This is a genomic window from Jannaschia rubra (genome assembly GCF_001403735.1).
GTDB classification, from domain to species: domain Bacteria; phylum Pseudomonadota; class Alphaproteobacteria; order Rhodobacterales; family Rhodobacteraceae; genus Jannaschia; species Jannaschia rubra.
Genome location: NZ_CXPG01000013.1, coordinates 1 through 113,163, shown reverse-complemented (window position 1 = coordinate 113,163; position 113,163 = coordinate 1). Strand labels below are relative to the sequence as shown.

The window sequence follows — 113,163 nt, the reverse complement described above, 5'->3', positions numbered from 1 at the left end:
GGCCGCCTCCTTGCCGCCGGCGAGGTCGAGCGCCAGGACGGTGCCGCCCTTCTCCATCTGCTTGCGTGCGAGCGCCTGCTGGGGGTGCGAGATCAGGTGGGGGTGGATCACACGAGCGAGCTTCGGGTGCCCCTCGACCGCGATGGCGAGCCTCTCGCAGGTCTCGGCCTGCGCGCGGACCCGCAGGTCCATGTGCTCCAGCCCCTTCAGCATGACCCAGGCGTTGAAGGGCGACATGGCCGCGCCAGTGTGCTTCAGGTAAGGTTCGGCCACCTTGCGGACGAATTCGGTCGTGCCGCAGATCACCCCGCCCAGGCAACGCCCCTGCCCGTCGATATGCTTGGTGGTCGAATAGACGACGACGTCAGCCCCGAGGTCCAGGGCGCGGGAATAGGTCGGTGTGACGAAGACGTTGTCCACGATCACGGTGGCGCCGACCGCATGGGCCAGGTCGCTGACGCCGCGAATGTCGATGACCTCCAGCGCGGGATTCGAGACGCTTTCGAAGAAGACGCATTTGGTGTCCGGCCGGATCGCGGCCTTCCAGGCCGACAGGTCGGTGCCATCCACCAGCGTCACCTCGACACCGAAGCGGGGCAGGATCTCGTCGAGGATATAAAGGCACGATCCGAACAGGGCGCGCGACGCGACGACGTGGTCGCCCGCGCGCAGCATCGACACCAGCGCCCCGTTCACGGCGGCCATGCCGGATGCGGTGGCGAACGCGTCCTCCGTCCCCTCCAGCGCGGCCATCCGGTCCTCGAACATGGCAACGGTCGGGTTGCCATAGCGGGCGTAGATGAACTCGTCGCGCGTGGAATGCTGGAACCGTGCCTCGGCGATTTCGGCGGTCTCATAGACGAAGCCCTGCGTCAGGAACATCGCCTCCGACACCTCGCCGTACTGCGACCGGCGCGTGCCGGCGTGGACGGCCAGCGTCCGGGGCTTCCGGGCGCGCGGGGACGAGTCTTTCATGGGCCGGATCTCCTTCGGACGCCGCGCAGTGGCGCGCCCGCCTGTTCGTCGGACGGGCATCGCCGGAACGGACAGTCGGGAACACCGCCTCTCCGGGCGGACGGGGTATCGTGGACAGGCGGAAACTTCAAGCGAAACGCTGCATCCGGGTATGGGCGGGCTGGCCTATCCGGGCAGGATTTCCTACTGTGCGACAGAGATTTTCAGGGGGTGCCCGCCATGGGGTCCGACGGGGTCCAAAAGATCGCCTTTGCGGCGCTGGCCGTGCTGATCGCTCTGGCCGGTCTCGGCGTCCTTGACGGCGGGGTCCTTTAGATGGCGCAGCGGTTCGGTGGCCGGTTCAGTCCGGGCGGCGCTTCCGACGCAACGCCTGCCGGCAAGGTTCCGCCGGCGCCGGCACTGCGTCCGCCCCTGCGTGGCCGGGCGCGGACGGCCATCCTCATGGCGCTGTCCGTCCTGCCCGTCGTCACCGCGTTCTTCCAGCCCGGCCCCGTGGCCATGGCCATGAACCTGGCTGCGGCGGGCGTGCTGTTCGGCGGCGCTGTCCTCACGCGCGAGGGGCTGAAGGCCGAGGCCGCCTGGGCCGAGCGGCGCATCGCGCGGCGCCCCGCCGTGCCGCGCAAGATCATGGGCGCGTTTGCCACGGGCATCGGCGTCATGCTGGCGGCGTCGCTGGGGCTGGCGGGGCTGATCCCCGCGGCGGTCTATGGCGTCGTGGCCGGCGCGCTGCATCTGGTGGCCTTCGGGCTCGACCCGATGACGGACAAGGGGATGGAAGGGGTCGACAGCTTCCAGACCGACCGCGTCGCCCGCACCATTGAGGAGGCGAAGAAATACCTCGCCGCCATGCAGGATGCCGTGCTGCGTGCCCGCGACCGGGAGGCCGAGAAGCGCGTGGCCCGGCTGTCGCAGACGGCGCGCGCGATGTTCCGCACGGTCGAGGACGATCCGCGTGACCTGACTGCCGCGCGCAAGTATCTGGGCGTGTACCTGATGGGCGCGCGCGACGCGACGGTCAAGTTCGCCGACCTCTATGCCGCGACCCGGGACGAGGGCGCGCGGATCGAGTATTTCCGCTTGCTCGATGAGCTTGAACGCGGGATCGAGGCACGGCGCGAAACCTTGCTGATCGGAGATCGCACCGATCTCGACGTCGAAATCGAAGTTCTGCGGGACCGTCTGAAACGAGACGGCCTGCCAACGGGAGACTGAACCATGGATATCGCCACCCGCCAGAAGGCGGCCGAGGCCACCGCCGAGGTGGACCAGATCGCGACCGCAACCCTGGCCGAGCCCGGAACGGCGATCGTGCCGCTCGCCCAGGCCGAGCCCCCCGTGGCCGCCGAGATCCGCAAGCGGATGGACCAACTCGACATGACCGACACCCAGTCGATCATCGGGTTCGGCTCGGCCGCGCAGTCCGAGTTGCAGCAGATCAGCCAAGCCATGCTGTCCGACGTCAAGAACAAGGACGTGGGGCCCGCCGGCGACAGCCTGCGCAGCATCGTGGGGACCATCCGGGGCTTTTCGGTCAGCGAACTCGACGTCCGGCGCAAGCGGTCGTGGTGGGAGAAATTGCTGGGCCGCGCCGCGCCCTTCAACAACTTCATCGCTCGTTTCGAGACCGTACAGGGCCAGATCGACAAGGTGACGGACGACCTGCTGCGTCATGAGCACGTGTTGCTCAAGGACATCAAGTCGCTCGACAAGCTCTACGAGAAGACCCTCGATTTCTACGACGAATTGGGGCTCTACATCAGCGCGGGCGAGGCGAAGCTCGCCGAGATGGATGCGAAGGACATTCCTGCCAAGGAAAAGGCGGTCGAGGCCCTGCCCGAGGATCGCCAGATGATCGGGGCGCAGGAACTGCGCGACCTGCGCGCCGCCCGCGACGACCTGGAGCGCAGGGTCCACGACCTGAAACTGACGCGGCAGGTCACGATGCAGTCGCTGCCGTCCATCCGGCTGGTGCAGGAAAACGACAAGAGCCTCGTCACCAAGATCAACTCGACCCTCGTGAACACCGTTCCCCTTTGGGAGACGCAACTGGCGCAGGCCGTCACCATCCAGCGTTCGCGTGAGGCGGCTGAGGCAGTGCGCGATGCCAACGACCTGACGAACGAACTGCTGACATCGAACGCGAAGAACCTGCGCGACGCGAATTCGGTCATCCGACAGGAGATGGAACGCGGCGTCTTCGACATTGCCGCGGTCAAGCAGGCCAACGAGGACCTGATCGCCACCATCAACGAAAGCCTGCAGATCGCCGACGCCGGCAAGGCCCGGCGCGCAGAAGCCGAGAAGGAGCTCGAGACGATGGAGAAGGAGCTTCGCGCGACGCTGGCATCGGCCAGCGCGCGGGGCGACAAGGTCGGCAGCAACGCCGGCAGTTCGGTTCCGTCCGCCAGATGAGCCGGTTGCGCGCCCTCGGCATACTGACGGTGATGGCGCTGGCGGCCTGCGATCCGGTCGATCCGCCGCTGCAGACCTCGCCCCGCCCCCTGGCAGCCCCCGTGCGACCCGAAAGGGCGGTGCTGGCGCAGGGCCCGTCCGAGGAAAGCCGCGCGTTGCGGAGATACTATTCCCGGTTGGAGCAGAGCCTGAAGTCCGACGGCCTGCTTCGCACGGATTCGGGCGAGGCGGACGCCCCGTTCACCGCCGCCGAGCTGGCCCGCAACTTCGAGCGGATCGCGCTGTTCTCGGAGTACACGCAGGTCGGCGGGCGCTACGTGGCGCAGGAAAGCCGCGCGCAATTGCGCCGCTGGGAGCGACCCGTGCGCGTGGAGCTGCATTTCGGCGCTTCGGTGCCCGAGGCGACGCGCCGGACGGACACCGCGCGCATCCAGGCCTATGTTGCCCGGCTCAGTTCGGTCACCGGCCATCCGATCAGCGTCGTGAACCAGGCAGGCAACTACCACATCTTCGTCGCCTCCGTGGATGAGCAGCGCGGCCTCGGGCCGCAGATATCGGCGGTGGAGCCCGGGCTGTCGCGATCGACCGTGCGTGAGATCACGTCGCTGGACCGGTCCACCTATTGCGCGGTCTATGCGTCGTCGTCGTCCGACCGGCCGAACGCCTATGTTTCGGCCATTGCCTTCGTGCGTTCGGAACATCCCGACCTGTTCCGCCTGTCGTGCTATCACGAGGAGATCGCTCAGGGGCTGGGCCTCGCCAACGACAGCCCCGACGTTCGCCCGTCGATCTTCAACGACGATGAGGAATTCGCCTTGCTGACCCGCCACGACGAGTTGCTGCTCAGGATCCTCTACGACCGCCGCCTGCGCGTCGGCATCTCGGACGAGGAGGCCCGGCCGATCATCCGCCAGATCGCAGCGGAGCTTGTCGGCACGGGTCCGGCCTGATGCGCCGCCGCGATCCGCATGACGGCGGGGGTGCTGCATCCCGCACCCGGACTGCCTAGATATGTCAGGGCGCGCCAGCGCCCGCCGCCACGTCACGCCATTACCCGGAGACCGCCCATGCCCATCTTCGACTTCCTGTCCGGCCAGTTCATCGATGTCATCGAATGGACCGACGACACGCGGGACACGCTGGTTTATCGGTTCGAGCGTCATGGCCACGAGATCAAATACGGCGCCAAGCTGACCGTCCGCGAGGGCCAGGCCGCCGTCTTCATCCACGAAGGGCAGTTGGCCGACGTGTTCATGCCGGGTCTCTACATGCTCGAGACGAACAACATGCCGGTGATGACGACGCTTCAGCACTGGGACCACGGGTTCCGGTCGCCCTTCAAGTCCGAGGTCTATTTCGTATCCACCACCCGCATGGGCGATCTGAAATGGGGAACCAAGAACCCCATCACGCTGCGCGATCCGGAGTTCGGCCCCGTCCGCCTGCGGGCCTTCGGCACCTATGCGATCAAGGTCGCCGATGCCGCGAAGTTCATGACCGAGATCGTCGGCACCGACGGAGAGTTCACACGCGACGAGATCCAGTTCCAGATCCGCAACATGATCGTGCAGGCGGCGAGCCGGGCACTGGCGTCGAGCCGGATCCCCGTGCTCGACATGGCGGCCAACACCGCCGACCTCGGCAAGATCGTGGCCGAACAGATCAGCGCCACCATCGCCGATTACGGCCTGTCGGTGCCGGAGCTTTATATCGAGAACATCTCGCTGCCCCCGGCGGTGGAGGCCGCGCTCGACAAGCGGACGTCGATGGGCGTGCTGGGCGATCTGCACAAGTACCAGCAGTATGCCACCGCCGAGGCGATGCAGACCGCCGCCGGGACGCCCAATTCGGGGATGGGCGCGGGTCTGGGGATGGGCATGGGGATGGGCATGGCGCAGCAGATGGCGAACCCCGGGCCCTGGGGTGCCGCGCCCGCGCAGGTCGCACCGCCGCCCCCGCCGCCGGTCGAGCATGTCTGGCACATCGCCGAGGGCGGCGCGACCAAGGGGCCGTTCTCCAAGGCGCGCCTGGGCCGGATGGTCGCCGAGGGCGAGGTGAGGCGCGATACGCATGTCTGGACGCAGGGTCAGGACGGCTGGCAGAAGGCAGGCGACGTCAACGAATTGGCGCAGCTCTTCACCGTGATGCCCCCGCCCCCGCCGCCCGGTGTCTGATGGACGGATGCAGGATGAGCGGGCCGAGCAGGCCGATCCGTCGTCGCGTCAGGGACTGACGCTCCGATGAAGGTTCCCATCGTTCCCCGCCGCGAGCCGGAGCGGCCGCCAGAGGTGCCCGCCACGCAGGAGCATCGCTTTCCCTGCGACGCCTGCGGCGGCGACATGCGGTTCGACCCTGGTCAGGACCGGCTGGTCTGCGACCATTGCGGCAACACCGCTCCCCTGCCCTCGTCGCGCGCTCCCATCCGCGAGATCGCCATCGACGAGGGGCTTCGGGCCTCGGGCAACGTGGAGCAGGAGGAGACCCGCGTCCTGTCGTGCCCCAACTGCGGTGCGACGGTCGAGTTCGACCCCGCGATCCATGCCGCCGAATGTCCGTTCTGCGCCACGCCCGTCGTCACCGACACCGGCGTGAACCGCCATATCAAGCCTGCCGCCGTCATCCCCTTCGTGCTGCGAGAGCCGCAGGCCCACGACGCGATGAACGACTGGCTGGGCCGTCTGTGGTTCGCGCCCAACGGGTTGCAGCAATACGCCCGCAAGGGACGCAAGATGTCGGGCATCTACGTTCCCTTTTGGACCTATGACGCCCAGACCGACAGCAGCTATACCGGCCAGCGCGGCGACATCTACTACGTCACCCAGACGGTCATGCGTGACGGCAAGCCGGTTCAGGTCCAGGTGCCCCGCACCCGCTGGACGCCGGTCCGCGGCCGTGTCGCGCGGTTCTTCGACGATGTGGTGATCCTCGCGTCGCGATCCCTGCCCAAGTCGCACACCGATGCTTTGCAGCCGTGGGACATGGCGGCGTTGTCGCCCTATGCGCCGCAATACCTCGCGGGGTTCCGGGCCGAAGCCTATCAGGTGGATCTCGAAGCCGGGCTGGTCGAGGCCCGCGCGCATATGGAAGCCGTCATCGCCCGGGACGTGCGTATGGACATCGGCGGCGATCAGCAGCAGATCACCACGCTCGACACCCGGTTGTCGGACGTGACGTTCAAGCATGTCCTGCTGCCGGTCTGGGTCGCGGCCTACAAGTACCGGGGGCAATCCTATCGCTTCGTCGTCAACGGGCAGACCGGGCGGGTGCAGGGCGAGCGGCCCTATTCAAAGTGGAAGATCGCGCTGGCGGTCCTCGCCGCGCTGATCGTGGCGGCCATCGTCGGCTTGATCGCCGCGCAGGCAAGATAGGGAGGGGTCGATGATCCTTTGTGCGGGCGAGGCCCTGATAGACATGCTGCCGCGTGACACCGCCGACGGGCCGGGATTCTATCCCGCGACGGGCGGCGCGGTGTTCAACACGGCCATCGCGCTCGGCCGGCTGGGCGCGCCGGTCGCGCTGCACACGGGGCTTTCGTCGGACCTGTTCGGTCAGCGGTTGTCGGACGCGCTGGCCGCCTCGGGGGTCGAGAACCGGGCGGCGGTCAGCGAGCGGCCTACGACGCTGGCCTTCGTGACGCTGACCGACGGACAGGCGGAATACGCCTTCTACGACGAAAATACGGCAGGTCGGATGCTGTCCCCGCAGGATGCGCCCGACATGGCTGGCATCGCCGCGCTGTTCATCGGTGGCATCAGTCTGGCCGTGGAGCCCTGCGCCGCCGCCTACGAGGCGCTGGCCTTGTCGCGCCCGGACCTGCCCGTAATGATAGACCCGAACATCCGGCCGGGGTTCATCAAGGACGAAGCCGCATTCCGCGCCCGCCTGGATCGCCTGTTCGCCGTGGCGGACATCGTCAAGCTGTCGGATGAGGATCTTGCATGGCTTGGGATGGGAACGGGCGACGTGCTTGCCGCCGGAGTCGATGTCGTCTGCCTGACCGAGGGAGCGTCGGGCGTGCGCGCGATCACCGCGAAGGGTGAGGTCCATGTGCCGGCGCGGCGGGTCACGGTGGTGGATACCGTCGGCGCGGGCGACACGTTCAACGCGGGGTTCATGGCCGGGCTTCACGATACGGGGGCCCTGGATGGAAACGTTCCGTCGGACGCCGACCTGCGTGCCGCGCTGGACCTTGGCGTCGCGGCCGCGGCCGTCACCGTCGGCCGTGCGGGGGCCAATCCGCCTTGGCGGGCCGAACTGTGAAGGCCGTCGTCCAGCGGGTCAGCCACGCCTATGTGGACATCGACGGCGAGACCGTCGGCCGATGCGGGCCGGGCCTGCTGATCCTCGTCTGTGCGATGCAGGACGACGATAAGGCGAACGCCGACGCGCTGGCGGGGCGCATCGCGCGACTGCGGATCTTTCCTGACGACGACGGGCGGATGAACCGCTCCATACTTGATACAGGCGGCGAAGCGCTGGTCATCAGCCAGTTCACCCTGGCCGCCGATACTTCACGCGGGAACAGACCTGGCTTTTCGACCGCAGCCGCCCCCGGGGACGGCGAGACGCTTTACAACCGTTTCGTCGCGGCCATGCGTGCCGAAGGCGTTACCGTCGAGACCGGCCGCTTCGGCGCCGACATGGCCGTGCATCTGGTGAACGACGGCCCGGTTACCATTCCGATCGAACGCTAGGCGCGGGGCCTTCGCCCGCTATGGCGCCGCGTTCGCTGTCGCCGGTTCGGCGTCCAGCAACGCGAAGGCGTCGTCGAAGAACGTCTCCGCGCCGAAGTTGCCGGATTTGAGCGCCAGCGCCGTGCCGTCACCGGCAAAGCACCACGGCACGCCCGGCGCGATTTCGGGCCCGATCCGCAGACGATCGACCTTGAGCGCGTTGGTAACCGCGCCGCTGGTCTCACCCCCCGCGACCACGATCCGGCCCATGCCCATCGCACGCGCGTCGATCGCGAGCTGCGCCAGCGCATCCTCGACCAGAGCACCTGCCCGCGCGACGCCCAGCGCCTCCTGCGCGGCGGCGACCGATTTCGGTTCGGCCGTGGCGAAGATGATCTTGGGGGTATCTGCCTTCTGCGTCTGCAACCAGCTGCGCGCTTCGGCCAGACCGCCGCGCGCAAGCTCCAGCGGGTCGAGCCTGTATCCGGCGGCATGGTCCAGGTAATGTCCGACCTGCGCGCGCGTCATGGCCGAGCAGGACCCCGACAGGACGATCCGGCCGGGCGCGGGGCGTGGCAAAGGCTCGGGCGCGGCCTGTACGAAGGCCCCTGCCTCGCGCCAGAGCACCGGCAGCGGTTGGGCGATGGCGGAGCCGCCACAAATCAGCGGCATGTCGTGAATGGCCGCGGCGAGGGTCGTCAGATCGTCGCTTTCGACCGCGTCGAGAATGATATGACCGGATGGCCGCTCCAGCGCATCGCGCACCGCATCGCTGCCGCGGCGGACCGTCGGAAAGGTCACCTGCCCCACCTGCCGCCGGACCTGCGGCGACAACAGGCGCACGAGGCTCGCATCTCGCATGGGCGTCAGCGGATGATCCTTCATCGGGGACTCGTCGAGCGGTTGCTCCCCCACGAACAGGTTGCCCATGAAGACCCGGCGCCCGTTCTCGGGGAAGGCCGGGCAATGCACGGTCCTGTCGACATTCATGTCCGACATCAGCGCGTCGGCCACGGGCCCGATGTTGCCGCGTGCCGTGCTGTCGAAGGTGGAGCAGTATTTCCAGAAGATCCGGCGCGCCCCCCGCGCGCGAAGCCAGCGCAGGGCGGCGCGCGCTTCGGCGATGGCATCCTCGGGCGGGGCGGTGCGGATCTTGAGGGCGATCACCTCGAAAGCCGTGGAATCGCCGTTCTGGGGAAGGCCGATGCGAAGCGTGACGGGCATGCCCGCCCGAGCCAACATGGCGGCCAGATCGGTCGCCCCGGTAAAATCGTCCGCGATCGCGCCGAAGAACGTGTTGCCCATGACAGTGAGCCTCCCCGTTCCTAGCTTGCCGCGACAGGCCAGGACATTGGAAGCACTGGCTGTCGGGCTGCAGCCATTTGTTATCAATGTGATGCAGGAAGGACGCGCTCAGCCGCGACATTGCCGACAGCCGCTCTGGACCGGAAGGCGCAGCGTGCCGGCAGAGGTCTTCGGCCCGGTCGCCCGATCCCATTGCCCTTGGAACGGGTGGCGCCTAACTTCGGGCCGACATCGGATCGACGTTGAGGGACGGGAATGAGATACATCCTTTTGGGAACGGCCCTCGCGGTGACGCCAGCGACTGCGGTCGCGCAGACGACGATCTGTGGCGGCATCAGCATGGTTGGCGAATGGGTCGGCGGAGACGAGGCATCGTCGGACGTGTCCACCACGCCGGACCTGTTCGACCTTGAGGGGCAGGTCCCCATCGCGGGGCATCTCGTCCGCATGTTCACCCTTTCGACACCCACCGACGTCCGCGTCGACGTCGCGGCGGTGCCTGCGGGCGACCCTTACATCGCACTTTACGATGCCGAGGGGGCCGAGGTTGCCGCCGACGACGACTCCGGCGGGAACTTCGGAAGTCGTGTCCAGGCGACGCTGGAGCCTGGGTCCTATTGCCTGGCCGCACGCAGTTACGAATCCGGCGTGACGGATGTCTCCGTTCAGATCGGCCGGTCCGACCAGACCTTCCCCACGGCCGCCGCGCCGCCGGTGACGCCCCTGCAGATGACGGGCGGCACGGGATGCTTCCAGCCCGATACCGCGATGCTGGGCCGCGATCTGCTGCGTGGCAACTTGGGCGACGGGCTGGAGGCCGTTGGCTTGCCTGCCGCCTATGGGTTTTCGCTGGCGGAGGAATTGCCCCTGTCGATCTCCGCCAGCAGCGACGCAGGCGACCCGGTGATCCGACTGCGGGACACCGGCGGCACCCTGCTCGCCGAAAACGACGATTTCGACGGCTTGAACAGCCGGATCGACATGACAGCACCGCTTGCCCCCGGCGAATACTGCGTGGAGGTCGAGGACTACAACGGAGGGCAGAACCAAATGACGGTGACGCTCGACCTGTTCGATGCCGCCGCCGAACGGCTGCGTCGCCTCAACAACGCCGAATTCGCACCCACGCCCGAGGACGCCGTTTCGGTGACCGACCTCGGCACCCTGTCCACCAGCATCCTGCGCGACGTCGACGTCTCGTCGTCGGCGCAATGGTTCAGGTTCGACATGCCCGAAGGCGGTCTGTTCGTCGCCGAGGCCATCGGCAACGGATCGGATCCGTCGATCATCCTGTTCGATCGCGTCGGCCGCCGCGTGGGCGAAAACGACGACGGGCCGAACGGGCTCGACAGTTTCCTCGTCACGCGAATGATGCCCGGCAGCTATACCATGGCCGTGCGCCTGTTCGGGGAGGGTGCGCGCGGCAACGTGCGTCTTCTGATGGAGCGTTACGTTCCGGCGGAGTGACGCGACAGGATCGGGGGTCCGGGGACCCCCGTCTACTTGTTCATCTTCGCCAGCATCGTCTGCATCTCGGCCAGTTGCTTACGGATCGCTTCGAGTTCCGCCTTCGACTGGCTTTCGGTGCGATCCTCGAGCGGGCCGCCTTTTCCGTCAGATGCGTCTGCCGGGTCGACCCAAGTCCCGGTCATCGCCTTGAAGAAGGCGGCCTGCTGTTCCTGCATGGCCTTGAAACCGGGCATCTTGGTCATCGGGTTCATTACTGACATGTTCTCGATCATCTTGGACTGTCCAGACCGGAGCATCTCGAAGCTCGAGGCGAGGAAATCCGGCACGATGGAGTGGGCAGCTCCGGTGTAACTGCGGACAAGGTCCGTCAAGACCCCCAGGGGCAGGACCGATTCGCCCTTGCTCTCGTGTTCGGCGATGATCTGAAGGAGGTATGACCGCGTGAGGTCATCCCCGGACTTGAGGTCGACGATCTGAACCTCGCGCCCTGCCCGAATGAAGCCTGCAATATCCTCGAGCGTGACGTAGTCGCTCGTCTCGGTATTGTAGAGCCGCCGACTGGCGTAGCGCTTGATCAGAAGCGGTTTCGATTCCCCGGCCATGATCGATCCCCTTCGTGTTGCGGTGCAGCACAGCCTAGCGGGATGGAATCGAAGCGCAAACGAAAAGGGCGGAACCCGAAGGTTCCGCCCCGTCAATCCGTCGTCCGCAATTTACTTGACGGTCGAGGTCGGGGTCTGGGCCTTCTTGGTGGCCGAAGTGACGTCGTTGGTGGCCTTCTTCACGGCGGCCGAGGCGTCTTCCTGGGCTTCCTTGCCAGCGGCCATCATCAGTTCGACGGTTTCCATCTGAACCTTCTTCGCGATCTCGGCGAAGGCGGCCATGTTCTCGGCGGCGACTTCGGCGGAGGCGGAGGCGAAGTCCGAAACCGAGCGGGCGTAGTCGGCCGGCTCTTCCTTGGCGGCGGTCATCGGCGCCATCTTCGACAGCGTCTCACGGGCCCACTTGTGGCTGATCTCGGCCGACTGCTCGGCAGCCGTCAGGGCAACCCGCGACATCTTCTCGGCGAAGGCGGCCTGCGTCTTGAACGCTTCGGTCATCGCGGAGTTGTCCGCCGGGAACGAGCCCATCATGTCGGTCATGTACTTGGTGAAATCTTGCGTCTTGTTGGCCATTGTAGCCTCCTCATCATCGGTTGCGTCGAGAGGTCTGCCCGACCATCGGGCCGGTTCCTCATCGGCTGAGGATGATATGAATGCTGCACTGCGGCATTGCAACCCCATTTTCTGCAATGCAGCATTTTTTTACTCATGCCTGTTGGAGTGCGCGACCTTCGGGCAGGACATAAGTTCCAGGCGCCGCGATCAGCACAGGATGGTCGTCGTCGCCCGGTTGTCGCGCATCGACCTTCCGACCGGAGCGCGGTCGCAGCCATTCCTCCCACTTGGGCCACCAGGAGCCTTCGTGGAACTCGGCCCCTGCGAACCAGTCGTCGGCGGTCGCGGTATCCGCATCATTGACGTAATGCCCGTATTTCTTCTTCGACGGAGGGTTCACGATGCCCGCGATATGCCCTGACTGGGACAGGATGAACGTCTTGTCCTTCGCCCCGAACTTGTTCCATGTGCTCCAGGCGCCCCGCCAATGGGCGATGTGGTCCGTTTCGCAGGCTATGTCGCAGAGCGGAACCTTGACGTCGGCAAGCGTCAGGCCCTTTTCGCCCAACAGGTCGAAGCCCGTCGTGGCGAGCTCGTTCCCTATGCACAGGCGGCGAAGGTACTCGGTCACCATCGGCCCCGGCAGGTTCGTCCCGTCGCCGTTCCAATAGAGCAGGTCGAACGCCGGAGGCGCCTCGCCCAGCATGTAGGATTTGATCGCTGGTCCGTAGACCAGATCGTTGGACCGCAGATAGCTGAAGGTCCGGCCCATGAAGAACTTGTCCAGATAGCCGCGCGTGCGGCCTTCCCGCTCGATCCCGTCGATGAAGTCATCGTCGAGGAACACGCCCATCTCACCCGGATCCTCGAAATCGGCGAGCGTCGTGAAGAAGGTCGCCGATTTGACCGACTTGTCTCCCCGTCGCGCCATCAGGGCCAGCGTCGCCGAGAGGGTCGTGCCACCGATGCAGTAGCCGATGGCGTTCACCTGCGTCTGATCGGTGATCTTCTTGGCTTCCTCGATCGCCGTCAGGAAGCCCTGTTCGACATAGTCCCCGAGCGTGACATCCGCATGGCTTTCGTCCGGGTTCACCCAACTGACGACGAACAAGGTGTAGCCCTGATCGACGATCCACTTCACCAGCGAGTTCTGCGGCTTCAGGTCCAGAATGTAGTACTTGTTGATCCAGGGCGGAAACAGGACGATGGGGACGGAATGGACCTTGTCCGTCGTGGGCGCATACTGGATGAGCTCGAACATACGATTGCGGAAGACGACGCTGCCTTCTGTCGTGGCGATGTTGCCACCGACCTGGAACGCATCAGGGTCCGAGAGGGTGACAAGCCAGTCGCCCTGATTGGCCTCGATGTCGCGGACAAGGTTCTCAAGCCCGCGGACGAGGCTGTCGCCCTCCGTCTCGACGGCGCGCTGCATGGCTTCGGGATTGGTCGCCAGGAAGTTCGTCGGACTGAACAGGTCCACGATCTGCTGGCTGAAGAATTCCACCCGGCGCTTGTCGTTGCCTTCCAGTCCTTCCAGTGACTGGACGGTGTCGCGGATCGCATTCGCGCTGATCTGGTACTGCTGCTTGAGAAAATTGTAATAGGGATGCTCGGACCACATGGGGTTGGAAAAGCGCCGGTCCTTGGGTTGTTCGTCATTCGGGGCGGCCGGCGTGCCGGACGTCAGTGCGGCTTGCGCTTGGACCGCATGCTTGAGGGCCTCCCCCCAGTAGCCGACCTGCCGTTCGATCAGCTTGCCGGGGTTCGTGGCCATTTCCGTCCAATAGGCGGCCATGGCCTTGGCATAGACCTCCGGTCCAGGACCCTGAAGGCCGTGGTTCGCCGGACGCCTGCTGCCCAGGGCCGCGACCAGGCGCTTCGTCAACTCGTCCATCCGGGCGAGGTTGGACGTCAACCGGTCCAATGCCTCCGTCCCTGGTACAGTCGTCGTGTCGTCTCCGTCACTTGCCGCAGCGTTTCTTCCGTCATCCGCGCCCATCGCTTGCCTTTCCGCAGCCATGCTGCAACTGCTAAATGACCTATGCCTGCAACCATAGCCGATGCAGACAAGTTTGACAGGGGTTGTTTGCCCCTGACCCGGCAGAAGGAATTCGCATGATACGAACCATGGCCGCCTACGACATGATCGAGACGATCCGTAATACCAACGCCTGGCTGGGAAGCACTGCTCTCACCTTCGGCAGGTATCCCGCGTTCGCCATGATGCCGAACCCGATGTTCAACCTCATGGCCGCTTGGGGCGAGGTGGTGGAACGCAGCTTCAGCCGGATGATCGTGAAGCCCGACTGGGATATCGAGCCGCTTCCTTCCGAGGACGGGCACGACATGGTCGTCGATCTGGACGTGGTCGTCAGCCGACCCTTCGGCGATCTGGTCAAGTTCAACGTGAACGGCCGCGATCCGATGGCGCGTCGCATCCTCCTGGTCGCGCCCATGTCCGGTCACTACGCCACGCTGCTTCGCAAGACCGTCGTGTCGCTGCTGCCGGATGCCGATGTCTGGGTGACGGACTGGCACAATGCTCGGGACATTCCGGTCAGCGCAGGCAAGTTCGATGTCGAGGATTACACCCTCTACCTCGTGGAGTTCATGAAGGAGCTGGGACCCGACCTCAACGTCATCGCCATCTGCCAGCCTGCCCCACTGACCCTAGCGGCTACGGCCCTGCTGGCCGAACGCGATCCGGATGCCCAGCCCCGCACCCTGACGCTGATCGGTGGTCCGATCGACCCCGATGCCGCCGCGACCGACGTGACCGACTTCGGCAGCCGCGTCACGATGGGCCAGTTGGAACATTCGATGATCCAGCAGGTCGGTTTTCAGTATGCGGGCGTGGGGCGCAAGGTCTACCCGGGGCTGGTGCAGCTGGCGTCCTTCATCACGATGAACGCGGACACGCACATGGCGTCGTTCCGCGACCAGATCCTGCGCGTGGCCGAGGGAAAATCCTCGGAACATGACCGGCACAACCAGTTCTACGACGAATACCTCGCCGTAATGGACATGCCGGCGGAATTCTACCTTTCGACGGTCGAACGCATCTTCAAAGGGCTGGAGATCGCCCGCAACGAGTTCACAGTGGAAGGCCATCCCGTCGATATCGGCGCGATCACCAAGGTCGCCGTGATGACGGTCGAAGGCGGCAAGGATGACATCTCGGCGCCCGGACAATGCGTTGCGGCGCTTGACCTGCTGACGGGTGTGCCGGACGATCGGAAGACCAACTACATCGAGCCGGAGGCCGGTCACTACGGCATCTTCGCGGGTGCCTCGTGGCGGCGGAACATCCGGCCGCTGGTTCTCGATTTCATCGACGACGGGGCCGCGGCCTCCAAACGTCCCCGCCGTCGCCCGGCCAATGCGGACCTTCCGCCCGATGGGCGCATCCCGCCGCCGTCGCCGAACGTCGCGGTCTGACACGAACGAAAGAAGGCCGCCGTCCCGTGAGGGCGGCGGCCTTCCGCTTGGCAGGACCGGCCGTCAGTGGCCGAGGATCTGGCTCAGGAACAGCTTTGTCCGCTCGTTCTGCGGGTTCTTGAAAAAAGCTTCGGGCTCGTTCTGCTCGACGATCTGACCGGCATCCATGAAGATCACCCGGTTGGCCACCTGACGCGCGAAACCCATCTCGTGCGTCACGCAGATCATCGTCATGCCCTCCTCCGCGAGCTGGATCATGGTGTCGAGAACCTCCTTGATCATCTCGGGGTCGAGCGCGGATGTAGGCTCATCGAACAGCATGATCCGCGGCCGCATGCACAGGCTGCGCGCGATGGCCACCCGCTGCTGCTGTCCGCCCGACAGTTGACCGGGGTATTTCCGCGCCTGATCGGGAATCTTCACCTTTTCGAGGAAATACATCGCCGTTTCCTCTGCCTCACGCTTGGGCACCTTGCGGACCCAGATCGGCGCCAGCGTGCAGTTCTCGAGGATGGTCAGATGCGGAAACAGGTTGAAGTGCTGGAAGCACATTCCGACCTCGGACCGGATGCGGTCGATGTTCTTGATGTCGGACGACAACGGAACACCGTCCACCACGATCGAGCCTTGCTGATGCTCCTCCAGCGCGTTGATGCAGCGGATCAGCGTCGATTTGCCCGACCCCGACGGGCCGCAGACCACGATGCGCTCCCCCTGCCTCACGGTCAGGTCGATGTCGCGCAACACGTGGAACTGACCGTACCACTTGTTCATGTTGCGGATCTCGATGGCGATTTCGTCGGACACTTTCATGCCGGACGGGTTCGTGTCGGTCATGGTCATTTGGTCAACCCCTCAACGGTGATCGGTCCGCAGCTGGCGTTCCAGCCATTGCGAATATTGCGAAATGCCGTAGCAGACGACGAAGAACATCGCGCAGGCCGCGACCCACAGTTCCCAGTAGATGCCCGACCAGGCGGTCGAGGCGAGGATGGAGCCGCGAATGATCCCGACCAGGTCGTACATCGAGATCACCGAGACCAGCGTGGTGTCCTTGAAAAGCCCGACCGCGACGTTGACGATGCCGGGGATCGAGATCTTCAGTGCCTGCGGCAGGATGATCAAGCGCATCGACTGGGCGTAGTTCAGGCCCAGGCTGTCGCCCGCCTCGTACTGGCCCTTGGGTAGTGCAGCCAGCCCGCCGCGAATGACCTCGGCGATATAGGCCGAGGCGAACAGCGTGATCATGATGATGACACGCAGGATCAGGTCGAAGTTCGTCCCCGGCGGCAGGAAGAACGCCAGAATGACGTTCGCCACGAACAGAAGGGTGATCAGCGGCACGCCACGAATGAACTCGATGAAGATGACGCAGAAACCCTTGACCACCGGAAGGCGCGATTGCCGGCCGAGCGCCAGAAGGATGCCCAACGGCAAAGACAATGACACGCAGACGATGCCGAGAATCATGTTCAGCATGAAGCCACCCATGGCCCGCGATGCGACTGGCCGCAGGCGGGCAACGCGCGAGAATTCGTCTGCGATCACACCCCCGAACCACCAGACGACCGTCGCCGCGACCAACGCCGCGAAAAGACCCAACATGAAGCTGCGCTTTTCCACCCGGACGAACACAAGGTAGCCGACGACGAGGCCGATCGCCGCGAAGACCGGCGTGATGATCGTGCCACCCCAGATCAGCCAGTAGGCCAGGAACGGATAGACCGCCGTGAAGACCAGCATCCAGCGCGGCAGCTTGAAGAACAGCGCAGGCGGGACCGCCACGAACAGCAGCGCGAAGGCCAGGGTCGGCCGCCAGTGGAGTGAAGGCGGATACTGGAATCCGAACAAAAGCTGTGACCAGCGTTCGCGTAGCACCGAGAAGCAGCCACCGGTTTCCCCCTGCAGGATCTCGCGGCATTCGAGGACGGAACTGCCTTCCCAAGTGCCGTTGACGATCCAGGGGATCAGGCCGGACAGCAACCACCAGATGACGTAGAGCGCCACCAGCGTCACGATGGCGTTGAACCAGGTGGAGAACAGGTTGTCGCGCACCCATCGGATGGCTCCCGCCTGTCGTTCCGGCGGGGGTGCGGCCGGGATCTCGGACTCGCGGACGAAGGCGATCGTTTCCTCGTGCGTGTCGCTCATCTCAGCGCTCCTTCAAGGCAACGGACGCGTTGTAGGCGTTCATCACGGCCGATATCACCAGGCTGAACGTGAGATAGAACGCCATCAGAAGAAGGATGCATTCCAGCGCTCGCCCGGTCTGATTCAATGTGATGCCACCCAGCGTCGCGGTCAGGTCCATGTAACCCACGACGATCGCCAGCGATGTGTTCTTGGTGATGTTGAGGTACTGCGAGATCAGCGGCGGAATGATGATCCGCAACGCCTGCGGCAGCACGACCAGGCCCATGATCCGCCGGGGCCGCAGGCCAAGCGCGGCGGCGGCCTCGGTCTGCCCGCTGGAAATGGCAAGGATCCCGGCGCGCACGTTTTCTGCGATGAAGGCGCCGGTATAGACGGACAAGGCAAACCATAACGCGATCAGCGAATTCCTCGCCAGAATGCCGCCCTGGAAGTTGAAGCCCCGAAGCTCCGGCACGTCCCATCTGAGGCCCAGCAGGAACAGGGTCAACGCGAGCGGCACGACCCAGAGCGCAAGCGTCATCCACCACGTCGTCGGCCGGAGGCCGGTGGCGTTCTGCCGGACCGTGGCCCAATTGTTCACGGCGCGGACAGCGAAGAACGATCCGGCGAGAACGGCCAGAACGATCAGCCAGTTCGCGGAACTCGCGACCTCCTGCGCTTCGGGGGCAGTGTCGTCCCCATCCGCGGCGGGGGCGTCGGGCACCTGGCCGATGCCATTGGTGAAATAGGGCCGCGGAAAATAGATGCCCCGGTTCGTGACCGCCATCAGACCCAGGACGGGCGTGGCATCGGGATCGTCGCCCCGGAACGCGCTTGGCGGCGGGAAGACGTTCACGGACAGCGTCATGAAGATCAGGATCCAGATCAGAACCGGGATGTTTCGGAAGATCTCGACGTAGACGGACATCAGTTTTCGGATGACCCAGTTGTTCGACAGCCGCAGGATGCCCGCGATCACCCCCAGTACCGTTGCCGTCACACAGGCCAGCAGCGCGACGATCAGGGTATTGATCGCCCCGATAACCGCCGCACGCAGATGCGAGGACTGCGGGGTATAGGGGATCGGCTGCTGGCTGATCTCGTATCCCGCGGGTTCGCTGAGGAAGCCGAAGTCGATGCCGCTCTGCTGCAGGACCGGGTTGCGGATCGCATTGCTGACGAGCCAACCGAAGAAGACGATCAGAAGGACGACCGCAATGGCCTGGAATGTATAAGAACGATACCGCGTATCGGTCAGCAACTTGCCGATGCGGAAGCCATCCGCCCGTGGCGGGCCGGTCATCGTCGTCATTCGCAGTTCCCCGTTCCATCGATTTACCGGACGGGGCGCATTTCCGCCTTCTCGTCCGCCGGGCCGGATGACGGCCCGCTGCATCTTCGTGGAATTATTTCGATCCTGGGCGGAAAGGGGCGCGAACCGGTGCCGCGCCCCTTGCCTTGATGCTTACCGGAAAGGCGGCGCGTACTGAAGTCCGCCTTCGGTGTAGAGCGCGTTCAGACCGCGCGCGAGGTCGATCTGGGTGTTCTCGCCCAGGTTGTCGGCAAAGATCTCGCCATAGTTGCCGTTGACCGCGATGGCGTTCTTGGCCCAGTCACTGTCCAGACCCAGCATCGCCCCGAGTTCGCCCTCGGTGCCGAGGATGCGGTTCACCTCCGGGTTGTCTCCTGGCGCGGCGGCCAGTTCCTCGACGTTGTCCTTCGTGATGCCGTATTCCTCGGCGGCGACCAGTGCGTAGTACGTCCAGCGGATGATGTCGCCCCATTCGGTGTCGCCATGCCGCACGAGCGGGCCCAATGGCTCCTTCGAGATGGTCTCGGGCAGGATGACGTAATCGTCGGGGTTCGGATAGGCCACGCGTACGGCGGCAAGACCCGAACGGTCGGTCGTGTAGGCATCGCAGGCGCCGGCAAGGAACTGGGTGCGCGCCTCGGCTTCCGTCTCGATCGGGACAGGCTCGAGGGACATGTCGTTGACGCGGAAGTAGTCGGCCAGGTTCAGCTCCGTCGTGGTGCCCGTCTGGATGCAGACCGTGGCGCCGTCGAGTTCGGTCGCGGAAGTCACGCCCAGCGACTTCGGAACGATGAAGCCCTGACCGTCGTAATAGTTCACGCCGACGAAATCGAACTTGAGGTCCGCATCGCGCGAGAAGGTCCAGGTCGTGTTGCGCGCCAGCACGTCGATCTCGCCCGAGGCGAGCGACGTGAAGCGCGTCTTGCCGGTGGTCGAGACGAAGTTGACGGCGCTGGGATCGCCTAGGATTGCTGCGGCGACGGCCCGGCAGATCGCGACGTCGAACCCGCGCCATTCACCGCTGGCATCGGGCTCGGCAAAGCCGGCCAGACCGGTATTCACGCCGCAGTTCAGCTTTCCGCGCGCCTTTACGTCGTCCAGCGTTGCGGCCGATGCGCCCGCCGCTGCCAGACCGGCGAAGGCCAGCGTGCCGAAAAGTACGGATGTCTTCATGATTTACCTCTTCCTGATGACCGCACGCATCTGATGCGCATGCAGCACCCCCCCTTTGGACGGGAGGCTGGTTCTGATGTGAGGATGTTCACCCCCCTCACTGGTGCAAATCAGACTTGATGGGGGCGCGCAGGTCAAGTCACGATCCCGATCGGACCGCCAAATGCCTAGACGTCACATCGGTCGCGGACCAGGCTCAGGTACCTCTCGGCCTGCAGGAACGCCTCGCGTTTTCGGGCGATCCGGTCCGCTTCCTCCTCGTCTACACCCCATTGTTCGGCCTGCCAGTCCTCGTCCAGACGGCTGAGGGTCCACATGCGTTCGGCGGGCTGTCCCTCCAAGACCGCGAGCCCCAGGACCAGACTTCCCGACAGGCTGACCAGTTCGGAAAGCGCGGTCAACTCCCACGGCGACAGGCTTTCGACCCTTGCGGTCAGCGCGGCGAGTGCGGTTTCGGGCTGCGGCACCGGGATCACGCCCTGCGTCGTCGCGAGCCGCGCGCCAAGTTGGGTTTCGGCCCAGTCGAGCATCGGGTTCCACTGCGACGCCTGCCGCGCGATCAGACCATCGGGCGAGGTCGCGCGATAGGACAGGAGGTCGGACCCGCCGTATTCGGCAAGCCCGGCGGCGACCTCGGCCCGCTGGGGAATGACCTTGTCCAGCGTCGCGTTCACGGCCCGCATCAGCGGCATCGACAGCGGATCGACGAGCTGTCCCTGCGCCCGCCATTCGTCGGCGACGCCGCGGGCCAGCGCTTCGGTCGGCATCCGGACCTCGGTCTTCGCCGGGGTTCGCACAGCCCGGCCATCGAGACGAACGGTGAACCCCTCGTCCAGAGGTTCGACCGTGACGTTCTTCCAGAACTTCTTGGCTTTCCATTCGCTCATCCGGCCATCTCCTCGATCGTGCGGACCACGTCCCCGAAGTTCGACACGATGGTGCGCGCGCCCGCGGCGGCAAGTAGGTCCACGGCGTGATACCCCCAGTCGACCCCGACAGCGGCAATCCCCGCCGCGCCCGCCATCGTCATGTCGAAAGTCGTGTCCCCGATCATTACGGCGCGGTCCAGTTCCGTCGCGGTTTCCAGCAAGGCCCGGTCGATCATCGAAGGGTGAGGTTTGGACGGATGATGGTCGGCACACTGCAGTGTCGCAAGCATGGGCGCCCACCCCTGCGCCGCAACGAGCCGGTCGAGCCCGCGCTGCGACTTGCCCGTGGCGATGCCCAGCGTGATGCCCGCCGCGTGCAGGCGACGCAGCCCATCCTCCACCCCAGGATAGAGCACCGGCGCGGCGTCGGCCGTGGCAGTCGCGTTGTAGATGCGGCGGTAGTTGACCGTCACCTCGGCCTGCGCCCGCGGGTCCGCCTCCGGCATCAGCATGCCGATCATCTGCGGCAGCGAAATGCCGACCAGCGCCAGGACATCCCCGGGCGCGGGCGGGTCGAGCCGCGCGTCCTGGAATGCCGCTGTCATGGTCGCGGTGATGATCGCCTGGCTGTCGACCAACGTGCCATCGACGTCGAAGATCGCGAGGAAGTCAGGCAATCCCGTCCTCCGCGAAGGGATCGACCGGCACGTCGAGCGCGTTCCAGCCAAGCATCTCCCAAGTCCGCTGCATGTGGTCGGGCAAGGGGGCAGTCAGGTGAAGTCGGGCGCCCGTAATCGGATGGGTCAGCGACAGGCTGCGCGCATGAAGATGCAGCTTGCGGCTGATCTCTCCGCCGAAGCTCGCGCCCCAGCCGTCGCCCTGGTTCTCCTGCCCCGAGCCGCCGTATTTGCCGTCGCCCACGATGGGATGGCCCATCTCGGCCATGTGGACGCGCAACTGATGCGTGCGGCCGGTCACCGGCACCAGTGCGACCCACGCCCCCCGCGACCCCAGGCTTTCCAGAACGGCATAATCGCTCGTCGCGCGCTTGGCGCCCGGCACGTCGTCGACCTCATCGGGGTGGACGGTCCGCATCTTCTCGCCCCCGTCTCCGCCGCCCCCGGCCTTGACCAGCCCGTAGCGGACCGTGCCCATCCGGGGGTGCGGGACACCGGCAACGGCCGCCCAGTAGATCTTGCGCGTCTCGCGGTCGCGGAACGCCTCGGACAATTGCGCCGCTGTCAGGCGGTTGCGCGCCATCAGCATGATGCCCGACGTGTCTTTGTCGAGCCGATGAACCAGCCGGGGCTGTTCGTCCATCTCGAACCGCAGCGCATCGCCCAGACCGTCGACGTGCCGTGTCTGGCCGCTGCCGCCCTGGCTTGCCAGGCCGGGCGGCTTGTTGAGCGCGATGATGTGGTCGTCGCGATAGATGACGCAGGCGCGGATCATCTCGGCGTCGGCCTGCAAGACCTTGTCGCGCCGCGGGGCCGCGGGGCCGCGTTCTTCGGGCAGGGGCGGAAGGCGGACGGACTGCCCCTCCTCCACACGGGTGCTGGCCTTCACGCGGCCACCATCCACGCGGACCTCACCCTTGCGGCACATCTTTTCGACATTGCCCTGGCTCAGTTGCGGAAAGCGCCGCTTGAGCCAACGGTCGAGGCGCTGATCGCCCTCGCCCGCGTCCACGGTGATCGTCTGCACGCCGCTCATGTCAGGCCCCTTGCGATGAACAGCCCCGTGGCCAGCGCCAAAAGACTGAGGCAGACCGACAGGGCAACGTAGAGAAGCGCCATCCCCACCTGCCCGCGCTCCACCAGCGTGAGCGTCTCCAACGAGAAGGCAGAAAAGGTCGTGAAACCGCCCAGAACGCCGGTCAGAAGGAACGGCTGCCAGTGCGGCAGGCCCATCCGCGCCAGCAGGACAGTGCCCAGACCCATGACGAAACTGCCGATTACGTTGACCGTGAGGACGGCCAGCGGGAAGCCGTCGCGCATCATGGCGAGCCCGACGAGATAGCGGAACGTCGCGCCGAGCGCGCCGCCCAGGGCAACGGAAACGAGGGGATAGGTCATCGGGCTGCTGTCGATCCTGATGATCGGGAAGTCAACCGCCACCCCCCCGTTTCGCGCGCTGCGCCACGAACCAGTCGAGCCGCTTGCCCAGCTCCCGCTCGAACCCGCGGTCGACGGGCACGTAATAGACGGGCCGCTTCATCCCGTCGGGAAAGTAAGTCTGCCCCGAAAAGCCGTCCGCCTGATCGTGGTCATAGGCATAGCCACTGCCGTAGCCCTGCTCCTTCATCATCTTCGTGGGTGCGTTGAGGATATGCTTTGGCGGCGGCTCGGATCCGGTCGATCCGGCCTGCTTCATCGCGGCCTTGTAGGCGGCATAGGCAGCGTTCGACTTAGGCGCGAGCGCCAGATAGACGACCGCATTTGCGATGGCGAGTTCGCCTTCGGGGCTGCCCAGCCTCTCGAACGTCCCCCACGCCTGCAGGCAGACGGCCTGTGCCTGCGGGTCGGCCAGGCCGATATCCTCGATGGCCATGCGGGTGACGCGCCGGGCCAGATACCGGGGGTCCTCCCCTCCCTTGAGCATCCGCGCCAGCCAGTAGAGCGCAGCGTCGGGGTCGGACCCACGGACCGACTTGTGCAGGGCCGAGATCAGGTTGAAATGGCTGTCGCCGGACTTGTCGTACTGCGCCGCACGCCGTTGCAGGCGACGGGCCAGGGTGTCGCGGTCGACGGGCTTCATCGCGCCCCAGGCCGCGACCTGTTCGATCAGATTGAGAAGCGCGCGCCCGTCGCCGTCGGCCATCTCCTGCATCGCCTCGCGCGCATCGCCGTCGAGGGGAAGTTTCGCCCCCAGGTCCTTTTCGGCCCTTTGGGTCATCAGCTCCATATCGCGCAGGCTCAGACGCTCCAGCGTCAGAACCTGCGCGCGGGACATCAAGGCCGCGTTGAGCTCGAACGAGGGATTTTCGGTCGTGGCGCCCACCAGAGTGATCGTCCCGTCCTCCATATGCGGCAGGAAACCATCCTGCTGGGCCTTGTTGAAGCGATGGATCTCATCGACGAACAGCAGCGTCCCCTGCCCGTTCGCGCGCCGATGGCGGGCCGTGTCGAAAACCTTCCGCAAGTCGGCCACGCCGGTGAAAATGGCGCTGATCTGGACGAAGTGGAGGCCGGCGCGATCCGCCAGAAGGCGCGCGATCGTCGTCTTGCCCACGCCGGGCGGCCCCCAGAGGATCAGGCTGGGAAGCTGGCCTTGCAGCATCACGGTCAGAGCGCCTTCGGGCCCCAGCAGATGCGCCTGGCCGATCACCTGGTCCAGCGTCGCAGGACGCAGCCGGTCGGCAAGAGGCGCGGGCCGCGCTTCGGCAGCATCCGAGGCGCGCGCGGCGCCGATATCGAACAGATCGGTCATGGAGGGAATATAGGGCGGGCAGGCGACGGCCGAAACCACCCTATTCCCGCTCCGGGATATCGCAGGGGCCCGAAGCGGCCGGACCCCCAATTTCTTCAATGCATCTTCGTCGCCATCGAGATGTTGACGCAAACGCTCGCCGAGCCGCCGATGTCGAGCACCGGTCCCGCCGCCTCGCAGTCGAGCCCTACTCGCCGGGCAAGCCGAGGCGACGTGGCCGGGATCAGCCCCAGAACGGAGGTTGCGCCAAGTTCGCGTCCCGTACGGACCATCTGCGCGATGAGTTGCATCTGCACCCGCACGCGCATGTTCGCCGGGACGTCGTTGCAGACGAAGACACGGCTCGATTCCCAGATGTGGGGCGCGATGGGCGCCTCCTCATAGAGAAGATTCGTCGGGATCGTCTCCAGTAGGCCCTTTTGCGCGTCGCGGATCATGTAGGAATAGATGCCGCAACGGTGCGTCGTCGGCGTCAGCCGGACGCCGGCCAGGATGCGACCGTATTCATGGACGGCCACCCAGCGGCTGGCCGGCGTGTCGTACTGGTCGAATTCCATGCCGTCCGCCTGGGGCAGATCCCACTGCGCCTGTTCGATGAAGGTGCGATGACGCGCCCGCAGCAGGTCGGCGAAGAGCGGACCGTGGGCATGGAAGTTCAGGAAGGAGAGTGTGGTAACTTGCATTTTATAATAATTCCTCTGCCGGGTTGTCGTTGACACCAGGGAACCGGGGATGCTCGCCATGCGGATAGGGCCGTCAGATCAGCCTGTATTCTCTCGCCATTCTCAATGCCTCGGCCGTGGTCCTTGCACCCAGGCGTTCCCGGGCGGACGAAAGGCGCGCCTTGAGCGCGCTCTCCGAAATACCGATCTCCGCGGCGGCGGCCGTGTGACGGAACCCGTCCCCGACCAGCCGAAGTGCCTCGATCATGGCCGGGGTCAGTTCTCCGGGCGGCTCGGCGATCTCGTGCAGGGCTTCGGCCAAGGCCGCGACTTCATCGATCTCGGGATCCGTGAACTCCCGGTCGGAGCGGGACACTCCCACGATCGTGCGGGACGTGATCTTTCCACAAGATGACACGACGCCGAACTTCAGGCCGTGATCGGCCGCGACATCCAGAACGCCGAACGGATCGGGCAGGTTTATCTTGCTCCAGCGGATACTGCCCGACTGGCTGATCCCCCAGAAAACGAGAGGATCGCGCAGCGAATAGCTGTTGGCGGCATAGATGTCCTGCCATGCCTGCGGATAAGTGCTGCGGAGATACAACGGCGAGGCAAAGCGGATATGGACACCGGCCGTGTAACCCATGGGGGCCAGCCGCTCCAATCTCTGCAGGTACCTGACCATAAGGCGTCTTCTCTCGGACATGTCTTTTTAGACTAGTTGAGTAATTTTTCGTCAACCGTATCTTCACCCAGTTAAGCGGTCATAATGGTTAACAGATTGTGAACAACGGATTGAATCCTGCGCTTTTCGCGCGCGTACTGAAGCTGGATACCGGGATACGCACCGACATACTGGAGCTTCTGGGAACTGCCTCCCTGCTCGATGCAGACATCGAATACATCCTGGACCAGGTCGAACACCCGACCCGCTCCTCGCTCGCCACCCCACCAACAGGCAGGCGCCCTTCCTGAAACTGCGGGGGCTGTCGCGACACGAAAAAACCCCGCCGACAGATCGGCGGGGTCGGAATGCGTCGGATCTGAATGATCAGGCGTCTGCGGCCGCATCCTCGGCTTCGACGCGGGCACGGTCGGCGGCGCCCTTCGCATCGACGTCACGGTCGACAAATTCGATGATCGCCATCGGCGCCATGTCGCCATAACGGAAACCTGCTTTCAGGATGCGGACATAGCCGCCCTGCCGGTCCTTGTAGCGGGGACCGATGATGTCCATCAGCTTCGCGAGATGACGATCTTCCTTGAGGCGCGATCGCAGAAGGCGGCGGGCGTGCAGGTCGCCGCGTCCGGCAAGCGTCACCATCTTCTCGATAATGGGGCGCAGTTCCTTGGCTTTCGGCAGGGTCGTCTTGATCTGCTCATGCTCGATAAGCGAGCCGGCCATATTGGCAAACATCGCCTTGCGATGCTCATGGGTGCGGTTCAGGCGGCGGTATCCGCGGGCGTGGCGCATGGGTTGGTCTCCGGTTTCATTTTGCTTTGTCCGGGGGGCCGTGCGTGCGACCCCCTCACCTATTGGGGCAGGATGCCCTTGGTGGATGCCCCGTATTGAACATCGAGCGAGATGTAAACCACCGTTCGGTGAAGTGGCAGGTGCTTCTATATCGACGTCTGTCCTCGTCCGAACCAGCATGACTGAAACTGAAGCGGGGCGGCCTTTCGACCGCCCCATTCCTACTTGTTCAGATGCGGAGTATCAGAACTCGTTTTCGAACTTCTTCGCCAGGTCCTCGATGTTCTCCGGCGGCCAGTCGACGATGTCCATGCCCAGGTGCAGACCCATCCCCGACAGCACTTCCTTGATCTCGTTCAAGGACTTGCGGCCGAAGTTCGGCGTCCGCAGCATCTCGGCCTCGGTCTTCTGAATCAGGTCGCCGATATAGACGATGTTGTCGTTCTTGAGGCAGTTGGCCGACCGGACCGACAGTTCGAGCTCATCGACCTTCTTGAGAAGGAGCGGGTTGAACTCCAGATCGTCGGCGGCCTCGGAGCCGCGGGCAGCCTCCGGCTCGTCGAAGTTGACGAAGATCTGCAGCTGGTCCTGAAGGATGCGGGCGGCATAGGCCAGCGCATCGTCGGGCGCGAGCGATCCGTCGGTTTCCAGCTTCAAGGTCAGCTTGTCGTAGTCCAGAACCTGTCCCTCACGGGTGGGCTGCACCTCGTAGGAGACCTTCTTGACCGGCGAGTAGATGGCGTCGATTGGAATGAGGCCGATAGGGGCATCCTCGGGCTTGTTCTTGTCGGCCGAGACATAGCCCTTGCCGGTATTCACCGTCAGTTCCATGTAGAGATCGGCACCATCGTCGAGGTGACAGATCACGTGGTCGCGGTTCAGAACCTCGATCCCATTGGATTCGCTGATGTCCCCGGCGGTGACGACCATCGGGCCCTTGGCCGAGATCGACAGGCGCTTGGGCCCTTCGACTTCCATTTTCAGGCTGACACCCTTGAGGTTCAGGACGATGTCGGTGACGTCCTCGCGGACACCCGACACGCTGCTGAACTCATGCAGCACGTTGTCGATCTGCACGGAGGTGATCGCCGCACCCTGTAGCGACGACATGAGAACGCGGCGCAATGCATTGCCAAGGGTCAGACCGAAGCCACGCTCGAGCGGTTCGGCCACGGCGGTGGCCTGACGGGCCGGGTTGTTGCCCGGACGGACCTCAAGCTGCGACGGCTTGATGAGTTCCTGCCAATTTTTATGAATCATATGCCCTGACCCTCCATTCCTGTTCTTCGCCGGGGCGGATGGCGAAGAACCCCGAGGTGATTATACGGCGAAACGGGGACCACGCGGCGCGGCCCCCGCCCTTGTTGCAATGTCGTGTCAGACGCGGCGGCGCTTCGGCGGGCGGACGCCGTTATGCGCCATCGGGGTCACGTCGCGGATCGCGGTGACCTGCAGGCCGACGGCCGCCAGGGCGCGCAGTGCGGATTCGCGGCCCGAGCCAGGACCTTGAACCTCGACCTCGATGGTCTTCATGCCGTGCTCCTGCGCCTTCTTCGCGGCGTCCTCGGCGGCCATCTGGGCGGCATAAGGCGTCGACTTGCGCGACCCCTTGAACCCCATCGTTCCGGCCGACGACCAGCTGATGGCATTGCCCTGAACGTCCGAGATCAGAATCTTGGTATTGTTGAACGAAGAGTTCACATGCGCCACACCGGCGGCGATGTTCTTGCGTTCCTTGCGCTTGGGAGCGCGGCGGGTATCGCGTGCCATGATCCGTGCCCTCCCTTATTTCTTCTTGCCGGCAATGGCCTTCGCGGGGCCCTTGCGCGTGCGTGCGTTGGTATGAGTGCGCTGACCGCGAACCGGCAGGTTGCGGCGATGACGCAGGCCACGATAGCAACCCAGGTCCATCAGCCGCTTGACGTTCATCTGCGTCTCGCGGCGCAGGTCGCCTTCGACCGTGACGTTCGCGTCGATATATTCACGGATCGACAGGATCTGTGCGTCCGACAGTTCGTTGACACGACGGGCGGCGTCGACGCCGACAGCGTCGACGATCTCACGCGCCTTGGACGGGCCGATGCCCGTGATGTAGGTCAGCGCAATTGGAATGCGTTTTCCCGTGGGAATGTTGACGCCAGCGATACGAGCCAAATGTAGCTTCCTTCTTCGTTGCGGTTCCGTGGTTCCAGAACCTTTTTTCACAACGGCCCGGACCATGCGTCGGGGCCAAAACAGATCACCGGGAATCAGGCGATTCCCGGCGGAGACTGCGATCTAGGAGGTCTGGACAGGCGCGTCAAGCAATGCACGAGCGCCTGTCAAGAAGTTTCTGTCAGGCATCCGACAAAACCTGCGCGATGGCAGCTGCCACGGTGTCGACGTCGCCAAGCCCGTCGATCGACCGCAACGTGCCCTTGGCGTGGTAATAGCCGATCAGGGGAGACGTCTTCTTGTAGTATTCCATCAGGCGCATGCGCAGGCTTTCGGCGTTGTCGTCGGCGCGGCGCTTGAATTCGGTCGCGCCGCAGACGACACATTTGCCGTCGGAGGGTATGGGTCTGGTGATGTCGTTATAGACTTCGCCGCAATTCGCGCAGGTACTGCGGGCCGTAATCCGTTCGACCAAGGCTTCGTCGTCGACCCGCATCTCGATCACGGCGTCCAGGTCGATGCCCCGTCGCGCAAGCAGATCGCTCAGGGCGTCGGCCTGCGCCAAAGTCCGGGGAAAGCCATCGAAGATGAAGCCGCCGCGGTTGTCGCCCGACAGCTTCTCCTCGATCAGGCCGATCACGATGTCGTCGGTGACAAGTTCTCCCGCATCCATGATGGCCGCCACGCGAAGGCCCATCTCGGTGCCGGACGACCGCGCCTCCCGCAGCATGTCGCCGGTCGAGAGCTGGATCATCCCCCGATCGGATTCGAGCCTGCGTGCCTGCGTTCCCTTGCCCGCCCCCGGCGGTCCCAACAGGATGATGTTCATCGTCGTGCCGCTCCCTTCGCACGTCCACGCTTCTTGCCGCGCAACTGGGATTTCTCGATCAGCCCTTCGTACTGATGGGCGAGCAGATGCGACTGGACCTGCTGGATGGTGTCCATTCCAACCGAGACGATGATGAGGATCGACGTGCCCCCGAAATAGGCCGTGATCGCCAGTTCCTGACGCACGATCTCGGGGATAAGACAGACCAGCGCGAGGTATCCGGCACCCAGCACCAGCACGCGGTTGACCACGTATTCCAGATAGTCCGCCGTCCGCTTGCCGGGCCGGATGCCCGGAATGAACCCGTTCTGGTTCTTGAGGTTGTCGGCCACGTCCTCGGTTTTGAAGGCGACGTTGTGGGTATAGAAATAGGCGAAGAAGACGATCATGCCGGTGAAGAACAGCAGATAGAGCGGTTGCCCCGGCCCGAAATAGGCGGTGACCGTCGCCAGCACCGGGTTCGTCTGCTGGCCCGAGAAGGTACTGATGGTGGTAGGCAGAAGCAGGAGCGACGAGGCGAAGATCGCCGGAATCACGCCCGCCGGATTCACCTTGATCGGCAGGTGGCTGGAGCCGCCGTCATAGACCTTCATCCCGACCTGTCGGCGCGGATACTGGATATGGATCTTGCGCAGGCTCCGCTCCATGAACACGACGAAGACGAGCGTCGCGACGAGCATCACGACCACGCCAAGGATTACCGGCGTCGAGATGGCGCCCGATCGGCCCGAGGCGAAGAACTGGGCGAAGGCCGCGGGAAGCTCCGCCACGATACCCACAAAGATGATCAGCGAGATGCCGTTGCCGATGCCCCGCGCCGTGATTTGCTCGCCAAGCCACATCAGGAACATCGTACCGCCGACCAGCGTGATCACGCAGGACACGATGAAGAACAGGCCCGGCGTATGCGCCAGATCGCCCGACTGGAGCGACACGGCAAGGCCGTAGCCCTGCAACGTCGCCAGTGCCACGGTGCCGTAGCGGGTATACTGGTTGATTTTCTTGCGCCCCGGCTCGCCCTCTTTCTTGAGCTGTTCGAGTTGGGGGACCATCGCAGTCATCAGTTGCACGATGATGGATGCCGAGATGTAGGGCATGATACCCAGCGCGAAGACGCCCATGCGACCGATGGCACCGCCGGTGAACATGTTCAGGACGCCGCCCAGACCCTGGGTCGCCTGCTCGACGAAGTTCCGCAGCGCCACCGCGTCGATGCCCGGCACTGGGATGTAGGTTCCGAAACGATAGATGATCAGCAGACCGATCGTGAACAGGATGCGCTGGCGAAGCTCCTTGGCCTTGCCAAACGCCCCCCAGCTCATGTTCGCGGCCATTTGCTCTGCGGCTGAAGCCATGCGCGGCCCTCTTTATGCGGGAACGCCGCCAGACGGGTTTCGTCCCGCTGGCGGCGTTTCGGGAAAACACGGGATCATGTAAGCGGACCGCGGCCCGCCTGCAACCGAACCCCGGCGGATCACTCGGCGGCGACTGCCGGCAGCGTGACCGATCCGCCGGCCTTCTCGACCGCCTCGACCGCACCCTTGGAAGCGCCGGTGACGGTGATCGTGGCCTTCGCGGTCAACTCGCCCTTGGCAAGCAGGCGAACGCCGTCGAGCTTGCGCCGCACGACGCCCGAGGAGACCAGCGTCTCCTCATTGATGTTGGCGGCGTCCAGCTTGCCGTTGTCGATGAATTCCTGAATCTTGGACAGGTTCACGACGGCGAACGACTTACGGTTCGGCTTGCTGAAGCCACGCTTCGGCAGGCGCTGGTAGATCGGCATCTGGCCGCCTTCGTAGCCCTTGATCGCGACGCCCGATCGGGACTTCTGACCCTTGATGCCGCGTCCGCCCATCTTGCCGGTGCCCGAACCGGGGCCGCGGCCGACACGCTTGGCGCGGTGGGTGGCGCCGGGATTGTCGCGCAGTTCGTTGAGTTTCATGTCGCTTCTCCTCTTGCCGGACGCACCCCCGAAGCGATGATGGGGCGGACACGGCGTTTCATCCGTCATGCCTAAGGCACGCCGCGGTCGCTTACAGCCGCGGCCCGCGGGACGCAAGACGCAACGCGGTGTCAGGCCGAATGCGCCCCGTCCGAAAGCGACCGGACATAGGCCAGGACGTCCTCCACCGCATCGCCGCGCCCGATCCGGTCGACGATGGCCGACCCCACGACGCAGCCATCCGCTACGGCGGCGATGTCGCGCGATGCCTCGGGTGTCCTGATGCCGAAGCCGACGATGACCGGCAGGTCCGTGGACGCCTTGATCCGCGCGACTTCCGGCGCGACCTTTTCGGCGTCTGCCGCCCCCGAGCCGGTGATGCCCGTGATCGAGACGTAATAGACGAAGCCGGATGTGTTCTGCAGCACCTTGGGCAGGCGTTCCGCATCGGTCGTGGGCGTCGCGAGGCGAATGAAGTTGACCCCCGCCCTCTGCGCGGGAATGCAGAGTTCCTCATCCTCCTCCGGCGGAAGGTCCACGATGATCAGCCCGTCGACCCCGGCTTCGGTCGCCTCCTTCAGGAAACGATCGACGCCGCGCGAATAGATGGGATTGTAGTACCCCATCAGCACCACCGGCGTAACGTTGTCCTCGTCCCGAAGGTCGCGCACGATGTCGAGCGTGCCCTGGAGCGTCATCCCGCCTTCCAGTGCGCGCTGTCCGGCAAGCTGGATCGTCGGACCGTCCGCCATCGGGTCGGTGAACGGCAGGCCGAGTTCGATGATGTCCACGCCTGCGCCGGGCAGCCCCTTGACCACCTCGGTCGTGGTCGCCGCATCCGGATCGCCCGCCATGATGTAGGCCACGAAGGCCTTGCGGTTCTCGGCACGCAGTCGCGCGAAGGTGTCGTCGATGCGGGTCATGGCAACCTCTCCCCCTGTTGCCGCAACGGAGTGCGACAGGCCGCGGTCGAGGTCAATCACCGGACCGAACCTTATCGCATCGCGGTTCTGGAACCGGATCGCCGTCACACCCATTTGACTGCCATGAATTATCTTCTCGCCATCCTCCTCCCGCCCCTGTCCATCTTCCTGGCCGGTCGCCCGATCCTCGGGATCATTACCTTCCTCATCTGGATTCCAGCCTTGTTCCTGTCAGGCGGCCTGACACATCCGATGTTCATTCTCCTTGCGTGGTTCATCATCTTCGAGGGCCGGAACAGGCAGGCCTGAGCCCGACCCTGTGGCCGCTTGCCCCCCTGCCTCGTCCCGGCTAAGGCGTCGCGGTCTGGACCGGAGGGCGTGAGATGGGTTTCAAAGTCGGCATCGTGGGGCTGCCCAACGTGGGCAAGTCGACCCTGTTCAATGCGCTGACCCGGACTGCCGCCGCGCAGGCCGCGAATTTCCCCTTCTGCACGATCGAGCCCAACGTGGGCGACGTCGCCGTGCCCGATGCGCGTCTCGACCGGCTGGCCGCCATCGCCGGCTCGAAGCAGATCATTCCGACCCGCATGACCTTCGTGGACATCGCAGGCCTCGTGAAGGGCGCGTCCAAGGGCGAAGGTCTCGGGAACCAGTTTCTCGCCAATATCCGCGAGACCGACGCCATCGCCCACGTCCTGCGTTGCTTCGAGGATGGCGACGTCACCCATGTCGAAGGCCGCGTGAACCCGGTCGAAGACGCCGAGGTCATCGAGACCGAACTGATGATCGCCGACATGGAGTCGATCGAGAAGCGCCTGCAGGGGCTGTCCCGCAAGGTGCGCGGCGGCGACAAGGACGCGATCCAGCAGGAGCGGCTGATGCGCGGCGCGCTGGCTGCGCTCAACGACGGCCGACCGGCCCGGACGGTCGAGGTGGCGGATGAAGACCGCCGTGCCTGGAGCATGTTGCAGTTGCTGACGGCCAAACCGATCCTCTATGTCTGCAACGTCGACGAGAGGTCAGCCGCATCCGGCAACGACTTCAGCGCCGCCGTAGCCGACATGGCCGCCGCGCAGGGAGCGGCCTATGTCGTCATCTCCGCCCAGATCGAGGAGGAGATCGCCCAGCTTCCCGCCGATGAGGCCGCCGAGTTTCTGGAGGAAATGGGGTTGGAAGAGCCGGGTCTCGACCGGCTGATCCAGGCGGGGTACGAGTTGCTTGCGCTGGAAACCTACTTCACCGTCGGTCCGAAGGAAGCCCGCGCCTGGACGATCCCGCACGGCACCAGCGCCCCACGCGCCGCTGGCGTGATCCATGGGGATTTCGAGCGCGGCTTCATCCGGGCCGAAACCATCGCCTATGACGATTTCGTCGGTCTCGGTGGCGAGCAGGCGGCGAAAGAAGCGGGCAAGATGCGGGCCGAAGGCAAGTCCTATGTCGTCAAGGACGGCGATGTGATGCACTTCCTGTTCAACACCTGACGCTCCGACTTGCTTCACATCTGACGCAAGTTTGAAGGCTCCGATGGAACATTCGCCGGCGGTTGCGTATATGTTCGCCACAAGACTTACTGATTGATGATGAGGACCAAGACATGAAACGACGCGACTTGATCGCGGGCGGCACGGCGCTTGCCCTGTTCGGCAGCGGCCAGGCGATGGCCCAAGCCGTCGCGACGTCCAGCATCCGACCCGACTTCCTGCCGGTCGAAGTGCCGATCCGCCCGGAGATTGCCCCCGGCGAAATCCACGTCCTGCCCGACAGCTTCATGCTGTTCTGGACACTGCCAGGCGCGCGCGCGATGCGATACATGGTCGGCGTGGGCCGTCCGGGTCTCTACGAGTCGGGGGAGTTCTACGTCGGCGCCAAAAAGGAATGGCCCAGCTGGACCCCCACGCCGGACATGATCGAACGCAACCCGGCTGCCTACAAGCAGTATGAGGACGGCATGCCCGGTGGCCCCGACAATCCGCTTGGCGCCCGCGCGCTCTATCTGTTCGAACCGGGCCGAGGCGACACCTACCTGCGCATCCACGGCACGAATGCCCCTTCCACGATCGCGACCGCGGTGTCCAATGGCTGTGCCCGGCTGGTGAACGATCAGGCGATCGATCTTTACAATCGCGTGCCACTCAAGGCCCGCGTTGTGCTTCACCCCAAGACCATCTGACGACGGAGCCGAGGGGGCGCCGACCGACCGACAGGTTCCGGCGCCCCGATGCGGGATTTGCCCCTGTCCCTCCGTTTACCGGCTCTTGGACGGATCGATGGAGACGTGGCTGAGTAGTCGTGGCGCTCCCATGAGGAACTTGTGCGATTGTGCTGCCTTCCATTCCAAAGAACAGATCGCACCATCAAACCGTGGGATCAAACACCTAGTGACATTCACCCTTACATCGCCGCAGTGCTACAAGTCTGCTCTTCGCCCAATCCAACGGCTTTCGCAGGCGCGACACGGTGCGAACGCCAGCGGCGACCGGCAGGAAGGTCATCAAGATGACGCGCGCATGTCAGGAGCCTCTTTCACTCTTCTTCGCGGATAATAGTCAATAGTATGCTTGGGGGTTGCTGCGCGCTGCCTACGTGTCGCGCTCAAAGCGTTGAAGCGCGTGAAGACGAAAAAATTTCTTCTGCCCATGTCGAAAAAACTGTTAAGTTCATTCCGCCGGCCTATGCGTCTGCGTGCCGAGTTCATGTTTAAGCAGCCGGCAGGGGTCCGAAAGCTTGATCGCCTTCACATTGATTTTTGGTGTTGTTTCCTTGGTCTGAGATGGATAAACCCGCCGACGGAGACGTGGCCGAGTGGTCGAAGGCGCTCCCCTGCTAAGGGAGTAACGTGCAAGCGTTCGAGGGTTCGAATCCCTTCGTCTCCGCCACCTCCTTACAAATATCTTGCATAGTCAGCCTCTTGCGGGGCGATTTGCTGAACTGATTTACTTGGTTCGACAGTTTCTATTCTTGGTTCGATCCGGTCGAGCCGGTCCATGGCCCTTTATACGAAGCCCTTTCCCCCCGCTTTTACGGTGGATCGAGTCACTTCCGCCGGCGAACGGTGTCCGCTGATCGCCATGATCTCGTGAGGAGTGCAGCCTGCTTCCGCCAGTCTGCGGCGCGTCGCCTTGCGCAGCCCATGCGGTGACGCCCTGTTGGGCAACCCGGCTTCGCGCGGCACGTCGCAGAACTAGTTCGTGAAGCCTGCCGGGCTGAATGGCTTGCTCAGGGCGGTGACAAGGAATGTCAGGTCGTCGGGCGGCAGAGGATCTAGGACGGCCTTCAACTCGGGGTGCAGCGGCACATGCCTATCCTGGCTCGTCTTCTGCTGCACGATGTTTACAATACCATTGCGGATGTGTTGCCGCCCCATGGCCCATGTGGCGAACGCCGCACCTATCCGGGGAGAAGCCGTTGGAGTTCTCGGAGAGCCTTGCGGAGTGGGGCAAGATGTATCCCCACCTGACGCGGTGGGAAGCACTGCAAAGCTGGACTTCTGCCGACGAGAGGGCTGCCTACCGCAGTGACCCGGACGACCAGTCGAGAAGCGCGTTGGCGGGGCCGAACCTTGCTTCGTCTGCTTTCCAGCGCTTCCGGGTCGACAGCCTCATCCAGACGGCCAACGAAATCGACAAGACCGCTGGCTTCCCGATCCTGTCGCCACGCTATCGCTCCGTCTACAGACGGCTTGGCATCGACGACGAGATCGACGACCCGGAACTTCGCGCTGCCATCGCCCGAAGGGTCATCCACGCAACGATCCAGCCGACCTCCAACTTCCTGAACGCCATCCGCGCGCGGGGCAGTATCAACCAGCGTGCGGGTCGCCGCAGCTCTTCCGCAGGCACCACATGTATCAATGGCACCGCCGACAATCCGCGCGTCCAGATCGCCCCGATGAACATATGGCGCGTGCACTACGACTTCTTCGACTGAAGACCCTACAGAACGCCTTTGGCGGCGGACGCTTCACCTCCGGAAGGTGCCGAGGTGGAACCGGAACAAGCGGAAGGAGCGGAGGCAGATGGAATGGAAGACCCCTCCGTATCAGCTGTGAAAGCTACATAGATCAGGCACATCGCAATGCCGGGGGCCGAGAAGGCGATCTTCGTGTTGAAGAGGCGCACCAACAAGGTCGCCCGAACCACACCAACGATGCGGATGGGCGTCCAGCAGCCATCGCCACGGAAGGACCCGGAGCAGGAGGCGGACAGAGCCAAAGACGAGGAAGCCTCGGGTGGAGCTCCTACAAAGTACCGAGGCCGCCGGCGGGACGACCGCCCTCATCTGCCCGACATCGCCAGGACTCTCTACCAAGCATGGCTGTTTCGCGGCATGCCGATGTGGGCAAAGCTTCAGGGTCGATGATGGCCTGAAATGGAAAACGGGCGAAAGTGTCCCCTCACCTGTGTTCTACAACTCGGAATGGCCCGCCGGATGGGCGGGCCGATGTTGCGATCCGGGTCGCGCTCAGTGGGCGGTCGCGCTCAGCTTCTCGATCTGCTGCTTGATGGCCAGCTTGCGCTTCTTCATCTCGGTCAGCGCCACGGAGTCGACGGCCGGATTACGGGCCTCCTCCTCCACCTGACGGGAAAGCGTTTCATGTTTCTTGCGAAGTTCCGACAGATGGGACGTGAGCGACATGGCATTCTCCTCTGTGGTGATGAAACGATTGCACCACACAACATGGGGTCCTGTCACGGAACTTTAAGAGCCCGCGACCGAATGTTGCAGCGGAATTGAACTTCCTTTACAAAAACACCCGGAAGACGCGCTGGAACCCGCCGATCAGCCCGATATCGCCACATCGTTGTCGCGCATGACCCCCTGCGCCGGGGCCAGATCGGTATCCGCCACCATCATCCGGCGGGGAAGGATTCCTATGGATCCTTCGAGGACCGAGATGTTTGCATCCAGCACGAAGCAATCTATACCCTCGCCGTCCAGCAAGGCCTGAGCGAAGGCGATGACCGTGGGGTCGTTGGTGCGCAGAAGTTCTTTCATGGACAGAGAGATATGTGCGCGCTCCGCGCTTGTCGAGGAACCGTTGACCATGCTGACCGACGCCACGCCGCCGAAACCGCACGAACGTCTCGCCACCGCGCTCGCCGGGGACATGGAGGCTGTGAGCGCGCTCATCTCCACCCGCATGGCCTCCGAGAACGCGCCTCGCATCCCCGAAGTGACGGCGCATCTGGTGGGTGCGGGGGGCAAGCGGATCCGTCCGCTGCTGACGCTCGCGGCGGCGCGCCTGTGCGGATACGGCGGCGACGATCACGTCAAGCTGGCCGCCACGGTCGAGTTCATTCACACCGCGACCCTGCTGCATGACGATGTCGTTGACGAAAGCGCGCAGCGGCGCGGGCGGCCCACCGCGAACCTTCTGTGGGACAACCAGTCGAGCGTGCTGGTAGGCGATTACCTGTTCGCGCGGTCGTTCCAGTTGATGGTCGAGACGGGATCGCTGCGTGTGCTGGACATCCTCTCGGGCGCGGCGGCGACGATCGCGGAGGGCGAGGTGCTGCAACTGACCGCCGCGCGCAACCTGGCCACGACGGAGGAGACATATCTGCGTGTGGTGCGGGGCAAGACCGCTGCGCTGTTCCAGGCGGCCTGCGAAAGCGGCGCAGTCGTGGCCTGCGCACCCGAGGAGCACATCGCGGCGCTGGCGGAGTTCGGCGATGCCCTGGGCGTCAGTTTCCAAATCGTTGACGACTGGCTCGATTACGGGGGCGCGGGCGAGGCGATCGGCAAGGATCTGGGCGACGACTTCCGCGAAGGGAAGCTGACGCTGCCGGTGATCCGCGCATTGATGCGGGCGGACGAGGCGGAGCGGACGTTCTGGCGCGACGCGTTGGAGCGGGGGAAGTCCGACGATCTGGACCGCGCCCGCGCGATACTTGCCAGTCACGGCACGCTGGAGGAGACGCGGATCGAGGCACTGGCTTGGCGCGACCGAGCGCAGGCTGCGCTGGCACGTCTGCCGCAGTCGGACTTGCGCGACATGCTGGCCGATCTGGCAGATTACGTGGTCGAGCGGGCGAACTGATCCGTCAGATCAGGGTGCAGGCGCGCACCCACCAGCCCGAAAGGGTCAGCTCATGCGCCGCTTTGTCCGCCAGCGCCCGCGAAGGCCATAGCCCGAAGCATGTGGCGCCCGATCCAGACATCCGCGCGATATCAGCCCCCGCTTCACGCAAGGCGGACAGGACGTCGCCGATGACGGGGGCAATCTGCCGGGCAGGCGGTTCCAGGTCATTGCGCTGGCGCGCCAGCCAGTCGAGCGTCGGACCCGCGTCGGGCAATGCGTCCATCGGACGGTTGTCCGTCGTGGCAAGGCCGGCGAACACCCGTCCGGTCGGCAAGGCAACGCCGGGATTGATCAGCACGGCGTGGAGCGGCGGCATGGGGACGGGGCTCAGGATCTCTCCGATGCCGCGCATCCGCTGGGCGCGGGGAGTCATGCAGACGGGAACATCTGCACCCAGCGACAGCAGGGCAGCCGGGTCCGGACAGGCGCCCACCAGCCGAAGCACCGCGGCCGCGTCCGACGATCCGCCTCCGAGGCCCGCGGGATGCGGCAGGTTCTTCTCCAGCATTACGGCGCGCGGCGTTCCGGCCAGACGCAGGGCCCGCCGGATCAGGTTGCGGTCGTCCGTGGGAACGCCGTCCGCAAAGGGGCCGCAGACGGTCAGCGCGTCGCCCCGCTCAACCGTCAGCACGTCGACCACATCGGCGAAGGCCACGAGGCTGTCGAGCAGGTGATAGCCGTCGCGCCGCCGCCCGGTGACGTGCAGCGTCAGGTTGACCTTGGCGGGCGCGAAGGCGGTGTCGGTCGATCCCCGCGTCACGTTATCTGTCGGCGGCCTCGATGGGCCCTGCCTCGCCCTCTTCCTCCAGCACGCGGTCGAGCCCGACCTCCAGCTTGCGACGGATGCGGTCGATCTCCTCCTTGGGGTCGAGGCTGAGCGCGCGGCGCCATTGGAACTCCGCCTCGCGTTTGCGGCCAACGGACCAGAGGACGTCGCCCAGATGGTCGTTGATCAAAGGATCGAGCGGGTTCAGCATCACGGCGCGTTCCATCGGCTCGACCGCGTCTTCGTGGCGGCCGAGGCGATAATAGACCCAGGCCAGGGAATCGGTGATGTAGCCGTCGTCGGGGCGGGCGGCCACGGCGCGTTCGATCATGTCGAGCGCCTCGTCGAGCTTGCTGCGCTGCTCGACCAGGCCGTAGCCCAGATAGTTCAGGACGTTCGGTTGATCGGGGTTCAGGTCGAGCGCGCGGCGAAAGTCGGCCTCGGCAGCTGGCCATTCGTCAAGCTGCTCATGCGCGACGCCGCGGGCGTAGAACAGAAACCAGTGGCGCGGCGTGACCTCGGGCAGCATGTCGATGGACCGATCATAGGCCACGGCGGCGGGGGCAAAACGTTCCAGGCGGCGCAGCGCGTCGGCATAGGCGGCCCAGACGTCGATCTCCTCGCCGTTGGAGCGGGTCAGCGACGACAGCACCTCGATCGCCGCCTCGTCCTGCCCGGAGGCGAGCAGGACGTCGGCACGGGCGATCTCGGCCTCGTGGAAACCGGGATCGTCGCGGGGGACGGCGGCGAAGACCTCGGCGGCGAGGGCGTATTGCTCCTGCCCTTCCAGCAGGTCGGCGGTCAGCAGCAACCCCTCGACGTGCGTGGGCCGAAGCGCCAGCGCCGCGCGCGCGTTGAGCAGCGTGAACGTGACGGAGGAGTCGCCCATGAGCAGCGCGGCAAGCGTGAAATAGGCCTCGGCCATGCCGTCCATCGGCGTGGCGACGACGTCGTAGGGCGGCCGCTCGCCCGCCGCGATCCGGTCTTCGAGATCGCGCAGGGTCGCGCTGTTGGTAACCTCATTGGCCTTCTGCAGAAGCTCCAGCGCATCCTCCGACCGGCCGAGCTGCGCCAAAACCTGGGCATGGGCCTCGATCCCCCGCGTGGTGGCATTGAGGGGGCCGTTTTCCTCGCCCGAGAAGATCGCGTCGGCGCCCTCGAAATCGCCCGCCTGCGCCAGTGCGAAGGCCTTGTGCATCTGGGCGAAGGGCGCGAAGCTCTCGGTCTCGGCCAGACGGTCGAAACCGTCGAGCGCGGCACCCATGTCGCCGTCCGCTGCCTCGATCCAGGCGGCGAGCAGGCCGTCGAGCAGTGCACCCCCCACCCCGTCGCCCGACAGAAGATCACGCGCATCGCCGAAACGCCCATCCTGCAGGGCCGCGACCATCCGTGCGCTGGCGGCGAACTGGCTGACCTGCCCGCTCTCGTCCATGCGATCCGCGACCTCGCGGGCGGAGCGGAAGTCGCCCAGCACGGAGTAGATGATGAGAGCGTTTTCAAGAACCTGCGGGGTTGCGTGGTCCTGTTCGAGCAAGGTGGCGTAATACTCGGCCGCCGCCGTATGGTCGTTGCCGAACCCCGCGATGCGCGCAGCGAGATATGGCCCCGCAACGCCCTGCGCCTGCACGGCGGGCGGAAGCAGCAGCGTGGCGGCGAGAAGCAGCGGACGGATCATGCGAAAAACCCCTTTTGCGACAAGCTAGGGGCCGCCGTGGCGTTATGCAATCCGAAGCGGGGCGCCGGCGGTCACGAGACGGTGTGCAGCCGTCACATGTTCGGATAGTTCGGTCCGTCGCCCCCCTGCGGCACCGTCCAGACGATGTTCTGGGCCGGATCCTTGATGTCGCAGGTCTTGCAATGAACGCAGTTCTGGAAGTTGATCACGAACTTCGCGTCCTCGCCCTCGCCCACGAACTCGTAGACGCCCGCGGGGCAATAGCGCGATGAGGGCCCTGCGTAGACCTTGAGATCCACGGCGACGGGAACCTCGGGGTCCTTCAGCTTCAGGTGCGAGGGCTGGGATTCCTCGTGATTGGTGAAGCTGAACGCCACGTTGGTCAAACGGTCGAACGACAGCTTGCCGTCGGGCTTGGGGTAGTCGATGGGCTTGTGCTTCTCGGCGGGTTCCGTCGCCTCCGCGTCCGACTTGCGGTGCTTCGAGGTGAAGGGCGACCAGCCCACCAGGTTGTTCATCCACATCGATGCACCGCCCACCGTCAGCGAGGCGGTCAGGCCGTAATTCGACCAAAGCGGCTTGACGTTGCGGACGCGCTTCAGGTCCTTGCCGATGGGACCCTTGCGGACCTCGGCGTCGTAGGCCTCCAGCACGTCGCCGGACCGCCCTTCGGCTATGGCCTGATGGGCGGCCTCGGCCGCCGCCTTGCCCGACAGCATGGCGTTGTGGTTGCCCTTGATGCGGGGAACGTTGACCATGCCGGCGGCACAGCCCAGCAGGACGCCGCCGGGGAAGGCGGTGCGGGGCAATGACTGCCAGCCGCCTTCGCTGATCGCGCGGGCGCCATAGGCCACGCGCTTCCCGCCCTCCAGCAACTCGGCGACCATGGGGTGATGCTTGAACTGCTGGAAGCTGAGATAGGGGTTAACGTAGGGGTTGCGATAGTTCAGGTGAACGACAAAGCCGACATAGACCTGATTGTTGTCAAGGTGATAGATGAAGCTGCCACCGCCCGCATTCTTGCCCAGAGGCCAGCCCATCGTGTGCACGACCTTGCCCGGCCGGTGCTTCTCGGGGTCGATCTCCCAAAGCTCCTTCATGCCGAGCCCGTATTTCTGCGCCTCGCTGTCGGCGTCCAGATCGTGGCGCGCGATCACCTGCTTGGACAGGCTGCCCCGCACGCCTTCGCCCAGCATGACGTATTTGCCGTGCAGCTCCATTCCCGGCTCGTAGCCAAGGCCGGGGGTGCCGTCGGGGTTCAAGCCGAATTCACCCGCCACGACGCCCTTCACGCGGTCGCCGTCCCAGACCAGGGCTGAACAGGACATGCCGGGGAAGATCTCGACGCCCAGCGCCTCGGCCTGTTCGGCCATCCAGCGGCAGACGTTGCCCATGCTGACGACGTAATTGCCGTGGTTCGACATCAAAGGCGGCATGGCAAGGTTCGGGACGCGGACGCGCCCCTCCTCGCCCAGAACGTAGAAGCTGTCGGAGGCGACGGGCACGTCGAGCGGCGCGCCCCGTTCCTTCCAGTCGGGGATCAGCGCGTCGAGACCCACCGGGTCCAGCACCGCGCCCGACAGGATATGCGCCCCGACCTCGGACCCCTTTTCCAGCACGACCACCGACAGGTCGGCATCGAGCTGCTTGAGCCGGATGGCCGCCGACAGCCCCGCGGGCCCCGCGCCCACGATCACGACGTCGTATTCCATCGCCTCGCGTTCGATCGCTTCGGTCATTCGTGCCGTCCCCCTGTCATGCCGTTCCGAATGGTCCCGTTCCATATGCGGGGCACCGCCACGCGGGTCAATCGGCGCGCAGCGTCATGTCGCACGTACGCCCTGAGGGCGCGCGCACTTTCGGGACCGGCGCGAAGCCGCTAACAGGACGCAACGACCGACAGGAGGCGCGCCCGTGACATCCATCCGTATCCTCTGGTCGCCTTGCGTCGCGGGGTGCCACTGAATGGACCATTTCCTTTACCGCGACGGCATCCTGCATGCCGAAAACGTCCCCCTGCCCGCGATCGCGCGGGACGTCGGCACGCCCGTCTACGTCTATTCCGCCGCCACCCTGCTGCGGCATTTCCGGCTATTCGACGAGGCGCTATCCTGGGGGCCGCATCTCGTCTGCTACGCGGTCAAGGCAGCGAGCAACGTGGCCATCCTGAAGCTGCTGGGCGACGCCGGTGCGGGGATGGACGTGGTGTCGGAGGGCGAATACCGCCGGGCGCGGGCCGCGGGCGTGCCGGGCGATCGGATCGTCTTTTCCGGCGTTGGGAAGACCGAGGCAGAGATGCGCCATGTCCTCGCCCACGGCGTGCGCCAGATCAACCTGGAGAGTGAGCCGGAGATGCGCTTGCTGTCGCGCGTGGCGACCGAGATGGGTGTGACCGTTCCGGTCACGGTGCGCGTCAACCCCGACGTGGATGCGAAGACGCACGAGAAGATCGCCACCGGCCGCTCCGACAACAAGTTCGGCATTCCCATCGCCCGCGCGCGGGAGGTCTATGCCGAGATCGCCAAATTGGCCGGCCTGCGCGTCGTGGGCATCGACGTCCACATCGGCAGCCAGCTCACCGACCTGGAACCCTTCCGGCAGGCCTATCGCAAGGTGGCAGACCTGACCGGCATCCTGCGCGCCGACGGCCATCCGATCGAACGGCTGGACCTGGGCGGCGGGCTGGGCATCCCCTATGCCCGCTCGAACCTCGCGCCGCCGGTGCCGTCGGAATACGGACAGGTGATCCGGGAGGAGGTGGGCCATCTCGGCTGCGAGATCGAGATCGAGCCGGGGCGCCTGATCGCCGGGAACGCGGGCATCCTGATGACCTCCACCATCTACATGAAGGAAGGCGAGGGGCGGGATTTCCTGATCGTGGACGCGGCAATGAACGACCTGATCCGCCCCGCGATGTACGGCGCGCATCACGACATCGTGCCCATCGTCGAGACCGCGCCCGGCACGGACCGCCGCCCGTATGATATCGTGGGGCCGGTCTGCGAATCCGGCGACACCTTCGCCAAGGGTCGCGACATGGCGCCGCTAGGTGCGGGCGACCTGATCGCGATGCGCAGCGCGGGCGCTTACGGCGCCGTCATGGCCAGCGAATACAACAGCCGTCCCCTCGTGCCGGAGGTGCTGGTGCAGGGCGACAGATACGCGGTCATCCGCGCGCGTCCCACCCTGGATGAGATGATTTCGCGCGACACCATTCCACAATGGCTGTCGGAGGCATAGGTTGAGGGGAAAGACCGTCCCCGGAGGATGCCGCGTTTGGCCGAAGACCTGCGACCCATCGCCCGCCAGCTGCGTCTGACGCGCCTCGGCCTTCTGGCCGAACGGATCACCCATGCCTTCTGGCCCGCCTGGACGGCCGGGTTCCTGGCCGCCGCCGTCTGGGCATCAGGCGTCGTGCCGCCTTTGTGGGAGTTCAGCCTGATCGCCGCGCTGGTCATCCTGATGCTTGTGCTGATCGGGTTGGGGCTGCGCGGGTTCCGCCTGCCGACCCGGGGCGATGCGCGGCGGCGGCTCGATGCCACGCTGCCGGGTCGCCCGCTCGCCGCGCTCTCCGACGACATGGCGGTCGGGGCGGGCGACGCGGGCTCCTCCGAGGTCTGGGCCGCGCATCTGGCGCGGATGCGGGCCCGGCTCCAGGCGGCGCGGGCCGTGGCACCCGACCTGCGCGTGGCACGGCGAGACCCCTACGCGCTGCGTTACATGGCGGTGCTGCTCGCGGCTGTGGCGCTGATGTTCGGAACGCTCTGGCGTGCGCCCGCCGTTCCTGCGTTGCCCGGCGTGGGTCAGCAGGTCGCCACCGGTCCCGCCTGGGAAGGCTGGCTGGAGCCGCCGCGCCACACGGGGCTGCCAACGCTCTATCTGGCCGACATTGATCCGGGACAGGTCTCGGTGCCCGAAGGCACCCGCGTCACCCTGCGGCTCTACGGCGAGGGGGGCGCGCTGTCGGTGACGGAGACGGTATCGGGCCGCGACGTGACCGACCCGACGGCGCCGCTTCAGGACTTCACCGTGGCCCAGTCCGGGACGCTGACAATCGACGGCACGGACGGCGACGCTCCGTTCTGGACCCTGACGGCCATGCCCGACGCGGCCCCGCAGATCGCGCAGGACGGCGACCCGGCCTATGAGCATCCCGATGCCGTCACGATCCCGTGGAAAGCGAGCGACGACCACGGCGTGACGGCGGCCGGGGTGACGCTGGCGCTGGATGCGGACGCCACCGACCGCGCCCACGGCCTCGCCATCGAACCCGAACCGCGCGAGGCCGAGAGCTTCGACATGGCGCTGCCCATCGCGGGCGACCGGACGGACCTGAGCGCCGTCTTCCGCGCCGACCTGACCAAGCACCCACTGGCGGAGATGCCCGTCATCGCGACCCTGACCGCAGAGGACGCCGCCGGTCAGCAGGGCACCGAGATCGCGCGTTTCGTGCTGCCCGGCCGGGCGTTCTACGACCCGGTCGCCTCCGCGCTGATCGAACAGCGGCGCGACCTGAACTGGTCGCGCGCCAACCGAGAACGCGTGGCCCGGCTGCTCAAGGCGGTGACGTGGCGGGCGGATGGGTCGTGGAACAACCCCGCGGCCTTCCTGATTACGCGGATGGCGATCCAGCGGCTCGACGCCGGCCCTCTGACTGTCGAGGTGCGCGACGAGATTGCCGAGATGCTGTGGCAGGCCGCCGTGCGGATCGAGGACGGTTCTCTCGAAAGCGCGCTGGAGCGGCTGCGCGAGGCGCAGGAGCGTTTGTCGGAGGCGATCCGCCAAGGTGCCCCGCCCGAGGAAATCGAGCGCCTGATGGCCGAGATGCGCCGCGCGATGGACGACTACACACGCCAGTTGGCCGAGCAGGGCCAGGAGGGCGAGCAGCCGGAGATGGCGGAAGGCGAGAGCCAGGAGATCACGTCGGACATGCTCGACGAGATGATGCAGCGCATCGAAGAACTGATGGAGCAGGGCCGCACCGCCGAGGCGCAGGAACTGCTGCGCCAGCTTCAGGAGATGATGGAGAACATGCAGGTCACGCAGGGCCAGGGCTCCGGCGAGGGCCAGCCGGGCGAAGGCCAGCAGTCCATGGATGAGCTGCGCGACCAGTTGCGCGAACAGCAGGACCTGAGCGACGAGGCCTTCCGCGAGTTGCAGGAGCAGTTCGACCCGGGTCAGCCGGGCCAGCAACCCGGACAGCAACCCGGCCAACCGCAACCCGGCGAGGGTCAGCCGGGCCAGCAGGGCGAGGGTCAGCAGCCGGGCCGGGCTCAGCCCGGAGCGGGCGAGCCGGGTCAGGGCGGGCGAAGCAATCCGTCGGCCGAACCCGGTGAGGACGGTGGGGGCGAACCCGATGGCCGCAGTCTGGCCCAGCGTCAGGAGAGCCTGCGCCAAGGGCTTGAGACCTTGCGCGGCAACCTGCCCGGCGAAGGGACCGAAGCCGGTGACGCCGCGCGCGAGGCCCTTGGTCGGGCCGAGGAGGCTATGCGCGACGCCGAGCGCGACCTGGCCGACGGCAACCTCGGCGGTGCGCTGGACGATCAGTCACGGGCGATGGACGCGCTGCGCGACGGGATGCAGGAACTGGGCCGCGCTCTGGCCGGCGAGCGACCGGAAGGCGAGGAAAGCGGCGAACAGGGCCAGGCCGGCAACCGTCAGGGCATGGGCATCGACCGCGACCCGCTGGGCCGGCAATCCGGTCTGGGTGGCCAACTGGGCACCGACAACAACACCCTCGACGGGCCGGAAGCGGCGCGGCGCGCCCGCGACCTGATGGAGGAGTTGCGACGGCGGTCGGGTGAACGCGACCGCCCCAAGCTGGAACTCGACTACCTTCGTCGCCTGCTGGAGCGGTTCTGAGGGGTCAGCGTTGCGCGTCGATGCTGGCGGTCAGCGCCTCGACCCCCGCCGCCAGCGCGATGCGCTGCATGTCGACCCAGGCGACATAGTCGGTCAGGGCGGGCTCGATCGACGGCACGGAAAGCGCGATCCGGGGGGCGAAGACGTAGAACGCCACCATCGTCAGCACCACGAAGACGGTCAGCAGGAACCCGGTGCGGAACCCGCGCCGCCAGCCCGAATCGGCATATGCCATCGGGCCATCGTCACCGTCGTCGACGTTCGTCCCGGCCCGCGCTTCGGCTGCGCGTTCGTCCGGCCGCAGCGAGGAGTTGATCTCCTCGATGTCGGGCAGAAGCTCCCTGCGCGTCTGTCGCGGAGGAGCGGCGGGCGCGTCATCCTCGGGATCGGCCGTGGCATCGCGCATCGTCGTGGCGATCGCGTCGGCCATCCCGTCGTCCGCCGCCGGTTCCGGCGCCATGGGCCCGGCGCGGTCGCGTGCCTCCTCCCGAGTGCGGACCAGCGCGGCGGCTGCGGCCATCCGCGTCCGTTCGGCGGCGGCCACCTGACGGGCGTCGTGTTCGAGATCGGGCTCGGGAAGCTGTTGCTCCGGAGCAGGCTCGGGCCGGGGTTCGGGTTCCTGGGCGGGGGTCGGTTCGGCGCGCAGCCGCTCCTCCCGTTCACGCTCCTCTCGCAGGATCTCGAGCGTGCGGTCGTCCGGCACCGGGCGCCTGCGTTCGGGAGCGGGGGCGGGCCGGTCTTCCATCTCGTCTTCGGGCGGCGGGGCGACGGCGCGGCGGACCGGGCGCTCGGGCGCCGGGGACGCGATCCGCGCCCGTCCTTCGAGAAACCACATCGTGCCGCAGTTCGAGCATTGGACGTCGCGCCCTTCGGCAGGGATCAGGTCTTCGCCGATCTCGTACTGGGCGTTGCAATTCGGACAGGTGATACGCATGGGCCGGGGACTCGGGTCCTTCGCTGTGGTTGCGGACAGTTCCGGGCACCGCGCCCGATTGGCACGCGATAGTCAACCCAAGTCCGGTGCGACGGCCCGGCAGTTGTGGCCGTAGCGCACGGATCGGCGCGCATTGCGTCGAAAACATGGCTGGGGCAGAAGGGCGCCGAGGCAGGGGGCAGGCGCGTGATCGAGCTGCGGGACGCAGGATATTCCTATGACAAAGGCGCGCTTCTGAGCGGCCTGGACATGGCGTTCGCGCCGGGGTCGTTCCACTTCCTGACCGGGCCGTCCGGGGCGGGCAAGACCACCCTGCTCAAACTCTGCTACGGCGACCTGAAGCCCACCACGGGCACTGTCCTGCTGGAGGGGCGCGACAGCCGGCAACTGGACCGCGACGCTCTGGCCAGACTGCGTCGGCGCATCGGGGTCGTGCATCAGGACTGCCAGTTCCTCGACCACCTGTCGATCCGCGAGAACGTCGCCCTGCCCCTGACCGTCGCCGGCCGCGACGTGGCGGCCGAGGCCGCGAACCTGGACCAGCTACTCGGCTGGGTCGGTCTGGGGCCCCGGGCGGCGGCCCGCCCGCCGCAATTGTCCGGGGGCGAACGACAGCGCGCCGCCCTGGCTCGCGCGATCATCATGGACCCCGACGTCATCATCGCGGACGAGCCCACCGGCAATATCGACTGGGAGATGTCGCAGCGCCTCCTGTCGTTGCTGGCCGAGCTAAACCGCATGGGAAAGACGGTGCTGGTGGCCACTCACGACCTTGCGCTGATCCGCGCCGCCAAGGGGCAGGTAGCTGCGCGGGTGCTGCGCCTGGCGCAGGGATCGCTGCAGGCGGGGACGGAACTTTGAGGCGGCTGCTGACCCTGGTCCAGCGGGCGACCGACGCGACGCTGGGCGACCGCCAGGCCGACCGCGTGGTGCCGCCCACCGGGCACACCGTGTGGCTGACCGTGCTGACCTCCGCGGCGATGGCATTCCTCGCCGTCTTCGCGCTGGCGCTGTCGCTGGCCACGGGGCGCTTGGCGGAACGCTGGGGCGAAAGCCTGGCGCAGGCGGCGACGATCCGCGTCTCGGACGCGGGGGAGGCGGGCGAGGTGCAGGCGGAGGCCGTGCTGCAGATCCTGAACATGACGCCCGGCGTCACCACGGCGCGCGCGATCGGCGACGATGAGCAGGCCGCCCTGCTGGAGCCGTGGCTGGGCCCGGACCTGCCGCTCGACACGCTCCCCCTGCCCCGGCTGATCGAGGTGGCGACCGACGGCAATCTCGACGCCGAGGGTCTGCGCCTGCGCCTCGCCGCCGAAGTGCCCGATGCCGTCTGGGACGACCACACCCGGTGGCGTGCCCCGCTGGTGCGGGCGGCCGACCGGCTGCGCGGTCTGGGCTGGATCGCGCTGGCGCTCATCGCGGGAACGCTGGCGGCCATGGTGACGCTCGCGGCGCAGGCCTCGCTCGCCGCGAACCGGCAGGTGATCCGGGTGCTGCGACTGGTCGGCGCGCGCGATGCCTATGTCGCCCGCGCCTTCACACGCCGCTTCACCCTGCGCGCGGCTGCCGGGGCGGCGGCGGGCGCGGTGCTGGGGGGCGTGGCAATCGCCTTCCTTCCGGCCGCCGACGATGCGGGCGGGTTCCTGACCGGGCTGGGCTTCCAGGGGGCCGGATGGCTGCTCCTGCCGCTCATCCCCGTATTCGCGGGGGCAGTTGCGTTCCTTGCGACCCGACGTGCGGCCTTTCGCGCACTGGCCGGTTTCGAATAGGGTTTCCCCGGGGGTCGTCCGATGCAGTTTTTCAGGTCCATGGTCTTCAACGTCCTGATGTATGTCTGGATGGGCGTGCTGGGGATCGTCTTCGCGCCCTGGGCCATCGCGTCGCCCCGCGGCGCGCGAAAGGCCTGCGACGTCTATGCCCGGCAGACGCTCTGGCTCCTGCACCGTATCGTCGGACTGCGGACCGAGGTGCGGGGCACGCCGCCCACGGGGCAGGTGCTGCTGGCGGCCAAGCATCAGTCGTTCCTCGACATCCTGCTGATCTGGTCCGCCATTCCGCGCGGGTTCTTCATCATGAAGTCGGTGCTTCGCTATGCGCCGGTGCTGGGCCAGTATGCCCTGCGGCTCGGCTGCATCCCTGTCCACCGCGGCAAACGGGCCGAGGCCGTGCGCCGGATGCTGGCCGAGGTGCGGTCGGGCGACCGCAAGGGCGGCCAGCTTCTGATCTATCCGCAGGGCACCCGCGTCGCACCCGGGGCCCGGGCCAGCTACAAGGTCGGGACCTATGCGCTTTATGAGCAACTGGGACAGCCCTGCCATCCGGTCGCGACGAACGTGGGCATCTTCTGGCCCCGGCGGGGGATGCTGCGCCGGCCCGGTCTGGGCGTGGTTGAGTTTCTGGAACCGATCCCGCCGGGTCTGGACCGCGCGACCTTCATGGCGCTGATGGAGGAGCGGATCGAGAGCGGATCGAACCGCCTGATGGAGGAAGCCGGCTTCCCGGTGGCCCCCACGGCGGGTCTTCCGGGCGAATCCGTCGCGGCGGCGGCGGCCAAGGCCGCGGTCCGCGACGGCGCCTGAGACCGAAGGGTTCTCGTCATGGCACGCGCGATCATGGTGCAGGGCGCCGGCAGCAACGTCGGCAAGTCGATGCTGGTCGCGGGCCTCTGCCGCCATTTCACCCGCGCGGGCCTGCGGGTCCGGCCGTTCAAGCCGCAGAACATGTCGAACAACGCCGCCGTCACCGCCGACGGTGGAGAAATCGGGCGCGCGCAGGCGCTGCAGGCGCTGGCCTGCGGGGTGGAGCCGCTGGTCGACATGAACCCCGTCCTCCTCAAGCCCGAGACGGACACCGGCGCACAGGTGATCGTGCAGGGACGGCGGCTGACGACGGTAAGGGCGCGCGACTACGCGGCACTCAAGCCCGATCTGATGGCGGCCTGTCTGGACAGCTTCCGGCGTCTGGCCGCGACCAGCGACCTCGTCATTGTCGAAGGCGCGGGCAGCCCGGCCGAGATCAACCTGCGCGCGGGCGACATCGCCAACATGGGCTTCGCCGAGGCCGCGGGCGTTCCCGTGATCCTGGCGGGCGACATCGACCGCGGCGGCGTCATCGCGCAGCTTGTGGGGACGGCGGCGGTGCTGGACCCGGCCGATGCGGCGCGGATCAAGGGGTTCGTCGTCAACAAGTTCCGAGGCGACGTGCGCCTGTTCGATGGCGGCGTGACCGCCATCGCCGACCGCACGGGGTGGACCGCCCTGGGCGTCGTGCCTTGGTTCGACGATGCGTGGAAGCTGCCGGCTGAGGATATTCTCGACATCCGCAGCACTCCGCGCGACGATGCGTTACGCATCGCGGTGCCCCGGCTGGGCAGGATCGCCAATTTCGACGATCTGGACCCGCTGTCGGCCGAGCCGGCCCTGTCGGTCGAGGTGATCGCACCGGGCCGCCCCCTGCCCGTCTGCGACCTCGTCCTCATTCCCGGCAGCAAGGCGACGATCGCGGATCTCTCCGCCTTTCGTGCGAACGGCTGGGACATCGACCTTGCGGCGCACGTCCGCCGGGGCGGGCACGTGCTGGGGCTCTGCGGTGGATACCAGATGCTGGGCCGGACAGTCGCCGACCCCAATGGGCTGGAGGGACCGCCGGGCGCGGTCCCGGGTCTGGGCCTGCTCGACGTGGAGACCGTGCTGCACCCTGCCAAGCACCTCGCCCGCGTCGCCGCGACCGACATCGAAAGCGGCTGCACCGTCAGCGGCTATGAGATCCACCTTGGCCGAACGTCCGGCCCGGACACCGCGCGCGGCTGGCTGATGCGCGACGGCGTGTCCATGGGCGCGGCCACCGCGGACGGGCGCGTCAGGGGGTGCTATCTGCACGGGCTGTTCGCGGACGATGCCTTCCGCGCGGCGGCCTTGGCCCGTCTCGGGGCATCGGTCGGCCCCCGCGATCACGCCGCGCAGGTGGACGCAACGCTGGACGCACTAGCCGATCACCTTGCGCGCGCGCTCGACATGAAAACGCTATTCGGCCTCGCCTCCGAGGTCTGACATTGCCTATCGGCCGGCGGATGTTACGTTCCCGGTCGACCTTTCGATGCAATATCCTTCCGGAGTTCTCCATGCGCCGCAGTATCCTCGCCATTGCCCTGTCCCTGATCGCCACCCCGACGCTCGCCGCGCAGTGTGGCAACGACGCCAGCGGGTTCGACCGCTGGAAGCAGCAATTCGCACAGGAAGCCGCCGCCGCGGGCATCCAGCAGCCGGGCCTCAACGCGCTGGCCAATGCGCGCTATGCCACGCGGACCATCGCGGCGGACCGGAACCAGACGGGCGTGAAATACGCGCTCAACGACTTCATCCGCATTCGTCTCGGCTCGCTCGACGGGTTCGCCGCGCAGGCGAACCGCCGACTCAACCAGAACCGCGCGTTCTTCGACGCGCTGGAGCAGCGGTACGGGGTGCCCGCGGGCGTCCTGCTGGCCATTCACGGGATGGAGACGGGGTTCGGCAACAACATGGGCAGCGAAAACGTCGTCTCGTCTATCGTGACGATGGCCTACGACTGCCGTCGGTCCGATTTCTTCACCCCCCATGCGCTTGCCGCCCTGCAGATGGTGGATCGCGGGATGCTGTCTCCCGGCCAGGCCGGCGCAGCCCATGGTGAGCTCGGGCATACGCAGTTCCTGCCAGGCAACGCGCTGCGCTACGGCCAGGACGGGAACGGCGACGGTCGGGTCGATTTCTACAACATGGCGGATGCGATGGCTTCCACGGCCAATTTCCTGCGCCAGAAAGGCTGGCAGCCGGGTCAGCCTTTTCAGCAAGGCACCGCCAATTTCCGTGTCCTCAACGAATGGAACGCGGCAACGGTCTATCAGCAGGCAATCGCGCTTTCGGCCGAACGCATCGGCTGAGGAATGGCGAGGGTGGTACGGGCGGCGGGACTCGAACCCGCACGGGCAAGGCCCTTCAGATTTTAAGTCTGATGTGTCTACCGTTCCACCACGCCCGCATGCCCTGTGAGTAGAGCGGGCAGGATGGCATTGGCAAGGCGGAACGCCGCCTAGCGGGCGGCGGTAGCCAATGCGTCGCGCACCGTGATGCACTTGCCGACCGGCGCGAAGACCGGCGTCATGGCGAATTCTGCGATCAGCGTCTCAAGCTGACCCTCCATCACGGCGGCGAGGGAGACGTCCTGTCCTTCCCACTGCCCCATGGCGGAGATGACCGAGACGATCCGGGCCTCGCCTTCGTGGACGGCGAAGACGGGTGCGCCGGACGATCCGAAATCGACTTCGCAGGACAGGACCATCATCTCGGCATCCCGCGCCAGCACGTTGCAGGCGCTTTCGCGCGACGGGGCTTCGGCCCGGTCCCGGCCGTAGCTTACGACCTGCACCCTCTGTCCCGCCTCGACACGGAGCTGCGTGGGGAACGGGCGGATGTTCCCCTGACGGACGGGACGGTTCAGCTCCAGCAGGGCGAGGTCGACCCCCACCCCATCCAGACGAGCGCCGCCCGCCGCGTCGAAGACATATTCCGGGTGGACCACGACACGCTTGATGCCGCGATAGGCCTCGGCCCGGCCAAGGCGCAGCCCGGCCTGAAACTCGATTGACGCAGGGTCGATGGGTGACCCATCGGCAGGGTCGAACAGGCAATGCGCCGCGGTCAGGACGACGTCCATCGTGATCAGAGCCGCGGTGCAGAACCCGCTGTCATCGAAGTTCAAGCGCCCGACGGCTTCCCATCCCCTGCCCTGGTCGGAGGTAGAGAGGCGTTCGAGCGCACCCTCCGCCACCACCATGCCGGGCAGAATCGCCATTGCGGCCAGCGCGGCGATGAGCGTCTTCACAGGTCGGATCATACCGGCACCCCTTGGTCGGTCCGCACCGGGTCTAGCCGAGCAAGAGGGCGGCAAGGGGACAGGATTGTTGCGCTTTCGTGGTTATTTCCGGCCCGAACGGGGAGATTGTGTTCCGCGCCAGGCGGAACGTCAGCGCAGGCGCGGTGGTGCCGCCGTAGCACGCGGCGAAAAGCCCGTCACCGCCGGGGGGACCGGGCCGCCCGTCGCCCAGTCCAGCAGTTCGACGGTATGGACGACGGGAACGGAGGCGTCGGAGCCGATCTGCATCATGCAGCCGATGTTGCCCGCGGCGATCACGTCCGGCGCGCGTTCCTCCAGCGTGGCGACCTTGCGGCGCTTCAACTCGCCGCTGATCGCCGGCTGCATCAGGTTGTAGGTGCCCGCCGAGCCGCAGCAGAGATGGGCGTCGCGCGGCTCAAGTACCGTGAACCCGGCGCGGGCCAGCAACTCCTTCGGCGCGCCCTTGATGCGCTGGCCATGCTGCAGCGAACAGGCGGCGTGATAGGCAACGTGCATCGGCCCCGCACCCTGATCGGCCGGCAGGCGATGCGTGGGCACCCCGCCGACACCGTCCCGCGCCGGACGCGGCGGCGTGGTAAAGGCGTGATCCGCGGGCAGCAGGTCCATCAGCACCTCGGACACGTCCCGTGCGATTCGCGACACCGCCGCGGCCTTGTCGGCCAGCGGGTCATTGCGGAACATATGGCCGTAGTCCTTGACCGTGGTGCCGCAGCCCGAGGTGTTGATGACGATGGCATCCAGCCCCTCGCCCTCCATCTCGGTGGTCCAGGCCACGATGTTGCGGGCGGCGAAGGCGTGGCTTTCGTCGGTCTTGCCCATGTGGTGCGTCAGTGCTCCGCAGCAGCCCATCCCCTTGGGAATAACGACTTCGGCGCCCAGCCGGGTCAGCAGGCGGATGGTGGCATCATTGATGTCGGTGTTCAGCGCCTTCTGCGCGCAGCCCGTCATCAGCGCCACGCGCATCTTTCGGTCGGCCACGTGGAAGGTCTGCGGATCGTCGTTCCGGCTGACCGGCGGGATGGATTTCGGCGCCATGTCGAGCATGGCCCGCAGCCGCGCGTCCGGCATCAGGAACGCGAAGGGCCGCCCGATCTTGGCGCCCAGCAGCGCCATCCGGAACCGCCCTGGATGGGGCAGGATGCGCGCCAGCGTCCAGCGCAGCAGGCGGTCCATCAACGGCCGGCGATAGGTGTTTTCGATGTGTTCGCGGGCGTGATCGACCAGATGCATGTAATGCACCCCCGACGGGCAGGTCGTCATGCAGGCAAGGCACGACAGGCAGCGGTCGATATGCTTGACCGTCTTCGCGTCGGCAGGTCGCCCGCTCTCCAGCATGTCCTTGATGAGGTAGATGCGGCCCCGCGGGCTGTCGAGTTCGTCGCCGAGAACCTGATAGGTCGGGCAGGTCGCGGTGCAGAAACCGCAATGGACGCAGGCGCGCAGGATCTCGTTCGAGCGCGCGGTAGCGGGGTCGGCAAGCTGTTCGGGGGTGAAATTCGTCTGCATTGCGGTCAGGCTCTCCCGATGTCGGTTGCGGGCGTCACGCGAACAGCCCGCGCGGGTCGAAGCGGTAGCGGATACCGGCGGTCAGCGCGGCGACGGCCGGCCGTTCGGGCGGCGGATCGAAGGTGCCGCGCAGGCGCGTGGCGTGGCCGTCGAAGTCGCCCAGACGGCTGCGCAGGTCGGTACCCATCGGCACCCGCAGCCAGACCAGCCCCCCGCCCCAGTCCAGAACGGCGGCATCGGCCAATGCCCGCTCCACGATTTTGGGTGCCCGGCTGGGCCGGACGGAGACGCGCCAGACGTCGCCCTCCCCCTCCATCGCCCGCGCGTCCCGTACCGCGCGCCAGATCCGGTCGGACTCCGCGGCGTCCAGGCGCTCCACCTCACCGAAAGGCGCCAGCACCTGCGCCAGGCGTCCCGCGCGATAGTCGACGGAGCCTTCCATCCCCTCGATCCGCAGCCATGTCTCCCGCACTTGCGGGTCATGCGCCGCGGCAGTGACCTCGAAGGGAGATGACAGGCCCGCGGCCATCGCCTCGACCGCGCGCGGAATCGACAGGCCGGTCAGGCGCAGTGTCGCCTGCGTCGCGGCGGCAGGCAGGACCTTGAAGCTCACTTCGGACAGGATGCCCAGCCGCCCGCGCGACCCGGCCAACAGCTTGACCAGATCGTATCCGGTCACATTCTTCATCACGCGCCCGCCGTTCTTGACGACCGTGCCCGCGCCATCCACGAACCGCACCCCGATCAGCGAATCCCGGCACGCGCCCGCCTGCACCCGGCGCGGACCGGACACGTTCATGGCGACCGCTCCGCCGATGGTGGGCGTGCCTGTCGTCCCCAGCAGGGCGCGGTGGTCCATCGGCTCGAACGGCAGGCGCTGGCCTTCGCGGGCCAGCGTCTCGTCGATCTCGGTCATGGGCGTCCCGGCCCGCGCCACCAGCGTCAGCGCTCCGGGTTCATAGAGCGTGATCCCGGTGAGCCGCTCGGTCGTCAGCGGCTCGCCCGGTCCGGGCTGATGCCGCGTGCCGCCGCCCCGCACCGACAGGGGCCGGTTGGCGCCGCGGATGATCTCGGCCAGTTGGTCTTCCGTCTTGGGTCGAAGCACCGGACCCTCCGTCTTTGCCTTGTGAAATATCCCCACCGGAGGCTTCGCCGACCAGGGTCAGGCGCGGCGTTCCGCCGTCGTGTCGAGAGGGAAGACCTTGGCAGGATTCAGCAGCCAGGCGGGGTCGAAGACGTCCTTCACCCGCATCTGCGCCTCCATGTCGTCCGCGTTGAACTGATAGCCCATCAGGTCGCGCTTCTCGACGCCGACGCCGTGCTCGCCCGTCAGGCAGCCGCCCACCTCGACGCAGAGCTTCAAGATCTCGGCACCCATCTCCTCGCAGCGCTCCAGATCGCCAGGCTTGTTGGCGTCGAACAGGATCAGAGGGTGCATATTCCCGTCGCCTGCATGGAACACGTTGCCCACGTCGAGGCCGTACCGGTGCGAAAGCTCACGGATGCCGCCCAGGACGCGAGGCAGTTCAGAGACCGGGATCGTGCCGTCGAGACACATGTAGTCATTGATCTGCCCCATGGCGCCGAAGGCCGACTTGCGGCCCAGCCAGATGCGGGCGCTCTCGTCCTCGGAATTGGAGCGGCGCAGTTCCACGGGATCGTGCGTGCGCGCGATGCGTTCGATGACGGCAAGCTGCTCCTCGATCTCGGCGGGCGACCCCTCGACCTCGACGATCAGCAGGGCCTCGACATCGGGGTATCCCGCGCCGGCAAAGGCTTCGGTCGCGCGGATGACGGGGCGGTCCATGAACTCGATGGCGACGGGCAGGACGCCGGCCTTGATGATGTCGGCCACGCAGGCGCCCGCCACCTCGTTGTCGTCGAAGGCGATGAGGACGGGGCGCGCGCCCTCGGGCTTGGGCAGGATCCGCAGGGTGGCCTCGGTCACGACGCCCAACTGCCCCTCTGAGCCGCAGATCACGCCCAGCAGGTCCAGCCCGCCCGCATCCATGTGCGCGCCGCCGATCTCGACCACGGTGCCGTCCATCTGCACCAGCGTGACGCCCAGCAGGTTGTTCGTCGTCACCCCGTATTTCAGGCAATGCGCCCCACCCGAATTCATGGCGATGTTGCCGGCGATGGCGCAGGCAAGCTGGCTTGACGGATCGGGTGCGTAGAAGAAACCATCCGCTTCGACAGCGCCGGTGACGGATAAATTGGTGCGTCCCGTCTGCACGTGGATGAAGCGGTCGGCGTAGTCGACCTCCAGCACCTCGGTCAGGCGCGCGACCCCGAGGATGACGCTGTCGGCCGTGGGCAGCGCGCCCCCGGCGAGCGAGGTGCCGGAGCCCCGCGGCACGACCGGCACGCCCATGGCGTGGCAGATCGCCAGAACCGCCGATACTTCGGCCGTGGAACGCGGCAGCACCGCGGCGAGCGGCGGGCACTTGTAGGCCGTCAGCGCGTCGCATTCGTAGGCGATCGTCTCCTGCGCGTCGTGGATGACGGCATCGGCCGGCAGGACGTCGAGCAGGCGCGAGACGAGCTGCGCCTTCTTCGACAGCACGAAGGGATCGACCCGGGGCATCTCCATGGCATTGATCCTCCGATGTTGGGTTCGGACCCGATGATATAGGCAATCGGGGCGAAGGCAAGGAAGTCGCCGTCAGACCTCCTTTTTGTCACGCTTCCGGCCGCCCACCAGCCGGGCGATGACGACGAAGAACAGCGGCACGAACAGGACACCCAGGATCGTGGCCGACAGCGTGCCGCCGAGGACCGCCGAGCCGATCGCCGTCCGCCCCCCCGACCCGGCGCCGCTGCTCAGCACCAGAGGCAGGACGCCCAGCGAGAAGGCCATCGACGTCATGATGATCGGCCGGAAGCGCTGCTCCGCCGCCTCCTTCGCAGCCTGAAGCAGGGGCTCGCCGCTTTCGCGCCGGTCGCGGGCGAATTCGACGATCAGGATGGCGTTCTTGCCGGTCAGGCCGATGACCGTCAGCAGGCCGACCTGGAAGAACACCCCATTGTCGAAACCTCCTATCAGCGCCGCGATCAGCGTGCCCAGCAGCCCGATGGGCATGGCCAGCATCACCGCAAAGGGGATCGACCAGCTTTCATAAAGCGCGGCCAGCGCCAGGAACACCGCGGCAAGCGACAGGGCATAGAGGAACGGTGCCTGGCTTCCGCTCTGTTCCTCCTCCAGCGACAGACCGGTCAGGGCAAGTTGGAACCCCGGGGGCAACTGCTCGGTCAGACGGCGCAATTCGTCTATCGCTTCGCCGGTACTGACGCCGGGCGCCGGATTGCCCTGGATCTGCATGGCGGGCACGCCGTTGTAGCGGTTGATGCCCTGGGGTCCGAACGCCCAGGACGCGGTCGAGAAGTTGGAGAAAGGGACGAGGCCGCCGCTGTCGTTGCGGACGCGCCATTTCTCCAGGTCCGAAGGCACGGCGCGGGAATCGGCCTCGCCCTGCACATAGACGCGCTTGATGCGGCCCCGGTCGATGAAGTCGTTGACATAGCGGCCCGCCCACGCGGTGGTCAGCAGGCTGCCGACGTCGGTCGCCGAAACGCCCATGGCGCCCGCCTTGCGCCAGTCGATGTCGAGGTTGAACTGCGCTGCATCCTCCAGACCGCTCGGCCGGGCGGAGGCGATGAGGTCGCTCTGCGCGGCCATGCCCAGCATCTGGTTGCGTGCGTCCAGAAGCTCCTGATGGGACTGACCGCCCCGCGCCTGAAGGTAGAAGTCAAAGCCCGAGGCGTTGCCCAGCTCGATCACCGCGGGCGGCACGATGGGGAACACCGTCGCATCGCGGATCTGGCTGAGCGCGCCGAAGGCCCGTCCGGCCAGCGCCTGCACGTCCTGCCCCGGATCCGTCCGTTCCGCCCAGTCCTTCAGCTTGACGAAGACCAGAGCCTGGTTCTGGCCCTGCCCGCCGAAGCTGAACCCCACGACGCCGAAGGCCGATTCAACGACCTCGCCTTCCTGATCCAGGAAATAGTCCTCCACCTTCTTGACCACCTCCAGCGTGCGTTCGGCTGTCGCGCCCGTGGGCGTCTGGATCAGCGTGAACAGGATACCCTGATCCTCGTCCGGCAGAAATCCGGTGGGTGTCCGCAGGAACAGGAAGACCGCCGCCGCGATCAGCAGCAGGTAGACGAGGCCCATGCGGACCGGGCGCCGGATGATCCAGCCGACGCTGCCGGCATAGCCCGCAAGGGTCGCGCCGAAACCGCGGTTGAACCAACCGAAGATGCCACCTTTCTTGTCGTGCTTCGGCGGCTTGAGAAGCGTCGCGCAAAGCGCGGGCGTCAGGGTCAGCGCGAGGACGACCGACAACGCCATGGCCGAGATGACGGTGATCGCGAACTGCCGGTAGATCACCCCGGTCGAGCCGCCGAAGAACGCCATCGGCACGAAGACGACCGACAGGACGACGCCGATGCCGATCAGCGCGCCGGTGATCTCTCCCATCGACTTGCGCGTGGCTTCCAGCGGAGACGCGCCTTCCTGCTCCATGATGCGCTCGACGTTTTCGACGACGACGATGGCGTCGTCGACCAAGAGACCGATTGCCAGCACCATGGCGAGCATCGTCAGCGAGTTGATCGAGAACCCCGCGGCCGCGAGCACGCCGAAGGTGCCGAGCAGGACGACGGGAACCACCAGCGTGGGGATCAGCGTCGCACGGAAGTTCTGAAGGAACAGATACATCACGAGGAAAACGAGGATGATCGCCTCGAACAGGGTCTTCACGACCTCCTCGATAGAGATGCGAACGAAAGGCGTCGTGTCGAAGGGGGTGACGTAGGTCACGCCCTCGGGGAAGAATTCCGACAGTTCCTCCATCCGCTCGCGGACCGCTCCTGCCGTGTCGAGCGCGTTGGCGCCCGGGGCCAGCGAGATGGCCATGCCGGTGGAGGGATCGCGGTTGTAGCGCGAGATCGTCGCATAGCTTTCGGACCCGATCTCGACCCGGGCCACGTCGTTCAGCAGGACGAGCCCGCCGTCCGTCTCGGCGCGGATGACGATCTGACGGAAATCCTCGGGCGTCCGCAGCAGGGATTGCGCGGTGATCGTGGCGTTCAGTTCCTGCCCCGTGACCGCCGGACGCTGGCCGAACGCACCGGCGGAGATCTGGGCGTTCTCCTCCGACACGGCACGCGTGACGTCGCTCGGCGTCAGGTTGAACGCGGCGAGCTTGACCGGATCGAGCCAGATCCGCATGGCGTATTGCGCGCCGAAGACCTGCACGCTGCCCACGCCTTCAACCCGACTGATGTCATTGACAAGGTTCGAGGCAAGGTAGTCGGCGAGGTCCGTCGCATCGAGGGCGTCGTTCTCGGAAATCAGCGCGATCACCATGAGGAACCCGGCCGAGGATTTCTGCACGGTGACGCCCTGTCGCTGAACGATCTCGGGCAGCAGCGCCGTCGCCTGCGAGAGTTTGTTCTGGACCTGCACCTGCGCGATGTCGGGGTCGATCCCGGTCTCGAACGTCAGGGTGATGCTGGCGCCCCCGGCGGACGTCGAACTTGACGAGAAGTACCGCAACCCGTCGAGACCCGTCATCTGCTGTTCGATGACCTGCGTGACGGTGTTCGCCACCGTGTCGGCCGAAGCCCCCGGATAGGACGCGTTGATCGTCACCGAGGGCGACGCGATCTGGGGATATTGCGCGATCGGCAGCGCCAGAATCGACAGCACCCCCAGACCCGAAATGAACAGGGCGATGACCCAGGCGAAGATCGGTCGGTCGATGAAGAAATGGGCCATGCGGAATTTTCCGATGCTGAAACGGGGCGGGCCGGACGGGCCGGGCGTTATTCGATGGCGGCGGCGTCTTCGGCCGGGACCGCTTCGGTCGGAACGATGGCGCCCGCTGCCGGGGCGCGCTCCTCCGGGGTGGCGACGGCGCCGGGGGCCACCTTCTGCAGGCCCTCGACGATGACGCGGTCGCCCGTTTCCAGCCCTTCGGTGACGATCCAGTCGGCCATGCGCGCCTGTACGACGGTCAGGATGCGCTCGTCCACCGTCCCGTCGGGTTGGACCACCAGTGCCGTCGCCTGCCCGCGTCGGTCGCGGCTGACCGCTTCCTGGGGAACGAGGAAGGCACCCTCGATGGTCTCGGTCGGCATCTCGACCTGGACGTACATCCCCGGCAGCAACAGCTTGTCGGGGTTGTCGAACTCCATCCGCAGGACCACGACGCCGGTCTGCTGGTCCACGCTGGGCTCGGCCGCGGTCAGGGTGCCGGTCTGATCGAAGATGCTGCCGTCCGCGAGGGTCAGGGTCACGGTCGGATCGAAATCGCCGGGACGCGAGGCAATGTTGTTGCGGCGCCATGCAAGCAGGTCCGCCGCGGATTGCGTCACGTCGACATAGACGGGATCGATGGCACGGATCACGGCCAGCGGGTCCGCCTGGCTTGCCGTCACCAGCGCACCGGGGCTGGTCAACGACAGGCCGATCTCGCCCGACAGGCGGGCGCGGATCGTCGTCCGATCCTGCTCTATCCGAGCCGAATCGAGTTGCGCCTCGGCCGCCTGAAGGTTCGCTTCCGCCGCTGCCCGCCTGGCGTCCGCCTCGTCGGCCGCGGATTCGCTGGCGACGTTGCGCGACTGGAGCTCGTCCACCCGGTCCGCTTCCTTGTTGGCGGCGTTCAGTTCGGCCTGCGCCTGCGCGACGGCCGCCTGTGCCACCGCGACCGCCGCGTCATAGGACGCAGGATCGATCCGGTAGAGCGGCTCGCCCGCCTCGACCGCGGCGCCTTCGCGGAACAACCGCTCCGTGATGATGCCCGCCACCTGGGGACGAACCTCCGCGCTCGCCGAGGCGACGACCCGACCGGGCAGCGTCACGGTGCGGGTGACGGTCTCGGGCTCCATGGTGACGACGGTCACGGCCGGGGGTGGCGGCTCTCCCCCCGGTTGCTGCGCCAGCGCAGGCACTGCCGTCAGGGCGACGACCAGCGCAAACAAGGCGGTCAGGGGGCGGCATCGCTTCATGAGGGTCACTTTCTTCGCGGATGGTCGAACGCCGAGGTTCCGGCTAAGGTCCACTGGGTTAGTAGCCCGTCACGTCCGACCGTCAATCGAGACCTTTCTCTCAAGGCTCCGATTTCGGTGCGCCTACGCACAGCGGAGTGTCAGATTGCGGCGTTGCCGTTCGAAAAATCCCTCCCCTTCCGGAACGAGACCGATGGTTCTAGAACGATATCCACGCCGTCGAATGGCGCCCGCAACCAATCACGAAGTCAGGAAAACCATGCGTACCAGAGCCGCCGTTGCCCTTGCCCCCGGACAGCCCCTCGAAGTGATGGACGTGAACCTGGAAGGGCCCCGGAAGGGTGAGGTGCTGGTCGAGATCAAGGCGACCGGCATTTGCCACACGGACGAGTTCACCCGTTCGGGTGACGACCCGGAGGGCATCTTTCCGGCCATCCTGGGCCATGAAGGCGCAGGCGTGGTGGTCGAGGTTGGCGAAGGCGTCACCTCGCTGGAGGTCGGCGACCACGTGATCCCGCTTTACACTTGTGAATGCCGGGAATGTGAATACTGCCTCAACCCCAAGACGAACCTCTGTCAGGCGATACGCTCGACCCAGGGCCAGGGCCTGCTGCCGGACGGGACCACGCGGTTCTCGATGCTCGACGGGACGCCGATCCATCACTACATGGGCTGCTCGACCTTCGCCAACCACACCGTCGTCCCCGAGATCGCGCTGGCCAAGGTGCGCAAGGACGCGCCCTTCGACAAGATCTGCTACATCGGCTGCGGCGTCACCACCGGCATCGGCGCCGTCATTAACACCGCGAAGGTCGAGATCGGCAGCCGCGCCATCGTCTTCGGACTGGGCGGGATCGGCCTGAACGTGATCCAGGGCCTGCGCATGGCGGGAGCCAGCCAGATCGTCGGTGTGGACCTGAACGACGACAAGGAGGAAATGGCCCGCTATTTCGGCCTGACCGACTTCGTCAATCCGTCGCGCGTGGAAGGCGATCTGGTGGCTCATCTGGTCGAACTGACCGGGGGCGGCGCGGATTACACTTTCGACGCGACGGGCAACGTCAATGTCATGCGCACGGCGCTCGAGGCCGCGCATAAAGGTTGGGGCGAGAGCATCATCATCGGAGTGGCCCCGGCCGGTGCCGAGATCTCGACCCGGCCGTTCCAGCTCGTCACCGGGCGGGTCTGGCGCGGCACGGCTTTCGGCGGGGCGCGCGGGCGCACGGACGTGCCGAAGATCGTGGACTGGTACATGGACGGCAAGATCGAGATCGACCCGATGATCACCCACACCCTCAAGCTCGAGGACATCAACGAAGGCTTCGACCTTATGCACCGGGGCGAAAGCATTCGTGCCGTCGTCGTCTACTGACGCGCGCCGGACCCCGGGGTGATCATCCGCGACCAGCCTTCCGCGCTGCGCCTGTTTCTGGTGATGCAAGGGTCGGTTGTGCCCCGGATCTTCGGCAAGATCGTGGCGGTCGCGCTTCTCTCGGTGGCGATTCTGCTGATCGACCAGCGTGTCGTGCGGCTGCCGCGGATATCCGTGGCCGCCATGAGCGTCTTCGGCGTCGCCCTGTCGCTGTTCCTGGGGTTCCGGAACAATGCCGCCTACGACCGATGGTGGGAGGCGCGAAAGCTCTGGGGCGGGATCATCGGCGGGGTGCGGACGCTGGCCCGGGATGCGACGATCTTCCTGCGCGATCCCGCTGACCGGGCCGACCTGCTGGATCATGCGACCGCCTTCGCCCACCTGCACCGCCATGCTTTGCGCGGACGCGGGATGCCCGGCCCTGACGACCTCTCCCTGGAGCCGGAACCGGCGCAGGCGATGCTTGCTTGCCGCAACCCTGCCGACGCGGCCTTGCGGGCGGCGGGCGAACGTATCGGCGCCTTGCGGACATCGGGCGACCTGTCGGATTTCGGCCAGATGACGATGGCGCGGACCCTTGCCGAGCTGGGTACGGCTCAGGCCGGCGGCGAGCGGATCGCGACGACCCCCCTCCCGTTCGTCTATTCGCTGCTGGTGCGGCGGACGACGTATCTCTATTGCTTCCTGTTGCCCTTCGCCCTCATCGACGCGGCAAACTGGCTGACACCTGTCTTCGTCGCCGCCGTGGCCTATACCTTCTTCGGCCTGCAGACCGTGACTCATGAACTGGAGCATCCCTTCGGCATTGGGGCGAACGCCCTTCCCCTCGACGCGCTCTGCCGCGTGGTCGACATCTCGGTGGCCGAGGCGCTGGGTCGTCCGGCGCCGGAGCCCTTGCGGCCGGTGAACTACCTCCTGCTCTAGGGGGCCACGCGAAATGACGCGGCCGTCTTGACCGGCCAAGGCTCCGCGCCTACCTGCCCGCGCGTATGTCGGCTCGGCGGCGACATGCATGACCAGCATGGGACGGAACGATCGGCGATCCCTCGTGGTCGTGGCTGGCAGCGGCGGCTATGTGGGGACCGAACCGGGCGATGCGGCCATTGCCCGAGCCCCTCCGGAGGAACGATGGACCGCGAAGACCGACAGATCCCCGCGCCGGCCGACGTCCCGTCCGACCGTCCGCAGTCCGCGCGCGACTTCCTGACCGGCATCGCAGGTGCCCGCAGGAGCGTTCTCTGGTACGAGACGTTCTCGGATCGGTCCGACCCGGCCGCCCGCGCGATCCTGCGTCGCGTCCTGTCGCGTGCCGAGGCGTCCAAGACGGCGCAGGTCGCGGTGCGGGTGCGGCCGGAAGAGAACGACGAGGTGGCCATGGGCCGCGCGCGGGCCGCGATCGCGGCGGGCTGGCAGGGGGCCTTCTTCGACATGCAGCGGGATCTGACCGGCGGGGACGCCCCGTCGAACCGGCCGGGTTTCGTGGATGCCGCGCGACGGCTCGGCCTCGATACGGACCGCTTCACCGACGACTTGACCTCCGGCCGGACGCGACGCCGCGTGGCCGAAGACCTTGCCCTGGCCCAGAGGTCCGGCACCGCGCGGGGGCCCCTGCTGTTCATCGACGGCCGCCGCTATTCCGGCGTGCTGGACGAGGCCGCGCTGACCGAGGCGCTGGAGCGGCCCCTTGGCCTGCGGCTGCGGACGGCCAGCGCGGACTTCTTCGAATGGGCCGCTTCGGGCGGTCTGGTCCTGATCGTCGCGACCCTCGCCGCACTCGCCGTGGTCAACCTGGGCTGGCACGAAGGCTATGAGCGGCTGCGCCAGAGCGTGGTGTCGCTGGGCTGGAACGATGCGATCTTCGCCCTTTCGGTCGAGCAATGGGTGAACGACGGGCTGATGACCGTCTTCTTCCTCATCGTCGGCATCGAGATCAAGCGCGAGGTCGTCGCCGGAGAGCTGTCGAACCCGTCGCGCGCCGCCCTGCCCATTGCGGCCGCGCTCGGCGGCATGATCGTTCCTGCGCTGATCTATGCGGCGATCAATCTGGGGCAGGACACCGTTCATGGCTGGGGCGTTCCCATGGCGACGGACATCGCCTTTACCCTCGGGCTGCTGGCATTGCTCGGGCGACGGGTGCCGGCGTCGCTGCGGGTGCTGGTGTCGGCGCTCGCCATCGCCGACGATCTGGGCGCCATCCTCGTCATCGCGGTCTTCTATTCTTCGGGCATCGCTTTCGGTCCGCTTGTCGTGGCGGCGGCGATCCTTGCGGCAATGGTCGGGCTGAACCGGGCGCGAGTCTATGCGCTCTGGCCCTATGTGCTGTTGGGCTTGCTGCTCTGGGCCGCGGTCTTCGCGGGGGGGTTGCACGCGACGCTCGCCGGGGTGCTGACGGCGCTGGCGATCCCATCTCGCAAGCCTGCCGCCGTCCACGGCGTCGCGGCGCAGACCGCCGAGTTGATGCGCGCCGAAGCCGAGCGCGCCGAAACGGGCGAGGGGTTCGCCAATCAATCCGTCGAGCGCTTGACCGAGATCGTGGACCGCCTGCGCGAGCCGGGTGTCCATCTGCAGAAGACGCTCGAGAACTGGACGAGCTTTCTGATCCTGCCGCTGTTCGCCTTCTTCAACACCGGGATCCTGCTGGCCGGATCGGGTTTCGCGCCGTTTTCCGCCCCATCCCTCGGGGTGATCCTGGGGCTGGTCGTGGGCAAGCCCGTCGGCATCTGCCTTGCGGCCTTCGTCGTGTTGCGGGCGGGCTGGGCCACGAAGTCCGACGAGGTTACCTGGCGGCACCTGATAGGCGCCGGATGCCTGGCCGGGATCGGGTTCACCATGTCGATCTTCATCGCGGACGCGGCCTTCGACGGGCCGGCGCTCGACGGCGTGAAGATCGGTGTGCTGCTCGCTTCGACGGTGTCTGCAGCGATCGGTCTGGGCATACTCTGGGAGGCAAGGCCTGCGGAGAGGAAGGGTACGACATGAACGATGCCGACAAACTGCGCGTGGCGTCCTACAACATCCGCAAGGCGATCGGCGGCGACTACAAGCGCAACCCAGCGCGCGTGGAGACGGTGATCGGGTCGCTGGGCGCCGACATCGTCGCGTTGCAGGAAGGCGACTACCGTTTTCGTGGGCGCGCCGCCCTGTTCGAGCCGGAAGCCCTGTATGCATCGACGGGCATGAGGGTGATCGACCTCGACAACCGCTCGCCCGGTCTGGGGTGGCACGGCAACATCCTGATGGTCGGCCCCGACGTGAAGATCGAACGCGTCCGCACCATCGACCTGCCGGGGCTGGAGCCGCGCGGCGCCGTCACGGTGCACCTGGACGTCCACGGCCGCCCGCTGCAGGTGATCGCGGCGCACCTGGGCCTGTTCGCCCGCAACCGGAAACTGCAGGCGGCGACGCTGGTGCAGGCCATCGACCCGTCGGACGACGTCCCCGTGATCGTGATGGGCGACTTCAACGGCTGGGGGCGTGCCCCCCGCAGCCTTCTCCCGTTCCAGGAAGCCCTGGCCGAAGTTTCCTGCGGACCGTCCTACCCGGCGAGCCGCCCCATCACGCCACTGGACCGGCTGTTCTACGGCGGACCTCTGGTGCCGACGGCAAGCGGAGTCTGGCGGGACGATCCGGCGCGGATGGCGTCGGACCACCTGCCGATCTGGGCCGAGTTTCGGCACGACGACTGACCGCTAGAGAAGCCATTCCACCGGTAGCCAGCCGATCACCGTCAGGGCCAGCCGTCGCAGCGTGGTCGAACCGGGCTCCTGCTCGGTGACGCTGCCGTCCGTGGGGTCCACCCAGACAAGATCCTTCCCGTCGCGAAGCTCCACCCGCCACGCCAGACCGTCCAGTTCGCTGTCGAAGACCTTGTTCAAGCCCCGCGCCATCGTCTCGCTGTCGATCAGCAATCCCATCTCGGTGTTGAGCATCGTGGACCGCGGATCGAAATTGAACGAGCCGACGAATATCCGGCTGGTGTCCACGGCGAAGGTCTTGGCGTGCAGGCTCGACCCGGAAGAGCCGAAGATGCCCACGTCGTCGGGGGCGGCGGGCGCGGCCTGACGGCGCAGCTCGTAGATCGTAACGCCTTCGCGGAGCATCGCCTTGCGATGCTTTGCGTATCCCGCATGCACCGGCAGAACGTCCGTCGCCTCCAGCGAATTGGTCAACATCCGCACGGGAATCCCGGCGGTCTGCAACGTGCCGAAGGCCCGGACGCCGGATTTCGTCGGCACGAAGTAGGGCGAGACGCCGTCGAACCCCTGCTCGATGGTGCCGACGGCCTTGGTCAGCCGGCTGGCCAGAAGATCCTCGCGCGGGACGGCGCCCTGACCCTTCTTCGGATCGTCGCTGAACAGGATCGCACGGGTCCATTCCAGCGGCAGGTCGCCATTGGCGATCGATTGAACGATGTCCGACCTTCTGAGAATGTCGCGGTATTCCGTCAACTGTTCGTCCTCGCGCAGCCGCTCCAGTCCCTCCCCGACCGGATCGCCATTTGCGGGATCGAGCAGGGGCCCGACGGGCAGGACCGAGGGGCTGGCCCAGTAGCGATCGAAATCGGCGGCGATCTCGGGCACGATCCGGCCCACGGCCATCACGTCCAGATCGACGTAGAGCGCGGTCGGACCGGTTCCGAAGTACTCGTCACCCACGTTGCGGCCGCCGACGACAGTTGCCAGCCCGTCGACGATGAACGATTTGTTGTGCATCCGCCGGTTCAGGCGGAAGAAGTCGAACCCGTAGCTGAGCATCTTGAATGTGCCGCGCAGATTGAACGGGTTGTAGAGCCGAACCTCGATGTTCTCATGCGCGTTCAATTGCGCCATCTCGGCATCGAGCCCGGAGGTGCCGTTGTCGTCGAGCATCAGCCTCACCCGGACCCCGCGATCCGCAGCACGCAGCAGCGCGTCGAGCAGCAGCGTTCCCGTCAAGTCGTCGTGCCAGATGTAATATTGCGCGTCGATGGACGACACCGCCGCGTCGGCGAGGATGATGCGGGCGGCGAAGGCTTCCGCCCCGCTCTGCAATGGCGCGATCCCCGTCAGCCCCGGCTCTCCCCTGTCGTCCAGCATTTCGGCCAGCGGGCCGGTATCGGGCGGCGGCAGGGTGGTGCTGTCCGTCCGTCCCTCGACCTCGGGCAGGACGAAGATCGACCGTGCCACGACGATGGCGACCGCCGCAACGGCGATCACGATCAGAAGGGCCTTCAGAAACCACATTACAACTCTCCAATCTCGCGCCCCGCGACGCGGTTCGCCATCAACACCGCAAAGGGTCGCGTCGGCGCGAAGGCCGACAGCACGATGGTCAGCATCGACGTTAGGGGCACCGCCAGCAGCGCCCCCGGCAACCCCCAGAGCGACGTCCAGATCGCGAGCGATGCCAGCACCACGAAGGGGCTGAGGTTGACGCGTCGGCCGATCATCCGCGGCTCCAGATAACTGCCCACCCAGACCTGCGCCGCAACGAGGAGCGCCCCGAGCGCCAGCGTCCAGCCGAGCTGCCCGAACTGAACCACCGAAAGCGCCACGGGCATCGCGACCCCGACCAGGGATCCGAGATAGGGGATGTAGTTCAGCAATGCGATGGCCAGCGCCCAGAACAACGGGAAATCGACGCCGAATCCCCAGAGGACGACAAAGGACATGGCGCCGAGGATCACGTTGATCAGCGTCTTGATCGCCAGGTAATCGCCGATCCGGTCGTTGATGTCCCGGATGATGGCCTCGGTCCTGGCCCGATCCTCCGGGTCGGGCAGGACGATCGACAGCTTTGCGGCGAAGCTCGCCCGTTCGGTCAGCAGGAAGGCGGAATAGACGATGACGAGAAAGACCGACGCGCCGATCCAGGTGACGTTGGCGAGCGCCGTCTCGATCACGTTGCGGACGGACAGGCGCCCGATGGTCGCGTTGCGGATGGTTTCCCAGTCCGGACGCTCGTCGATGCCGATGGCGTCGGCGCCCTGCGCCACCAGCCGCTCGATATTGGCCTGATAGGCGGGGGCCTGCGTCACGATCTGGCCGATGGTACCCAGCACGACACCAGTCAGGGCAAGCAGGACGCCGGCGAAGATCATGAGGACGAAGAACCGGCGAAGGCCGGGCGACACGCGGGCCATTCCGGGCAGGCCGGTCAACGCCTCGGACGCGCTGACCAGAACGTAGACCACGATCACGGCGGCCAGGATCGGCAGCAAAACGGACTTGCCGATCAGCAGCAGGAACCCCGCCAGAACCACCAGAAGGCCGGCGTTCACCAGGGTGGATAGCGACGAGCCTTGGGTCACGCGGCCTCCGGCTGTCGATCGCGCCAGCCGGAGGCGGAATCGAGCAGAGCCGTGGCGAAGGCCGCGGTGAAGGCGCCGCCCAGGGTCAGCACGATGCGGGTGAACGTGGCATAGGCCGCATCCTGCGTCGAAATCGCCCCCGCCACCAGTGCCAGAACGACCGAAAAGGCATATTGGTAAACCATGCTCTGGCGCGGGCCGAACAGCATCCGGTCGCCGAAGAACAGCCCGCTGAGGAAGATGAGACCGAGCAGGATGGGAAGGTGCTGCGACAGGACCCAGACCCCCAGGATCAGGAGCGCCACGCCGCCGCCATAGACGGTTGCGCGAACCCGCTGCATCGCCTCCGACCAGACGCGGCGGCGGGTCGGAAAGACCAGCACCATCGCCGCGACCATCGCCATCATCATGTCCGACGGCTGCATCACCGAATAGAGCCAGAAGCTGAGGCCCAGCAGCACCGTGGCCCGGATCGCGGCGCCCATGGTCGTATTGCCCGACGAGGGCACCGTATCGTCCACATGCGTCTCGGAGGTCGCGGGCGGCACGAGGAAATAGACCAGCGGCCCCAGGACCAGTGCCACCAGCGAGGCATCGACGAACCCGTCGCGCATGGCATGGAGCGTTGCGGTGCCGTGCATCCCCATCACCGACATGAGGACGGCGACGATCACCACCAGCATTCCGACGGGCGTTCCGGTCCTCAGTATCAGCAGGAATCCCGCAAAATACGTCAGCCACATGCCGCCGATGTAGACCGCTGGCATGGGGCGTAGAAACTCTACCAGCCATGCCATCGCATGAACGAGAACGATCAGCGCCACAGGTCCTGCAAGCGCTTTCATCGCGCTGAACGACTTGCGCTGCGCGGCGATCAGGCCCACGGGCAGCGCCGCGATGATGGGCGGCAGCGTGGGGTTCAGGATCGCCACCGCCAGATAGGCCAGCGCCCCGGTCAGCCCCAGCCGCACCGCATAGAGCGGGTCGTCGCGGGCGTCGGGGCGGGGTGTGACGTACATTGTGCAGCCGTCAGTGCAGGAAGCTGGTCAGGGAGCGGAGCCTTTGCAGCCCCCGTACCAGCATGGCCACCGGGTTCGACGGGCCTTCGGTCAGGATCACGGTGTGGACCTTGCCGCCCACGCGCGTCCGGCGCGGCCAGGCGTCGAGGCCGCCTTCCATCTCGATCCTGACGGGGATGCGGCGGGCGGGTTCGAACCAGCGGTTCGACGGCTGATTCACGACGAGGCCGCCCTGCGCCGTCCGCCCGGGGTTGATGCCCCAGGCTATGCTCTGCACGCGTCCGTCGAAAATCTCGCCGGGCGCCGCATCGAACAGCAGGCGGGCAGGATCGCCGGCATCGACGTTCTGCAGCTGGTTCTCGCGCAAGTCGACAGTGACCCAAGCGGCATTGGCGTCGATGAAGGTCAGCCCAGGGTTTCCCGCCCCGATGAACTGTCCCTCGGACAGGGTGACGTTCGTGACGACGCCGTCATGGGGCGCCCTCAGCGTCGTCGAAGCCAGATCGTACTGCGCGCGCTCCAGTGCGACCTGGGCGGCGGCGATGGCGGGATTCTTCGCTCCCTCGGGACCAAGCTGGCTGCGCGCGCTGTCCAGATTGGCCTGCGCCGACTGGAGCCTGGCCTCGGTGTCGGCCACGGCGCCTCGGGCGCTGTCGCCCTGTGCCGTCGACGCGATCCCCCGCTCCTCCAGCCGGAAGGTCCGTTCGGCTTCGGCGCGGGTGGTGTCGAGCGCGGTACGCGCCTGCGTCACGGCGGCCTGTGCCGCGATGAGCGACGCCGAAGATGCCTCGACCCCCTGCGTTGCCTGTGCGAGGTTGGCCTCCGCCTGCTGCACGGCCAGATCGAACGGCCGGGGGTCGAGGGTGAAAAGGACGTCACCTGCTTCGACGAAGGCATCGTCCTCGACCGCGACGCGCGTCACCTCGCCCGACACGCGTGGCGCGATCTGGACCACATGGGCCGAGACGATTCCGCGCGAAGATGACGGCGCCAGCCTGTCGGAGAGCGCGTAGACGACGGCCAACAGGATCAGCAGCGCGACGACGACCAAAGCAACGGCACGGGCCGGGTTCCGCGCGGGCGGGGGCGCGTCCGACCGCTCGGACGGGGCCGTATCGGTATCGCTCATCGGGTCGGGCCTTTCAGCAGCAGTCCGGTCAATGCTCATACATGAATGCGCCGGGCAGGAAAACGATCCGATGACAGCGCGTTTCCACGGCCTCGTCGGGACCCAGCACCCATGCCGCAGCCGCATCGCCGCCAGTCGGGCACTGGCCACAAGCGCGGGTTGGACCACGTTCAACGGACGAATCCTGAAGATGAGGAGACTGCCATGTACGACCCCAAGGACTTCACGCTCGATGGCCAGGTCGCCGTCGTCACCGGGGCGGCGGCTGGCATAGGCCGCGCCATTGCCGAGACCTTCGCGGCCGCCGGAGCCGCGGTCATGGTCAGCGACCTGAAGGCCGAAACCGCCGAAGCCGTCGCGCGCGAGATCGAGGCCAAGGGCGGCAAGGCCGCGGGAATGGCCTGCGACGTCACTGACGAGGACGACCTTGCGGAACTGGTCGACGGCACCGTCGCGGCCTTCGGCAAGCTCACCACCCTTGTTGCCAATGCGGGCGGCGGTGGACCGAAGCCCTTCGACATGCCGATGAAGGATTTTCGTTTGGCCTTCGAGCTGAACGTCTTTTCCCTGTTCCGCCTGGCGCAGCTTGCCGCTCCCGAAATGGAAAAGGCCGGCGGCGGTTCGATCCTCGCCATCACGTCGATGTCGGCCGAGAACAGGAACAGGCGCATGGCGTCCTATGCCTCCTCCAAGGCCGCGACGAGCCATCTGGTCCGCAACATCGCCTTCGATCTCGGGCCGAAGAACATCCGCGTGAACGCCGTCGCCCCCGGCGCCACACGCACGGACGCGCTGAAATCGGTGCTGACGGAAGATATCGAGAAGACGATGCTTTCCCACACCCCGATCCACCGCCTGGGCGAGCCTGAGGACATGGCCAATGCCGCCCTGTTTCTCTGCTCACCCGCCGCCAGCTGGATCAGCGGACAGATCCTGACCGTCTCGGGCGGCGGCGTGCAGGAACTGGACTGAGGAACTTCTGCACATGCGAGCATAGACAAGGGAGCCGGACACGGTCGACGCAGGGCAACGAAGGTGCAGATCGGCACGGTCATGACCAAAGGCTGCGCCTGTTCGGCGACTGGCATCCACGGGACGCGGGACTGGCTTTCCCCGCCAGTGGCCTATCTGACGGCAAGGCCGCAGGACGGTATTGGCCGGGCAACGGAAAGGATCGGACGATGATGGCACGAGCAATGGCGCTGAGCGCGGGTCTGGCGCTGGCGGGCGCGGCATTTGCCCAAGGCGACGACGTCCTGTCTGCCGAAGCCTCCGATCCCGTGACGATGGGATGGATGCAGGGTTTTCCGCCGCCCGACGACAAGGTCATCCGCTTCACCGATGACGACTATTTCGCCTTCCCGAAGCTGCGGTGGACCGTCTGCCATTTTCGCGAGTTGATGCCCACGGTGGCGGTCGACAACGGATCGGTGAGCGAGCGCGACATTCCCGTGGACCTCGACCCGTCGATCGACGGCGTGACCTTCACTCCGCTGGGCGGCACCGGGACGATGACCTGGGACGAGGCCTTCGACGCGAACTATACCGACGGCATCCTGGTCCTGCATCACGGCAGGATCGTCCATGAACGCTACGCCGGATGCCTCGACCCAACGACGCTGCACGGCGCGATGTCCATGACCAAGTCGCTGACCGGCCTGCTGGCCGAGATCCTGATCGCGGATGGCGTGCTGGACGAGACGGCTCTCATGGCCGACATCGTGCCCGAACTGAAGGACAGCGCCTTCGCGGACGCCACGGTGCGGCAGGTGATGAACATGACCACCGCGCTCGACTATTCCGAGGATTACTCGGACCCCGATGCCGAGGTTTGGACTTATGCCGAGGCGGGAAGCCCCCTGCCCAAGCCCGAGGGCTATGACGGGCCGCGCAGCTACTTCGAGTATCTGCAAACCGTCGAAAACGACGGCATCCACGGCGACGCCTTCGCCTACAAGACGGTCAACGCGGATGCCCTGGGCTGGATCGTGGCGCGCATCGCGGATCAGTCCGTCGCGGACCTCCTGTCCGAGCGAATCTGGACCCGCATCGGCGCCGAGCGGGAGGCATACTACACGGTCGACTCCATCGGCACGCCTTTCGCCGGCGGCGGCTTCAATGCAACGCTGCGCGACATGGCCCGGCTCGGTCAGTTGATGCTGACCGAGGGCCGCTGGGGCGAGCAGCAGATCGTGCCCCCGGCCGCCATCCGGCGCATCGCGGGGGGCGGCGACCCGAAAATCTTTGCCAAGGCCGGCTACGACACCCTCGACGGGTGGAGCTATGGCAGCATGTGGTGGATCAGCAACGACGATCACGGCGCCTATGCAGCGCGGGGCGTTCATGGGCAGACGCTCTGGATCGATCCCGCCGCAGATATGGTCATCGTCCGGTTCGCTTCGAACCCGGTGGCGGCGAATACGGCCAACGACCCGACCTCGCTGCCCGCCTATCGCGCTGTCGCCGACCATCTGATGGCAAATGACCCGACCCCCCTGCTCGGCGCCGAATGGCGGGTGGAGGACATCGCCGGTCGCGGCGTCATCGACAGCAGCCATGTTTCGCTGAAGTTCCTGGCGGACGGACGCCTGGCCGGCAGCGCGACCTGCAACCGGATGATCGGCAACTATGAGACGGACGACGGGACCATCACCATCGCGGTCCCCGGCGCGACCATGATGGCCTGTCCGGAGGCCTTGATGAATCAGGAGCGTTTGTTCCTAGACCTGCTTCCCACGGTGCAAGGCTACGAGATCGACGACACCGGTGCACTGATCCTGACGACAGAGGACGGCAGCACGATCACGGCCCGGCGGTGATACCCCGGGGGGCCGTCAGTCCGTCAGGCTGGCGAGTTCGAGGCCGTCGTTCGCGCCGCGGAACCAGGCGACGATCCGGGCGCGCTCCTCGGGGCTTATCTCGGTCAGATTCGCGGGGGGCATAGCGTGGCTTACCCCTGCCTGAAGGTAGATCTGCCGCGCCTCGCGCGCGATGTCGGCCGGGGTTTCCAGATGCACGCCCTTGGGCGCCCAGAGGATGCCGTCCCAGTTCGGCTCCCGCGCGTGGCACATGGAACAGCGGCCGAGGACGATGTTCTCGACGTCCGCGAACCCCTCCGCTTCGGCGTATCTCGTCTCGTAGTCCGTCATCGCCTGGGCATCGAGCGCCTCATAGTCGCCGTCCCAAGTGGGCGCGACCGAGAGCCAGGCGATGATGACGAAAATGAAGGCCGTGGCCCCGATGGTCCATGCGGGGCCGCGGCCCGTGGCGTGCATCGTGTTGAAGTAGTGCCGGATCGTGACGCCCATCAGGAAGACCAGCGCGGCGATGATCCAGGCGTACTGCGTGCCGAAGGCCAGCGGATAATGGTTCGACAACATCAGGAACAGCACCGGCAGCGTCAGGTAGTTGTTGTGCGTCGAGCGCAGCTTGGCGATCTGGCCGTACTTCGGGTCGGGGGTGCGTCCTTCCTGCAGGTCCTTCACGACGATCCGCTGGTTCGGCATGATGACGAAGAATACGTTGCCCGTCATGATCGTCGCGGTCATGGCGCCCAGGTGCAGCAATGCGGCGCGGCCGGTGAAGATCTGGTTGAGCGCATAGCTGACGACCACGATGCCCGCGAAGAGGATGAGCATCACGACCGTGGGCCGCGTCTTGAGCGGCGATTTGCACAGCAGATCGTAGCCCACCCAGCCCACCGCGATGAAGGCCGCCGAGATGAGGACGGCCTGCCATGTCGCCAGGTCGGCCTTGTTCGGGTCGATCAGGAAAAGTTCCGCCCCCGCCCAGTAGACGATGGCGAGAAGCGCTGCCCCGGAGAGCCAGGTCCAATAGGACTGCCACTTGTGCCAGGTCAGGTGCTCGGGGAGGCGGGCGGGGGCCACGAGATACTTAGTGGTGTGGTAGAAGCCGCCGCCGTGGACCTCCCATTCCTCGCCGTATGCGCCTTCCGGCATGCCGTCGGCCTTGCGGAGCATCAGGTCGAGGGCGATGAAGTAGAAGCTTGCCCCGATCCAGGCGATCGCCGTGATGACGTGCAGCCACCGGACCCCGAAGGCCAACCAGTCCCACATGATTGCAAGATCGTACATCCGCCAGTTCCTCCCAACCGTTGCCCGCCACAACTATCCAAGCCCGCCTTTTCACGCCATGCTGTGAACACGCCAAGGCGTTTCAAGAAAAAAGAGAGAATGTCCTACCTCGACAACATCCGCACCTTCGTCCGCGTCTACGACCTGGGGAACATGTCTGCCGCCGCCCGCGACCAGCGTATCTCGCCCGCGGTGGCCTCGGCGCGCATATCACAGCTCGAGGCGCATCTGGGCGTGCGCCTGTTCCAGCGCACGACCCGCAGCCTGGCCGCGACCGAACAGGGGCGGATCTTCTACGACGGCGCCTGCGGTATTCTGGAAGCGGTCGCCTTGGCCGAGGCGGGCATCGGCGACGTCACGGAAAATCCGCGCGGGACGCTGCATGTGGCGGCCCCCCTGGGCGTGGGCCGGCGCCTGATCGCGCCGAACGTGCCCGAATTCGCGATCAGCTATCCACTGGTCGATGTCCGCCTGCGCCTCAGCGACCGGGCGCTGGACCTGACCGCCGAGGGGCTGGACATCGCGTTCTTCCTCGGCCTGCCCGCCGACAGCACGCTTCGCATCCGCAAGATCGCCGACTGCCGCCGCATCCTCTGCGCCAGCCCCGACTACGTGGAACGCCACGGCCATCCCGAACGGGGCTCCGACATCGAGCGGGCGAAGCACAATTGCCTGAACCTGCGGTTTCCCGGCGCCAAGGAGTTCCAGTGGCATCTTCAGACACCCGACGGCCCGCAGAGGTTCGATGTGCGCGGACGGTACGAAAGCGACGACGGCGACGTCCTCACCGATTGGGCGTTGTCCGGTGCGGGCATTGCCATGAAGCCGGTGTTCGAGATTTCCGAACACCTGCGGTCCGGCGCGCTTGTCGAGGTGGTGCAGGAAAATCCGCCGGTCCCGATCCAGATGGCCTGCCTCTATACCCACCGCCGACATCAGGACCCGAAGGCCCGGCTGTTCATGGAGTTCGCCATCGCCCGAATGGAAGCGGCGCTGGCCGACGATCAGCTGCCGCGATAGGTCGAATAGCCGAAGGGCGACAGCAGAAGCGGCACGTGATAGTGCGACGCCTCCGACATGCCGAAGCGGATGGGCACCATGTCGAGGAACCGGGGCGACTCGGGTGGAACGCCGCACCGGTCCAGGTAGGCGCCGCAGTGGAACACGAGCTCATAGGTGCCGGTCTCGAACTCGGCCTCGGGCAGGATCTGTTCGTCGGTGCGGCCGTCGTCGTTGGTCGTCAGGCGCTTGAGCGACGTGCGGCTCTCGCCCTCGATGCGGAACAGCTCGATCTCCAGCCCTTCGGCCGGGCAGCCGCGCGCGGTGTCGAGGACGTGTGTCGTCAGATAGCCGCTCATGTGGTTGCCTCTTTCGCGATTGCCGTGGTCCCGACAAGGATGCGTCAGGCTCTGCCCTTTGGAAAACCCACCATTTGCGGACGGTCCTTTCGGGTTTTATTGATAATGGACGGACGTCGGACGGACTATGCTGATCCACGATCCAGGAGATTGAGATGCACCGCTACCCACGCGACCTTTCCGGCCATGGCGCCACGCCTCCCGACCCGCAATGGCCCGGCGGTGCCAGGATCGCCGTCCAGATCGTCCTGAACTACGAGGAAGGCGGTGAAAACAACGTCCTGCACGGGGACGCCGCCTCCGAAGCCTTCCTCTCCGAGATCGTGGGCGCGGCGCCCTGGGCCGGCATACGCCACGCCAACATGGAATCGATCTACGAATACGGCGCCCGGGCAGGGTTCTGGCGCCTGCACCGGATGCTGAAGGATCTGCCCGTCACCGTCTACGGCGTGGCAACTGCGCTGGCCCGGTCGCCCGAACAGGTCGCCGCCATGCAGGACGCCGGATGGGAAATGGCGTCGCACGGCCTCAAATGGATCGAACACAAAGACATGCCGGAGGACGTGGAGAGGGCCGCCATAGCCGAGGCGATCCGGCTGCACACCGAGGTCACGGGCGCCGCGCCGCGCGGCTGGTATTGCGGACGGTCGTCGGTGAACACGATCCGCCTTGCCGCCGAGACCGGGCAGTTCGCCTATGTCGCCGACGCCTATGCCGACGACCTGCCCTATTGGCAGGAATACGGCGACCGCGACCAGCTGATCGTGCCCTACACACTCGACTGCAACGATATGCGCTTCGCCACGCCGCAGGGCTTCAACTCGCCCGAGCAGTTCTACGACTATCTGCGCGCGACCTTCGACACGCTCTACGCCGAAGGGGCTGATGGTCGCCCCGCGATGATGTCGATTGGCCTGCACTGCCGTCTGGTCGGCCGCCCGGGCCGGGCCGAGGCGCTGCGCCGCTTCATCGAACACGCGCAGGGCCATGACGGCGTCTGGTTCGCGACACGCGAGCAGATCGCGGACCATTGGGCCAGGGTCCATCCGCATGTCCGCCGCGATTGCCCCAGCCGGATGGACCACGATACCTTCGTCAGCCGCTACGGCAGCATCTTCGAGCATTCGCCCTGGATCGCCGAGCGGGCCTTCGACCTGGAACTCGGCCCCGCGCACGACACCGCGCAGGGGCTGCACAACGCGCTCGCCCGGATGTTCCGGTCGGGGACGGAGGAGGAGCGGCTCGGCGTCCTGACGGCGCACCCGGACCTTGCGGGCAAGCTCGCCAACGCCGGCCGGCTGACCGCCGAAAGCACGTCCGAACAGGCGGGGGCCGGGCTCGACATGCTGACCGACGAGGAGCGTCAGACCTTTACCCGCCTCAACGACGAATACGTCGAAAAGCACGGCTTTCCCTTCATCATTGCGGTGCGTGACCATGACAAGGCCAGCATCCTCCAGGCCTTCCACACCCGCATCGACAACGATCGCGAGACGGAGTTCGCAGAGGCCTGCCGGCAGGTCGAACGCATCGCGCTGCACCGCCTGAAGGATCAGCTGCCATGAGCCGGATCATCCGTACGGAGCCGCTGACGCCCGAAGGCTTCGCACCCTTCGGCGACGTGCTTGAGGTGGCGGGGACGCCCGACAAGGTCATCAACCAAGGCATGTGCCATCGCTACCACGACAGGGCCGCGCTGGATTTCTTCCGAGGTCACGCGGGCATCAGCGTCTTCGACGCGACGCCCCGCAGCCTGCCCCATGTCCTCGACATGATGGAGCGTCATCCAGACGGCAGCCAGGCCTTCGTGCCCATGCACGGCAACGACTGGCTGGTGATCGTGGCGCCTGACGCCGACGGCGCCCCCGGAACGCCCCGCGCCTTCCTGGCCGGCGCCGGTCAGGGCGTGAATTTCTTCCGTAACACGTGGCACGGCGTCCTGACGCCGCTGCATGCGCCGGGTCTGTTCGCCGTGATCGACCGGATCGGCGGCGGAGAGAACCTTGAGGAATACTGGTTCGACACCGCATGGAGGGTCGAAGCCAGCTGATGAAGGGGAACCGCCGCAAAGAGCGGTCCCTGCCAACCAACGAGAGGGAAGACACATGGCCGATACTTCTATCGGAACGCCGGAACAGCTCCGCGATCCGAATTACACGCCGCCGCTCTACAAGGCGGTTCCACTTGGCATCCAGCATGTCCTTGCGATGTTCGTGTCGAACGTCACACCGGCGATCATCGTGGCGGGGGCGGCCGGGTTCGGCTTCGGGTCCAACTCCCCGGACTTTCCCGAGCTTCTGTACCTGATCCAGATGTCTATGCTGTTCGCGGGCATCGCCACGCTGTTCCAGACCATCGGGATGGGGCCGGTGGGCGCGCGCCTGCCCATCGTGCAGGGCACGTCCTTCGCCTTCCTGCCCATCATGATCCCGCTGGTCGCGGGCAAGGGCGTCGACGCGCTCTCGGCCCTGTTCGCGGGCGTGATCCTGGGCGGACTGTTCCATGCCTTGATCGGCACGTTCATCGGCAAGATCCGCTTCGCCCTGCCGCCGCTTGTCACGGGCCTCGTGGTGACGATGATCGGTCTGGCGCTGGTGCGCGTGGGCATCCAGTACGCTGCCGGGGGTGTGCCCGCCATCGGCACGCCGGAATACGGCAGCCTGCTCAACTGGTCAGCCGCGCTGGTCGTGATCGCGGTGACGCTCGGGCTCAAGTTCTTCGCGCGCGGCATGCTGGCGGTGTCGGCCGTCCTGATCGGCCTCCTGGTGGGGTATGTCTACAGCCTGTTCATGGGCATCCTCTCCGTCGATGACATCACGTCGTCGTGGGAACGGTCCGCCGCTTTTGCCCTGCCCCAGCCCTTCAAGTACGGCTTCACCTTCTCGGCCGCGGCGATCATCGGGTTCTGCCTGATGGCCTTCGTCTCGGCCATCGAGACGGTGGGCGATGTCGAGGGGATTACCAAGGGCGGTGCCGGGCGTGTGGCGACGGACAAGGAGATCACTGGCGCGACCTATGCCGACGGCATCGGCACTGCCATCGCGGGCATCTTCGGCGGCTTTCCCAACACCTCGTTCAGCCAGAACGTCGGCCTGATCGCCATGACGGGTGTCATGTCGCGCCACGTCGTCACCTGTGGCGCGATCTTCCTGATCGTCTGCGGCCTTGTTCCCAAGGTCGGCGGCGTGATCCGCACCGTGCCCATCGAGGTGCTGGGCGGCGGCGTGATCGTGATGTTCGGCATGGTCGTGGCGGCGGGCATCTCGATGCTGTCCGACGTCGACTGGAACCGGCGCAACATGGTGATCTTCGCCGTCGCGCTGTCGGTGGGCCTCGGCCTTCAGCTCGAACCGGGTGCTGTCCAGTACTTGCCCGAATGGGCCGAGGTGCTGATGGTCTCGGGCCTGCTGCCCGCGGCGTTCATCGCCATCGTGCTGAACCTGATCCTGCCTGCGGACCTGGCCGAGGAATCGACCGAGGAGGTCGCGGGCGGCCTGTCCGGGCACGGCAGCTTCGGCAAGGCGGTCGATCCGGCAGCGGTGACGCCCACCCGACCCTGACAGGTCGTTCCACCGAATTCCCACGGCCCCCGCCTGACCGGCGGGGGCTGTTTTCGTTCCGCCACCCCGTGCAGCCTTCAGACCATGTTGTTCAGGATCATCACCCCGGGTATCCACCCTGTCAGGACACCCGCGGCAAGCGTGGCCGCCGCCGCAGTCCGCCGGATGGCCAGCCGCAGCGTCAGTGCGACGAAGTAGGTCGCCCAGAGCGCCGACCAGGCCACCCAGTTCAGCCCCAGCCAGAGCGCGAAGCCGTCCTCGGCCGCCGCGATCCGGCTCCAGGCCACGGGCAGGACGGTGATCGCCACGAACAGGCTGAACCAGCCGAGGCCCCGCCCGTCGCCACTCGTCATGCGGTTCCAGGCGACCCAGAAATAGGTGATCGAGAACAGAAGCGTCATCGCCGCCGCCGCGACCGTCTCGTCGTTGGCGTCGGGTCCGAAGACCATGTATCCCGCGACGGCCAGCGCGATGGTCCCCGTCGCCAGGTTGATCGGCACGATTTCCCGTTCGTGGATGAAATCGGCCATCCAGAGGCCGTTCAGGCACAGCACGGCGCCCACATAAAGCAGCAAAAGACCCGAAAGCATCGGGGTCTCCTTCTTGATCGGAATGTCGGGAAAGGGAATGCGCGGTCCGGGGCTGACCTGGACCGCGCTGGTTCTTAGTGTCCGCCGTCGGACGCCATGGCCACGCCGCGGGCCTCGGCCTCGGCGTCTCCCCGGGTGGTGCCGTTGAAGACCGCGTTCAGCGCCACCGCCCAGATCGAGGCGAGCAGGATGCCGCTTTCGATCAGGGGGTGCCAGGCGTGGGGCAGGTGCATCTTGAAGTCGGGCGCGATCAGCGGGATCATCCCGGCGCCGAGCGAAATGGCGACGATCAGACCGTTGAACTTGTTGGTCTTGAAGTCGACGCCGCCCAGGATGCGCACGCCGGTTGCCGCGACCATGCCGAACATCACCAGACCCGCGCCGCCCAGCACCGCGACGGGCAGCGCCTCGACCACGGCGCCCATCTTGGGGATGAGGCCCAGCACGATCATGATCGCCCCGCCCATCACGCAGACATAGCGCGACCGGATACCTGTCACGCCCACGAGGCCGACGTTCTGGCTGAACGAGGTGTAGGGGAACGTGTTGAACAGCCCGCCGATCAGCGTGCCCAGACCGTCGGTCCGCAGGCCAGCCGACAGCTTCGGACGCTCCAGCTTGGTGCCGCACATGTCCGACAGGGCGAGGAACATCCCCGTGCTTTCGATCATCACGACGATCATCACCATCGTCATGGTCAGGATCATGATGGGATCGAAGATCGGCAGTCCGAAGTGGAACGGCGTGATGAGGGCGAACCACTTGGCAGTCGCGACATGCTCGAAGCTCATCATGCCCATGACACCCGCGGCGACGGCCCCGACCACGATGCCCAGGAGGACCGAGATGTTCGCCCAGAAGCCCCGCGCGAACTTCATCACGCCGATGATCGTGAACAGCACCAGGAACGCGATGCCCATGCTCTGGACCGTGGCGTAATTGGGGTTGTCGACCGAGGGCGAGATCGTCAGCCCCTGGGGGACGGGCGGGATCGCCCCGGTGCTCAGCATTTCCCGAACCTGGTTCAGCCATGCGGTATGCGCAGGATCGACGATCTTGGGCGCGGTCGGACCGACCGGCAGGCCGAAGATCCAGTTGATGCCGATCCGCATGAGCGTGACGCCGATGACGAGGATGATCGTGCCGGTCACGACCGGCGGAAAGAACCGCAGCATCCGGCTGACCAGCGGGGCGATCAGCATGGCGATGACGCCCGCCCCGATGATCGCGCCGAAGATCAGGCGCGCGCCCTCGGTTCCGGGATTGGCGGCACCGATGGCGACCATCGGCCCGACCGATGCGAAGGTGACGCCCATCATCACCGGCAGCTTGACGCCGAAATATTTCGACGCGCCCAGCGACTGGATGATCGTGACCACCCCGCAGACGAACAGGTCGGCCGAAATGAGGAACGCGACCTCGGCGGGCTGAAGGCCCAGCACGCGGCCCACGATCAGGGGCACGGCGATCGCGCCGGCATACATCACCAGCACGTGTTGCAGCCCAAGCGTGAACAGCTTGGGCGCCGATATCCTTTCGTTCACCGGGTCGTGCGGCGGCAAGGTTGTCTCGGACATGGTCATCAGGGTCCTCCTCCCAGGACGTGTTCTGTAATGCTTGGTGAACGGTCAGCCGTAGCTTGACACCGGCATTCCGGCGAGCGCGGCGATGTTGAGCAGCCCCCGGACGGTCACGCCCGGGGTGACGATATGTGCCCGGTTGCCCATCCCCATCAGGATCGGCCCGACCTCGAGTCCGTTGCTCACCGACTTGAGCAGGTTGCGGGCCGCGCCCGCCGCGTCGGTGCTGGTGTAGACCAGCACGTTGGCCTTGCCGGTCAGACGGTTGCCGGGGAACAGGCGTTCCCGCAGATCGGGGTCCAGCGCCGCGTCGCTGTGCATCTCGCCCTCGTACTCGAAATCGACCTGGGCCGCGTCGAGAAGCGCGACGGCCCCCCGCGCGACCCTGCCAGACCGGCTGTCGAGGTTGCCGAACTGGCTGCCCGAGCAGATCGCCACCTTGGGCGCGATGCCGAAGCGGCGGACATGCCGCGCCGCAGCTATGACCGCATCTGCCAGTTGCTCGGCCGTCGGCTCGGTATTGACGTGCGTGTCCGTCACGAACAGCGGCCCCTGATCCAGGATCACCAGCGACAACGCGCCGACCGGGTGCAACTCGCCCTCGGCCAGCACCTGCGTGATGTAGTTCAAGTGCCAGAGGTACTGCCCCACAGTGCCGCAGATCATGCTGTCGGCCTCGCCGCGGCGCACCATCGTGGCGGCGATGGCGGTGTTGTTGGTCCGCAGGATCGCCTTGGCCAGGTCGGGCGTCACCCCGTCGCGGGCCAGGATGTCGTGATAGGTCGTCCAGTAGTCACGGTAGCGTTCGTCGCTTTCGGGGTTGACCAGTTCGAAATCACGGCCCGCCTTGATCGACAGGCCCTCGCGCTCGATCCGGCTTTCGATGACCTCCGGCCGACCGACCAGAACGGCACTGCCCGTCAACTCCTCCGACATGGCCTGCACGGTCCGCAGGATGCGCGTCTCCTCGCCTTCCGCGAAGACGATGCGACGCTGCGACTGGCGCGCAGCCTCGAACACGGGCCGCATGATAAGGGCCGAGCGATAGACCTGCGTCTGAAGCCCGGCGCGGTAGGCGTCGAGGTCAAGCTCCCGCGTGGCGACGCCGCTGTCCATCGCGGCCTTTGCAACGGCCACCGCGATGGTGGGCAGAAGGCGGGGATCGAAGGGCTTGGGGATCAGGTAGTCGGGGCCGAAGGCCAGCCGCTCGCCCTGATAGGCGGCCCCCAGCTCGGCGCTGGCGGGCGCGCGGGCCAGACCGGCGATCGCCTCGACGCAGGCGACCTTCATCTCGTCGTTGATCTGCGTCGCGCCCGCATCGAGCGCGCCGCGGAAAATAAACGGAAAGCACAGGACGTTGTTCACCTGGTTGGGGTAATCGCTGCGGCCCGTGGCGATCAGCGCATCGGGCGATGCCTCGCGCGCCTCCTCCGGCATGATCTCGGGGGTGGGGTTGGCCAGCGCGAAGATGATCGGGTGCGGAGCCATCTTGCGGACCATCTCCTGCGTAAGCAGGCCGGGGCCGGAGACGCCGAGGAACAGGTCCGCCCCCTCCATCGCGTCCATGACGGTGCGCATCTCGGTCTCGCGAGCGAACTCCGCCTTTTCCGCGGTCAGGTTGTTGCGCTTGGTATGCACGACGCCCTTGCTGTCGAGCATGGTGATGTTCTCGCGCGCCACGCCCATGACGATCAGCATCTTGAGGCAGGCGATCCCCGCCGCGCCCGCGCCGAGTGCCACGACCTTGATGTCCTCGAACCGCTTGTCGGCCACTCGCAGGGCATTGGTCGCGGCTGCGGCGGCGACGATGGCGGTGCCGTGCTGATCGTCGTGAAAGACCGGAATGCCCATCCGCTCGCGGCAGATGCGCTCGACCACGAAACAGTCGGGGGCCTTGATGTCCTCAAGGTTCACCGCGCCGAAGGTCGGTTCCAGCCGGCAGACGAGGTCGGCCAGCTTCTCGGGGTCGGTTTCGTTCACCTCGATGTCGAAGCAATCGATACCGGCAAATTTCTTGAACAGGACGGCCTTGCCTTCCATCACCGGCTTCGACGCCTGCGCGCCGATGTCGCCCAGGCCCAGCACGGCGGTGCCGTTCGAGATGACGGCGACCAGGTTGCCCTTGGCGGTATAGCGGAAGGCGTCGGCGGCGTTCTTCTCGATCTCGAGACAGGCATCGGCCACGCCGGGCGAATAGGCGCGGCTCAGGTCGCGGCCGGTGGCCATGGGCTTCGTCGCCCGGATCTCCAGCTTACCGGGACGCGGAAATTCATGATAGTTCAGCGCGGCCTGCCGCTCAGCAATCTTCTTGGGGTCATCACGCGACATTGCATATCTCCTCTGGCAGGTGGCGCAGGGCATCGGCGCAGGAGGCATGGCCCCCCGCGATCCGGCCGTCCCGCAGGATAAGGGTCATGGGGCTTTTGGGAATGCCCAATGCGTGGCGCAAAAGGCCCGCTTCGTCAGACAGGAGGTGAAACGGCAGACCGAGACGCCGGCGCATGTCCTGCAGATCCGCGACGGGCGACGCCGCGATGCCCACGACCCGGTCCAGCCCCGCCTTACGACGCGCGACATAGCCGTCGCGCCATATCGCCACCATGGCGTCGGCCGCATCCGGCAGGAACAGCAGCACGTTGAGGCCGTCGATCCGCGAGACGTCGACGCGGCAGCCGTCGGTTGCTGTCAGGACGACGGGCGGCATCGCGATGCCTGATGATACGGCCAAGTTACCGGCTGCGCGCATCAGAAATCCACCTCGGTCGCGACGCCGCGCGACATGGCCAGCTCGACCACGGCCGAGGCGACGGCCAGGTCCTGAAGGCCCACGCCGGTGCCGTCGAACAGCGTGATCTCCTCGGCCGAGGTGCGGCCCTTGTGATCGCCGTTGATGACCGCGCCCAGTTCGGTGATGTCCTCGGGGCGGATCGTCAGGTCGACGATGGCGTGCTGGCATTCGCCGATGGTGGTCGACTGCGCCACCTCGTCGGTGAACAGGGTGGCGGCGGCGATCAGGTCGTTGTCGACCTCGCGCTTGCCCTTGGTGTCGGTGCCCATGCAGGCGACGTGCGTGCCCGGCTTGACCTGCGCGCCGTGCAGGATGGCGTCGTGGCTGCTGGTGATGGTGACGATGACGTCGGCCTGACCGCCCAGATCCTCGATCGACACGCTCTCGAACCCGAGGCCCAGTTCGTCGGCCACGCCGCGCAGGGTCTCGAGCTTTTCGGGTGAGCGGTTCCAGGCGACGATCTTCTCGAACGGGCGCTGCGCCGCGACGGCCCGCAGCTGGAACGCCGCCTGATGGCCGGCGCCGACGATGCCCAGCACCTTCGCATCGGGGCGCGCCAGATGGGCCACCGACACGGCGGCGGCGGCGGCGGTGCGCAGCGCGGTCAGAAGGTTCCCGCCCACGACCGCACGGCACTTGCCGGTGTCTGCATCGAACAGGAAGACGGTGGACTGGTGGTTGGTCAGCCCCTTCGCTGCATTGCCGGGCCAGTAGCCGCCCGATTTCAGCCCGAGGTTCAGCGCCGCCCGGTCGAAGCCCGACTTGAACCCGTAGAGCGCGTCCGCATGGCCGATCGCCTCGCGGATGACGGGAAAGTTGTAGGCCGACCGCGCCGCCATCGAAGCGAAGACACGTTCCACCGCCGTGAAGCTGGCTTCGGGCGTGATGAGGTCGGCGATGACGGCTTCGGGAACGATGATCATTGGGCGGGTCTCCTGCCGGGGGGACGACGGGGCCGGTGCCGGCCCCGTCGTAGTCATGGATCCGAACTCAGTATGCCTTGCCGCGCGCGGACACGGGCCACAGCGTCTCGACCTTGCCGCCGCGCACGCCGACATACCAGTCGTGGACGTTGCAGGTGGGGTCGCAATGGCCGGGCACGAGGCGCAGCTTGTCGTTGACCTTGAGGACGCCCTTCGGGTCGGAAACCACCCCATGCTCGTCCGAGCATTTGACGTATTCCACGTCGTCGCGCCCGAAGATGAACGGCAGGCCGCTGTCGACCGACTGCGCCTTGAGGCCCGCATCCACGATGGCCTTGTCGGGCTTGGCGTGGCTCATGACCGAGGTCAGGATGAACAGCGCGTTCTCCCATTCGCCCTGGTCGATGCGGTTGCCGTCCTTGTCCTGGATACGACCGTAGTCCGCATCCATGAAGGCATAGGAGCCGCACTGAAGCTCGTTGTAGACGCCCGAGTTGCTTTCGAAGTAATAGCTTCCCGTGCCGCCGCCCGAGACGAACTCCGGCTTCAGCCCGACCTCGGTCAGGGCGTCGACGGCTTCCTTCACCTGCGCCACAGCCGCATCGATCTTGGCCTTGCGGTCGGCATAGCTGTCCATGTGCTGCATCGCGCCCTGGTAGGCCTGGATGCCGGTGAACTTCAGCCCCTCCGCCGCGTCGATGGCCTGGGCGATCTCGACCACCGCATCCGCGGTGCGGACGCCGCAGCGGCCGGCGCCGCAGTCGATCTCGATGAAGCAGTGGATCGTCGTGCCGTGCCGGACGGCAGCCTCCGACAGGTCCGCCACGTTGTCCACATCGTCGAGACACACCGTGATCTTCGAGCCCATCTTGGGCAGGGAGGCCAGCCTGTCGATCTTGGCCGGGTCGCGCACCTGGTTCGACACCAGCACGTCCTTGATGCCGCCGCGCACGAAGACCTCGGCCTCCGACACCTTCTGGCAGCAGACGCCGACCGCGCCGCCCAGTTCCTCCTGCAGCTTCTGGACGTCGACGGACTTGTGCATCTTGCCGTGGCTGCGGTGGCGCATGCCGTGCGCCTTGGCATAGTCGCCCATCTTCCTGATGTTCCGCTCCAGCGCGTCCAGATCGAGGATCAGGCAGGGCGTCTGGATGTCGGCCTCGTCCATGCCGGGAACGGCGGGGACGTCATAGCCGACTTCGAGATCGTCGTAGTTGAGGTCTTTCATGGTCTGGCCTTTCAGTTCTGCATCCAGGGCAGCTTGCCCAGGTCGACGTTTCCGCCGGTGATGACGACGCCCACGCGCTTGCCGGCGAAGACGTCCTTGTTCTTCAGGATCACGGCCAGCGGCACGGCGCAGCTTGGCTCCATCACGATCTTCATCCGCTGCCAGGTCAGGCGCATCGCGTCGATGATCTCCTGCTCGCTGGCCGTCAGGATGTCGGTGACGTGGTTCGACACGAAGTGCCACGTCAGCTCCTTGAGGGGCACCTTCAGGCCGTCGGCCACCGTGTCGGGCGCGTCGTCGGCGATGATGTGTCCCGCCCTGAACGACCGTGCCGCATCGTCGGCCTGTTCGGGTTCGGCCGCAATGATCTTCACGTCGGGCGCGATGGTCGACAGCGTCAGGCAGGTGCCGGAGATCATGCCGCCGCCGCCGATGGGCGCGACCATCATGTCGACCGCCCCGCCGTGGTCCTCCATCTGCTCCATGAATTCGCGCGAGCAGGTCCCTTGCCCCGCGATCACGCGCGGGTCGTTGTAGGGGTGGACGAAGTCGGCACCCGTCTCGGCCTGGACCTTGGCGAAGACTTCCTCCCGGCTCGAAGTCGAGGGCTCGCATTCGGTGATGATGCCGCCGTATCCGCGTACCGCGTCCTTCTTGGCCTGGGGCGCCGTGCGCGGCATGACGACGTGGCAAGGAATGCCCCGCCGACCGGCCGCGTAGGACAGCGAGAGCGCGTGGTTGCCCGAGCTATGCGTGGCGACACCCCGCGTCGCCTGCTCGTCGGACAGGCCGAAGACCGCGTTGGACGCGCCGCGCACCTTGAAGGCGCCCGCCTTCTGGAAGTTCTCGCACTTGAAGAACATCTCGCAGCCGGCCAGCCCGTTGAGATAGCTCGACGTCAGGACGGGCGTGCGGTGGATGTAGGGGCGGATGCGCTCATGCGCATCCTTCACGTCCTGAAAGGTGGGGATGTACATGTCCGACCCGTCCATCACGCCGCCGCCTTCCTGGCGGTGCCGCCGTGGCGATAGAACTCCTGCGCCGCCGACACGCCGGATCCGAGCTTCACGTCGAGACCCAGATCGACCATGACCATTTCGGCCACGCCCAGCCCCGACAGCATCATCGCATCCGTGAGCGAGCCGAGGTGTCCGATGCGGAACACCTTGCCCGCGACCTCTCCGAGCCCCACACCGAAGGCCATGTCGTAGTCACGCGCGGCGACGGTCACGATGTCGGTGGCGTTGAACCCCTCGGGCGTGCGGATGGCCGAGACGGTGTCGGAATAGAGGTCGGGCGAAACCGCGCAAAGCTCCAGGCCCCAGGCACGGACCGCGCGGCGCACGCCTTCGGCGATGCGGTGATGGCGGGCGAAGACGTTCTCCAGCCCTTCGTCCAGCAGCATGTCGAGCGACAGCTTCAGGCCATTCATCAGACCGACCGGCGGCGTGTAGGGAAACGCATTGTTGTCATAGCCCTTGCCCATGTCGCGGACGTCGAAGAACGTGCGGGGCAGCTTCGCCGTCTCGGTGGCTTTCATGGCCTTGTCGCTGAAGCCCACGATGGCGAGGCCGGCCGGCAGCATGAAGCCCTTCTGCGAGCCTGTCACGGCCACGTCCACGCCCCAGTCGTCGAAGCGGAAGTCCATCGACCCGATCGAGCTGACGCCGTCGACGAACAGCAGCGCCGGGTGGCGGGCCGCGTCCAGCGCACGGCGGACCGCGGCAATGTCGGACTTCACGCCGGTCGCCGTCTCGTTGTGCGTGGCCAGCACGGCCTTGATCCTGTGATCCTTGTCGGCCTTCAGGACCTCCTCGTAATTTTCGGCGGGCAGGCCCTCGCCCCAGGGCGTCTCGACGACGGTGACGTCAAGGCCGTGACGCTGACACATGTCGATCCAGCGGTGGCTGAACATGCCGTTGCGTGCGGCCAGGATGCCGTCGCCGGGCGACAGGGTGTTGGTCAGCGCCGTCTCCCACCCGCCGGTGCCGGTGGAGGGGAAGATGAAGATCCGGGCGCTATCGGACTTGAGGACCTTCCGTACCCCTTCGAGGCAGGGGTTCAGGATCTTGCCGAACACCGGCGAGCGATGGTCGATCGTCGGCATGTAGCATGCCTGCCGGATCGCCTCGGGCATGTTGGTCGGGCCGGGAATGAAAACGGGGTTCTGAAAGTTCATGACATCCTCCGCAGGGCTTGGGTTGACGATACCCTACCCTCTGGGCCCTCCCCGGCATACTTTTTTGAAAACCAATTTCATTTTCGATCCGATCCGTGAAACGGCGTCTTGTCAGTATCTTATATTTTTCATAGCGTGAAATTGCTTTCCGCAAATGTGCAGGATGACCTTATGGATTTTCAAGACAATCCTGTCCGCAGGGCCCGCGGCCGCCCCCGTGCTTTCGATGCGCGCACTGAGCAGAACACGATCAAGTCGCTCGACAGGGCGCTTATGGTGCTCGATGAACTGTCGCATATGGAAAGCGCCTCGCTCAGCGAACTGGCACAGGGGCTGGAGGAGTCGCCGGCCACCGTCTACCGCATCCTCAGCACCTTCGCGCTCCACGGCGTCGTCGAGGTGGATGCCGCCCAACAGACCTGGCACATCGGCGCGGACGCCTTTCGCATCGGATCGGCCTTCCTGCGGCGCACGTCGCTGGTGGAACGCAGCCGGGCCGTGCTGCGCGGGCTGATGAAGACGACGGGCGAGACGGCGAACCTCGGGGTGGAAAAGGACGGAGCTGTCCTCTTCGTCAGTCAGGTCGAGACCCACGCCCCGATCCGCGCCTTCTTTCCGCCCGGCACCCTGTCGCCGCTCCACGCCTCGGGCATCGGCAAGGTGCTTCTCGCCCATGCGCCCGCCGGCCGGCTGGAACAGGTCGCGGCAAAGGGGCTGGAGAGCTTCACGCCTCACACGCTTGCCGACCTGGGCAGGCTGCGCGCGGATCTGGACCTGATCCGGGCGCGCGGCCATGCCGTCGACGATCAGGAGCGCAATCTGGGCATGCGCTGCATCGCTGCCCCGATCCGCAACGTCCACGGAGAGGTCGTGGCCGGAATTTCGGTCTCCGGTCCGACCAGCCGCGTCTCGCCCGATCACGTCCCCGACCTCGCCCGCGCGGTCATCGCCGCCGCAGCCGAGGTGTCGGCCGCCATCGGGGCACCCGGCGGGTGACTTTCACCCCCGGCGCGGCAAGCCCATATGCCGGTTCACGTCCTTGTAGAGAAGATACCGGAACGGCCCCGGACCGCCAGCATAGCAGGCCTGCGGGCAAAAGGCGCGCAGCCACATGTAGTCGCCCGCCTCGACCTCGACCCAATCGTTGTTGAGCTTGTAGACGGCCTTGCCCTCCAGAACATAAAGCCCGTGTTCCATCACATGCGTTTCCAGAAACGGGATCACCCCGCCCGGCTGGAAGGTGACGATGGTGACATGCATGTCGTGGCGCAGGTCGTTGGGATCGACGAAGCGCGTGGTGGCCCAGGCGCCGTTCGTGTCGGGCATGACGGTGGGCGCGATATCGGCTTCGTTCAGGATCAGGGGCTCGGGCCTGTCGATCCCCTCAACCGCCTCGTATGCCTTGCGGATCCAGTGGAACCGCGTCACCGCGCCGCTCTCGTTGCGAAGGCTCCAGTCGGCACCCGCGGGAATATAGGCATAGCTGCCGGGCGTCAGCACATGAGCCTCGCCTCCGACGGTCACGGCGACCTCGCCCTCCACCACGAACAGCACACCCTGCGCGCCCTCGTCCAGCTCCGGCCGGTCGGACCCGCCGCCCGGCTGCACCTCCATGATGTAGTGGCTGAACGTCTCGGCGAAACCCGACAGGGGACGCGCGATGACCCAGAGACGGGTGTCTTCCCAGAACGGCAGGAAGCTCGTCACGATGTCGCGCATCGTCCCCTTCGGGATCACGGCATAGGCGTCGGTGAACACGGCCCGGTCGGTCAGCAGGTCGGTCTGCGGCGGGTGGCCGCCCATGGGGGCGAAATAGGTGCGCTCGGTCATGCCTGCTCCGTTCGTTGGCTCCGCGCGCAGGGTCGCGCGTGACCCGGGCCGAGCCAATGCGGGTTATCCCTGAAGGATCATTCGGGATTTTTTGTCAGTCGAGGCAAATTTTTCGACTTGTCCGGTCGGATCTGGCAGATGGGAACCGGAAGGTTGGCTCGCGGCTGTCGAACCGCTGCACCCCGCTTCGTGCGATCATCCAAGGCGACCGACCCGCCATGGTGGTCACACGAGGGCGAGCCACGCATCGCCTTTCCCGTCAGTGCAGCGGCGCGTGCCGTTGGGATTGCTGTCGCAGCACGATGCGCCGGATGGCGAGCCCCGCCTGCGCGGCGTCGTTGACGACCAGTGGCAGGACTTCGCCAGGAACCAGAAGCGACGCGATGAGCATCGCATCCTCGTGATCGCCGGACGCCGCGACGGCCAGTAGGTTGGCGAAGACGGCCTCGTCCGCGCCGACGCAGCGACAGGCCAAGGCATGCCGAAGGAACGGGCGCCGGCCCCGCAGGGTCAGGCCGCGGACCAGCGCCTCGAAATGGTGCGTGCCGGCCTGTGCCTCCGCCGCCGACAGGCCATCCGCAAAGGCGGACCGGACGCGAAGCTGGCCGTCCGGCCCATCGCACCAGTCGCGCAGCATCAGCACCGCGGTCCGCACCATTGGCGTGACCGAGCGGAGGTCGGCGACGACGGCCGCCCCCGCGGCATTGCCCAGCATGGCGTCGGCCGTAGCGGGTCCTGGGAAAGGATGGACCGTCATTTCGTCAGGATCAGCTTGCGCGCCCGCGTCAACCGCAGCGTATAGACCCGGTCGTCGAGCATGATCCGCGCCATCCCGAGATCGCCCAGGATGTCCTCGGCCGCGTGGACGGGAATGTCCGGCGTCAGCCTGGCGTCATTCGGGTCGCGGGTCATCGTCCAAGCCTCCGGCCTGTCGGCACAGGGCCGGTGCGTTGTCGGGGTCAAAGGATCAGCCTTCGGTGTTTGAATCCTGTCCATGTCGGTCCTGATCTTGACGAGACGAACCGGGCTGATCCGGGGCGGACTGGCTGGGCAGGCTTAACCTGACAGATTTTGTCGTCTTTGCAAGCAGCTCACACGCATCAGCGGAAAATGCCGGGATTGGCCCCTTCTTGACCCGTTCCCGGCCGGGTTGCAGCGTCGCTTCCGCACCCCTACCTGACATGGCAACACCCCGGAGGTTCTGCCATGCGATATTCCGTTCTCGACCTTGCGCCCGTGCCCGAAGGGTCCGATGCCGGTCGTGCCATCGCCAACACCGTCGACCTTGCCCGTCGGGCCGAGGATCTGGGGTATGCCCGCTACTGGCTGGCGGAGCATCACAACATGCCGGGCATCGCAAGCGCGGCCACCGCCGTGTTGATCGGCCATGTCGCCGATGCGACACGGACGATTCGCGTGGGCGCCGGCGGCATCATGTTGCCCAACCACGCGCCCCTGGCGATTGCCGAGCAGTTCGGCACCCTTGCGACGATCCACCCGGACCGGATCGACCTGGGACTGGGCCGCGCGCCCGGCGGCGACATGGCCGTCGCGCGGGCCCTGCGGCGCGGGATGGATCAGGACCGCTTTCCCGACGACGTGGTCGAGCTGATGACCTATTTCGGTGATCCCGATCCCCGGGCCGCCGTGCGCGCCCATCCAGGCGAGGGAACGCATGTGCCGATCTGGATCCTCGGATCCAGCCTCTATGGCGCGCAGCTCGCGGCGCATCTGGGCCTGCCCTACGCTTTCGCCTCGCACTTCGCGCCGGATGCGCTGGATCAGGCCGTCGCCGTCTATCGCGAACGATTCCAGCCTTCGGCGCGGCTGGACCGTCCGCGTTTCATGCTGGCCGCCAACGTCTTTGCGGCCGATACCGATGCAGAAGGCGTGCGCCTGCGGACCTCCATGCAGCAGGCCTTCGCCCGCCTGCGGACCGGTCAGCCCGGCAAGCTGCCCGCGCCCGTGGACGACATCGAGGCCGCGATCGGCGCGGACATGACCCGTGCCGTGAACCACGCGCTGCGGGTGTCGGCAGTCGGCTCCAAGGGTAGCGTGCGCGCCCAGCTTCGCACCATGATCGAACGATATGCCCCGGACGAACTCATCCTGACCGGGCAGATCCACGACCACGATGCGCGGGTGAAGTCCTTCGCCCTTGCCGCCGAAGTCCTGGCCGATCTGGACAGGTCCAAGGCGGCCTGACGGACACGGCGCGGCGGGAAATTTCCGCCGCGCATCGCCATGCCTCTACCGGGCGCGGCGCGCGTGCATTGCCTGCCGCCATGCCCGCGAACCGCCTTTCCTATCTCGTGTCGGGCCTGATCGTCGGGCTGTCGACGTCTGGCTTTTGTCGATCGGGCGGGAACCGATCTGCACCTGCGGCCACGTGAAGCTGTGGCATGGCATCGTCGTCAGCTCCGAGAATTCGCAGCATCTGACCGACTGGTACACCTTCAGCCATATCATCCACGGCTTCGTCTTCCACGGCCTGCTCCGGCTCGTGGCGCGGCGCATTTCCATGGGTTGGCGCCTCACCATCGCCACCGCCGTCGAGACCGCGCGGGAGGTGGTCGAGAACTCCGAAGCGGTCATCGAACGGTATCGCGCGGTGACCATATCGCTCGACTACTACGGCGACAGCGTCCTCAATTCGGTGGCCGACATCGGGGCGATGTGGCTGGGCTGGTTCCTCGCCGCGCGCCTGCCGGTCTGGGCGGCTGTGGCCATCGCGCTGGCGTTCGAGGCCATGACCATCGCCCTGATCCGCGACGGGCTGGCGCTCAATGTGCTGATGCTGGTCTGGCCTCTCGACCGGGTCGCGGACTGGCGGGCGGCCCGGCCGTCCTGACGTTGCGCTCCCGCCTCTGGGCGAACCGGCCGGGAGGGGATACGTGTGGGCATGAAAGATCCCCCGGAAAGGCCGCCCATGCAGATCATCGTCAACGGACGCCCGCACGATGTCGATGCTGAGCCGGACATGCCCCTGCTATGGCTGCTGCGCGACGAGTTGGGGCTGCACGGTACGCGCTACGGTTGCGGCATTGCCGCCTGCGGAGCCTGCACGGTGCATCTGGACGGGGAGGCCGTCCCCTCCTGCCAGATCGCCGTGGGGGATGTCGGCGATGCCCGGATCACCACCATCGAAGGGCTGGGGCAGCCCGACGCGCCCCACCCCGTCCAGCAGGCCTGGATAGAGGAGCAGGTGGCCCAGTGCGGATACTGCCAGTCGGGGCAGATCATGCAGGCCGCGTCGCTGCTGGCCCGGACGCCCGATCCGACCGACGCCCAGATCGACGATGCCATGTCCGGCAACCTCTGCCGTTGCGCCTCATATCCCCGCATCCGCGCCGCCATCCGACGTGCGGCGGCGGCGGGCGGCGTCTGATGACGCGTGCCCGAACCGTCGCGCGACGCGGCTTCCTCATCGGGTCAGCGGCCATACTGGGCGGCGTGGCCTTCGGCGTGGTGGCCTGGAAGCGCGACCCGGAAAACCCGCTGCTGGCCCACCTGCCGGAGGGCACCCGGACGCTGAACCCTCACGTCCTCATCGACGCGGCGGGCGTGACCCTCATCACCCCCCGCGCCGACGTCGGCCAAGGTGCGGTGTCGATCCAGACCTACCTGCTGGCGGAGGAGCTGGACGTCGATCCTGCAACGGTGCGGACCGATTTCGGCCCGGCCTCCGCGGCCTATTACAACGCGCGGATCGCGGCGGAGGGGATGCCCTTCGCGGCTTGGGACGACGGATTGACCGCCCGTGCCGCCCGTGGCGCCGGCGATGCCGCGGCGAAGTTCATCGGCCTCCACATCACCGGCGGCTCGACGACCGTGGCGGATGCCTTCGATCGGCTGCGCGCGGCGGGTGCCTCGGCGCGCGAGACGTTGAAACAGGCGGCGGCCGACAGGCTGGGGGTCGAACGGGACGCCCTGCGGACCGAAGACGGCGCCGTCATGCCGCCCGAGGGTCCGCCCATACCCTATGCCGACCTGGCGGAGGATGCGGCGCGCCTGACACCCATCCGGGTCGCCCCCCGCGATCCGGCGAAGTGGCGCTGGCTGGGCCAGCCCGTCCAGCGGACGGACATCGTCGCCAAATCCACGGGCACCTTTCGCTTCGGAACGGATATCGTCCTGCCGGGAATGATCCATGCCACCGTCGTCACGAACCCTGCCATGGGGGGCGGCGTCCGATCTCTCGACGACCGCGCGGCGCGCGCGATGCGGGGGGTGCAGGATGTGCTGCCCGTCGCGGGGGGCTTCGCGGTGCTTGCGGACAACACCTGGCGCGCGATGAGGGCTGCGCGGGCGGTGGCGGTGGACTGGGGCGAGGCACCTGGACGGGCGATGGACACTGACGTCATCCGGCAGGCCCATGCCGACACCTTCACCAGCGACAACCGCGACAGCCGCTTCGCCGACGATGGTGATGTCGATGCCGCCCCGGCCGGGGATGCTGAGGCGGTGCATGCCGAATACCGGGCGCCTTTCCTGCATCACGCCCCGATGGAGCCCGCGAACGCCACCGTCCTGCATGACGACACCGGAACGCAGGTCTGGACGGCGACGCAGGTGCCGGTCTTCCTGCGGGACGCTGTGGCGAAGCTGACGGGGCAGGACGCGGAGCGCGTCACGATCCACAACATCGCTTCCGGCGGCAGCTTCGGGCACAGGCTTGAGTTTCCCTGGGTGTTGCAGGCGGTCGAGGTCGCGATGCAGGTTTCTGGCCGGCCCCTCCGCATGACCTGGTCGCGCGAACAGGACATGACGCACGGCTTCCTGCGGCCGATGGCCGTCGCACGCGGTCAGGGCACGGTGGGCCAGGGCCGCGTCCGCAGCTTCGACCTGTCCATCGCGGCACAGTCCGTTACCGAAAGCCAGATCGGCCGCCTGGGCCTGCCGGCGATCGGTCCCGATGTGACAATCGTGGCCGGCGCCTGGGACGCGCCCTATGCCATCCCGAACCGCAGGGTGACGGGATACCGCGTTCCGGCGATTGTCGGCGTCTCGTCATGGCGATCCGTCGGCGCGTCGCACAACGGCTTTTTCGTCGAGACGCTGATGGACGAGTTGATCCACCGCGCCGGGGCTGACCCGGTCGAGGAGCGCCTGCGCCTGATCCACCACGCGCCTTCGCGCAAGGTGGTCGAGACGGTGGCAGGGATGGCCTCCTGGACCGGACCGGCCCCGCGGCCCGGCATCGGGCGCGGCATCGCCTTCACCTATTCCTTCGGCGTGCCCTGCGCGCAGATCGTCGAGGTTTCGGATACGCCCGACGGACTGCGGATCGACCGCTTGTGGATCGCGGCGGAAGTGGGCCGCATTCTCGACCCCGTGAACCTGGAGGCGCAGTTGTCCGGCGGCGCCCTGTTCGGGATGGGACATGCGATGATGGCCGGGATCACCTTTGACCGCGGCGCCATCGAACAGACCAACTTCCACGACTACGAAAGCCTGCGCCTGCGTCAGGTACCGCAGGTCGAGGTGCGCGCCCTGGGCACCACCGGCGACATCCGCGGCGCGAGCGAGCCCGCCGTGCCGCCCGCCGCACCCGCCCTGGCCAACGCGATCTTCGCCGCCACCGGCACCCGCCTTCGCGAAATGCCGTTCTCGAAAACACTGAGGTTCGCATGACTGATTCCCTCGACCTGTCCTCCGTCGACACCGTGGTCTTCGATCTGGACGGCACCTTGATCGACAGCGCGCCGGGCATCCGCGACGCGGTGGCCGTGATGACGGGCAAGCTGGACCTGCCCGCACCCGACCTGACCACGGTCATCGGCTTCATCGGCCGGGGTGCACCCGCCCTGGTGGAACGGGTGCTGCACTGGGCCGGCGCCGATCCGTCCCTGCGGGACCGGGCGCTCGCGATCCTCCTCGACATCTACGACACCGCGCCCCTGCAGGGCACCACCGCCTATCCCGGCGCGCAGGCGTTGCTGGTCGACCTGCACGGGCGTGGCATGCGGCTGGGCCTTTGCACCAACAAGCCGGCGGGGCCCGCCCGCGCCGTGCTGGATGCGCTCGGCCTCGGGCCGTTCGGCGCCGTCGCGGGCGGCGACAGCCTGCCGCAGCGCAAGCCCGATGCGGCGCCCCTCCTGCATGTGATCTCGGAACTCGGCTCGACGGCAGACCGAACGCTGTATGTCGGCGACTCGATCACCGACTGGCAGACGGCGCAGGCGGCGGGGGTCCGCTATGTCCATGTGGACGGCGGCTATCAGCAGGCGCCGATCCCGGATTTCGCACCGACGTTGCGGCTGGCGCGACTGTCCGATCTCGCAACCAGCCTTTCCGCAGCCTGACCTCCATTTGCAACCGAATCACCCCTATGGCATGCTGCGATCTGACGCACCCTTGCGCGTCCAAGGAGGCCCAACGTGCCCAGACGAAAAGAGCAGATCGCCGCGATGCCCCTCCGCTGGAAGGGCGAGAAGGTCCAGGTCCTGATGATAACCTCCCGCGATACGGGGCGGTGGGTCGTGCCCAAGGGCTGGACCATGAAGGATGTCAAACCCTGGGCCGCCGCCGCGATCGAGGCGTTGGAAGAGGCGGGCGCGAAGGGCCATATCGCGCGCGAGGTCTTCGGCACCTACAGCTATGACAAGATGCTCGACGACGGCACGGCGCAGCCCTGCCGGGTCAGCGTTTATCCGATGATCGTGGACCGGCTTAAAAGCGACTGGAAGGAAAAGGGGCAACGCAAGCGCAAGTGGTTCGCGCTGACCGAGGCCGCCGACCTGGTGGATGAGCCGGAGCTGGCCGAGATGCTGCGCCGTCTGAGCGTCAAGCCCCGCAAGGCGCCGGTGGCGGGACCGTTGCTGCGCAAGGCAGCGTCCTGATCGCCTGACATGAAAAGACCGCGCACATGGACGCGGCCGGCTAAGGAAACAGCCCGCGACAACGCGCCCTAGTGTTCGGGCCGCCGCGGCCGATCGTTCCGCACGGGAATGGGTATGACGTCGGGTTCCGGAGTCAGGGCGCCCAGAAGGTCGGAAAGCCTGTCGGCCACCTTGTCCACCAGTTTCTGGATGGGTCCGCGTTTGCTTGCCATTCGACCTCTCCCTCTACTTCCTTCCAACGTGGCGTGACATATGGGTATCTTCAAGGCAAACGTCGCACTCTCGCGAAAAGTTGCCGTCGGGTCCCACAAAGTTCAGGGTGCCGTTCCGGTGCAGCCCACAACCTCGACCGCCCCCGACGGTCCGATCACGGTGATGCGAACGCGTCCGCGGTCCACCGCGACAGGCCTTCCGTCGGATCTCAGAACCTGCGACCGGGCCTCCAGCCTTCCGCCGCTGCGGCGCACGGTCGCATCCGTCACCCAAACCGCGGGATCGGGCAGTTCGATCACCGCGGTTTCCGTCCCGCCTTGCGGCGGGACGTCCAGCGTAACGGTAAGATCGAGCCCGTCCGCCAGCGGCCGGACCGCACAGCGCGCAGGGACGTCCACCCTGCGCGGCCGATCTCCGAGCGCCGCCTCGATCACCGCATCGGCCGCATCCAGCCGTGCGGAGGCGGGGAGATCGGCTGTGACGCGCACCCGCGCCGGCAGGCAGATGTCGGCACAGACACCGATGTCCAGCGTTCCACGCAACTGCGCCGTGGAGCCGCCATCGACGGCGATCATGAGCGGCAGCACGAAATCGCGGTCGTATCCAATGGAGAGCGCGCCCGTCTGGCCGAATACCCCGGGCGTGGGCCAGGCGGGCGTGACCGAACGGACGTTCCCCGACGCGCGCCAGTCCATCTGGGGCGAGATGCCGGCAGCGCCCGCACTGCGCCAGTAGGTTTTCCACCCGGGCGCAAGGCGGACGCGCAGCGCCGCGACATGGACACCGTCGGCGCGCCGCCAGCCGGGCAGCACCTCTACCGCGATGGCCTGGGACACATCGGTCATCTGGGCACGGGCGATTGGCGCGGACAGGATCAGCGTCAGGCAGAGGAACAGGAATCGGGTCAGGATCGGCATCCGGTCATCCTATGCGACGGGCCCACCGGGCAGAAATCACGGCTGCGGCATGTCGCGGGGTGCAGCGGCACGGCGCAGACGGTCGTTGATGGCGCGGCCCAGCCCCGTCTCGGGCACCGGCGCCACGTCGATCCGATCGGCACCCTTCTCCGCCGCAAGGCTGTCGGCGAGATGAAGCAGGTCGAACAGGCGGGCCGCGGCCTCGATCACGTCGCCGCTCTCGGACAGGGACAGGTCGCCGGACACGGGGCCGAAACCGATCAGCACCGCTTGGCGGTCGCGGGACGTCACGCCCATCCGCAGCGGGCGGGCGGGGGCGTAATGGGATGAGAGCTGACCCGGCGCCTGAACCTTTCCCGGCGTCATGTCACGCGGCAGGGAGCGGCCAAGCGCGGCCTCGATTTCCTCCACGGCCAATCCACCCGCGCGCAACAGCGCCAGCGGCGCGGTCCGCAGGATGGTCGATTCGAGCCCGACGCCGCAGGGGCCGCCGTCGAGCACCGCATCCACACGGTCGCCCAACCCGTCCATCACATGCGCCGCGCGCGTGGCGGAAACGCGACCCGACGGGTTGGCCGAAGGCGCTGCGACCGGACGGCCGACCCGCTGCAGCAGATCACGGGCCAGCGGCGCCGCGGGCACCCGGATCGCCACTGTGTCGAGCCCGGCCGTAACCAGCGGGGACAGCCCGTGCCCTTCGCGCAGCGGCAGAACGAGCGTAAGCGGCCCCGGCCAGAACCGTGCGGCCAGGTCGCGGGCTGTCGCATCCATGACGGCGAGCGCCGCGACCTGATCGGCCCCGGCGACATGCACGATCAGCGGGTTGAACGCGGGCCGCCCCTTGGCCGCGAAGACGCGCGCGACGGCGCGACCGCTGGTGGCATCCGCGCCGAGGCCATAGACCGTCTCGGTGGGAAAGGCGACGAGGGCGCCGTCACGCAGCATTTTCGCCGCCTCTGGCACCTCTGCGGGCGTCAGCAACAGGGCGTGACGCCGTGTCTGGGTTGATGCCATGGGGAAACGGGCCCTAGATTGTCTTCCACGTCACCGCGTTCCTTACACGCCCCCAACCCCGAAGGGGAGGTATCCGATGCCCTATCGCGCGCCCGTCGCAGAACTGCGTTTCGTGCTGGACCATGTCGTCGCCTTCGACCGCGTCGCAGCCACCGAGATGTTCGCCGAGGCCACCCCCGAGACGGTAGACGCCATCCTGTCCGAGGCGGGCCGCATGTCGGAGGAAGTCCTCGCCCCCCTGCAACGTCCGGGCGACCTGCACCCTGCGCATCTGGAGAACGGCGTGGTCCGCACCTCTCCCGGTTTCGCCGAAGGGTTCCGCGCCGTGGCCGACGGCGGCTGGCTCGGCATGTCGGCCGACCCCGAGTTCGGCGGCATGGGCCTGCCCATCACGCTGACCATGGCCGTGAACGAGATGATGGGATCGGCCTGCCTGTCGTTGCAGCTCAACCCCCTGATGACCCAGGGCCAGATCGAGGCGCTGGAAGCGCATGCCTCAGACGAGATGAAGGCGCTCTACATCCCCAAGCTCATCAGCGGCGAATGGTGCGGCACGATGAACCTGACGGAGCCGCAGGCGGGATCGGACGTGGGCGCGCTGCGGACGAAGGCGGTGCCGAACGGCGACGGCAGCTATGCGATTACCGGACAGAAAATCTACATCAGCTGGGGCGACAACGACTTTTCCGCGAACGTCTGCCATCTGGTTCTGGCGCGCCTGCCAGACGGCGCGGAAGGCACGCGGGGCATCAGCCTGTTCATGGTGCCCAAGCGCATCCCCGACGCCGACGGCAACCCCGGCGCGGCCAACGACCTGCGGGTCGTCAGCCTGGAACACAAGATGGGCCTGCACGGCAGCCCGACGGCCGTGATGCAATACGACGGGGCGCAGGGCTGGCTGGTGGGCGAGCCGCACAAGGGCATGGCCGCCATGTTCACGATGATGAACAACGCCCGCCTTGGCGTGGGCGTGCAGGGCCTGTCGGTGGCCGAGGCGGCGATGCAGCACGCCATCGGCTATGCGCTGGAGCGTCGCCAGGGCCGCACACATGAGGGCGACGGCACGATCCTCGACCACGCCGACGTGCGCCGCACGGTCCTGTCGATGAAGGCCGACACCTTCGCGGCGCGGGCCATCGCCTTCGATTGCGCGGTATCGCTCGACATGGCCAAGGCGACGGGCGATGCGGCGTGGCGTGCGCGAGGGGCGTTCCTGACGCCCATCGCCAAGGCCTTCGGTACCGACACCGGCATCAAGGTCGCAGGCGACGGGATCCAGGTGCACGGCGGCATGGGTTTCATCGAGGAGACCGGCGCCGCGCAATACCTGCGCGACGTCCGCGTCACGGCGATCTACGAGGGGACCAATGGCATCCAGGCGATGGATCTGGTCGGGCGCAAGCTCGCAGACGGGGGAGCCGCGGCCTTCGCGCTGCTCGACGAGGTCTCCGCCTTCGACCACTCCGACCTGCGCGGCGCCGCGGACGACCTTCGTGCATTGACCGAATGGATGGTCGCTCAGGAAATGCAGGACAGGTTCGCGGGGGCAGTCTCGTATCTGAACGCCTTCGCCCGCGTTCTGGGTGCGCTCCACCACCTGCGGGCGGCCGAGGCCGACGGGGACCGCGCGCCGCTGGCACGTTTCGCTGTGAACCGGATGCTGCCGGAGGCGCGGGCCGAGATGGCAAAGGCCAGGACCGGGGCGGAGGAACTTTTCGCTGTTTCCAACGGGGTCATCGCGGCCTAGGTCGGCGGGATGGATACCGCACCCCCCGACGCCCTGCCCGATGGCTACGCCGGCCTGACCTTTCCCTGGACGGAGCCGCCCGCCGAGGGCGAGGCGACGGAGGTGGCCGACGGTGTGCTCTGGGCGCGACTGCCGTTGCCCATGGCGCTCGACCACGTCAACGTCTTCTTCCTGCGCGAGGCTCGCGGCTGGGCGATGGTGGACACCGGTTTCGACACCCGCCGAACCCGCGCCATCGTCGAGACGCTGATGGCCGGGCCGTTGCGCGGCGACCCGATCACCCGGCTTCTGGTGACGCACCATCACCCCGATCACGTCGGTCTGGCCGGATGGCTGCAGTCGCAGGGGGCCGAACTTCTGATGACGCGGACGGCCTGGCTGATGGCGCGAATGCTGACGCTCGACGTGCAGGAGGTGCCGCCGCCCGAGACCATCGCGTTCTGCCGCAGGTACGGGATGGACCCGGATGTCCTGGCGCGGCGCGCGACCGAACGTCCCTTCAACTTCGCCGACATCGTGGCTCCCTTGCCGATCGGATACACCCGCATCCGCGCGGGGCAGCAGATCGCCCTGGGTGGCCGCACATGGGCGGTGGCCCAGGGCGACGGGCATGCTCCGGAACATGCGGTCCTTTATGAGGTCGGCTGCGATGGGCTGGTGCTTGGGGGCGATCAGCTTCTGCCCGGTATTTCGCCCAACCTCGGGCTTTATCCGACCGAACCCGATGGCGACCCCGTGGGCGATTGGCTGGCGGCCTGTGACCGGCTGGCGCCGCTTGCTGCGCGGGATCAACTGGTGCTGCCCGGGCACAAGACCCCCTATCGCGGGCTGCCCCAGCGGATGGAGTCGCTGAAACAGAACCACGTCGCGGCGCTCAACCGGCTGCACGCGCATCTGGCCGCGCCGCGCCGGGGGGGCGAGTGTTTCGCGCCCCTGTTCAAGCGGAAGGTGGACGACCGGATGTACGGCCTCGCCTTCTTCGAAGCGATCGCTCACCTGAACCACCTGTGGCTGACGGGGCGCGCCACGCGGACGGAAGGCGATGACGGGGTGTGGATCTGGCGCGCCGCCTGAGCGTCCGGTTGCACCCCGTCGCGGCACCGGTCAAGGTGTGCACATGGACGACATCGCCACATCCGCAGAAGCCATGGAGGCCGAGGCCATCCCCCGCTGCGCCGACCTGCGGGCCGATGGGCGCGACCATGCCGTGCGGGTTCCCGAGGCGTTGGCGAAGCGCCGCCCGAGCGACAGGAGTCCGGCCGAATGGGCCTATCAGCGTGTCATCCTCTACCTGAAGGCCTTCGAGGAGACGCTGGACGACTCGCAGGTCATCGCCATGGCCTTCGCCGGCGGGCCGGCGGGTGTGCTGCGGATCCAGGGCGTCGGGTTTCACGCACCCGACCTCGTGACGTTTTCGGGCATGGACGAGGCGGGGCAGATGGCGCAGGTAATCCAGCACGTGAGCCAGCTCAGCCTGCTTCTGCGCGCCATGAAGAAACCCGCCGACCAGCCCGTGCCCGAGCGCATCGGCTTCCGTCTCGCCCGCGCGCTGGAGGAAGCGGAGGATGCACGCGGCAATGCCGACGCAGCGTCGTGACAGCGGCGGGGAGTTGGGCTAGACGACTGCCGGAACGCGACATTAGCAGGAGGGCCGGGACATGGCCGACGACCACAAACCGGGCAACATGCATGTGACCGAGCAGGAAAAGACCTTCGCCGGTTTCATGACGGTCACCAAATGGGTGACGATCTTCATCATCGCGATCCTCGTCTTCCTCGCCATCTTCCGGACCTGACCACGATGCTGCGTGCGATCGCGCTGTCGCTGCTGCTGCCGTTGCTGGCGGCCTGCGGCGCTGACAACGTCTATGCGCCGATGCAGGAGGTCCAGAGCCGGGCCTACCGGGCCGAAGGTGGCCCGACGCTGACCCTGCTGACGGCGATCAACAACCGGACCGGGTCGGGCGGCCATTCCGCGCTGATGGTATCGGGAAGCCAGCGGGTGATCTTCGATCCCGCAGGGACGTGGTGGCATCCGACCGCGCCCGAACGGGGCGACGTGATCTATGGCATCACCCCGACGATGCTCGACTTCTACATCGACTACCATGCGCGTCCGACCTACCGCGTGGTGAGCCAGGAAATCAGCGTCTCGCCCGAGATCGCGGAGCGTGCGCTGCAATTGGTCGAGGCTCATGGCCCTGCCGCCAAGGCCACCTGCGGACAATCGGTCAGTGGCATCCTGCGGGAACTGGGCTTCGGAAAAGTCCGGCGATCCTGGTATCCCGACCGGATCATGAAGGATTTCGAGACGGTGCAGGGCGTCGTCCGACACGAGATCCGCGACGATACGGTCGACGAATATTCGCCCGGCAAGCCGGCCCTCCGCGCGGTCACGGACGACGGGCTGGTCTACGCGAACTGATCGGCGTGACCCCCTGAACGAAGAACCCCCGGCCACCTTGCGGTCGCCGGGGGTCGATTCCGTGGCTCGGACGAGCGGACGATCTTACATCATCCCTTCGCGCTGAGCCTTCTTGCGAGCGAGCTTACGGGCACGGCGGACGGCCTCGGCCTTCTGGCGTGCTTTCTTCTCGGAGGGCTTCTCGAAATGCTGCTTGAGCTTCATTTCACGGAAGACACCCTCCCGCTGCAACTTCTTCTTCAGGGCGCGGAGCGCCTGATCGACGTTGTTGTCGCGAACGCTGACCTGCATGTGGTTTTCACCACCTTTCTAGGTTGGAGTTGTCCGATAAATCGGTGCAGGAAGTGGTCCTATAGCCACCGTCCCCTATCTTGTCCAGCAGCCCAGCAACGCCCCGGAGGTCCGAATGGATGCCCTGAAAGACCGTATGATCGACGCAGCCCTGCCCCACGTGGCCTTCGACGGCTGGTCGGCCGCGACCTTCCGCAAGGCGGTCGAGGACGCCCATGTCACACCGGCACAGGGCCGCGCGGCCTTCCCGCGCGGGGCCATCGACCTCGCCCTGGCCTTCCACCGGCGAGGCGACGCCGAGATGGTGCAACGGTTGCGGGGGGGCGATCTGACCGACATGCGGTTCCGTGACCGGATCGCCCATGCGGTCCGCCTGCGGCTCGAAATCGCGGGCGACAACCGCGAGGCGGTTCGCCGTGGCATCACATTGTTTGCGCTGCCGATCCATGCGGCGGACGGGGCGGCGGCGGTCTGGGGCACGGCGGATGCGATCTGGGATGCCTTGGGCGATACCTCGCAGGATGTGAACTGGTACACCAAGCGGGCGACGCTGGCGGGCGTCTATTCTTCCACCGTGCTCTACTGGCTGGGCGACCAGACAGAGGGGCACAGCGCGACCTGGGATTTTCTCGACCGCCGGATCGACGACGTCATGCAGATCGAGAAGATGAAGGCGCAGGTGCGCAAGTCGCCCATCCTGTCAAGCCTCATGGCGGGGCCGAACATGATCCTGAACCAGATCAGGGCGCCGATCCGCCCGCCGCGCGGCGATCTTCCCGGCATCTGGCGCGACCCGTCCTGAGACGTCCGGGGCTTGCCCGTCGTTGGCGCAGGCCCTAGCCCTTGGGCATGGATACGTCGCCCGATCTTTTCCCCGCCGGTCCGTTCTCCGAGACCGAGCGTGCCGCCGTGTATCGCGCGATTCACACCCGGCGCGACGTGCGCGGTCAGTTCCTCCCCGATCCGATTGCTTTGGACGTCCTGCATCGCATCCTCGAGGCGGCCCATCACGCGCCATCCGTCGGGCTGATGCAGCCGTGGAACTTCGTCGTGGTCCGTGACGCGGCGGTGAAGGCGGAGGTCGCCCGCGCCTTCGACACTGCCAACCGGGAGGCGGCGGAGATGTTTCCGCCGAGGCGGCGCGCGCTCTATTCCTCGCTCAAGCTCGAAGGAATCGAGCAGGCGCCGCTCAACCTCCTCGTGACCTGCGACCGGAGCCGGGGCGGCAAGGTGGTGCTGGGCCGAACCCACGACCGCGACATGGATCTTCATTCGACGGTCTGCGCGGTACAGAACCTTTGGCTGGCCGCGCGGGCCGAAGGAATCGGCGTGGGTTGGGTCAGCATCTTCCGTGACGGTGACCTGCGCCGCATCTTCGGATTTCCCGATCACGTCGTGCCGGTCGCCTATCTCTGCCTCGGCCATGTCGCCGAACTCCATTCCGAACCGGAACTGCAGGTCCGGGGCTGGGCCCGTCGCCTGCCGCTGGACGACCTGATCTTCGCGGACCGCTGGGGCGTCCCCGCCGGCGCCGCAGCCTCCACCTGAAAGGACAGAAGATGCCCGAGACGATGCGCGTGATCGAGATCAGCAAACCTGGGGGGCCGGAGGTCCTGACCCTGGCCGAGCGGCCCATCCCCGAACCCGGCCCCGGCGAGATCCTGATCGCGGTGGACCATGCGGGCGTGAACCGGCCCGACGTCGCGCAACGTGCCGGCACCTACGACCCGCCGAAGGACGCGAGCGACCTGCCCGGCCTTGAATGTTCCGGCACGGTCAAGGCGACCGGTCCCGACGTCAGCCGCTGGCATGCGGGCGACCGCGTCTGCGCTCTGCTGCCGGGCGGGGGCTATGCCGAATACGCCATCTGCCCCGCCGACCATGCCCTGCGCGTGCCGGACGGGTTGGACATGGTGCAGGCGGCTGCCCTGCCCGAGACCTATTTCACCGTCTGGACCAACGTCTTCGACCGCGGGGGCCTGAAGGCGGGCGAGAGGTTCCTCGTCCATGGCGGCACCAGCGGCATTGGCACCACGGCGATCCAGCTTGCCGATGCACTGGGCGCACGGGTCTTCGCCACGGCCGGATCGGACGAGAAGGTGGCGATCTGCGAAAAGCTGGGCGCCACGGGCATCAACTATCGCACTGTGGCATGGGAGGACGTGCTGCGCGACGCGGGCGGGGCGAACCTAGTCCTCGACATGGTGGGGGGCGATTACATTCCGCGCGACCTGAAGGCGCTGGCGGACGACGGGCGGCTTGTCCTGATCGCGGCGCAGGGTGGGCCGAAGGCCGAGGTGAACTTCGCGCAGGTGATGGTGCGCCGCCTGACCATCACCGGCTCGACCCTGCGCCCCCGAAGCGTGCTGGACAAGGCGCGCATGGCCGAAAGCCTGCGGTCGAAGGTCTGGCCGCTGCTCGATGCCGGTCGGGTCGCGCCGGTGATGGATCGCGTGTTCGACCTTGCCGATGCCGCGAAGGCCCACGAGCGGATGGAGGCAGGGGACCACATCGGCAAGATCGTCCTCAAGGTCCGCTGACGGGCGCTGGACAGCCGGAGGAAAAGTGCATCAGATGCGGCCATGAATCTCGACGTCACACATCCCGCCCTGTCGGATCTGCGCGACCGGGCCCGGCGACGCATGCCGCATTTCGCCTTCGAATACCTCGACAGCGGGACGGGCCGCGAACAGGGGCTGGCCCACAACCGTGCCGCGCTTGACGCGGTGCGGTTCAAGCCCGCGATCCTGCGGGGCGAACTGACCCCCGACCTGTCGCGCACGACGCTGGGGTTCAGCCATCCCGTGCCCTTCGGCATCGCCCCCGTGGGGCTGGCCGGCGTTCTCTGGCCCGATGCGGAGCGTCACCTTGCCGAAGCGGCCGCCCGCCACCGCATCCCCTACGGCCAGAGCACCGTGGCCGCCGCCCTGCCCGAGGATACCGGTCCCATCGTGGGCGATCTGGGCTGGTTCCAGCATTACCCGGTCAACGACCCCGAGATCCGCCGCGACATGCTGGCGCGGATCAAGGCGTCCGGCTGGCGCGTGCTGGTGGTGACGGTGGACGTGCCGGGCGAATCGCGGCGCGAACGGCAGCGCCGGGCGCAGGTGTCGATGCCGCCGGTGATGACCCCGCGCATCCTCGCCTCCATCGCCACATCGCCCGCCTGGGCCATGGGCATGGCGCGCAAGGGGATGCCGACGATGGCCTTCCCGGCCTCCTACGGGCCGCAATCCACGGGTGCAGACAGCTTCACCCATGCCGGGCGCCTGATACGGACCTATCCCGACGACGCCTACATCGAAGCCCTGCGCGCCGAATGGGACGGCCCCTTGGTGGTCAAGGGCGTGCAGGATCCCGACGATGCCGACCGCCTGATCGGGATGGGCGTGGACGCGATCTGGGTCTCGAACCATTCGGGACGCCAGTTCGAAGGCGGACCGGCCGCGCTCGATGCGCTGCCGCCGGTGGTGGACCGCGTGGCCGGCCGGGTGCCGGTCTATTTCTGCTCCGGCATTTCGGGCGGGCTCGACATCTTGCGCGCGCTGGCCTTGGGCGCCGACTTCGTGTTCCTTGGCAAGGCCTGGTATTTCGCGTTGGCCGCCTTCGGGCCGCGGGGTGTCGACCATCTGGTCCACATCCTGAAAGCGGACATGGAATGCAACATGACCCAGATCGGCGCGCGGAGCCTGGACGATCTGCCGTCCCGCCTGATCCGCCAGCGCCCTGCCGGACCCGTCAGGACATAAGGTTGGGCGTGCATTCGACCTGCGAAGGGTCCGAGGGTTCGATCATCTGAAGCTCGCCCGTGCCGACTGAGCGATAGCCGATGTCGTCGCCATCCCGGAATGGCAGCCAGCAGTGATCGACGTCGATTCCGTCGTCATAGCGAAAGCAGATCTGCTCGGCCGTCAAGATCACGCGGCCGATAACGCAGAACCCGTCGCTGCCGCGCCAGCGGGATTTGTCCCGCGTCAGGAATTGCTCGTGACCGACGACCTGACCGGACAGGGGGTTCACGAAGGCCATCGTCCGACCGACCAACTCGTCCATCAGGACCTCGGGCGTGATCGCGACAGGCTCCGCCCCTGCCGGGGCCCGCGCTGGCGAGGATCGCCACGGTCAGGGCGCGGATCATGGCCGTCAGATCTGCTTTTCGGGCATCTGAACGCGCAGGCCGTCGAGCGCGTCCGTCACCTTGATCTGGCAGGTCAGGCGGGAGCGGACGGGATCCGGCTCATAGGCGAAATCGAGCATGTCCTCCTCCATCGCATCCCGCGCAGGCAGCTTCTCGACCCAATCGGCATCGACATAGACGTGGCAGGTGGAGCAGGCGCAGGCGCCGCCGCAGTCCGCCTCGATGCCCGGAATGTTGTTGTCGCGCGCGCCTTCCATGACCGTGAGCCCGGTGGGGACGTCGACGACGTGTTCCTTGCCGCCATGTTCGATGTAGGTGATCCTGGCCATGTTGCCCCCGCTTGCGTCTGTTCGGACCGGGTTATCCGCGCGTCGGCGCGCGTGCAACAATTGCCGTGCCGTTACGGCCCGTCAGGGCGGGGTGGATGCAGGGACCGTTTGTCGCGGCGGGCCGCCTGCGCTAACCATCGGGCGCGCGCGACAGCGGGTCGCGCTGAACCGTCGAGACCCATGATCCGTTTCCTTCCCCCCCTGCTTCTTGTCGCCTGTAACGCGGCGGACCCAACTGCGCCCCTGACCGACGGTGAGAAGCCGCCTGTCGCCCGCCCCGGCGAATGCTATGTCAGGACAGGGGAGGATGCCGCGACCGATGATGACAGCGACGTGATCTGGTTCGAAGTGCCTTGCGCCTTGCAGGACCGCGACCCCGTTTTCATCGCGCAGGTCCAGAGGGCCCTTGCGGTCCGCGACTTCTATGACGGGCCGGTGGACGGACTTTACGGCTCGGACACCAAGGCCGCGGTCGCCGGGTTTCAAAGGACCGGAGGCTTCGACAATGAAACCCTGTCGATGGACGCGGCCAAGGCCCTGGGACTGATCGCGCTCGGACGGGACGGCGTGTGATCTGGACCGGCGGCCGCCTGATTGCCATCGACTGGTTGCGGGGCCTGGCCTTTCTGGCGATGGCCGTCTTTCATTTCGGCCGCGACTTCGAGGTTCTGGGCCTCGTGCCGCCCGGCACGACCTTTGGGGGCGGCTGGAATTTCTCGGCTCGCGCCATCGCGTCGTCCTTCATCTTTCTTGCCGGCCTGTCCCTCTGGCTGGCCAACGGCCGCAGGATGCGCTGGCCGTCCTATGCGAAGCGGCTGGGGCTTCTGATCGCGGCCGCGGCCGGGGTCAGCGTTGCAACCTATGTCGCCGTGCCGGGCGCCTGGGTGCGGTTCGGCATCCTCCATTCCATCGCGCTGTCGTCCCTCATCGGGCTCCTGTTCCTGCGCGCGCCTTGGGGGATGACGGCACTGGCGGCGGCGCTGGTCCTGTTCGCGGCTCCCTCCCTGCGGTCCGAGGCGCTCAATTCGCATTGGCTACTATGGCTCGGCCTGGGCACCAGCATACCCACCATGATGGACTGGGAGCCCATGGTGCCGTGGCTCGCGCCCTTCCTTGCTGGGCTGGCATTCGGGCAGGCAGGGGGCGCGCGGCTTCTGGCCTGGGGTCCAGACAAGCCGGGGCCTCTGGCGCAAGCGGCGGCCTGGCCGGGGCGCCACGCGCTCAGCCTCTACCTGATCCATCAGCCCGTGCTGATCGCCATCATTTTCGCGGGCGCCTGGGTCTGGCAACGAGTCTGAACGAAAACGGGCGCCCGAAGGCGCCCGTTGAGATCGTTCGATCCAGTCGGATCATTCCTCGTCGAGCGGAAGCGCCACGAAGCGGGCGTCCTCACCGCGACGGATGAGCAGCAGGAAGGACTTCTGGCCAGCGTCACGAGCCTCCTCGAGCCGCTCCTCGAAACCGGCGACCGAAGTGACCGAGACCTGGCCCGCCTCCTCGATCACGTCGCCTGGCCGCAGACCCTTGTCGAAGGCCTCCGACTCCGGATCGACGTCCGTCACGACCAGACCGGAGGCCGCGTCGTCGAGGCCGAGTTCCGCCCGCAAATCGTCCGTCAGGGTTGACACGGTCAGGCCCATCAGCTCCATCTCCGACGGGGTCTCGACGCCCGACATCGACGCGGGCACCGTCCGCTCCGGGTCTTCGCGGCGACCGAGCGTGACGAGCAGGGTCTTGGTTTCGCCGTCCCGGAAGACGACGAGCCGGACCGCACTGTCGATGGGCGCATTGCCGACGGTCCGCACGAGTTGCCGGGTGTCGGTGATCTCGGTGCCGTCGAACGTCAGGATGACGTCGCGCGCCTCGACACCCGCTTCCTTCGCCGGCCCCTCGGGCACGTCTGTCACCAGCGCACCGCGCGCTTCCTCCAGCCCCAGGGCATCTGCCAGCGTCTCATCCACGTCCTGGATGCGCACGCCGAGCCAGCCGCGACGGGTCTCGCCGAACTCCTGAAGCTGATCGACGACGCGCTTGACCACGTTCGACGACATGGCGAAACCGATGCCGATCGACCCGCCGTTGGGCGACAGAATCGCGGTATTCACGCCGATGACCTCTCCATCCATGTTGAACAGCGGGCCGCCCGAGTTGCCGCGGTTGATGGCCGCATCGGTCTGGATGTAGTCGTCGTAGGCGCCCTGAAGCTCCCGCTCGCGGGCCGACACGATGCCGGAGCTGACGGAGAACCCCTGGCCCAGCGGGTTGCCCATGGCCATGACCCAGTCACCCGTCCGCATCGCATTGCTGTCGCCGAAGGGCACGAAGGCCAGCGCCTCGGGTGCATCGACCTTAAGCAGGGCGATATCGGTGTTCGGGTCGGTTCCGATGAGTTCGGCGGGCAGATCCTCGCCCGAATAGAACTCGATCATGATCTCGTCCGCGTTCTCGATCACGTGGTTGTTGGTGACGATGTAGCCGTCTTCGCTGATGACGAAGCCAGACCCCAGGGCGCTGCCCTGACGCGACCGGGGCGGCACCGGCAGCTCTTGGCCGTCGGGACCCCGACGACGGAACTCCTCGAAGAAATCCTCGAGCGGGTTGCCGCTGTTGGGTCCGCGCTCGGCGGCCGTGATGGTGGTGTTGGTGGTGATGTTGACCACCGAGTTGGCGACCTGATCGACTAGGTCGGCAAAGGTGTCCGGCGCGCGCTGCGCCGCGGCGGCAAGACTGGTCGCGACGAGCATCGCCAGTCCGAGCACGACGGCCGTGAGGGCGCGGAAGACGGCCCCGACGGGTCGCTGCGGGATGGTGTCGGTAAGCAAGGGGTTCCTCCTGAGATACCTTTTTCGAGCCGGAGACGCGGGCCTACGGGTCCGTGGCATATCCGCACCACTCCGTCAGGATTCAATGCACGTCCATTCACATGGGTGTGACACCGCACTGCCTCAACCCTAGCGCCTGTCCCTCGGCGCGCCAAGGGCCGGACGGGACGCAAAAAGGCCGCCCTAGGGGCCAGCCCCTGACGGTAAATATTGATGGCTCGGTTGCTTTGTTCGAAGGTGAGATGAGCCTAAGTCCTTCTGGCAAGGTGGTCAGGCTGAAAGGGCTGATCAACAAGACCGCATAGCACTAACCGCTGGTGTCTTGATCCACGCCAGCATGGGGTAGATAGCGACAAAGCTCTCCTGAAAATGTGCGGGGGTGCCACTTCGATAGCGAGGTGGCACCCCCTTATACTTAGACCCTC

110 protein-coding genes and 2 tRNA genes (1 of these 112 only partly in view) are annotated in these 113,163 nt (G+C 66.6%); 50 read left to right on the top strand and 62 right to left on the bottom strand.

The genetic code is table 11. From position 1 onward, the window contains the following. Positions 1-975: the 5' portion of an O-succinylhomoserine sulfhydrylase gene (metZ, locus tag JAN5088_RS05395; RefSeq protein ID WP_055681792.1), read on the bottom strand. The gene continues 219 nt to the left of window position 1, outside the view; 975 of the gene's 1,194 nt are visible here — the first part of the coding sequence; it begins with the start codon at positions 973-975; the stop codon falls past the left edge of the window. A gap of 315 nt (positions 976-1,290) precedes the next feature. Here metZ and JAN5088_RS05390 point away from each other — a divergent pair, with 315 nt between their 5' ends. The 7 genes from JAN5088_RS05390 (at position 1,291) to dtd (ending at position 8,081) form a co-directional block, all read left to right on the top strand. Continuing rightward, positions 1,291-2,187, top strand: coding sequence for a 5-bromo-4-chloroindolyl phosphate hydrolysis family protein (locus JAN5088_RS05390; RefSeq protein ID WP_055681791.1), 897 nt, complete (start codon positions 1,291-1,293; stop codon positions 2,185-2,187). A 3-nt stretch (positions 2,188-2,190) separates the two neighbouring features. After that, complete coding sequence (locus tag JAN5088_RS05385; protein WP_055681790.1) at positions 2,191-3,387, top strand: toxic anion resistance protein; 1,197 nt, start codon at positions 2,191-2,193, stop codon at positions 3,385-3,387. Continuing rightward, a complete protein-coding gene (locus JAN5088_RS05380) occupies positions 3,384-4,337 on the top strand; it encodes a DUF2927 domain-containing protein (RefSeq protein WP_055681789.1) in 954 nt (317 codons plus the stop codon). Before JAN5088_RS05385 ends, JAN5088_RS05380 begins: the two co-directional genes overlap by 4 nt. 117 nt (positions 4,338-4,454) lie before the next feature. Continuing rightward, a complete protein-coding gene (locus JAN5088_RS05375; protein ID WP_055681788.1) occupies positions 4,455-5,561 on the top strand; it encodes an SPFH domain-containing protein in 1,107 nt (368 codons plus the stop codon). A gap of 66 nt (positions 5,562-5,627) precedes the next feature. Beyond that, positions 5,628-6,755, top strand: a complete 1,128-nt coding sequence (locus JAN5088_RS05370) for a TFIIB-type zinc ribbon-containing protein (RefSeq protein WP_055681787.1) — start codon at positions 5,628-5,630, stop codon at positions 6,753-6,755. A 10-nt stretch (positions 6,756-6,765) separates the two neighbouring features. Beyond that, positions 6,766-7,647, top strand: a complete 882-nt coding sequence (locus JAN5088_RS05365; protein WP_055681786.1) for a carbohydrate kinase family protein — start codon at positions 6,766-6,768, stop codon at positions 7,645-7,647. Beyond that, positions 7,644-8,081, top strand: a complete 438-nt coding sequence (gene dtd, locus JAN5088_RS05360; RefSeq protein WP_055681785.1) for a D-aminoacyl-tRNA deacylase — start codon at positions 7,644-7,646, stop codon at positions 8,079-8,081. Before JAN5088_RS05365 ends, dtd begins: the two co-directional genes overlap by 4 nt. A gap of 18 nt (positions 8,082-8,099) precedes the next feature. On the opposite strand, the gene otnK is transcribed toward dtd, so the two are convergent. Continuing rightward, positions 8,100-9,365, bottom strand: a complete 1,266-nt coding sequence (gene otnK / locus JAN5088_RS05355) for a 3-oxo-tetronate kinase (protein ID WP_055681784.1) — start codon at positions 9,363-9,365, stop codon at positions 8,100-8,102. Between the two features lie 255 nt (positions 9,366-9,620). Here otnK and JAN5088_RS05350 point away from each other — a divergent pair, with 255 nt between their 5' ends. Beyond that, positions 9,621-10,832 (top strand): hypothetical protein, encoded by a 1,212-nt coding sequence (locus tag JAN5088_RS05350; RefSeq protein WP_055681783.1) that lies wholly within the window; start codon positions 9,621-9,623, stop codon positions 10,830-10,832. 32 nt (positions 10,833-10,864) lie between these two features. Here JAN5088_RS05350 and phaR read toward each other — a convergent pair whose 3' ends face one another. From phaR to phaC, 3 genes are all read right to left on the bottom strand, one after another. Continuing rightward, positions 10,865-11,437 (bottom strand): polyhydroxyalkanoate synthesis repressor PhaR, encoded by a 573-nt coding sequence (phaR, locus tag JAN5088_RS05345; protein WP_055681782.1) that lies wholly within the window; start codon positions 11,435-11,437, stop codon positions 10,865-10,867. 111 nt (positions 11,438-11,548) lie between these two features. After that, a complete protein-coding gene (locus JAN5088_RS05340) occupies positions 11,549-12,010 on the bottom strand; it encodes a hypothetical protein (protein ID WP_055681781.1) in 462 nt (153 codons plus the stop codon). Positions 12,011-12,143: 133 nt separating this feature from the next. Next, positions 12,144-14,015 carry a class I poly(R)-hydroxyalkanoic acid synthase gene (gene phaC / locus JAN5088_RS05335; protein ID WP_074962612.1) on the bottom strand — a complete coding sequence of 624 codons (1,872 nt, stop codon included), beginning with the start codon at positions 14,013-14,015 and terminating at the stop codon, positions 12,144-12,146. A gap of 98 nt (positions 14,016-14,113) precedes the next feature. On the opposite strand from phaC, the gene phaZ reads away from it, so the two are divergent. Beyond that, complete coding sequence (phaZ, locus tag JAN5088_RS05330) at positions 14,114-15,433, top strand: polyhydroxyalkanoate depolymerase (RefSeq protein ID WP_055681892.1); 1,320 nt, start codon at positions 14,114-14,116, stop codon at positions 15,431-15,433. Between the two features lie 63 nt (positions 15,434-15,496). Here phaZ and JAN5088_RS05325 read toward each other — a convergent pair whose 3' ends face one another. The 19 genes from JAN5088_RS05325 to trpA form a co-directional block, all read right to left on the bottom strand. Beyond that, on the bottom strand, positions 15,497-16,246 hold the full coding sequence (locus tag JAN5088_RS05325) for an amino acid ABC transporter ATP-binding protein (RefSeq protein ID WP_143114831.1): 750 nt from the start codon (positions 16,244-16,246) through the stop codon (positions 15,497-15,499). 42 nt (positions 16,247-16,288) lie between these two features. Further along, positions 16,289-17,584, bottom strand: coding sequence for an amino acid ABC transporter permease (locus JAN5088_RS05320; RefSeq protein WP_055681779.1), 1,296 nt, complete (start codon positions 17,582-17,584; stop codon positions 16,289-16,291). Between the two features lies 1 nt (position 17,585). After that, positions 17,586-18,878, bottom strand: coding sequence for an amino acid ABC transporter permease (locus JAN5088_RS05315; protein WP_055681778.1), 1,293 nt, complete (start codon positions 18,876-18,878; stop codon positions 17,586-17,588). Positions 18,879-19,031: 153 nt separating this feature from the next. Next, a complete protein-coding gene (locus tag JAN5088_RS05310; protein ID WP_055681777.1) occupies positions 19,032-20,051 on the bottom strand; it encodes an amino acid ABC transporter substrate-binding protein in 1,020 nt (339 codons plus the stop codon). A gap of 167 nt (positions 20,052-20,218) precedes the next feature. Beyond that, positions 20,219-20,938, bottom strand: a complete 720-nt coding sequence (locus tag JAN5088_RS05305; RefSeq protein ID WP_055681776.1) for an ATP12 family chaperone protein — start codon at positions 20,936-20,938, stop codon at positions 20,219-20,221. After that, positions 20,935-21,597, bottom strand: coding sequence for an HAD-IA family hydrolase (locus JAN5088_RS05300; protein ID WP_055681775.1), 663 nt, complete (start codon positions 21,595-21,597; stop codon positions 20,935-20,937). The genes JAN5088_RS05305 and JAN5088_RS05300 overlap by 4 nt, the downstream gene beginning before the upstream one ends. After that, entirely contained in the window at positions 21,590-22,633 is a 1,044-nt protein-coding gene (locus JAN5088_RS05295) for an RluA family pseudouridine synthase (protein WP_055681774.1), read from the bottom strand. The genes JAN5088_RS05300 and JAN5088_RS05295 overlap by 8 nt, the downstream gene beginning before the upstream one ends. Beyond that, positions 22,630-22,995: a fluoride efflux transporter CrcB gene (gene crcB / locus JAN5088_RS05290; protein ID WP_143114816.1), complete on the bottom strand. Its 366-nt coding sequence runs from the start codon at positions 22,993-22,995 to the stop codon at positions 22,630-22,632. Before crcB ends, JAN5088_RS05295 begins: the two co-directional genes overlap by 4 nt. A 31-nt stretch (positions 22,996-23,026) precedes the next feature. Then, complete coding sequence (locus JAN5088_RS05285) at positions 23,027-24,349, bottom strand: replication-associated recombination protein A (protein ID WP_055681889.1); 1,323 nt, start codon at positions 24,347-24,349, stop codon at positions 23,027-23,029. A 95-nt stretch (positions 24,350-24,444) separates the two neighbouring features. Then, positions 24,445-25,032, bottom strand: a complete 588-nt coding sequence (locus JAN5088_RS05280; protein WP_055681773.1) for an acyl-homoserine-lactone synthase — start codon at positions 25,030-25,032, stop codon at positions 24,445-24,447. 73 nt (positions 25,033-25,105) lie between these two features. Beyond that, entirely contained in the window at positions 25,106-25,699 is a 594-nt protein-coding gene (locus JAN5088_RS05275; protein ID WP_233489721.1) for an autoinducer binding domain-containing protein, read from the bottom strand. Positions 25,700-26,065: 366 nt separating this feature from the next. After that, a complete protein-coding gene (rplQ, locus tag JAN5088_RS05270) occupies positions 26,066-26,488 on the bottom strand; it encodes a 50S ribosomal protein L17 (RefSeq protein WP_055681771.1) in 423 nt (140 codons plus the stop codon). A 243-nt stretch (positions 26,489-26,731) separates the two neighbouring features. Beyond that, on the bottom strand, positions 26,732-27,748 hold the full coding sequence (locus tag JAN5088_RS05265; RefSeq protein WP_055681770.1) for a DNA-directed RNA polymerase subunit alpha: 1,017 nt from the start codon (positions 27,746-27,748) through the stop codon (positions 26,732-26,734). 117 nt (positions 27,749-27,865) lie between these two features. Beyond that, the gene (gene rpsK / locus JAN5088_RS05260) at positions 27,866-28,258 is read right to left on the bottom strand and encodes a 30S ribosomal protein S11 (RefSeq protein ID WP_055681769.1); all 393 of its coding nucleotides are present in this window, start codon (positions 28,256-28,258) and stop codon (positions 27,866-27,868) included. 15 nt (positions 28,259-28,273) lie between these two features. Further along, positions 28,274-28,642 (bottom strand): 30S ribosomal protein S13, encoded by a 369-nt coding sequence (gene rpsM, locus JAN5088_RS05255; RefSeq protein WP_055681768.1) that lies wholly within the window; start codon positions 28,640-28,642, stop codon positions 28,274-28,276. A 181-nt stretch (positions 28,643-28,823) separates the two neighbouring features. Beyond that, positions 28,824-29,471 carry an adenylate kinase gene (locus tag JAN5088_RS05250; RefSeq protein WP_055681767.1) on the bottom strand — a complete coding sequence of 216 codons (648 nt, stop codon included), beginning with the start codon at positions 29,469-29,471 and terminating at the stop codon, positions 28,824-28,826. After that, positions 29,468-30,826 (bottom strand): preprotein translocase subunit SecY, encoded by a 1,359-nt coding sequence (gene secY, locus JAN5088_RS05245; RefSeq protein ID WP_143114819.1) that lies wholly within the window; start codon positions 30,824-30,826, stop codon positions 29,468-29,470. The genes JAN5088_RS05250 and secY overlap by 4 nt, the downstream gene beginning before the upstream one ends. A gap of 119 nt (positions 30,827-30,945) precedes the next feature. After that, positions 30,946-31,413, bottom strand: coding sequence for a 50S ribosomal protein L15 (gene rplO / locus JAN5088_RS05240; RefSeq protein ID WP_055681765.1), 468 nt, complete (start codon positions 31,411-31,413; stop codon positions 30,946-30,948). A 131-nt stretch (positions 31,414-31,544) separates the two neighbouring features. Then, on the bottom strand, positions 31,545-32,336 hold the full coding sequence (gene trpA, locus JAN5088_RS05235) for a tryptophan synthase subunit alpha (RefSeq protein ID WP_055681888.1): 792 nt from the start codon (positions 32,334-32,336) through the stop codon (positions 31,545-31,547). Between the two features lie 123 nt (positions 32,337-32,459). On the opposite strand from trpA, the gene JAN5088_RS05230 reads away from it, so the two are divergent. The 4 genes from JAN5088_RS05230 (at position 32,460) to JAN5088_RS05215 (ending at position 35,212) form a co-directional block, all read left to right on the top strand. Beyond that, positions 32,460-32,645, top strand: a complete 186-nt coding sequence (locus tag JAN5088_RS05230) for a hypothetical protein (RefSeq protein WP_055681764.1) — start codon at positions 32,460-32,462, stop codon at positions 32,643-32,645. Between the two features lie 74 nt (positions 32,646-32,719). After that, complete coding sequence (ychF, locus tag JAN5088_RS05225; RefSeq protein ID WP_055681763.1) at positions 32,720-33,817, top strand: redox-regulated ATPase YchF; 1,098 nt, start codon at positions 32,720-32,722, stop codon at positions 33,815-33,817. 113 nt (positions 33,818-33,930) lie between these two features. Continuing rightward, on the top strand, positions 33,931-34,506 hold the full coding sequence (locus JAN5088_RS05220; RefSeq protein ID WP_055681762.1) for a L,D-transpeptidase: 576 nt from the start codon (positions 33,931-33,933) through the stop codon (positions 34,504-34,506). 618 nt (positions 34,507-35,124) lie between these two features. Next, a tRNA-Ser gene (locus JAN5088_RS05215) sits at positions 35,125-35,212 on the top strand. 116 nt (positions 35,213-35,328) lie between these two features. On the opposite strand, the gene JAN5088_RS19625 is transcribed toward JAN5088_RS05215, so the two are convergent. Further along, complete coding sequence (locus JAN5088_RS19625; RefSeq protein WP_074962614.1) at positions 35,329-35,508, bottom strand: tyrosine-type recombinase/integrase; 180 nt, start codon at positions 35,506-35,508, stop codon at positions 35,329-35,331. A 233-nt stretch (positions 35,509-35,741) separates the two neighbouring features. On the opposite strand from JAN5088_RS19625, the gene JAN5088_RS05205 reads away from it, so the two are divergent. Further along, positions 35,742-36,263 (top strand): hypothetical protein, encoded by a 522-nt coding sequence (locus JAN5088_RS05205; protein ID WP_143114822.1) that lies wholly within the window; start codon positions 35,742-35,744, stop codon positions 36,261-36,263. A 534-nt stretch (positions 36,264-36,797) separates the two neighbouring features. Here the strand turns inward: JAN5088_RS05205 and JAN5088_RS18170 are convergent. Both JAN5088_RS18170 and JAN5088_RS05200 read right to left on the bottom strand, forming a co-directional pair. Further along, positions 36,798-36,971, bottom strand: coding sequence for a YdcH family protein (locus JAN5088_RS18170; protein ID WP_074962615.1), 174 nt, complete (start codon positions 36,969-36,971; stop codon positions 36,798-36,800). Positions 36,972-37,115: 144 nt separating this feature from the next. Then, the gene (locus tag JAN5088_RS05200; protein ID WP_055681759.1) at positions 37,116-37,331 is read right to left on the bottom strand and encodes a putative signal transducing protein; all 216 of its coding nucleotides are present in this window, start codon (positions 37,329-37,331) and stop codon (positions 37,116-37,118) included. 49 nt (positions 37,332-37,380) lie between these two features. Here JAN5088_RS05200 and JAN5088_RS05195 point away from each other — a divergent pair, with 49 nt between their 5' ends. Next, a complete protein-coding gene (locus JAN5088_RS05195; protein WP_055681758.1) occupies positions 37,381-38,376 on the top strand; it encodes a polyprenyl synthetase family protein in 996 nt (331 codons plus the stop codon). Between the two features lie 4 nt (positions 38,377-38,380). Here the strand turns inward: JAN5088_RS05195 and JAN5088_RS05190 are convergent, their stop codons facing one another. From JAN5088_RS05190 to JAN5088_RS05180, 3 genes are all read right to left on the bottom strand, one after another. Beyond that, a complete protein-coding gene (locus JAN5088_RS05190) occupies positions 38,381-39,178 on the bottom strand; it encodes a 4-(cytidine 5'-diphospho)-2-C-methyl-D-erythritol kinase (protein WP_055681757.1) in 798 nt (265 codons plus the stop codon). A 1-nt stretch (position 39,179) separates the two neighbouring features. Continuing rightward, positions 39,180-40,859 (bottom strand): tetratricopeptide repeat protein, encoded by a 1,680-nt coding sequence (locus JAN5088_RS05185; protein WP_055681756.1) that lies wholly within the window; start codon positions 40,857-40,859, stop codon positions 39,180-39,182. Between the two features lie 92 nt (positions 40,860-40,951). Next, positions 40,952-42,598, bottom strand: coding sequence for an electron transfer flavoprotein-ubiquinone oxidoreductase (locus tag JAN5088_RS05180; RefSeq protein ID WP_055681755.1), 1,647 nt, complete (start codon positions 42,596-42,598; stop codon positions 40,952-40,954). Positions 42,599-42,824: 226 nt separating this feature from the next. On the opposite strand from JAN5088_RS05180, the gene lysA reads away from it, so the two are divergent. Then, entirely contained in the window at positions 42,825-44,099 is a 1,275-nt protein-coding gene (gene lysA / locus JAN5088_RS05175) for a diaminopimelate decarboxylase (RefSeq protein WP_055681754.1), read from the top strand. Between the two features lie 27 nt (positions 44,100-44,126). Next, positions 44,127-46,721 (top strand): DUF4175 domain-containing protein, encoded by a 2,595-nt coding sequence (locus JAN5088_RS05170; protein ID WP_055681753.1) that lies wholly within the window; start codon positions 44,127-44,129, stop codon positions 46,719-46,721. A 4-nt stretch (positions 46,722-46,725) separates the two neighbouring features. Here the strand turns inward: JAN5088_RS05170 and JAN5088_RS05165 are convergent, their stop codons facing one another. Then, entirely contained in the window at positions 46,726-47,655 is a 930-nt protein-coding gene (locus JAN5088_RS05165) for a zinc-ribbon domain-containing protein (protein WP_055681752.1), read from the bottom strand. A 186-nt stretch (positions 47,656-47,841) separates the two neighbouring features. On the opposite strand from JAN5088_RS05165, the gene JAN5088_RS05160 reads away from it, so the two are divergent. The 5 genes from JAN5088_RS05160 to JAN5088_RS05140 all read left to right on the top strand — a co-directional run bounded on the left by JAN5088_RS05160 (position 47,842) and on the right by JAN5088_RS05140 (position 52,570). Beyond that, the gene (locus JAN5088_RS05160) at positions 47,842-48,516 is read left to right on the top strand and encodes a cell division ATP-binding protein FtsE (protein WP_055681751.1); all 675 of its coding nucleotides are present in this window, start codon (positions 47,842-47,844) and stop codon (positions 48,514-48,516) included. An 8-nt stretch (positions 48,517-48,524) separates the two neighbouring features. After that, entirely contained in the window at positions 48,525-49,424 is a 900-nt protein-coding gene (locus tag JAN5088_RS05155; protein WP_370736404.1) for a cell division protein FtsX, read from the top strand. Between the two features lie 21 nt (positions 49,425-49,445). Continuing rightward, positions 49,446-50,234: a lysophospholipid acyltransferase family protein gene (locus JAN5088_RS05150; protein ID WP_055681750.1), complete on the top strand. Its 789-nt coding sequence runs from the start codon at positions 49,446-49,448 to the stop codon at positions 50,232-50,234. Between the two features lie 18 nt (positions 50,235-50,252). After that, positions 50,253-51,704, top strand: a complete 1,452-nt coding sequence (locus JAN5088_RS05145) for a cobyric acid synthase (RefSeq protein WP_055681749.1) — start codon at positions 50,253-50,255, stop codon at positions 51,702-51,704. Positions 51,705-51,775: 71 nt separating this feature from the next. After that, on the top strand, positions 51,776-52,570 hold the full coding sequence (locus JAN5088_RS05140; protein ID WP_055681748.1) for a lytic murein transglycosylase: 795 nt from the start codon (positions 51,776-51,778) through the stop codon (positions 52,568-52,570). A 13-nt stretch (positions 52,571-52,583) separates the two neighbouring features. Here the strand turns inward: JAN5088_RS05140 and JAN5088_RS05135 are convergent. The 7 genes from JAN5088_RS05135 to JAN5088_RS05105 form a co-directional block, all read right to left on the bottom strand. After that, a tRNA-Leu gene (locus JAN5088_RS05135) sits at positions 52,584-52,668 on the bottom strand. Positions 52,669-52,719: 51 nt separating this feature from the next. Beyond that, entirely contained in the window at positions 52,720-53,523 is an 804-nt protein-coding gene (locus JAN5088_RS05130) for a trypsin-like serine peptidase (protein ID WP_055681747.1), read from the bottom strand. A 129-nt stretch (positions 53,524-53,652) separates the two neighbouring features. Continuing rightward, on the bottom strand, positions 53,653-55,050 hold the full coding sequence (gene glcF, locus JAN5088_RS05125; RefSeq protein WP_055681746.1) for a glycolate oxidase subunit GlcF: 1,398 nt from the start codon (positions 55,048-55,050) through the stop codon (positions 53,653-53,655). Positions 55,051-55,084: 34 nt separating this feature from the next. After that, entirely contained in the window at positions 55,085-56,155 is a 1,071-nt protein-coding gene (locus tag JAN5088_RS05120) for an FAD-binding protein (RefSeq protein ID WP_055681745.1), read from the bottom strand. A gap of 57 nt (positions 56,156-56,212) precedes the next feature. Further along, positions 56,213-57,643 (bottom strand): FAD-linked oxidase C-terminal domain-containing protein, encoded by a 1,431-nt coding sequence (locus JAN5088_RS05115; RefSeq protein ID WP_055681744.1) that lies wholly within the window; start codon positions 57,641-57,643, stop codon positions 56,213-56,215. Positions 57,644-57,715: 72 nt separating this feature from the next. Next, positions 57,716-60,829, bottom strand: coding sequence for an efflux RND transporter permease subunit (locus tag JAN5088_RS05110; protein WP_055681743.1), 3,114 nt, complete (start codon positions 60,827-60,829; stop codon positions 57,716-57,718). Positions 60,830-60,876: 47 nt separating this feature from the next. Next, positions 60,877-62,061, bottom strand: coding sequence for an efflux RND transporter periplasmic adaptor subunit (locus tag JAN5088_RS05105; RefSeq protein ID WP_055681742.1), 1,185 nt, complete (start codon positions 62,059-62,061; stop codon positions 60,877-60,879). Positions 62,062-62,320: 259 nt separating this feature from the next. Here JAN5088_RS05105 and JAN5088_RS05100 point away from each other — a divergent pair, with 259 nt between their 5' ends. The 4 genes from JAN5088_RS05100 (at position 62,321) to JAN5088_RS05085 (ending at position 67,119) form a co-directional block, all read left to right on the top strand. Next, entirely contained in the window at positions 62,321-63,433 is a 1,113-nt protein-coding gene (locus JAN5088_RS05100) for an S-(hydroxymethyl)glutathione dehydrogenase/class III alcohol dehydrogenase (protein ID WP_055681741.1), read from the top strand. 18 nt (positions 63,434-63,451) lie between these two features. After that, the gene (locus JAN5088_RS05095) at positions 63,452-64,357 is read left to right on the top strand and encodes a bestrophin family protein (RefSeq protein ID WP_055681740.1); all 906 of its coding nucleotides are present in this window, start codon (positions 63,452-63,454) and stop codon (positions 64,355-64,357) included. A gap of 204 nt (positions 64,358-64,561) precedes the next feature. Further along, positions 64,562-66,412 (top strand): Na+/H+ antiporter NhaA, encoded by a 1,851-nt coding sequence (gene nhaA / locus JAN5088_RS05090; protein WP_055681739.1) that lies wholly within the window; start codon positions 64,562-64,564, stop codon positions 66,410-66,412. Beyond that, a complete protein-coding gene (locus JAN5088_RS05085; protein ID WP_055681738.1) occupies positions 66,409-67,119 on the top strand; it encodes an endonuclease/exonuclease/phosphatase family protein in 711 nt (236 codons plus the stop codon). The genes nhaA and JAN5088_RS05085 overlap by 4 nt, the downstream gene beginning before the upstream one ends. Before the next feature lie 3 nt (positions 67,120-67,122). Here JAN5088_RS05085 and JAN5088_RS05080 read toward each other — a convergent pair whose 3' ends face one another. Genes JAN5088_RS05080 through JAN5088_RS05065 form a run of 4 tightly spaced genes read right to left on the bottom strand, consistent with a single transcriptional unit; the run spans position 67,123 to position 71,870 of the window. After that, positions 67,123-68,655, bottom strand: a complete 1,533-nt coding sequence (locus JAN5088_RS05080) for a phospholipase D family protein (RefSeq protein WP_074962616.1) — start codon at positions 68,653-68,655, stop codon at positions 67,123-67,125. Then, the gene (locus JAN5088_RS18565; RefSeq protein ID WP_055681737.1) at positions 68,655-69,722 is read right to left on the bottom strand and encodes an AI-2E family transporter; all 1,068 of its coding nucleotides are present in this window, start codon (positions 69,720-69,722) and stop codon (positions 68,655-68,657) included. The genes JAN5088_RS05080 and JAN5088_RS18565 overlap by 1 nt, the downstream gene beginning before the upstream one ends. Continuing rightward, positions 69,719-70,741 carry an FUSC family protein gene (locus tag JAN5088_RS18560; RefSeq protein WP_055681736.1) on the bottom strand — a complete coding sequence of 341 codons (1,023 nt, stop codon included), beginning with the start codon at positions 70,739-70,741 and terminating at the stop codon, positions 69,719-69,721. Before JAN5088_RS18560 ends, JAN5088_RS18565 begins: the two co-directional genes overlap by 4 nt. A gap of 10 nt (positions 70,742-70,751) precedes the next feature. Next, positions 70,752-71,870, bottom strand: a complete 1,119-nt coding sequence (locus tag JAN5088_RS05065; protein ID WP_055681735.1) for an HlyD family secretion protein — start codon at positions 71,868-71,870, stop codon at positions 70,752-70,754. Positions 71,871-72,074: 204 nt separating this feature from the next. On the opposite strand from JAN5088_RS05065, the gene hdhA reads away from it, so the two are divergent. Continuing rightward, complete coding sequence (hdhA, locus tag JAN5088_RS05060; protein WP_055681734.1) at positions 72,075-72,842, top strand: 7-alpha-hydroxysteroid dehydrogenase; 768 nt, start codon at positions 72,075-72,077, stop codon at positions 72,840-72,842. Between the two features lie 209 nt (positions 72,843-73,051). After that, entirely contained in the window at positions 73,052-74,689 is a 1,638-nt protein-coding gene (locus JAN5088_RS05055; protein WP_144431851.1) for a serine hydrolase, read from the top strand. A gap of 15 nt (positions 74,690-74,704) precedes the next feature. On the opposite strand, the gene JAN5088_RS05050 is transcribed toward JAN5088_RS05055, so the two are convergent. After that, complete coding sequence (locus JAN5088_RS05050; protein ID WP_055681733.1) at positions 74,705-75,964, bottom strand: urate hydroxylase PuuD; 1,260 nt, start codon at positions 75,962-75,964, stop codon at positions 74,705-74,707. A gap of 99 nt (positions 75,965-76,063) precedes the next feature. Here JAN5088_RS05050 and JAN5088_RS05045 point away from each other — a divergent pair, with 99 nt between their 5' ends. Continuing rightward, positions 76,064-76,984 carry a LysR family transcriptional regulator gene (locus JAN5088_RS05045; protein ID WP_055681732.1) on the top strand — a complete coding sequence of 307 codons (921 nt, stop codon included), beginning with the start codon at positions 76,064-76,066 and terminating at the stop codon, positions 76,982-76,984. Here JAN5088_RS05045 and uraH read toward each other — a convergent pair. Continuing rightward, complete coding sequence (gene uraH / locus JAN5088_RS05040; RefSeq protein ID WP_055681731.1) at positions 76,969-77,322, bottom strand: hydroxyisourate hydrolase; 354 nt, start codon at positions 77,320-77,322, stop codon at positions 76,969-76,971. The genes JAN5088_RS05045 and uraH overlap by 16 nt on opposite strands. A gap of 155 nt (positions 77,323-77,477) precedes the next feature. Here uraH and puuE point away from each other — a divergent pair, with 155 nt between their 5' ends. From puuE to JAN5088_RS05025, 3 genes are read left to right on the top strand one after another with little or no spacing between them, the layout of a single operon-like run. Continuing rightward, on the top strand, positions 77,478-78,887 hold the full coding sequence (puuE, locus tag JAN5088_RS05035; protein WP_055681730.1) for an allantoinase PuuE: 1,410 nt from the start codon (positions 77,478-77,480) through the stop codon (positions 78,885-78,887). Next, on the top strand, positions 78,884-79,372 hold the full coding sequence (locus tag JAN5088_RS05030) for an ureidoglycolate lyase (protein ID WP_055681729.1): 489 nt from the start codon (positions 78,884-78,886) through the stop codon (positions 79,370-79,372). Before puuE ends, JAN5088_RS05030 begins: the two co-directional genes overlap by 4 nt. A 55-nt stretch (positions 79,373-79,427) precedes the next feature. Next, entirely contained in the window at positions 79,428-80,882 is a 1,455-nt protein-coding gene (locus JAN5088_RS05025; protein WP_055681728.1) for a uracil-xanthine permease family protein, read from the top strand. A 77-nt stretch (positions 80,883-80,959) separates the two neighbouring features. Here JAN5088_RS05025 and JAN5088_RS05020 read toward each other — a convergent pair whose 3' ends face one another. From JAN5088_RS05020 to bhcA, 8 genes are all read right to left on the bottom strand, one after another. Next, positions 80,960-81,472 (bottom strand): AmiS/UreI family transporter, encoded by a 513-nt coding sequence (locus JAN5088_RS05020; protein WP_055681727.1) that lies wholly within the window; start codon positions 81,470-81,472, stop codon positions 80,960-80,962. A gap of 74 nt (positions 81,473-81,546) precedes the next feature. Continuing rightward, entirely contained in the window at positions 81,547-83,049 is a 1,503-nt protein-coding gene (locus JAN5088_RS05015; protein WP_055681885.1) for a nucleobase:cation symporter-2 family protein, read from the bottom strand. A gap of 51 nt (positions 83,050-83,100) precedes the next feature. After that, on the bottom strand, positions 83,101-85,380 hold the full coding sequence (locus tag JAN5088_RS05010; RefSeq protein ID WP_055681726.1) for an NADP-dependent malic enzyme: 2,280 nt from the start codon (positions 85,378-85,380) through the stop codon (positions 83,101-83,103). After that, positions 85,370-85,780: a peroxiredoxin family protein gene (locus JAN5088_RS05005; protein ID WP_144431850.1), complete on the bottom strand. Its 411-nt coding sequence runs from the start codon at positions 85,778-85,780 to the stop codon at positions 85,370-85,372. The genes JAN5088_RS05010 and JAN5088_RS05005 overlap by 11 nt, the downstream gene beginning before the upstream one ends. Positions 85,781-85,797: 17 nt before the next feature. Then, a complete protein-coding gene (gene bhcD, locus JAN5088_RS05000; protein WP_055681724.1) occupies positions 85,798-86,763 on the bottom strand; it encodes an iminosuccinate reductase BhcD in 966 nt (321 codons plus the stop codon). A 67-nt stretch (positions 86,764-86,830) separates the two neighbouring features. After that, the gene (gene bhcC, locus JAN5088_RS04995) at positions 86,831-87,991 is read right to left on the bottom strand and encodes a 3-hydroxy-D-aspartate aldolase BhcC (RefSeq protein ID WP_055681723.1); all 1,161 of its coding nucleotides are present in this window, start codon (positions 87,989-87,991) and stop codon (positions 86,831-86,833) included. Positions 87,992-88,002: 11 nt separating this feature from the next. Beyond that, positions 88,003-88,983 carry a beta-hydroxyaspartate dehydratase BhcB gene (gene bhcB / locus JAN5088_RS04990; RefSeq protein WP_055681722.1) on the bottom strand — a complete coding sequence of 327 codons (981 nt, stop codon included), beginning with the start codon at positions 88,981-88,983 and terminating at the stop codon, positions 88,003-88,005. Further along, positions 88,983-90,170, bottom strand: a complete 1,188-nt coding sequence (gene bhcA, locus JAN5088_RS04985; protein WP_055681721.1) for an L-aspartate--glyoxylate aminotransferase BhcA — start codon at positions 90,168-90,170, stop codon at positions 88,983-88,985. Before bhcA ends, bhcB begins: the two co-directional genes overlap by 1 nt. A gap of 171 nt (positions 90,171-90,341) precedes the next feature. On the opposite strand from bhcA, the gene bhcR reads away from it, so the two are divergent. Beyond that, the gene (gene bhcR, locus JAN5088_RS04980; protein WP_055681720.1) at positions 90,342-91,166 is read left to right on the top strand and encodes an HTH-type transcriptional regulator BhcR; all 825 of its coding nucleotides are present in this window, start codon (positions 90,342-90,344) and stop codon (positions 91,164-91,166) included. Between the two features lie 3 nt (positions 91,167-91,169). On the opposite strand, the gene JAN5088_RS04975 is transcribed toward bhcR, so the two are convergent. From JAN5088_RS04975 to hemP, 3 genes are all read right to left on the bottom strand, one after another. After that, complete coding sequence (locus tag JAN5088_RS04975; RefSeq protein WP_055681719.1) at positions 91,170-92,000, bottom strand: bifunctional allantoicase/(S)-ureidoglycine aminohydrolase; 831 nt, start codon at positions 91,998-92,000, stop codon at positions 91,170-91,172. A gap of 259 nt (positions 92,001-92,259) precedes the next feature. Then, complete coding sequence (locus JAN5088_RS04970; RefSeq protein WP_055681718.1) at positions 92,260-92,715, bottom strand: hypothetical protein; 456 nt, start codon at positions 92,713-92,715, stop codon at positions 92,260-92,262. Positions 92,716-92,753: 38 nt separating this feature from the next. Next, a complete protein-coding gene (gene hemP, locus JAN5088_RS18160; RefSeq protein ID WP_143114825.1) occupies positions 92,754-92,912 on the bottom strand; it encodes a hemin uptake protein HemP in 159 nt (52 codons plus the stop codon). A 294-nt stretch (positions 92,913-93,206) separates the two neighbouring features. Between hemP and JAN5088_RS04965 the strand changes: the two genes are divergently transcribed. From JAN5088_RS04965 to JAN5088_RS04940, 6 genes are all read left to right on the top strand, one after another. Beyond that, positions 93,207-94,205 carry an LLM class flavin-dependent oxidoreductase gene (locus JAN5088_RS04965; protein ID WP_055681717.1) on the top strand — a complete coding sequence of 333 codons (999 nt, stop codon included), beginning with the start codon at positions 93,207-93,209 and terminating at the stop codon, positions 94,203-94,205. A gap of 184 nt (positions 94,206-94,389) precedes the next feature. After that, positions 94,390-94,851, top strand: coding sequence for a DUF2585 family protein (locus JAN5088_RS04960; protein ID WP_306455452.1), 462 nt, complete (start codon positions 94,390-94,392; stop codon positions 94,849-94,851). 78 nt (positions 94,852-94,929) lie between these two features. After that, positions 94,930-95,388, top strand: coding sequence for a (2Fe-2S)-binding protein (locus JAN5088_RS04955; protein ID WP_055681716.1), 459 nt, complete (start codon positions 94,930-94,932; stop codon positions 95,386-95,388). After that, positions 95,388-97,634 (top strand): xanthine dehydrogenase family protein molybdopterin-binding subunit, encoded by a 2,247-nt coding sequence (locus tag JAN5088_RS04950; protein WP_055681715.1) that lies wholly within the window; start codon positions 95,388-95,390, stop codon positions 97,632-97,634. Before JAN5088_RS04955 ends, JAN5088_RS04950 begins: the two co-directional genes overlap by 1 nt. Next, positions 97,631-98,305, top strand: a complete 675-nt coding sequence (gene gph / locus JAN5088_RS04945; RefSeq protein ID WP_055681714.1) for a phosphoglycolate phosphatase — start codon at positions 97,631-97,633, stop codon at positions 98,303-98,305. Before JAN5088_RS04950 ends, gph begins: the two co-directional genes overlap by 4 nt. Positions 98,306-98,380: 75 nt before the next feature. Further along, positions 98,381-98,842 (top strand): NUDIX hydrolase, encoded by a 462-nt coding sequence (locus JAN5088_RS04940; RefSeq protein WP_233489720.1) that lies wholly within the window; start codon positions 98,381-98,383, stop codon positions 98,840-98,842. A gap of 68 nt (positions 98,843-98,910) precedes the next feature. On the opposite strand, the gene JAN5088_RS18865 is transcribed toward JAN5088_RS04940, so the two are convergent. The 3 genes from JAN5088_RS18865 to JAN5088_RS04930 all read right to left on the bottom strand — a co-directional run bounded on the left by JAN5088_RS18865 (position 98,911) and on the right by JAN5088_RS04930 (position 100,986). Next, positions 98,911-99,054, bottom strand: a complete 144-nt coding sequence (locus tag JAN5088_RS18865) for a hypothetical protein (RefSeq protein WP_158448469.1) — start codon at positions 99,052-99,054, stop codon at positions 98,911-98,913. A gap of 102 nt (positions 99,055-99,156) precedes the next feature. Further along, a complete protein-coding gene (locus JAN5088_RS04935; protein ID WP_055681712.1) occupies positions 99,157-99,972 on the bottom strand; it encodes a protein-disulfide reductase DsbD domain-containing protein in 816 nt (271 codons plus the stop codon). Positions 99,973-100,008: 36 nt separating this feature from the next. Next, positions 100,009-100,986, bottom strand: coding sequence for an L-threonylcarbamoyladenylate synthase (locus JAN5088_RS04930; RefSeq protein ID WP_055681711.1), 978 nt, complete (start codon positions 100,984-100,986; stop codon positions 100,009-100,011). Positions 100,987-101,062: 76 nt separating this feature from the next. Here JAN5088_RS04930 and JAN5088_RS04925 point away from each other — a divergent pair, with 76 nt between their 5' ends. The 5 genes from JAN5088_RS04925 (at position 101,063) to JAN5088_RS04905 (ending at position 105,158) form a co-directional block, all read left to right on the top strand. Continuing rightward, the gene (locus JAN5088_RS04925) at positions 101,063-102,733 is read left to right on the top strand and encodes an acyl-CoA dehydrogenase (protein WP_055681710.1); all 1,671 of its coding nucleotides are present in this window, start codon (positions 101,063-101,065) and stop codon (positions 102,731-102,733) included. A 9-nt stretch (positions 102,734-102,742) separates the two neighbouring features. Then, on the top strand, positions 102,743-103,807 hold the full coding sequence (locus JAN5088_RS04920; RefSeq protein ID WP_055681709.1) for an MBL fold metallo-hydrolase: 1,065 nt from the start codon (positions 102,743-102,745) through the stop codon (positions 103,805-103,807). 43 nt (positions 103,808-103,850) lie between these two features. Beyond that, a complete protein-coding gene (locus JAN5088_RS04915; RefSeq protein WP_055681708.1) occupies positions 103,851-104,330 on the top strand; it encodes a hypothetical protein in 480 nt (159 codons plus the stop codon). 61 nt (positions 104,331-104,391) lie between these two features. Then, on the top strand, positions 104,392-104,529 hold the full coding sequence (locus JAN5088_RS04910; protein ID WP_055681707.1) for an aa3-type cytochrome c oxidase subunit IV: 138 nt from the start codon (positions 104,392-104,394) through the stop codon (positions 104,527-104,529). 5 nt (positions 104,530-104,534) lie between these two features. Then, entirely contained in the window at positions 104,535-105,158 is a 624-nt protein-coding gene (locus tag JAN5088_RS04905; protein WP_055681706.1) for a hypothetical protein, read from the top strand. Between the two features lie 84 nt (positions 105,159-105,242). Here the strand turns inward: JAN5088_RS04905 and rpsU are convergent, their stop codons facing one another. After that, entirely contained in the window at positions 105,243-105,449 is a 207-nt protein-coding gene (gene rpsU, locus JAN5088_RS04900) for a 30S ribosomal protein S21 (RefSeq protein ID WP_055082236.1), read from the bottom strand. Positions 105,450-105,564: 115 nt separating this feature from the next. Between rpsU and JAN5088_RS04895 the strand changes: the two genes are divergently transcribed. From JAN5088_RS04895 to JAN5088_RS04880, 4 genes are read left to right on the top strand one after another with little or no spacing between them, the layout of a single operon-like run. Continuing rightward, on the top strand, positions 105,565-106,251 hold the full coding sequence (locus JAN5088_RS04895) for a COQ9 family protein (RefSeq protein WP_055681705.1): 687 nt from the start codon (positions 105,565-105,567) through the stop codon (positions 106,249-106,251). Between the two features lie 47 nt (positions 106,252-106,298). Beyond that, positions 106,299-106,997 (top strand): 5,6-dimethylbenzimidazole synthase, encoded by a 699-nt coding sequence (gene bluB, locus JAN5088_RS04890; RefSeq protein ID WP_055681704.1) that lies wholly within the window; start codon positions 106,299-106,301, stop codon positions 106,995-106,997. Positions 106,998-107,008: 11 nt separating this feature from the next. Beyond that, positions 107,009-107,989, top strand: a complete 981-nt coding sequence (locus tag JAN5088_RS04885) for an NAD(P)H-quinone oxidoreductase (RefSeq protein ID WP_055681703.1) — start codon at positions 107,009-107,011, stop codon at positions 107,987-107,989. Positions 107,990-108,031: 42 nt separating this feature from the next. Then, positions 108,032-109,198 carry an alpha-hydroxy acid oxidase gene (locus tag JAN5088_RS04880; protein WP_055681702.1) on the top strand — a complete coding sequence of 389 codons (1,167 nt, stop codon included), beginning with the start codon at positions 108,032-108,034 and terminating at the stop codon, positions 109,196-109,198. On the opposite strand, the gene JAN5088_RS04875 is transcribed toward JAN5088_RS04880, so the two are convergent. Both JAN5088_RS04875 and JAN5088_RS04870 read right to left on the bottom strand, forming a co-directional pair. Then, on the bottom strand, positions 109,188-109,502 hold the full coding sequence (locus JAN5088_RS04875) for a hypothetical protein (RefSeq protein WP_055681701.1): 315 nt from the start codon (positions 109,500-109,502) through the stop codon (positions 109,188-109,190). The two genes, JAN5088_RS04880 and JAN5088_RS04875, sit on opposite strands and share 11 nt — an antisense overlap. A 90-nt stretch (positions 109,503-109,592) precedes the next feature. Further along, complete coding sequence (locus JAN5088_RS04870) at positions 109,593-109,916, bottom strand: 2Fe-2S iron-sulfur cluster-binding protein (RefSeq protein ID WP_055681700.1); 324 nt, start codon at positions 109,914-109,916, stop codon at positions 109,593-109,595. Between the two features lie 180 nt (positions 109,917-110,096). On the opposite strand from JAN5088_RS04870, the gene JAN5088_RS18860 reads away from it, so the two are divergent. Together JAN5088_RS18860 and JAN5088_RS04860 are read left to right on the top strand one after the other, a co-directional pair. Further along, positions 110,097-110,489 (top strand): peptidoglycan-binding domain-containing protein, encoded by a 393-nt coding sequence (locus JAN5088_RS18860; RefSeq protein WP_055681699.1) that lies wholly within the window; start codon positions 110,097-110,099, stop codon positions 110,487-110,489. Further along, on the top strand, positions 110,486-111,214 hold the full coding sequence (locus tag JAN5088_RS04860; protein WP_055681698.1) for a heparan-alpha-glucosaminide N-acetyltransferase: 729 nt from the start codon (positions 110,486-110,488) through the stop codon (positions 111,212-111,214). Before JAN5088_RS18860 ends, JAN5088_RS04860 begins: the two co-directional genes overlap by 4 nt. A 51-nt stretch (positions 111,215-111,265) precedes the next feature. Here the strand turns inward: JAN5088_RS04860 and JAN5088_RS04855 are convergent, their stop codons facing one another. Continuing rightward, complete coding sequence (locus tag JAN5088_RS04855; RefSeq protein WP_233489726.1) at positions 111,266-112,660, bottom strand: Do family serine endopeptidase; 1,395 nt, start codon at positions 112,658-112,660, stop codon at positions 111,266-111,268. Positions 112,661-113,163: the final 503 nt, after the last annotated feature.

Coding starts and splice junctions, on each gene's coding strand:
- JAN5088_RS05250 (WP_055681767.1), bottom strand. CDS start 29,471: ATGAACATCATCCTGTTGGGACCGCCGGGGGCGGGCAAGGGAACGCAG.
- JAN5088_RS05015 (WP_055681885.1), bottom strand. CDS start 83,049: ATGTCCGAGACAACCTTGCCGCCGCACGACCCGGTGAACGAAAGGATA.
- JAN5088_RS04975 (WP_055681719.1), bottom strand. CDS start 92,000: ATGACCGAGCGCACCTATTTCGCCCCCATGGGCGGCCACCCGCCGCAG.
- JAN5088_RS04855 (WP_233489726.1), bottom strand. CDS start 112,660: ATGCTCGTCGCGACCAGTCTTGCCGCCGCGGCGCAGCGCGCGCCGGAC.
- bhcB (WP_055681722.1), bottom strand. CDS start 88,983: ATGGACGGGTCGGACATGTACATCCCCACCTTTCAGGACGTGAAGGAT.
- lysA (WP_055681754.1), top strand. CDS start 42,825: ATGGACCATTTCCTTTACCGCGACGGCATCCTGCATGCCGAAAACGTC.
- glcF (WP_055681746.1), bottom strand. CDS start 55,050: ATGCAGACGAATTTCACCCCCGAACAGCTTGCCGACCCCGCTACCGCG.
- uraH (WP_055681731.1), bottom strand. CDS start 77,322: ATGAGCGGCTATCTGACGACACACGTCCTCGACACCGCGCGCGGCTGC.
- otnK (WP_055681784.1), bottom strand. CDS start 9,365: ATGGGCAACACGTTCTTCGGCGCGATCGCGGACGATTTTACCGGGGCG.
- JAN5088_RS05080 (WP_074962616.1), bottom strand. CDS start 68,655: ATGTGGTTTCTGAAGGCCCTTCTGATCGTGATCGCCGTTGCGGCGGTC.
- rplQ (WP_055681771.1), bottom strand. CDS start 26,488: ATGCGCCACGCCCGCGGATACCGCCGCCTGAACCGCACCCATGAGCAT.
- trpA (WP_055681888.1), bottom strand. CDS start 32,336: ATGACCCGCATCGACGACACCTTCGCGCGACTGCGTGCCGAGAACCGC.
- JAN5088_RS04885 (WP_055681703.1), top strand. CDS start 107,009: ATGCCCGAGACGATGCGCGTGATCGAGATCAGCAAACCTGGGGGGCCG.
- JAN5088_RS05025 (WP_055681728.1), top strand. CDS start 79,428: ATGGCCGATACTTCTATCGGAACGCCGGAACAGCTCCGCGATCCGAAT.
- JAN5088_RS05140 (WP_055681748.1), top strand. CDS start 51,776: ATGCGCCGCAGTATCCTCGCCATTGCCCTGTCCCTGATCGCCACCCCG.
- JAN5088_RS05055 (WP_144431851.1), top strand. CDS start 73,052: ATGATGGCACGAGCAATGGCGCTGAGCGCGGGTCTGGCGCTGGCGGGC.
- JAN5088_RS05010 (WP_055681726.1), bottom strand. CDS start 85,380: ATGTCGCGTGATGACCCCAAGAAGATTGCTGAGCGGCAGGCCGCGCTG.
- JAN5088_RS05110 (WP_055681743.1), bottom strand. CDS start 60,829: ATGGCCCATTTCTTCATCGACCGACCGATCTTCGCCTGGGTCATCGCC.
- rpsK (WP_055681769.1), bottom strand. CDS start 28,258: ATGGCACGCGATACCCGCCGCGCTCCCAAGCGCAAGGAACGCAAGAAC.
- JAN5088_RS04920 (WP_055681709.1), top strand. CDS start 102,743: ATGGATACCGCACCCCCCGACGCCCTGCCCGATGGCTACGCCGGCCTG.
- JAN5088_RS05305 (WP_055681776.1), bottom strand. CDS start 20,938: ATGAGCGAATGGAAAGCCAAGAAGTTCTGGAAGAACGTCACGGTCGAA.
- JAN5088_RS05030 (WP_055681729.1), top strand. CDS start 78,884: ATGAGCCGGATCATCCGTACGGAGCCGCTGACGCCCGAAGGCTTCGCA.
- JAN5088_RS04895 (WP_055681705.1), top strand. CDS start 105,565: ATGGATGCCCTGAAAGACCGTATGATCGACGCAGCCCTGCCCCACGTG.
- JAN5088_RS04965 (WP_055681717.1), top strand. CDS start 93,207: ATGCGATATTCCGTTCTCGACCTTGCGCCCGTGCCCGAAGGGTCCGAT.
- JAN5088_RS05385 (WP_055681790.1), top strand. CDS start 2,191: ATGGATATCGCCACCCGCCAGAAGGCGGCCGAGGCCACCGCCGAGGTG.
- JAN5088_RS05375 (WP_055681788.1), top strand. CDS start 4,455: ATGCCCATCTTCGACTTCCTGTCCGGCCAGTTCATCGATGTCATCGAA.
- hemP (WP_143114825.1), bottom strand. CDS start 92,912: ATGACCCGCGACCCGAATGACGCCAGGCTGACGCCGGACATTCCCGTC.
- JAN5088_RS04870 (WP_055681700.1), bottom strand. CDS start 109,916: ATGGCCAGGATCACCTACATCGAACATGGCGGCAAGGAACACGTCGTC.
- JAN5088_RS05180 (WP_055681755.1), bottom strand. CDS start 42,598: ATGACCGAAGCGATCGAACGCGAGGCGATGGAATACGACGTCGTGATC.
- JAN5088_RS05325 (WP_143114831.1), bottom strand. CDS start 16,246: ATGAAAGTGTCCGACGAAATCGCCATCGAGATCCGCAACATGAACAAG.
- JAN5088_RS04950 (WP_055681715.1), top strand. CDS start 95,388: ATGACGCGTGCCCGAACCGTCGCGCGACGCGGCTTCCTCATCGGGTCA.
- bhcR (WP_055681720.1), top strand. CDS start 90,342: ATGGATTTTCAAGACAATCCTGTCCGCAGGGCCCGCGGCCGCCCCCGT.
- phaR (WP_055681782.1), bottom strand. CDS start 11,437: ATGGCCGGGGAATCGAAACCGCTTCTGATCAAGCGCTACGCCAGTCGG.
- JAN5088_RS05280 (WP_055681773.1), bottom strand. CDS start 25,032: ATGCAAGTTACCACACTCTCCTTCCTGAACTTCCATGCCCACGGTCCG.
- puuE (WP_055681730.1), top strand. CDS start 77,478: ATGCACCGCTACCCACGCGACCTTTCCGGCCATGGCGCCACGCCTCCC.
- JAN5088_RS04910 (WP_055681707.1), top strand. CDS start 104,392: ATGGCCGACGACCACAAACCGGGCAACATGCATGTGACCGAGCAGGAA.
- JAN5088_RS05130 (WP_055681747.1), bottom strand. CDS start 53,523: ATGATCCGACCTGTGAAGACGCTCATCGCCGCGCTGGCCGCAATGGCG.
- JAN5088_RS05390 (WP_055681791.1), top strand. CDS start 1,291: ATGGCGCAGCGGTTCGGTGGCCGGTTCAGTCCGGGCGGCGCTTCCGAC.
- JAN5088_RS05320 (WP_055681779.1), bottom strand. CDS start 17,584: ATGAGCGACACGCACGAGGAAACGATCGCCTTCGTCCGCGAGTCCGAG.
- crcB (WP_143114816.1), bottom strand. CDS start 22,995: ATGACCTATCCCCTCGTTTCCGTTGCCCTGGGCGGCGCGCTCGGCGCG.
- JAN5088_RS04880 (WP_055681702.1), top strand. CDS start 108,032: ATGAATCTCGACGTCACACATCCCGCCCTGTCGGATCTGCGCGACCGG.
- JAN5088_RS05085 (WP_055681738.1), top strand. CDS start 66,409: ATGAACGATGCCGACAAACTGCGCGTGGCGTCCTACAACATCCGCAAG.
- bhcA (WP_055681721.1), bottom strand. CDS start 90,170: ATGAACTTTCAGAACCCCGTTTTCATTCCCGGCCCGACCAACATGCCC.
- JAN5088_RS18860 (WP_055681699.1), top strand. CDS start 110,097: ATGATCCGTTTCCTTCCCCCCCTGCTTCTTGTCGCCTGTAACGCGGCG.
- JAN5088_RS05370 (WP_055681787.1), top strand. CDS start 5,628: ATGAAGGTTCCCATCGTTCCCCGCCGCGAGCCGGAGCGGCCGCCAGAG.
- rpsU (WP_055082236.1), bottom strand. CDS start 105,449: ATGCAGGTCAGCGTTCGCGACAACAACGTCGATCAGGCGCTCCGCGCC.
- JAN5088_RS05100 (WP_055681741.1), top strand. CDS start 62,321: ATGCGTACCAGAGCCGCCGTTGCCCTTGCCCCCGGACAGCCCCTCGAA.
- JAN5088_RS18560 (WP_055681736.1), bottom strand. CDS start 70,741: ATGTACGTCACACCCCGCCCCGACGCCCGCGACGACCCGCTCTATGCG.
- nhaA (WP_055681739.1), top strand. CDS start 64,562: ATGGACCGCGAAGACCGACAGATCCCCGCGCCGGCCGACGTCCCGTCC.
- bhcD (WP_055681724.1), bottom strand. CDS start 86,763: ATGATCATCGTTCCCGAAGCCGTCATCGCCGACCTCATCACGCCCGAA.
- JAN5088_RS05230 (WP_055681764.1), top strand. CDS start 32,460: ATGAATTATCTTCTCGCCATCCTCCTCCCGCCCCTGTCCATCTTCCTG.
- JAN5088_RS05045 (WP_055681732.1), top strand. CDS start 76,064: ATGTCCTACCTCGACAACATCCGCACCTTCGTCCGCGTCTACGACCTG.
- JAN5088_RS04915 (WP_055681708.1), top strand. CDS start 103,851: ATGGACGACATCGCCACATCCGCAGAAGCCATGGAGGCCGAGGCCATC.
- JAN5088_RS04925 (WP_055681710.1), top strand. CDS start 101,063: ATGCCCTATCGCGCGCCCGTCGCAGAACTGCGTTTCGTGCTGGACCAT.
- JAN5088_RS05275 (WP_233489721.1), bottom strand. CDS start 25,699: ATGGTCAGGTACCTGCAGAGATTGGAGCGGCTGGCCCCCATGGGTTAC.
- JAN5088_RS05350 (WP_055681783.1), top strand. CDS start 9,621: ATGAGATACATCCTTTTGGGAACGGCCCTCGCGGTGACGCCAGCGACT.
- JAN5088_RS05185 (WP_055681756.1), bottom strand. CDS start 40,859: ATGATCCGTCCGCTGCTTCTCGCCGCCACGCTGCTGCTTCCGCCCGCC.
- JAN5088_RS05285 (WP_055681889.1), bottom strand. CDS start 24,349: ATGACCGATCTGTTCGATATCGGCGCCGCGCGCGCCTCGGATGCTGCC.
- JAN5088_RS05265 (WP_055681770.1), bottom strand. CDS start 27,748: ATGATTCATAAAAATTGGCAGGAACTCATCAAGCCGTCGCAGCTTGAG.
- JAN5088_RS05145 (WP_055681749.1), top strand. CDS start 50,253: ATGGCACGCGCGATCATGGTGCAGGGCGCCGGCAGCAACGTCGGCAAG.
- bluB (WP_055681704.1), top strand. CDS start 106,299: ATGGATACGTCGCCCGATCTTTTCCCCGCCGGTCCGTTCTCCGAGACC.
- JAN5088_RS04930 (WP_055681711.1), bottom strand. CDS start 100,986: ATGGCATCAACCCAGACACGGCGTCACGCCCTGTTGCTGACGCCCGCA.
- JAN5088_RS05295 (WP_055681774.1), bottom strand. CDS start 22,633: ATGAGCGGCGTGCAGACGATCACCGTGGACGCGGGCGAGGGCGATCAG.
- JAN5088_RS05020 (WP_055681727.1), bottom strand. CDS start 81,472: ATGCTTTCGGGTCTTTTGCTGCTTTATGTGGGCGCCGTGCTGTGCCTG.
- JAN5088_RS18865 (WP_158448469.1), bottom strand. CDS start 99,054: ATGGCAAGCAAACGCGGACCCATCCAGAAACTGGTGGACAAGGTGGCC.
- JAN5088_RS04875 (WP_055681701.1), bottom strand. CDS start 109,502: ATGGACGAGTTGGTCGGTCGGACGATGGCCTTCGTGAACCCCCTGTCC.
- JAN5088_RS05195 (WP_055681758.1), top strand. CDS start 37,381: ATGCTGACCGACGCCACGCCGCCGAAACCGCACGAACGTCTCGCCACC.
- JAN5088_RS05105 (WP_055681742.1), bottom strand. CDS start 62,061: ATGAAGCGATGCCGCCCCCTGACCGCCTTGTTTGCGCTGGTCGTCGCC.
- JAN5088_RS05380 (WP_055681789.1), top strand. CDS start 3,384: ATGAGCCGGTTGCGCGCCCTCGGCATACTGACGGTGATGGCGCTGGCG.
- JAN5088_RS05050 (WP_055681733.1), bottom strand. CDS start 75,964: ATGTACGATCTTGCAATCATGTGGGACTGGTTGGCCTTCGGGGTCCGG.
- JAN5088_RS05200 (WP_055681759.1), bottom strand. CDS start 37,331: ATGAAAGAACTTCTGCGCACCAACGACCCCACGGTCATCGCCTTCGCT.
- JAN5088_RS04970 (WP_055681718.1), bottom strand. CDS start 92,715: ATGCTGGGCAATGCCGCGGGGGCGGCCGTCGTCGCCGACCTCCGCTCG.
- JAN5088_RS05115 (WP_055681744.1), bottom strand. CDS start 57,643: ATGGAGATGCCCCGGGTCGATCCCTTCGTGCTGTCGAAGAAGGCGCAG.
- secY (WP_143114819.1), bottom strand. CDS start 30,826: ATGGCTTCAGCCGCAGAGCAAATGGCCGCGAACATGAGCTGGGGGGCG.
- JAN5088_RS18170 (WP_074962615.1), bottom strand. CDS start 36,971: ATGTCGCTCACGTCCCATCTGTCGGAACTTCGCAAGAAACATGAAACG.
- JAN5088_RS05365 (WP_055681786.1), top strand. CDS start 6,766: ATGATCCTTTGTGCGGGCGAGGCCCTGATAGACATGCTGCCGCGTGAC.
- hdhA (WP_055681734.1), top strand. CDS start 72,075: ATGTACGACCCCAAGGACTTCACGCTCGATGGCCAGGTCGCCGTCGTC.
- JAN5088_RS04955 (WP_055681716.1), top strand. CDS start 94,930: ATGCAGATCATCGTCAACGGACGCCCGCACGATGTCGATGCTGAGCCG.
- JAN5088_RS04935 (WP_055681712.1), bottom strand. CDS start 99,972: ATGCCGATCCTGACCCGATTCCTGTTCCTCTGCCTGACGCTGATCCTG.
- gph (WP_055681714.1), top strand. CDS start 97,631: ATGACTGATTCCCTCGACCTGTCCTCCGTCGACACCGTGGTCTTCGAT.
- JAN5088_RS05170 (WP_055681753.1), top strand. CDS start 44,127: ATGCCGCGTTTGGCCGAAGACCTGCGACCCATCGCCCGCCAGCTGCGT.
- rplO (WP_055681765.1), bottom strand. CDS start 31,413: ATGAAACTCAACGAACTGCGCGACAATCCCGGCGCCACCCACCGCGCC.
- JAN5088_RS05220 (WP_055681762.1), top strand. CDS start 33,931: ATGAAACGACGCGACTTGATCGCGGGCGGCACGGCGCTTGCCCTGTTC.
- phaC (WP_074962612.1), bottom strand. CDS start 14,015: ATGGCTGCGGAAAGGCAAGCGATGGGCGCGGATGACGGAAGAAACGCT.
- JAN5088_RS05340 (WP_055681781.1), bottom strand. CDS start 12,010: ATGGCCAACAAGACGCAAGATTTCACCAAGTACATGACCGACATGATG.
- bhcC (WP_055681723.1), bottom strand. CDS start 87,991: ATGAAAGACCTCAACTACGACGATCTCGAAGTCGGCTATGACGTCCCC.
- JAN5088_RS05315 (WP_055681778.1), bottom strand. CDS start 18,878: ATGACGACGATGACCGGCCCGCCACGGGCGGATGGCTTCCGCATCGGC.
- JAN5088_RS05150 (WP_055681750.1), top strand. CDS start 49,446: ATGCAGTTTTTCAGGTCCATGGTCTTCAACGTCCTGATGTATGTCTGG.
- JAN5088_RS05065 (WP_055681735.1), bottom strand. CDS start 71,870: ATGAGCGATACCGATACGGCCCCGTCCGAGCGGTCGGACGCGCCCCCG.
- JAN5088_RS05165 (WP_055681752.1), bottom strand. CDS start 47,655: ATGCGTATCACCTGTCCGAATTGCAACGCCCAGTACGAGATCGGCGAA.
- ychF (WP_055681763.1), top strand. CDS start 32,720: ATGGGTTTCAAAGTCGGCATCGTGGGGCTGCCCAACGTGGGCAAGTCG.
- JAN5088_RS04905 (WP_055681706.1), top strand. CDS start 104,535: ATGCTGCGTGCGATCGCGCTGTCGCTGCTGCTGCCGTTGCTGGCGGCC.
- JAN5088_RS05310 (WP_055681777.1), bottom strand. CDS start 20,051: ATGAAGACATCCGTACTTTTCGGCACGCTGGCCTTCGCCGGTCTGGCA.